General features: G+C 38.6%; 114 protein-coding genes, 4 tRNA genes, 1 other RNA gene and 1 riboswitch (2 of these 120 running past the window's edge). Of the genes, 68 read left to right on the top strand and 51 right to left on the bottom strand.

What is annotated here, in order from left to right; all coding sequences use genetic code 11:
* The 4 genes from speB to P9211_RS08835 form a co-directional block, all read right to left on the bottom strand.
* A protein-coding gene (gene speB, locus P9211_RS08850; protein WP_012196368.1) for an agmatinase crosses the window boundary here: on the bottom strand, positions 1-406 show its 5' portion. The gene continues 485 nt to the left of window position 1, outside the view; only the first 406 of its 891 coding nucleotides appear in the window; it begins with the start codon at positions 404-406; its stop codon lies beyond the left edge, outside the window.
* Complete coding sequence (gene speE / locus P9211_RS08845) at positions 403-1275, bottom strand: polyamine aminopropyltransferase (protein WP_012196367.1); 873 nt, start codon at positions 1273-1275, stop codon at positions 403-405. The genes speB and speE overlap by 4 nt, the downstream gene beginning before the upstream one ends.
* 88 nt (positions 1276-1363) lie before the next feature.
* Positions 1364-2179, bottom strand: coding sequence for a nucleoside triphosphate pyrophosphohydrolase (gene mazG / locus P9211_RS08840; RefSeq protein WP_012196366.1), 816 nt, complete (start codon positions 2177-2179; stop codon positions 1364-1366).
* A 44-nt stretch (positions 2180-2223) separates the two neighbouring features.
* Entirely contained in the window at positions 2224-2703 is a 480-nt protein-coding gene (locus tag P9211_RS08835; RefSeq protein WP_012196365.1) for a metal-binding protein, read from the bottom strand.
* A 56-nt stretch (positions 2704-2759) separates the two neighbouring features.
* On the opposite strand from P9211_RS08835, the gene P9211_RS08830 reads away from it, so the two are divergent.
* Together P9211_RS08830 and P9211_RS08825 are read left to right on the top strand one after the other, a co-directional pair.
* A tRNA-Val gene (locus P9211_RS08830) sits at positions 2760-2831 on the top strand.
* 13 nt (positions 2832-2844) lie between these two features.
* On the top strand, positions 2845-3198 hold the full coding sequence (locus P9211_RS08825; RefSeq protein ID WP_012196364.1) for an AIR synthase: 354 nt from the start codon (positions 2845-2847) through the stop codon (positions 3196-3198).
* Positions 3199-3242: 44 nt separating this feature from the next.
* Here P9211_RS08825 and P9211_RS08820 read toward each other — a convergent pair whose 3' ends face one another.
* Positions 3243-3500 carry a hypothetical protein gene (locus P9211_RS08820; protein WP_041391648.1) on the bottom strand — a complete coding sequence of 86 codons (258 nt, stop codon included), beginning with the start codon at positions 3498-3500 and terminating at the stop codon, positions 3243-3245.
* A gap of 56 nt (positions 3501-3556) precedes the next feature.
* Here P9211_RS08820 and P9211_RS08815 point away from each other — a divergent pair, with 56 nt between their 5' ends.
* From P9211_RS08815 to P9211_RS08805, 3 genes are all read left to right on the top strand, one after another.
* The gene (locus P9211_RS08815; protein WP_012196362.1) at positions 3557-4000 is read left to right on the top strand and encodes a hypothetical protein; all 444 of its coding nucleotides are present in this window, start codon (positions 3557-3559) and stop codon (positions 3998-4000) included.
* 84 nt (positions 4001-4084) lie between these two features.
* On the top strand, positions 4085-6874 hold the full coding sequence (locus P9211_RS08810) for a valine--tRNA ligase (RefSeq protein ID WP_162465554.1): 2790 nt from the start codon (positions 4085-4087) through the stop codon (positions 6872-6874).
* On the top strand, positions 6871-7512 hold the full coding sequence (locus P9211_RS08805; protein ID WP_012196360.1) for a TVP38/TMEM64 family protein: 642 nt from the start codon (positions 6871-6873) through the stop codon (positions 7510-7512). The genes P9211_RS08810 and P9211_RS08805 overlap by 4 nt, the downstream gene beginning before the upstream one ends.
* A 168-nt stretch (positions 7513-7680) precedes the next feature.
* Here the strand turns inward: P9211_RS08805 and ligA are convergent, their stop codons facing one another.
* Entirely contained in the window at positions 7681-9774 is a 2094-nt protein-coding gene (gene ligA / locus P9211_RS08800; protein WP_012196358.1) for an NAD-dependent DNA ligase LigA, read from the bottom strand.
* A 23-nt stretch (positions 9775-9797) separates the two neighbouring features.
* Positions 9798-10220 (bottom strand): hypothetical protein, encoded by a 423-nt coding sequence (locus tag P9211_RS08795; RefSeq protein ID WP_012196357.1) that lies wholly within the window; start codon positions 10218-10220, stop codon positions 9798-9800.
* A gap of 120 nt (positions 10221-10340) precedes the next feature.
* Between P9211_RS08795 and P9211_RS08790 the strand changes: the two genes are divergently transcribed.
* Both P9211_RS08790 and P9211_RS08785 read left to right on the top strand, forming a co-directional pair.
* Entirely contained in the window at positions 10341-10889 is a 549-nt protein-coding gene (locus P9211_RS08790; RefSeq protein WP_012196356.1) for a SprT family zinc-dependent metalloprotease, read from the top strand.
* 103 nt (positions 10890-10992) lie between these two features.
* A complete protein-coding gene (locus tag P9211_RS08785) occupies positions 10993-11514 on the top strand; it encodes a hypothetical protein (RefSeq protein WP_012196355.1) in 522 nt (173 codons plus the stop codon).
* Between the two features lies 1 nt (position 11515).
* Here the strand turns inward: P9211_RS08785 and P9211_RS08780 are convergent, their stop codons facing one another.
* The 5 genes from P9211_RS08780 to P9211_RS08760 are packed head-to-tail and all read right to left on the bottom strand — an operon-like array spanning position 11516 to position 17009.
* On the bottom strand, positions 11516-12064 hold the full coding sequence (locus P9211_RS08780) for a chorismate lyase (RefSeq protein WP_193328940.1): 549 nt from the start codon (positions 12062-12064) through the stop codon (positions 11516-11518).
* A 29-nt stretch (positions 12065-12093) separates the two neighbouring features.
* Positions 12094-14067, bottom strand: coding sequence for a tRNA uridine-5-carboxymethylaminomethyl(34) synthesis enzyme MnmG (gene mnmG / locus P9211_RS08775; protein ID WP_012196353.1), 1974 nt, complete (start codon positions 14065-14067; stop codon positions 12094-12096).
* Positions 14068-14108: 41 nt separating this feature from the next.
* Complete coding sequence (gene dnaB, locus P9211_RS08770; RefSeq protein WP_012196352.1) at positions 14109-15524, bottom strand: replicative DNA helicase; 1416 nt, start codon at positions 15522-15524, stop codon at positions 14109-14111.
* Between the two features lie 40 nt (positions 15525-15564).
* Positions 15565-16023, bottom strand: coding sequence for a 50S ribosomal protein L9 (gene rplI, locus P9211_RS08765; RefSeq protein ID WP_012196351.1), 459 nt, complete (start codon positions 16021-16023; stop codon positions 15565-15567).
* A gap of 41 nt (positions 16024-16064) precedes the next feature.
* Positions 16065-17009: an acyl-CoA desaturase gene (locus P9211_RS08760; RefSeq protein ID WP_012196350.1), complete on the bottom strand. Its 945-nt coding sequence runs from the start codon at positions 17007-17009 to the stop codon at positions 16065-16067.
* 82 nt (positions 17010-17091) lie between these two features.
* On the opposite strand from P9211_RS08760, the gene P9211_RS08755 reads away from it, so the two are divergent.
* The 5 genes from P9211_RS08755 (at position 17092) to P9211_RS08735 (ending at position 22917) form a co-directional block, all read left to right on the top strand.
* Positions 17092-17799 (top strand): hypothetical protein, encoded by a 708-nt coding sequence (locus tag P9211_RS08755; protein ID WP_012196349.1) that lies wholly within the window; start codon positions 17092-17094, stop codon positions 17797-17799.
* A gap of 28 nt (positions 17800-17827) precedes the next feature.
* Positions 17828-19129: an aminotransferase class I/II-fold pyridoxal phosphate-dependent enzyme gene (locus P9211_RS08750; protein ID WP_012196348.1), complete on the top strand. Its 1302-nt coding sequence runs from the start codon at positions 17828-17830 to the stop codon at positions 19127-19129.
* Positions 19130-19149: 20 nt separating this feature from the next.
* A complete protein-coding gene (gene gcvH / locus P9211_RS08745; protein ID WP_041391273.1) occupies positions 19150-19539 on the top strand; it encodes a glycine cleavage system protein GcvH in 390 nt (129 codons plus the stop codon).
* A 75-nt stretch (positions 19540-19614) separates the two neighbouring features.
* On the top strand, positions 19615-22515 hold the full coding sequence (gene gcvP, locus P9211_RS08740; RefSeq protein ID WP_012196346.1) for an aminomethyl-transferring glycine dehydrogenase: 2901 nt from the start codon (positions 19615-19617) through the stop codon (positions 22513-22515).
* A 141-nt stretch (positions 22516-22656) separates the two neighbouring features.
* A complete protein-coding gene (locus P9211_RS08735; protein WP_012196345.1) occupies positions 22657-22917 on the top strand; it encodes a hypothetical protein in 261 nt (86 codons plus the stop codon).
* 4 nt (positions 22918-22921) lie between these two features.
* Here P9211_RS08735 and P9211_RS08730 read toward each other — a convergent pair whose 3' ends face one another.
* The 7 genes from P9211_RS08730 to rpmI all read right to left on the bottom strand — a co-directional run bounded on the left by P9211_RS08730 (position 22922) and on the right by rpmI (position 27716).
* Positions 22922-24070 carry a glycosyltransferase family 4 protein gene (locus tag P9211_RS08730; protein WP_012196344.1) on the bottom strand — a complete coding sequence of 383 codons (1149 nt, stop codon included), beginning with the start codon at positions 24068-24070 and terminating at the stop codon, positions 22922-22924.
* Positions 24071-24108: 38 nt separating this feature from the next.
* Positions 24109-25302: an NAD-dependent epimerase/dehydratase family protein gene (locus P9211_RS08725; RefSeq protein ID WP_012196343.1), complete on the bottom strand. Its 1194-nt coding sequence runs from the start codon at positions 25300-25302 to the stop codon at positions 24109-24111.
* 60 nt (positions 25303-25362) lie between these two features.
* The gene (locus tag P9211_RS08720; protein WP_012196342.1) at positions 25363-25530 is read right to left on the bottom strand and encodes a hypothetical protein; all 168 of its coding nucleotides are present in this window, start codon (positions 25528-25530) and stop codon (positions 25363-25365) included.
* 67 nt (positions 25531-25597) lie between these two features.
* Complete coding sequence (locus P9211_RS08715; protein ID WP_041391644.1) at positions 25598-26419, bottom strand: thiazole synthase; 822 nt, start codon at positions 26417-26419, stop codon at positions 25598-25600.
* A gap of 20 nt (positions 26420-26439) precedes the next feature.
* Positions 26440-26997, bottom strand: a complete 558-nt coding sequence (locus P9211_RS08710) for a tetratricopeptide repeat protein (protein WP_012196340.1) — start codon at positions 26995-26997, stop codon at positions 26440-26442.
* A gap of 118 nt (positions 26998-27115) precedes the next feature.
* Positions 27116-27463: a 50S ribosomal protein L20 gene (gene rplT, locus P9211_RS08705; protein ID WP_012196339.1), complete on the bottom strand. Its 348-nt coding sequence runs from the start codon at positions 27461-27463 to the stop codon at positions 27116-27118.
* A gap of 55 nt (positions 27464-27518) precedes the next feature.
* Positions 27519-27716, bottom strand: a complete 198-nt coding sequence (gene rpmI / locus P9211_RS08700) for a 50S ribosomal protein L35 (protein ID WP_012196338.1) — start codon at positions 27714-27716, stop codon at positions 27519-27521.
* 101 nt (positions 27717-27817) lie between these two features.
* On the opposite strand from rpmI, the gene P9211_RS08695 reads away from it, so the two are divergent.
* Entirely contained in the window at positions 27818-29365 is a 1548-nt protein-coding gene (locus P9211_RS08695; RefSeq protein ID WP_041391271.1) for a SpoIID/LytB domain-containing protein, read from the top strand.
* Between the two features lie 46 nt (positions 29366-29411).
* Positions 29412-30725 carry a glycosyltransferase gene (locus P9211_RS08690; protein ID WP_012196336.1) on the top strand — a complete coding sequence of 438 codons (1314 nt, stop codon included), beginning with the start codon at positions 29412-29414 and terminating at the stop codon, positions 30723-30725.
* A gap of 7 nt (positions 30726-30732) precedes the next feature.
* On the opposite strand, the gene P9211_RS08685 is transcribed toward P9211_RS08690, so the two are convergent.
* From P9211_RS08685 to tig, 4 genes are all read right to left on the bottom strand, one after another.
* A complete protein-coding gene (locus P9211_RS08685) occupies positions 30733-32469 on the bottom strand; it encodes a DNA polymerase III subunit gamma/tau (protein WP_012196335.1) in 1737 nt (578 codons plus the stop codon).
* A 28-nt stretch (positions 32470-32497) separates the two neighbouring features.
* The gene (gene clpX, locus P9211_RS08680; protein WP_012196334.1) at positions 32498-33859 is read right to left on the bottom strand and encodes an ATP-dependent protease ATP-binding subunit ClpX; all 1362 of its coding nucleotides are present in this window, start codon (positions 33857-33859) and stop codon (positions 32498-32500) included.
* A 111-nt stretch (positions 33860-33970) separates the two neighbouring features.
* Positions 33971-34573 carry an ATP-dependent Clp endopeptidase proteolytic subunit ClpP gene (clpP, locus tag P9211_RS08675; RefSeq protein ID WP_012196333.1) on the bottom strand — a complete coding sequence of 201 codons (603 nt, stop codon included), beginning with the start codon at positions 34571-34573 and terminating at the stop codon, positions 33971-33973.
* A gap of 93 nt (positions 34574-34666) precedes the next feature.
* Positions 34667-36082 (bottom strand): trigger factor, encoded by a 1416-nt coding sequence (gene tig / locus P9211_RS08670; protein ID WP_012196332.1) that lies wholly within the window; start codon positions 36080-36082, stop codon positions 34667-34669.
* Between the two features lie 160 nt (positions 36083-36242).
* Here tig and P9211_RS08665 point away from each other — a divergent pair, with 160 nt between their 5' ends.
* The 3 genes from P9211_RS08665 (at position 36243) to P9211_RS08655 (ending at position 40250) form a co-directional block, all read left to right on the top strand.
* The gene (locus tag P9211_RS08665) at positions 36243-37274 is read left to right on the top strand and encodes an aspartate-semialdehyde dehydrogenase (RefSeq protein ID WP_012196331.1); all 1032 of its coding nucleotides are present in this window, start codon (positions 36243-36245) and stop codon (positions 37272-37274) included.
* Positions 37271-38179 carry a 4-hydroxy-tetrahydrodipicolinate synthase gene (gene dapA / locus P9211_RS08660; protein ID WP_012196330.1) on the top strand — a complete coding sequence of 303 codons (909 nt, stop codon included), beginning with the start codon at positions 37271-37273 and terminating at the stop codon, positions 38177-38179. Before P9211_RS08665 ends, dapA begins: the two co-directional genes overlap by 4 nt.
* 82 nt (positions 38180-38261) lie before the next feature.
* Positions 38262-40250, top strand: a complete 1989-nt coding sequence (locus P9211_RS08655; protein ID WP_012196329.1) for a ribonuclease J — start codon at positions 38262-38264, stop codon at positions 40248-40250.
* Here the strand turns inward: P9211_RS08655 and tilS are convergent.
* Positions 40247-41266: a tRNA lysidine(34) synthetase TilS gene (gene tilS, locus P9211_RS08650; RefSeq protein ID WP_012196328.1), complete on the bottom strand. Its 1020-nt coding sequence runs from the start codon at positions 41264-41266 to the stop codon at positions 40247-40249. The two genes, P9211_RS08655 and tilS, sit on opposite strands and share 4 nt — an antisense overlap.
* 84 nt (positions 41267-41350) lie before the next feature.
* Here tilS and P9211_RS08645 point away from each other — a divergent pair, with 84 nt between their 5' ends.
* Positions 41351-42130 carry a DUF561 domain-containing protein gene (locus P9211_RS08645; protein ID WP_012196327.1) on the top strand — a complete coding sequence of 260 codons (780 nt, stop codon included), beginning with the start codon at positions 41351-41353 and terminating at the stop codon, positions 42128-42130.
* A gap of 84 nt (positions 42131-42214) precedes the next feature.
* Complete coding sequence (gene uvrB, locus P9211_RS08640) at positions 42215-44254, top strand: excinuclease ABC subunit UvrB (protein WP_012196326.1); 2040 nt, start codon at positions 42215-42217, stop codon at positions 44252-44254.
* A 2-nt stretch (positions 44255-44256) separates the two neighbouring features.
* Here the strand turns inward: uvrB and P9211_RS08635 are convergent, their stop codons facing one another.
* Both P9211_RS08635 and holA read right to left on the bottom strand, forming a co-directional pair.
* Positions 44257-46023: an aspartate kinase gene (locus tag P9211_RS08635; protein ID WP_012196325.1), complete on the bottom strand. Its 1767-nt coding sequence runs from the start codon at positions 46021-46023 to the stop codon at positions 44257-44259.
* Positions 46024-46071: 48 nt separating this feature from the next.
* Positions 46072-47079, bottom strand: a complete 1008-nt coding sequence (gene holA / locus P9211_RS08630) for a DNA polymerase III subunit delta (protein WP_012196324.1) — start codon at positions 47077-47079, stop codon at positions 46072-46074.
* A 51-nt stretch (positions 47080-47130) separates the two neighbouring features.
* Here holA and P9211_RS08625 point away from each other — a divergent pair, with 51 nt between their 5' ends.
* Positions 47131-47772 (top strand): precorrin-8X methylmutase, encoded by a 642-nt coding sequence (locus P9211_RS08625; RefSeq protein ID WP_041391265.1) that lies wholly within the window; start codon positions 47131-47133, stop codon positions 47770-47772.
* A gap of 40 nt (positions 47773-47812) precedes the next feature.
* On the opposite strand, the gene mutS is transcribed toward P9211_RS08625, so the two are convergent.
* Positions 47813-50539: a DNA mismatch repair protein MutS gene (gene mutS / locus P9211_RS08620; protein WP_012196322.1), complete on the bottom strand. Its 2727-nt coding sequence runs from the start codon at positions 50537-50539 to the stop codon at positions 47813-47815.
* 158 nt (positions 50540-50697) lie between these two features.
* On the opposite strand from mutS, the gene psbZ reads away from it, so the two are divergent.
* The 3 genes from psbZ (at position 50698) to P9211_RS08605 (ending at position 51584) form a co-directional block, all read left to right on the top strand.
* Positions 50698-50895, top strand: a complete 198-nt coding sequence (gene psbZ / locus P9211_RS08615) for a photosystem II reaction center protein PsbZ (protein WP_012196321.1) — start codon at positions 50698-50700, stop codon at positions 50893-50895.
* A 55-nt stretch (positions 50896-50950) separates the two neighbouring features.
* Positions 50951-51427, top strand: coding sequence for a 6,7-dimethyl-8-ribityllumazine synthase (gene ribH / locus P9211_RS08610; protein ID WP_012196320.1), 477 nt, complete (start codon positions 50951-50953; stop codon positions 51425-51427).
* An 85-nt stretch (positions 51428-51512) separates the two neighbouring features.
* Positions 51513-51584: transfer RNA gene (locus tag P9211_RS08605), tRNA-Gly, on the top strand.
* 12 nt (positions 51585-51596) lie between these two features.
* Here P9211_RS08605 and P9211_RS08600 read toward each other — a convergent pair.
* Positions 51597-52052: a GNAT family N-acetyltransferase gene (locus P9211_RS08600; RefSeq protein WP_041391263.1), complete on the bottom strand. Its 456-nt coding sequence runs from the start codon at positions 52050-52052 to the stop codon at positions 51597-51599.
* A gap of 145 nt (positions 52053-52197) precedes the next feature.
* Between P9211_RS08600 and secA the strand changes: the two genes are divergently transcribed.
* Positions 52198-55035, top strand: coding sequence for a preprotein translocase subunit SecA (gene secA, locus P9211_RS08595; RefSeq protein ID WP_012196318.1), 2838 nt, complete (start codon positions 52198-52200; stop codon positions 55033-55035).
* A 7-nt stretch (positions 55036-55042) separates the two neighbouring features.
* On the opposite strand, the gene cysE is transcribed toward secA, so the two are convergent.
* The 4 genes from cysE to miaA all read right to left on the bottom strand — a co-directional run bounded on the left by cysE (position 55043) and on the right by miaA (position 58535).
* Complete coding sequence (gene cysE / locus P9211_RS08590) at positions 55043-55792, bottom strand: serine O-acetyltransferase (RefSeq protein WP_012196317.1); 750 nt, start codon at positions 55790-55792, stop codon at positions 55043-55045.
* Positions 55793-55813: 21 nt separating this feature from the next.
* Entirely contained in the window at positions 55814-56800 is a 987-nt protein-coding gene (locus tag P9211_RS08585) for a GntR family transcriptional regulator (RefSeq protein ID WP_012196316.1), read from the bottom strand.
* A gap of 163 nt (positions 56801-56963) precedes the next feature.
* Positions 56964-57572 (bottom strand): translation initiation factor IF-3, encoded by a 609-nt coding sequence (gene infC, locus P9211_RS08580; protein ID WP_012196314.1) that lies wholly within the window; start codon positions 57570-57572, stop codon positions 56964-56966.
* Positions 57573-57635: 63 nt separating this feature from the next.
* Positions 57636-58535, bottom strand: coding sequence for a tRNA (adenosine(37)-N6)-dimethylallyltransferase MiaA (miaA, locus tag P9211_RS08575; RefSeq protein WP_012196313.1), 900 nt, complete (start codon positions 58533-58535; stop codon positions 57636-57638).
* A 111-nt stretch (positions 58536-58646) separates the two neighbouring features.
* On the opposite strand from miaA, the gene gyrB reads away from it, so the two are divergent.
* The 6 genes from gyrB to P9211_RS08545 all read left to right on the top strand — a co-directional run bounded on the left by gyrB (position 58647) and on the right by P9211_RS08545 (position 64248).
* The gene (gene gyrB, locus P9211_RS08570; protein ID WP_012196312.1) at positions 58647-60623 is read left to right on the top strand and encodes a DNA topoisomerase (ATP-hydrolyzing) subunit B; all 1977 of its coding nucleotides are present in this window, start codon (positions 58647-58649) and stop codon (positions 60621-60623) included.
* Between the two features lie 8 nt (positions 60624-60631).
* Positions 60632-60961: an SH3 domain-containing protein gene (locus P9211_RS08565; RefSeq protein WP_041391261.1), complete on the top strand. Its 330-nt coding sequence runs from the start codon at positions 60632-60634 to the stop codon at positions 60959-60961.
* The gene (locus P9211_RS08560) at positions 60954-61346 is read left to right on the top strand and encodes a fluoride efflux transporter FluC (protein ID WP_012196310.1); all 393 of its coding nucleotides are present in this window, start codon (positions 60954-60956) and stop codon (positions 61344-61346) included. Before P9211_RS08565 ends, P9211_RS08560 begins: the two co-directional genes overlap by 8 nt.
* Positions 61339-61701 carry a fluoride efflux transporter FluC gene (locus P9211_RS08555; RefSeq protein WP_012196309.1) on the top strand — a complete coding sequence of 121 codons (363 nt, stop codon included), beginning with the start codon at positions 61339-61341 and terminating at the stop codon, positions 61699-61701. The genes P9211_RS08560 and P9211_RS08555 overlap by 8 nt, the downstream gene beginning before the upstream one ends.
* 35 nt (positions 61702-61736) lie before the next feature.
* Complete coding sequence (gene mgtE / locus P9211_RS08550) at positions 61737-63152, top strand: magnesium transporter (RefSeq protein WP_012196308.1); 1416 nt, start codon at positions 61737-61739, stop codon at positions 63150-63152.
* Positions 63153-63240: 88 nt separating this feature from the next.
* Positions 63241-64248 (top strand): RpoD/SigA family RNA polymerase sigma factor, encoded by a 1008-nt coding sequence (locus P9211_RS08545; RefSeq protein ID WP_012196307.1) that lies wholly within the window; start codon positions 63241-63243, stop codon positions 64246-64248.
* Here P9211_RS08545 and P9211_RS08540 read toward each other — a convergent pair.
* Positions 64233-65144, bottom strand: coding sequence for an alpha/beta fold hydrolase (locus P9211_RS08540; RefSeq protein WP_012196306.1), 912 nt, complete (start codon positions 65142-65144; stop codon positions 64233-64235). The two genes, P9211_RS08545 and P9211_RS08540, sit on opposite strands and share 16 nt — an antisense overlap.
* Here P9211_RS08540 and mutT point away from each other — a divergent pair.
* The gene (gene mutT, locus P9211_RS08535) at positions 65124-66323 is read left to right on the top strand and encodes an 8-oxo-dGTP diphosphatase MutT (protein WP_012196305.1); all 1200 of its coding nucleotides are present in this window, start codon (positions 65124-65126) and stop codon (positions 66321-66323) included. The two genes, P9211_RS08540 and mutT, sit on opposite strands and share 21 nt — an antisense overlap.
* 49 nt (positions 66324-66372) lie before the next feature.
* Positions 66373-67389, top strand: coding sequence for a carbohydrate kinase family protein (locus P9211_RS08530; protein ID WP_012196304.1), 1017 nt, complete (start codon positions 66373-66375; stop codon positions 67387-67389).
* Here P9211_RS08530 and tsaE read toward each other — a convergent pair.
* The gene (gene tsaE / locus P9211_RS08525) at positions 67344-67856 is read right to left on the bottom strand and encodes a tRNA (adenosine(37)-N6)-threonylcarbamoyltransferase complex ATPase subunit type 1 TsaE (protein ID WP_012196303.1); all 513 of its coding nucleotides are present in this window, start codon (positions 67854-67856) and stop codon (positions 67344-67346) included. The two genes, P9211_RS08530 and tsaE, sit on opposite strands and share 46 nt — an antisense overlap.
* A 21-nt stretch (positions 67857-67877) precedes the next feature.
* Between tsaE and ahcY the strand changes: the two genes are divergently transcribed.
* Together ahcY and P9211_RS08515 are read left to right on the top strand one after the other, a co-directional pair.
* The gene (ahcY, locus tag P9211_RS08520) at positions 67878-69308 is read left to right on the top strand and encodes an adenosylhomocysteinase (protein WP_012196302.1); all 1431 of its coding nucleotides are present in this window, start codon (positions 67878-67880) and stop codon (positions 69306-69308) included.
* Between the two features lie 22 nt (positions 69309-69330).
* Positions 69331-69993, top strand: coding sequence for a DedA family protein (locus P9211_RS08515; protein WP_012196301.1), 663 nt, complete (start codon positions 69331-69333; stop codon positions 69991-69993).
* A 3-nt stretch (positions 69994-69996) separates the two neighbouring features.
* Here P9211_RS08515 and P9211_RS08510 read toward each other — a convergent pair whose 3' ends face one another.
* Positions 69997-70380 carry a single-stranded DNA-binding protein gene (locus P9211_RS08510; protein WP_012196300.1) on the bottom strand — a complete coding sequence of 128 codons (384 nt, stop codon included), beginning with the start codon at positions 70378-70380 and terminating at the stop codon, positions 69997-69999.
* A 126-nt stretch (positions 70381-70506) separates the two neighbouring features.
* On the opposite strand from P9211_RS08510, the gene P9211_RS08505 reads away from it, so the two are divergent.
* The 6 genes from P9211_RS08505 to P9211_RS08480 all read left to right on the top strand — a co-directional run bounded on the left by P9211_RS08505 (position 70507) and on the right by P9211_RS08480 (position 75768).
* Positions 70507-71559, top strand: coding sequence for a rod shape-determining protein (locus tag P9211_RS08505; RefSeq protein ID WP_041391641.1), 1053 nt, complete (start codon positions 70507-70509; stop codon positions 71557-71559).
* Positions 71560-71563: 4 nt separating this feature from the next.
* Positions 71564-72307 (top strand): rod shape-determining protein MreC, encoded by a 744-nt coding sequence (mreC, locus tag P9211_RS08500; protein ID WP_012196298.1) that lies wholly within the window; start codon positions 71564-71566, stop codon positions 72305-72307.
* Positions 72307-72813 (top strand): rod shape-determining protein MreD, encoded by a 507-nt coding sequence (gene mreD / locus P9211_RS08495; RefSeq protein ID WP_012196297.1) that lies wholly within the window; start codon positions 72307-72309, stop codon positions 72811-72813. The genes mreC and mreD overlap by 1 nt, the downstream gene beginning before the upstream one ends.
* 251 nt (positions 72814-73064) lie before the next feature.
* A complete protein-coding gene (gene rpaB / locus P9211_RS08490) occupies positions 73065-73874 on the top strand; it encodes a response regulator transcription factor RpaB (RefSeq protein WP_012196296.1) in 810 nt (269 codons plus the stop codon).
* Positions 73875-73937: 63 nt separating this feature from the next.
* A complete protein-coding gene (gene lysS / locus P9211_RS08485; RefSeq protein WP_012196295.1) occupies positions 73938-75449 on the top strand; it encodes a lysine--tRNA ligase in 1512 nt (503 codons plus the stop codon).
* 55 nt (positions 75450-75504) lie between these two features.
* Positions 75505-75768: a hypothetical protein gene (locus P9211_RS08480; protein ID WP_012196294.1), complete on the top strand. Its 264-nt coding sequence runs from the start codon at positions 75505-75507 to the stop codon at positions 75766-75768.
* A 133-nt stretch (positions 75769-75901) separates the two neighbouring features.
* Here P9211_RS08480 and P9211_RS08475 read toward each other — a convergent pair whose 3' ends face one another.
* Together P9211_RS08475 and smpB are read right to left on the bottom strand one after the other, a co-directional pair.
* Positions 75902-76129 carry a hercynine metabolism small protein gene (locus P9211_RS08475; protein ID WP_012196293.1) on the bottom strand — a complete coding sequence of 76 codons (228 nt, stop codon included), beginning with the start codon at positions 76127-76129 and terminating at the stop codon, positions 75902-75904.
* Positions 76130-76161: 32 nt separating this feature from the next.
* Positions 76162-76662, bottom strand: coding sequence for an SsrA-binding protein SmpB (smpB, locus tag P9211_RS08470; RefSeq protein WP_012196292.1), 501 nt, complete (start codon positions 76660-76662; stop codon positions 76162-76164).
* A 50-nt stretch (positions 76663-76712) separates the two neighbouring features.
* On the opposite strand from smpB, the gene ruvB reads away from it, so the two are divergent.
* From ruvB to thiC, 5 genes are all read left to right on the top strand, one after another.
* A complete protein-coding gene (gene ruvB / locus P9211_RS08465) occupies positions 76713-77759 on the top strand; it encodes a Holliday junction branch migration DNA helicase RuvB (RefSeq protein WP_012196291.1) in 1047 nt (348 codons plus the stop codon).
* Positions 77760-77764: 5 nt separating this feature from the next.
* Positions 77765-78562: a tetratricopeptide repeat protein gene (locus tag P9211_RS08460; RefSeq protein WP_143703395.1), complete on the top strand. Its 798-nt coding sequence runs from the start codon at positions 77765-77767 to the stop codon at positions 78560-78562.
* Positions 78562-79743: an amidohydrolase gene (locus P9211_RS08455; RefSeq protein ID WP_012196289.1), complete on the top strand. Its 1182-nt coding sequence runs from the start codon at positions 78562-78564 to the stop codon at positions 79741-79743. Before P9211_RS08460 ends, P9211_RS08455 begins: the two co-directional genes overlap by 1 nt.
* A gap of 5 nt (positions 79744-79748) precedes the next feature.
* Positions 79749-79955: a DUF3188 domain-containing protein gene (locus P9211_RS08450; RefSeq protein ID WP_159088386.1), complete on the top strand. Its 207-nt coding sequence runs from the start codon at positions 79749-79751 to the stop codon at positions 79953-79955.
* Positions 79956-80014: 59 nt separating this feature from the next.
* A riboswitch (TPP riboswitch) is annotated at positions 80015-80120 on the top strand.
* A 44-nt stretch (positions 80121-80164) separates the two neighbouring features.
* Positions 80165-81544 (top strand): phosphomethylpyrimidine synthase ThiC, encoded by a 1380-nt coding sequence (gene thiC / locus P9211_RS08445; protein ID WP_012196287.1) that lies wholly within the window; start codon positions 80165-80167, stop codon positions 81542-81544.
* A gap of 33 nt (positions 81545-81577) precedes the next feature.
* Here the strand turns inward: thiC and tkt are convergent, their stop codons facing one another.
* The 3 genes from tkt to acpP form a co-directional block, all read right to left on the bottom strand.
* Entirely contained in the window at positions 81578-83587 is a 2010-nt protein-coding gene (tkt, locus tag P9211_RS08440; protein WP_012196286.1) for a transketolase, read from the bottom strand.
* Positions 83588-83648: 61 nt separating this feature from the next.
* Positions 83649-84896, bottom strand: coding sequence for a beta-ketoacyl-ACP synthase II (fabF, locus tag P9211_RS08435; protein WP_012196285.1), 1248 nt, complete (start codon positions 84894-84896; stop codon positions 83649-83651).
* Between the two features lie 7 nt (positions 84897-84903).
* Positions 84904-85146, bottom strand: coding sequence for an acyl carrier protein (gene acpP, locus P9211_RS08430; RefSeq protein WP_012196284.1), 243 nt, complete (start codon positions 85144-85146; stop codon positions 84904-84906).
* A 132-nt stretch (positions 85147-85278) separates the two neighbouring features.
* Here acpP and psaC point away from each other — a divergent pair, with 132 nt between their 5' ends.
* Together psaC and glmS are read left to right on the top strand one after the other, a co-directional pair.
* A complete protein-coding gene (gene psaC / locus P9211_RS08425) occupies positions 85279-85524 on the top strand; it encodes a photosystem I iron-sulfur center protein PsaC (RefSeq protein WP_012196283.1) in 246 nt (81 codons plus the stop codon).
* A gap of 68 nt (positions 85525-85592) precedes the next feature.
* Positions 85593-87497 (top strand): glutamine--fructose-6-phosphate transaminase (isomerizing), encoded by a 1905-nt coding sequence (gene glmS / locus P9211_RS08420; protein ID WP_012196282.1) that lies wholly within the window; start codon positions 85593-85595, stop codon positions 87495-87497.
* A 21-nt stretch (positions 87498-87518) separates the two neighbouring features.
* Here glmS and P9211_RS08415 read toward each other — a convergent pair whose 3' ends face one another.
* Positions 87519-88967, bottom strand: a complete 1449-nt coding sequence (locus P9211_RS08415; protein WP_012196281.1) for a mannose-1-phosphate guanylyltransferase/mannose-6-phosphate isomerase — start codon at positions 88965-88967, stop codon at positions 87519-87521.
* A gap of 56 nt (positions 88968-89023) precedes the next feature.
* Positions 89024-89554, bottom strand: a complete 531-nt coding sequence (gene rimM / locus P9211_RS08410; protein WP_012196280.1) for a ribosome maturation factor RimM — start codon at positions 89552-89554, stop codon at positions 89024-89026.
* Between the two features lie 52 nt (positions 89555-89606).
* On the opposite strand from rimM, the gene P9211_RS08405 reads away from it, so the two are divergent.
* The gene (locus P9211_RS08405) at positions 89607-89792 is read left to right on the top strand and encodes an NAD(P)H dehydrogenase subunit NdhS (RefSeq protein ID WP_012196279.1); all 186 of its coding nucleotides are present in this window, start codon (positions 89607-89609) and stop codon (positions 89790-89792) included.
* Here P9211_RS08405 and rnc read toward each other — a convergent pair.
* Both rnc and rnpB read right to left on the bottom strand, forming a co-directional pair.
* Positions 89789-90538 carry a ribonuclease III gene (gene rnc / locus P9211_RS08400; protein WP_012196278.1) on the bottom strand — a complete coding sequence of 250 codons (750 nt, stop codon included), beginning with the start codon at positions 90536-90538 and terminating at the stop codon, positions 89789-89791. The two genes, P9211_RS08405 and rnc, sit on opposite strands and share 4 nt — an antisense overlap.
* Before the next feature lie 58 nt (positions 90539-90596).
* An RNA gene (gene rnpB, locus P9211_RS09150) (RNase P RNA component class A) lies at positions 90597-90988 on the bottom strand.
* A gap of 39 nt (positions 90989-91027) precedes the next feature.
* Between rnpB and P9211_RS08395 the strand changes: the two genes are divergently transcribed.
* The 3 genes from P9211_RS08395 to P9211_RS08385 all read left to right on the top strand — a co-directional run bounded on the left by P9211_RS08395 (position 91028) and on the right by P9211_RS08385 (position 92020).
* A tRNA-Arg gene (locus P9211_RS08395) sits at positions 91028-91101 on the top strand.
* A gap of 91 nt (positions 91102-91192) precedes the next feature.
* Positions 91193-91489, top strand: a complete 297-nt coding sequence (locus P9211_RS08390; RefSeq protein ID WP_012196277.1) for a hypothetical protein — start codon at positions 91193-91195, stop codon at positions 91487-91489.
* A 72-nt stretch (positions 91490-91561) separates the two neighbouring features.
* A complete protein-coding gene (locus P9211_RS08385; protein ID WP_041391638.1) occupies positions 91562-92020 on the top strand; it encodes a hypothetical protein in 459 nt (152 codons plus the stop codon).
* Positions 92021-92050: 30 nt separating this feature from the next.
* Here P9211_RS08385 and P9211_RS08380 read toward each other — a convergent pair whose 3' ends face one another.
* Positions 92051-94573: a glycogen/starch/alpha-glucan phosphorylase gene (locus tag P9211_RS08380; RefSeq protein ID WP_012196275.1), complete on the bottom strand. Its 2523-nt coding sequence runs from the start codon at positions 94571-94573 to the stop codon at positions 92051-92053.
* Positions 94574-94734: 161 nt separating this feature from the next.
* Between P9211_RS08380 and P9211_RS08375 the strand changes: the two genes are divergently transcribed.
* From P9211_RS08375 to P9211_RS08355, 5 genes are all read left to right on the top strand, one after another.
* On the top strand, positions 94735-96102 hold the full coding sequence (locus P9211_RS08375; RefSeq protein ID WP_041391255.1) for a cation:proton antiporter: 1368 nt from the start codon (positions 94735-94737) through the stop codon (positions 96100-96102).
* 130 nt (positions 96103-96232) lie between these two features.
* The gene (locus P9211_RS08370) at positions 96233-97177 is read left to right on the top strand and encodes an alpha/beta fold hydrolase (RefSeq protein ID WP_012196272.1); all 945 of its coding nucleotides are present in this window, start codon (positions 96233-96235) and stop codon (positions 97175-97177) included.
* Positions 97178-97209: 32 nt separating this feature from the next.
* The gene (locus P9211_RS08365) at positions 97210-98058 is read left to right on the top strand and encodes a galactose mutarotase (protein WP_012196271.1); all 849 of its coding nucleotides are present in this window, start codon (positions 97210-97212) and stop codon (positions 98056-98058) included.
* Between the two features lie 12 nt (positions 98059-98070).
* A complete protein-coding gene (locus P9211_RS08360; RefSeq protein ID WP_012196270.1) occupies positions 98071-99243 on the top strand; it encodes an alpha-hydroxy acid oxidase in 1173 nt (390 codons plus the stop codon).
* A gap of 31 nt (positions 99244-99274) precedes the next feature.
* On the top strand, positions 99275-100648 hold the full coding sequence (locus P9211_RS08355; RefSeq protein WP_012196269.1) for a four-carbon acid sugar kinase family protein: 1374 nt from the start codon (positions 99275-99277) through the stop codon (positions 100646-100648).
* A 16-nt stretch (positions 100649-100664) separates the two neighbouring features.
* On the opposite strand, the gene P9211_RS08350 is transcribed toward P9211_RS08355, so the two are convergent.
* Positions 100665-102089, bottom strand: coding sequence for an NADP-dependent isocitrate dehydrogenase (locus P9211_RS08350; RefSeq protein WP_012196268.1), 1425 nt, complete (start codon positions 102087-102089; stop codon positions 100665-100667).
* A 169-nt stretch (positions 102090-102258) separates the two neighbouring features.
* On the opposite strand from P9211_RS08350, the gene P9211_RS08345 reads away from it, so the two are divergent.
* The 5 genes from P9211_RS08345 to P9211_RS08325 all read left to right on the top strand — a co-directional run bounded on the left by P9211_RS08345 (position 102259) and on the right by P9211_RS08325 (position 105638).
* Positions 102259-102687: a hypothetical protein gene (locus P9211_RS08345; RefSeq protein WP_012196267.1), complete on the top strand. Its 429-nt coding sequence runs from the start codon at positions 102259-102261 to the stop codon at positions 102685-102687.
* Between the two features lie 87 nt (positions 102688-102774).
* Entirely contained in the window at positions 102775-103482 is a 708-nt protein-coding gene (locus P9211_RS08340) for a heme oxygenase (biliverdin-producing) (protein WP_012196266.1), read from the top strand.
* A gap of 68 nt (positions 103483-103550) precedes the next feature.
* On the top strand, positions 103551-104267 hold the full coding sequence (locus tag P9211_RS08335) for a 15,16-dihydrobiliverdin:ferredoxin oxidoreductase (RefSeq protein ID WP_012196265.1): 717 nt from the start codon (positions 103551-103553) through the stop codon (positions 104265-104267).
* Between the two features lie 15 nt (positions 104268-104282).
* Positions 104283-105056, top strand: coding sequence for a phycoerythrobilin:ferredoxin oxidoreductase (locus P9211_RS08330; RefSeq protein ID WP_012196264.1), 774 nt, complete (start codon positions 104283-104285; stop codon positions 105054-105056).
* Positions 105057-105170: 114 nt separating this feature from the next.
* Positions 105171-105638 (top strand): low molecular weight protein-tyrosine-phosphatase, encoded by a 468-nt coding sequence (locus P9211_RS08325; protein WP_012196263.1) that lies wholly within the window; start codon positions 105171-105173, stop codon positions 105636-105638.
* Here P9211_RS08325 and P9211_RS08320 read toward each other — a convergent pair.
* Positions 105628-107181 (bottom strand): bifunctional pantoate--beta-alanine ligase/(d)CMP kinase, encoded by a 1554-nt coding sequence (locus P9211_RS08320; RefSeq protein ID WP_012196262.1) that lies wholly within the window; start codon positions 107179-107181, stop codon positions 105628-105630. The genes P9211_RS08325 and P9211_RS08320 overlap by 11 nt on opposite strands.
* Before the next feature lie 135 nt (positions 107182-107316).
* On the opposite strand from P9211_RS08320, the gene purM reads away from it, so the two are divergent.
* The 3 genes from purM to P9211_RS09915 all read left to right on the top strand — a co-directional run bounded on the left by purM (position 107317) and on the right by P9211_RS09915 (position 109332).
* Positions 107317-108354, top strand: a complete 1038-nt coding sequence (gene purM, locus P9211_RS08315) for a phosphoribosylformylglycinamidine cyclo-ligase (RefSeq protein ID WP_012196261.1) — start codon at positions 107317-107319, stop codon at positions 108352-108354.
* A gap of 151 nt (positions 108355-108505) precedes the next feature.
* Positions 108506-109132, top strand: coding sequence for a hypothetical protein (locus tag P9211_RS08310; RefSeq protein ID WP_012196260.1), 627 nt, complete (start codon positions 108506-108508; stop codon positions 109130-109132).
* A 17-nt stretch (positions 109133-109149) separates the two neighbouring features.
* Positions 109150-109332, top strand: a complete 183-nt coding sequence (locus P9211_RS09915) for a hypothetical protein (RefSeq protein WP_086934896.1) — start codon at positions 109150-109152, stop codon at positions 109330-109332.
* A gap of 157 nt (positions 109333-109489) precedes the next feature.
* Here P9211_RS09915 and P9211_RS09990 read toward each other — a convergent pair whose 3' ends face one another.
* Together P9211_RS09990 and P9211_RS08300 are read right to left on the bottom strand one after the other, a co-directional pair.
* Complete coding sequence (locus tag P9211_RS09990; RefSeq protein WP_012196259.1) at positions 109490-109621, bottom strand: hypothetical protein; 132 nt, start codon at positions 109619-109621, stop codon at positions 109490-109492.
* Between the two features lie 1223 nt (positions 109622-110844).
* A tRNA-Cys gene (locus tag P9211_RS08300) sits at positions 110845-110915 on the bottom strand.
* On the opposite strand from P9211_RS08300, the gene P9211_RS09465 reads away from it, so the two are divergent.
* The gene (locus P9211_RS09465; RefSeq protein ID WP_086934895.1) at positions 110880-112190 is read left to right on the top strand and encodes a lipid-A-disaccharide synthase-related protein; all 1311 of its coding nucleotides are present in this window, start codon (positions 110880-110882) and stop codon (positions 112188-112190) included. The two genes, P9211_RS08300 and P9211_RS09465, sit on opposite strands and share 36 nt — an antisense overlap.
* A gap of 74 nt (positions 112191-112264) precedes the next feature.
* Positions 112265-112477 carry a hypothetical protein gene (locus P9211_RS08290; protein WP_225866207.1) on the top strand — a complete coding sequence of 71 codons (213 nt, stop codon included), beginning with the start codon at positions 112265-112267 and terminating at the stop codon, positions 112475-112477.
* Positions 112478-112481: 4 nt separating this feature from the next.
* Here P9211_RS08290 and P9211_RS08285 read toward each other — a convergent pair whose 3' ends face one another.
* A complete protein-coding gene (locus P9211_RS08285; protein ID WP_012196256.1) occupies positions 112482-113126 on the bottom strand; it encodes a ribonuclease D in 645 nt (214 codons plus the stop codon).
* Positions 113127-113349: 223 nt separating this feature from the next.
* Between P9211_RS08285 and P9211_RS08280 the strand changes: the two genes are divergently transcribed.
* Together P9211_RS08280 and P9211_RS08275 are read left to right on the top strand one after the other, a co-directional pair.
* Complete coding sequence (locus P9211_RS08280; protein WP_012196255.1) at positions 113350-113904, top strand: cofactor assembly of complex C subunit B; 555 nt, start codon at positions 113350-113352, stop codon at positions 113902-113904.
* Between the two features lie 8 nt (positions 113905-113912).
* The gene (locus P9211_RS08275) at positions 113913-114722 is read left to right on the top strand and encodes a hypothetical protein (protein WP_012196254.1); all 810 of its coding nucleotides are present in this window, start codon (positions 113913-113915) and stop codon (positions 114720-114722) included.
* Here P9211_RS08275 and hemF read toward each other — a convergent pair.
* Positions 114670-115343, bottom strand: the 3' portion of a protein-coding gene (hemF, locus tag P9211_RS08270) for an oxygen-dependent coproporphyrinogen oxidase (RefSeq protein WP_041391635.1). It continues 367 nt past the right edge of the window; only the last 674 of its 1041 coding nucleotides appear in the window; its start codon lies off the right edge, out of view — the gene reads right to left on this strand; its stop codon occupies positions 114670-114672. The genes P9211_RS08275 and hemF overlap by 53 nt on opposite strands.

Raw genomic sequence — 115343 nt, 5'->3', positions numbered from 1 at the left:
GAATAATTAGTTCAGGATGAAAATCTACTATTCCTGCTATTGCACCTTCTGTAATGGAATGCTCTCCTCCAAGTAATAAAGGTTTGATCCCTTTTTGCATAAGTAGAATAGTGGCTTGCTTTACTAGATTTATAACTTTTTCTGGTGCTCCAAAAGGAATATCTAAAGAGCCAAGATCAACATATTTTAAGTCTTCAAGATCAAGATTTAATTGTGGGCAGAAAGATTCAATTCCATTGCTAATGTTCCTTATTGCAGATGGACCGAAGCGCGTACCTGGTCTAAATGATGTTGTTCCATCATAAGGAACACCGTAGATGCCAATCTTGCAATCTTTGCAGTTTGTTTGGCTGCCGATAAATATCCCCTCACTATTATTAAATGTTAGGTTTTGATTGATTTTCATTGATTAAGCGCTCGTTCAAGAAATGCTGGGATGGAATTAAAGGCGCCGCTCTGCCAACGAGGACTCCATATTTCGCATGATTGAAGAATTTCATTCACTCTGTTCGGTATAGGTTTGAGATATCTTGGTTTTTTCATAGACGCAAAAGTCCAACTCCACCACCCACTTGGATATATAGGTACGTTGCCATATAAAGGACTTGCGTAATCAAATACTTCGCGAATTATTTTTACCATATCAATATGAATTGCATGAAAAGCTTCTGCTGATTCAGATTGAGTTGAGAAAATACCTCCATCTTTGAGAATGCGACGGCAGTCTTCAAAAAAAGCTTTGTTAAACAAGCCTTCAGATGGTCCTTCTGGATCTGCTCCATCAATGATTACGACGTCATAAGAATTGTCTTGCGACTGAGCGACCCAATTGATGCCATTTGCAATTTGAAGATTTAAACGCTCATCTTTCCAAGCATTTCCACCAATTTCAGGAAGATGCTTTTGACTTAATTCAACAACTCGTCTATCTATTTCTATCAAATCTATTTGCTGAACTTCCCTATATTTCAAACACTCTCGTGCAGTTCCTCCATCTCCACCGCCAATAATCAGTATTTTGTAAATTTTTTCTGCGCTAGATAAGGCTGGGTGAACGAGGCATTCGTGATATTGCTTTTCTTGATGTTCTGCTGTCATCCAGCAATTGTTTAGTAGTAAAGCTTTCCCATATCGCTTGCTCTCGATCAGAGTGATCTTTTGAAATTCGCTTTCTTCATCAATGATTATTTTTCCTTTTAGACCAAAGCGAGCATCTTCTTGATATTCATCAATCCAAGTGGAGAAGATCTTAGATAGCAATCTATGCTTAAGCATATAGAAGCTAATAATTATATTGCATCCAGGTTACCGAAATATTCTTAATTCAACCCAGCATAACTCTTTCTTTAGATATAGCAGTTGATTAATTATTTTTGCTTTTATTTCTTTGATTCATAAATTCTTTTGCTTCCTTCCATAGGAGCTTTAACTTGTTTATAGACTGATTGTGAAAATCTCCTTTTAGTTTTGACTCGATATAAGAAAATCTATCTAAAAATCTTTTGTTAGTCCCTCGTAGACCTTCTTCAGGATTTAACTTATGCCATCTTGCAATATTGATAAGAGTAAACATTACATCGCCTAGTTCTTCTTGTGCGTTGATCATATCTTTCTTGTTCAATGCTTCTTCCAATTCCTTACTTTCTTCGGAAAATTTTTCCCAAAGATAGTGAAATTTTTCCCATTCAAAACCTGCTTTTGCTGCCTTTTGAGATATATACATTGCTCCTGTGATTGCTGGCTGGGGACGAATTTTATATTTCATCTGATCACTAATAGGAGTATTACTAATTGGTAAATTTTTTTCTGTGGTTTTGATTTGTTCCCAGCTAATTTGTCGAGGCTGATTGCTAAAAATATGAGGATGTCGACGAATTAACTTCCTAGTTATTCCCTTGGCTATGTCATTAAAGTCAAATAGTTTTTTTTCACTTGCTATTTGAGCATGAATTATTACTTGTAATAATAAATCCCCTAGTTCTTCGCATAAATTTTCTGTATCATTTTCAAGAATTGCATCTGCTACTTCATAGGCCTCTTCTAATACGTAAGGTATTAAAGACTGGTGTGTTTGTTTAATGTCCCAGGAACATCCCTTAATTGGATCTCTCAGCTTTGATACAACTTCAATTAGCTTAAGGAGTTCTTCATTCTCGTTGTTTGATGAGTTTGTGTGCATGAAATTAATCCTTGTTATTGGGTTTCAATTTTTTCGTTAACCATTTAATTCTTCCATTTAATTGGGAGTGGATCTTTATCTTGAATAAGGTGAAGCCATGCACTTCCTTCAATACCTAAGAAAATTGCTAATGCACTTTTAGGATATTGGTAAATAGACTTTATTAAATTCTCCGTTGAAAGGCTTGTTGGCTCAATCCCAAGATTTTTGAGGATTAATTGCATGAAAGTGAATATTGCCATTAGATATAACACTCTTAGAGTAGTTCCTATAACTGGACCGTGAGAAAAGAATGAACGATGTGGAATTATCTTTCTGTATGGCCACCACATTATTTTCAGGATTCCCCATCTTTTTAGAGGTTTAGAATCAATATCTAAGTCTGGAGACAACCATAATCCGCCTAATGCGAAGGAAATGCCTGCCAAAATCCCATTTTGTAGACCTAATGTTATTCCTATGACTATGCCAAAAGGTAAGCTCCAAAATTTAGTAGATTTGTCATGTTTTGGGCCTAAGGCCATTACTTTATAACTATTTATTATGCTTAGCCTGGCTTAGTAAGGCAGAATTGTCTAACGGGCGATTAGCTCAGCGGTAGAGCGCCTGCCTTACAAGCAGGATGTCCCTGGTTCGAACCCTGGATCGCCCATTCTCTTAGTTGTATGAACAAACTTCTTAGCTTCACTGTTACTCCAACAGCTTCAGCTGAATTAGTCAGACAGTCAGCTTTTGCAGGCACACCAGGTATCATGCATATTGATTTTTTAGAAGATAGTTCCATTAAGGGATGGTTTCATATCAGAGTTCAACCAGGAAAAAATAATGGCGTTCCTGTTGCAAGGGCTGATGGAGTGACTTTGTATGCACCTTCGGATCAATTAGATCTTCTTCAAGGGTTAAATTTGAATTATTACGCAGATTTAAGTGGGGGAGGGTTTTTAATCAGTACGTCAATGGGATATGAAACATGTTCATGTGGAGCTGGCTTTAAAATCAAAAGAGAAATTCGTGAGTAAAGTTCAAGTTCTGCTTAGTGCTAGAAGTGTTTAAATTCAAAACACTATTCTTCTGGAAAAAGTATTGAAGAAAGTTCATCTGGATCAACGTCATATACGCGGGCCAAACTTGTTTCTATAGCAGTAGTGACTTCTCCCGGTAGAAATCTCATTGCATTTAAGGCGTCATCTGATATTTCATTGGTTAATAGCTTGTTTTCACTGTCTAGTTTTTCATCATTAATTACGGCAATTATCCAGCTTTGATAGGCGTAAACCAGATCTGAGAATTCAAGCTCTGCATCATTGAGATCCATCATGATTGTTAATGTCATTTAAAGGCCATTAAATTTGATTTTATAAGGAGAGGTTGTTTTCTATGTCAAAATCGGAAAAAACAATCATTCAATCCAAAGTATTTGAATTTGCATTTAATGAACTGGTCCGGAGCAAAAGACTCACTTTCCAACCTTTGTGGACCGTAGATAGTTGGGCTAAATTTTTAATTTGGGTTGCAATAAATTGTGGTTTATCGGGCGAAAAAGAAAGTCTTGAATTGTTTGCAGAAGCCTTAGGCCCAAATTTAACTACTAGGATGAGGAAAATTTTCTTTGAAAGGATTCTTGAAAGCTTGTGTGTCCATTTGATGGCAGATCCATTAGAGGAACAAGTACTAGCTATCCCAATTACTGGTAGTCAGGAAATTACATTTCATCAAGTGGTAGAAGCCTTGAAAACTGTTGGCTTATGGGACAGGATTCAGGCAGATCAGACTTTTTGGAAGGAATATAATGGAATTATTGCTATACCTTGGAAATCTTGAAAAAGTGTCAGATGGCTTGTGCATAAAGATAGAATTTAATTAGTGTTTGCAAGCATGCTTTAAATATTTTTCGTGGCTGATCATTTGGTAAATCAAGGTTTAAGGCAAGCAGTTGATTCTTTGCCAAAGACGTATGACCCAGGTGGGACAGAAAGTCGCTGGCAGAAGTTGTGGGAATCCTCTGGTGCCTTTCATCCAGACCCTAATGATTCTGGGGAGCCTTTTTCGCTGGTAATTCCTCCTCCAAATGTTACTGGCAGTCTTCACATGGGACATGCTTTTAATACAGCACTGATTGATACGATTGTTCGCTTTCAACGCTTGCAAGGGAAGAATGTACTTTGTTTACCAGGTACAGATCACGCCTCTATTGCAGTGCAGACAATTCTTGAAAAGCAATTTAAAGAAGAAGGAATTAATCGTGATGATTTAGGTAGAGAAGAATTTTTACAAAGGGCTTGGGCTTGGAAATCAGAAAGTGGAGGACGTATTGCGGCTCAACTTCGACGTTTGGGCTATTCCGTTGATTGGCAAAGAGAAAGATTTACGATGGATGAAAGATTGAGCAAAGCCGTTGTTGAGGCTTTTGTTCGTTTACATCAACAGGGTTTGATTTATAGGGGTGAATATCTTGTGAACTGGTGCCCTGCTTCAGGTTCAGCAGTAAGTGATCTAGAAGTTGAAATGAAAGAAGTGGATGGATATCTATGGCATTTTCAATATCCATTAACTAATGGTTCTTCCGATGATGAGACTACGCATCTTGAAGTTGCCACTACTCGTCCTGAAACGATGCTTGGAGATGTAGCTGTTGCAGTTAATCCTTCGGATAATCGATATAGGCACCTTGTTGGTAGAACCCTCACTTTGCCATTTGTAGGTCGAGAAATTCCTGTCATTGCAGATGATCATGTTGATAAGGATTTTGGGACTGGATGCGTCAAAGTCACCCCAGCACATGATCCAAATGATTTTGCAATAGGTCAGAGGCATAATTTGCCCCAGATTACTGTTATGAATAAAGACGGCACTATGAATAGTAGTGCTGGTCAGTTTGAAGGTTTAGATCGCTTTAAAGCTCGTGAAGCTGTTGTAAATGGCCTAAAAGAACTGTCATTGCTAACCAAAATTGAACCATATAGGCATAGCGTGCCTTTTTCAGATCGGGGTAAGGTCCCTGTTGAACCATTATTGTCTACACAGTGGTTTGTTCGTATGGAGCCGATGGCTGATCGATGTCGAGCACATCTCGTCAAGGGTGAGCCTCAGTTTTTCCCTACTCGCTGGGAGAAAGTTTACCGGGATTGGTTAACTGGTATTCGTGATTGGTGTATCAGTCGGCAATTATGGTGGGGTCATAGGATCCCGGCATGGTTTGTTGTTAGTGAAACTGACTCTATAGTGACTGATCATACTCCTTATATAGTGGCACTTTCAGAGGAGGAAGCACTTTTACAAGCCCGCGAAAAATTTGGAGACGATGTTGCTATAGAACAAGATGCAGATGTATTGGATACTTGGTTCTCGAGTGGTTTATGGCCTTTCTCTACTTTAGGATGGCCTGATGAAGATGATTCGGATTTTAACTGTTGGTACCCTACAAATACGTTAGTCACAGGTTTTGATATCATTTTCTTCTGGGTTGCCAGAATGACAATGATGGCTGGTGCTTTTACTGGTCAAATGCCTTTTAAAGATGTTTATATTCATGGGCTAGTAAGGGACGAACAGAATCGTAAAATGAGTAAAAGTCTTGGTAACGGGATTGATCCCCTTGTATTAATTGACCGTTATGGCACTGATGCGTTGCGCTTTGCTTTAGTCAAGGAAGTCGCTGGTGCAGGGCAAGACATCAGACTCGATTACGATAGGAAAACAGATACTTCTGTTACTGTTGAGGCGGCACGTAATTTTGCGAATAAGTTATGGAATGCCACTCGCTTTGCGTTAATTAATCTAGGTACTACTACTTTTGATGAGACATTTGAAGAACTTAATTTCTCTGATTTACAACTTTCTGATAAATGGATTTTGTCGAGGTTGGCAAGAATTAACTCTGAAACTTCTAAGAAATTTACAAGTTATGCTCTTGGAGAGGCAGCAAAAGGACTGTATGAATTTAGTTGGAATGATTTTTGTGATTGGTATTTGGAGTTAATTAAGCGTCGACTTAATCCTGGAGATTCATTGACTCAATCTCAATTGAAAGATAGAAGAATTGCTCAACAAGTAATGTTTAAGGTCCTTAGAGAACTTTTAGTAATGTTGCACCCCTTAATGCCTCATTTAACTGAAGAACTTTGGCATGGCATTACAGGTTTCCCTGACCAAAAGATGCTTGCGTTAAACCTTTGGCCCGCATGTCAAGAAGGCTTTTTAGATGAAGAGTTAGAGAGTTCTTTCTCTGCACTTTTTGCTTCTATTAAATTGGTTCGTAATTTGCGTGCTGAAGCTGGGTTGAAGCCTGGTCAAAATGTACCAGTCCGTTTTGTTACGACTAACAGCAAACTTGCAGATATTCTTCACAAGGCCAAAGCGGATATCCAGTCACTAACACGAGCGAATAAAGTAGAAGTTTTTCATCCGGACGAACTTCTTGGTAAACCTTCTATCAAAGCTTTAGCAGGTGTTTCTGGCGATCTAGAGGTCCTTTTGCCTATTGAGGGCTTAGTTGATTTGGATGGATTGCGGAAACGTTTAGAAAAAGATTTAATCAAAGCACAAAAAGAAATAACTTCTCTGTCTAAAAGATTAGATAATCCAAGCTTTATTAACAAAGCTCCTGAAGCCATTATTTTAGATTGTAAGAGTAAACTAATTGCCGCAAAATCACAAGCTGATTTAGTTATTAAGCGCATTGCAGGTTTGAGTTGAACTTATTATTTTTAGGAAACATTAGCTTAGAGCATTGGTTTAATAACCAGACTGAACTATTCATTAGCCCGTTCGGTATTTTAGTATTTATTACTTTATATGTAATCTGGGTAACACTATTATTGCCAGGATCATGGTTGTCCATGGTAGCTGGTCTAATATATGGTACTTTTCTGGGCAGTATATTTGTTTTTTTAGGAGCATTGTTAGGTGCAATTTTAACTTTCTTTTGTGGAAGAACTTTTTTGAGAAGTTGGGCTCGAAAAAAATTATTGTTATTTCCTAAATTGCAGTCGATTGAAGATTTAGTTTTTCAAGAAGGATTAAAGTTTATTTTTCTCACACGCTTATCTCCATTATTTCCTTTTGGTTTTCTTAACCTCGCGTATGGCCTAAGTAAGATTTCTATAAGAGATTTTATGATAGGCATTCTAGGCATTCTTCCTGGCACGATCTTATATTGCAGCCTTGGTTCATTAGCAGGTGAAATAACAAAGTTTGATTTTACCCTTGCTAATCGTAGTGATTGGATTTCTTTTACTTTTAGCTTAGTAGGAATATTAGCAACTTTGGGGGTTGCTTTCTTTATTCTCCGAGCTACTAAAGATTCATTATCTGAAATTGATAAATCCTTTTAATCAGGATTTTCTAAATTCCAATCTCTTAGAGTTGCGATTACAATAAACCAAGAAAGTCTAATTTTAGATAAAAACCCAGCTCTTGAAGATAACTCAAGAAACTTTGCTCTCCCACAAGGAGATTTGATAAATGAAAAAACTTTGTGTTGACTCATCGTTGATGTAACGTTATTTAGAAAGAAGGTTGAAGAAATCTTCTTCATTAATAATTTTAATTCCTAGTTCCTTTGCTTTACTAAGTTTGCTACCCGGATTGCTCCCAGTTATCAGGTAAGTTGTTTTCGAGCTGATGGAAGAATTTACTTTTCCACCTGCTTTTTCAATCATTTCCTGTGCGACGTCTCTGTTGATAGACTCCATCGTCCCTGTGAGAACAAATCTTTTCCCTAAAACTTCTTTGTTAGAAGAATTGATGACGCTTTTTATAGCACCACTATCATTTGCAGTCGACTTTAATTGTACTCCTAATTCTTTTAGCCTACTGATAATTCTCTGATTAGATTCATCTTCAAACCATTCTTGTAATGATTCCACCATTTCATTGCCAATGCCATGAATTTTTGCGATTCGTTCTGGTGAATTTATGGCTGCATGAGAAAGTTCATCTTCACTAGCAAAAGCATTGGCTAGGAGCTTCGCATTACCTTCACCTATATGTAATATTCCTAGACCATATAATTGTTTATTCCAAGGCTGTGTTTTGGATTTTTCTATAGATTCGATGACCTTATGTGCAGATTTTTCACCCATTCTTTCTAATCCAAAAAGCATTTGATAGTTAAGCTCATAAAGATCAGGAATTGACTTGACTATGCCTTTATTGACCAATTGCTCAATTACCTTTGATCCAACTCCATCAATATTCATCGCTTTCTTACTCACCCAATGACGTAGAGCTCCTTGTATAATTGCTGGACAAAGATTATTTACACACTTCGTTGCTGCTTGGTCAGTTCCTCTCACAAGTTTCTCATCACATTCTGGACAATTGCTAGGTAGATATAAACGAGTTGAATTTTGAGGCCTCAATTCTTTTAAAACACAAACAACTTCTGGAATGATTTCTCCTGCTTTTCTAACAACAATTGTATCTTCGTTATGAAGATCCAGAGATTGCAGACGATCCGCATTATGTAGAGTTGCTTTTCTGACTATTGTTCCTGCTAGTGGAATCGGTTCGAACTCTGCAACTGGCGTTACTGTTCCTGTTCGTCCAACCTGGTATGAGAGATTAATGAGTTTTGTTGGGGCCTCTTCAGCAGGGTACTTAAGTGCAATAGCCCAACGAGGTGACTTTTGTGTGACCCCAAGCATCTCTTGAAGTTTAAAATTGTTGACCTTTACTACTACTCCATCTGTTGTATATGGGAGCTTGTGTCGCTTTTTCTCCCAAATATCAAAGAAGGATTGCACTTCATGCAAACTTTTAAAAATTTTTGTATTTGGATTCACTTTAAAGCCGGCTTTTTTTAACCATTTAAGTGCTGCATCTTGGGCTTCTGGTTGATGTATATTTTCTCCTTGTGGGTCCCAATCTTTTGGAAGATACATTTTGTAGGCAAAGAAATCCAGTTGCCGGGATGCAACTATTTGTGGATCCAATTGCCTAAGTGTTCCAGCACACGCATTTCTGGGATTAGCAAATAAAGCTTCTCTTTGCTGCTTACGAAGCAAATTAATGCCATCAAAAGTTTGTTTGGGAAGAAAAGCTTCTCCTCGAACTTCTAGCCAACTTGGGGGATTTTCTATATCAAGTGATAATGGTATGGAAGTAATTGTTTTCACATTTGCTGTAATTTCTTCTCCTGCTACGCCATCGCCTCGAGTAGCAGCTTGAACCAGTACCCCATTGGCATAACTTAATGCCAATGCACTGCCATCTATTTTGAGTTCGCATGCAAAATCAATAGATGTTTTTAGAATGCCAAAGTTATTTTTTTGATTAAGTAATTTCCTTATTCGCAAGTCCCAGTCCTGCAGTTCTTCAAAATTGAATGCATTGTCTAGACTCATTAAGGGTATTTTGTGCTCAACCTTTACAAATTCTTTTGCTGGCGTACTGCCTAACCGTTGAGACGGACTATCTGCCGTGATTAGTGATGGATGATTTTTTTCTATATTTAATAGTTCTCTGTATAGACGGTCATAAACCGTATCTTCCATTAAAGGAGTATCCAATACGTAATAAGCATGGTTTGCCCTATTGAGCAATTTGCGAAGCTCAAAAGACCGTTTTGAAAGATTGCTTGAGTTTTGCTCCACTAGGCGATGATTAATCTTTTTGTTTAACTAGTGCCTCTTGCGATTCGATTGATTCGCCATACTGAATCAACTTTGATAAAGCTGAAGTCCAGTGGTAATTCTATTTTTTTATCTTCCGATTTTAGTTTTAAGGTAAGAATAATTAGGTTGTCCTCGATTCGAGGCCGGCCTGATTTCAGGTTTTTGTAACGGTTTAATTGAAGACTGCCGAGGAATTTCAAGAAATCTTTACGACTGACATGCTGGCGATACTCTTTTGTGGTCAATCTGTATGCTCCATCAATTTGACCTGAAGCTATCTGGTCAAAGAATTGTTTGACCAGAGGATTAATTCCCCTTGCTCCGATAACAAGCTTTACAGCATTGAAAGTCCAGAACAGGATCAAGGTTCCTCCTCCTATTAAGAGGGCTTTGATTCCAATTTCTCTGACTAGTGCCCCATCCATTGGTGAAATTTCTCTTGAGAGTGTTTTACTTTCTAACTCTAGAAAGAAGAGTGTTCCCTAGTCACTAACTTTTAGACAGAATGTTATTGCTTGAAGAAGGGCATCCCCCTGCATACATTGATGTCATTGATTCCGCTTTTGCCAATTTTTCATCGTTTCAACAGAGAATTTTTTGATGGTGTCCTTACAAAAGGGACAAGTCCAATTGTTTCTGTTCGATGGAGTGATGGCAGGTTACGTAACACTGCTGGCTTATATCGGCGAGGTTATAAAGGGTATCGACAGAAATTTTGTGAAATAGTTTTATCTAGTCCAGTCTTGATAAACCTTCCTCGTAGTGCAGTAGAGAGCACGTTATGTCATGAGATGATTCATGCCTGGATTGATTTGATTTTGGGCATTAGAGAGGGGCATGGACCAAATTTTCACGCCAGAATGGATCAAATTAATTCTTTGCAAAATCAATTTCAAATTAGTGTTCGGCATCAATTTCCAGTACCTGCAAAATTACCAAGGTGGTGGGGGATCTGTCCTTCATGTGGTAAGCGTTTTCCTTATAAAAGACTCGTGCGAGGGGCTGCTTGTAAGCAGTGTTGTGATGTAAATCATGATGGAAAATGGGACCGTAGTTGCGTTTTAGCTTATGAACCTATTCGATCAGACGGTTAATCGCACGTTATTTTCTTGAGTTTCTAGAGGCGTGATTTTTATTCTTTGAATCGATTTATCAAAAGATTCTAATTTCTAACCTAAATATCATTAATTTTATTGCATGGATATTAGTCGTAAATTCAATAACCGGCGCAACCGATCTAATGATCCTTTGGAGCGTCGTATGGATAGGTGGATTGAAACTGGCAGGCAATTTGTTGATGGTGTTACTGGCAATCGACCAGGACTAAGAAGAGAGGTAAATTTAGGAATGAATCGTTCAAGCTTTGATAATGTTGGACGTTGGGTAGGTGACAAATTGGATTGGTTTTTTGAAGAGGAGGATGATTGGATGGAAAGTTCTAAATCAATTAGGAATTTAGAAAATTCTTTGCCTAATCAAAAAAGGCCTTTGCAGGCTGTTTCCTTGCGGGTCCAAAAGGCAATCTCTCCTTCATCGTTGCCTGATCAAGTCTCTGATTCTTCAGAATCTTGGCCTGATGACTCTTCTTTTAAGTTAGATCGGTGGAAACGACCTCAAATTGACGAGCAGATGGATTCGGCAGATAATTTATTGAGGGACCAAAGGTCTCGAGCTTCTTCTAATCGTTCTTTGCCTAAATCTCGCCGTAGAAAAGATTAACTTAAAGTGCATGCCTTGGTGTGGGTCCTAGCCAGGCTTCTAAATCGGGATTAAATACTTCTCGTATCACTGTAAGCTCCTTTTCCTTACGGAAAAATCTATAATGTCTACTCCAAAAGGGACCTTCTTGGTTGAATTTTGTCTCTAGCCAGCTGGCGGTGACTAATGCGAGTCCATCGACTTCACGAAAGAGTTCTGAACGACCTTTTGTGAGGCTATCCCAAATTGGTTGATCCTTATTTTGTAAATGATGTTCAGCTTCTTGTTGATTCCACCAACTCTCTGCCCATGCAAGAGTCTGGGAACCACATTCTAACCATACTTGACGTCTAATAAGCGGAGCCTTTAACTCTTCCACCTCTATAGGTGCTTCTGCATTTTGTGTTTCTTCTGCCTGCATTGCAATTAGATTTACTTTCACCTTATGTCCAGTTAGGAGATTCAGATGCCGTGTTGGACTGCCATCCCCTAACAGCATTAATTGCCATGCTCCAGATAGTGTTTGAGCAGCTTTGCCAGATAAAACTGAATCAGTAGGAGCTTCCCAAATCGCGATCGGCGAATTTAGTAATTTGTTTTTCAGAAGGACCCTCCTGGAGTTGATTGTTTAATGTTTGGTTTGGCTTTCTCTAACTGTTTTCGGTTTTGTATTTTTAGCCAAACTAAAAGTGCTGTAAGGTCAGCTTTGCTGACCCCAGGAATCAGACCTGCTTCACCGAAATTTTTTGGTCTACGAATAGTTAATTTTTCGCGTGCTTCTTTTGAAAGGGTTGTTATTGATTCGTAATTGATTTCTGTAGGTATAGGTTTTTTACTTTGTTTTTGAATTTGATCTACCTGTGCTTTTTGACGTTCTAAATATCCACTATATTTAATATCTATTTCTACCCCTTCTCTAACATCTAATGGAATATCATTATTGATTAATTGATATCTAAGGAGAGTAGACATATGCGTCCCTGGCCTACGCAGTAAATTGGCAAGACTTATTGAACCTTTAATTGCAGCACCAGTTTCTTTCTCCAGCTCCAATGCAATTGAATCACTAGCTTTTACCCGTTGCGTTTCCAATCGGATTTTTTCGTTATTTAGTGCATTATGCTTAGCTTTAAAAATATCCCATCGACGCTGATCAATTAAGCCCAGCTTATGTCCAAGCGGTGTCAATCGACGGTCTGCATTATCACCTCTTAGAAGAAGACGATATTCACTGCGACTAGTTAATACTCTATAAGGTTCACGTAAATCTTTATGGACGAGATCATCAATCATGGTACCGATATAACTTTCTTCTCTTGGGAAATGAAGCGCTTCCTTTTGTTGAATCAACCTTGTTGCATTGATTCCTGCGACTAAACCTTGAGCGGCAGCTTCTTCATATCCCGTTGTTCCATTAAGTTGGCCTGCACTGAAAAGACCTTTGATCTTTTTGGTCTCTAGAGAAGGTAGAAGCTGTGTTGCAGGAATATAGTCATACTCGACCGCATAAGCTGGCCGTAGCATGATGCATTTTTCTAGTCCAGGCAGAGTTTGTAATAATTTAAGTTGGAGTTTTTCAGGCAAACCAGTAGAAAAGCCTTGGACATAGATCTCTGGGGTATCAAGTCCTTCCGGTTCCAGAAAAATTTGATGTGATTCCTTATCACTAAAACGAACAATTTTGTCTTCAATAGATGGGCAATATCGAGGCCCTTTGCTATCAATAAAACCTCCATATATAGGAGTGTGCTGAAGGTTATCTTTGACTAATTGATGAGTTGCCGTTGTTGTGCGAGTTATATGACAACTTATTTGCTTGCCACTTTTCCATGCTGTTGGATCAAAAGAAAAGAAACGATTTGCTGCATCGCTTTTTTGCTCTTCGAGTGCGTGCAGGTTAATGCTTCTCCGGTCAATTCTTGCTGGTGTACCGGTTTTTAATCGATCGGTTTGAAAACCAAGTTCTTGTAATGCTTCTGTTAGACCTTCTGCAGGTTGTTCGCCTGCGCGACCAGCTGCCATGGATTGATTACCGATCCAAATTCTTCCTCTAAGAAATGTTCCAGTTGTTAAAATAACTGCTTTGGCTAAATAGATACTTCCGAAATAAGTTTTGATGCCTTTAATCCAACCGGTGTGATTCTCATTAGACACTTTTGAATTATTTGGATCGACTTCAAGACCGGTCACCATTGCTTCGCGAAGGTGCAGATTTGGTGTGTTTTGGAGTAATTGCAGCATTTGCTTCACATACTGACGTTTGTCGGTTTGTGCGCGTAATGCCCATACTGCAGGCCCTCGACTTGCATTAAGTATTCTTTTTTGTATTGCTGTTGTATCTGCTAATCGACCAATAACACCTCCAAGAGCATCGACTTCATGAACTAACTGACTTTTAGCTGGGCCTCCAACTGCAGGATTGCAGGGTTGCCAAGCAATACGATCAAGATTCAGTGTAAATAATGCAGTTGAAAACCCTAACTTTGCTGTAGTAATTGCTGCTTCGCATCCTGCATGTCCACCTCCTACAACAATCACATCAAAGCTTTCCGTTGCATCTAATAATTTGTTCATATCTACATTATTTAATTCTGATTAGAGAGTGGATGGTTTGCTTAGCTTGCAAGGTTTCGGAATCTTGTGAATTGTGGCTCAAAAAGTAACTTAACTGTTCCAATCGGACCATTTCTATGCTTTGTCACTATGACTTCTGTAACTCCTCTATCGGGTGTCTCTGGATTGTAGTACTCATCGCGGTAGATCATTAGAACTAAATCTGCATCTTGTTCAATAGAGCCAGACTCTCGGAGATCGCTAAGCATTGGTCTTTTATTGGTTCGAGATTCAACACCTCGACTTAGTTGGGAAAGAGCTATGACAGGAACCTTTAGCTCTCTGGCCATAGCTTTTAGACCTCTTGTGATGCGGGACAGTTCTTGAACTCTGTTATCAGGTGTTGATCCCTCCATTAGTTGTAGATAGTCAATAACAATGAGTCCTAGTTCTTTTCCTTGCTCAGCGATTAAGCGACGACTTAATGACCTCATTTCTAAGACACTTAAGTTTGGTTTGTCATCTATGTAAATTGGCAGTTGTCCCAGAGTATTGATTCCTTGGCCTAGTAGCGGCCATTCTTCTTGATTGAGGCGACCTGTTCTCAGCCTTCCACTTTCTATGCCAACCTCCATAGAAAGTAGTCGATATGTTAGTTGTTCTTTACTCATTTCAAGACTGAATACGCAAACAGGAAGTTGATGTAGCTCTGCAACATTTTTTGCGAGATTTAGAACAATAGATGTTTTGCCCATTGCTGGTCTTCCAGCCACAATAATTAGGTCGCTTCGTTGTAGTCCTTGGGTCATTGCGTCAAGGTCATAGAAATTGACTGGTATACCAGCAACTGAAGTCCCTAAAGATCGGCTTTCAATTTCGTTAAATGTTGATGTGAGAATTTCCGAAGTTGGTATAAGTCCTTTGGAAGGTTGGTCTTGACTAATTGCGAAAATCTTTTGCTCAGCTTTATCCAATACCTCATCAGTAGCCATGGTTTGATCAAAACTCAGCTTGATTACTTCATTGCCGGATCTAATGAGTTGACGACGAACAAATTTATCAGTGATTAATTTTGCTACTTGTTCTATTGAGGCTGTGGAAGCAACTCTTTCTACAAGTTCAACTAGTCGATTATTGCCTCCAACTTTTTCCAATGAGCCTGTGTCGGCTAACCAAGCGCTCATTGCAGTTAAATCAGTAGGCTTTCCCTGGCTATGAAGCATTAATGCAGTTCGGAATATTTCTCTATGGGCATTTAGATAAAAAGCTTCAGGTTGCACTAAATCAGCTATTCGACTTATTGCATCAGGATCTAATAAAATACCTCCTAAGACTGCTTCTTCTGCTTCAAGATTTTGAGGTGGGATTAGATCTTGTTGAGCTTCAAAATTAGGCTCTAGCGATTTTTGATATTTTCTAGCAATCTTTCCATCGCCTTTGGATGTATCTCCATTTTTTGGGAAAGGAACACTAACCATTGATTAGGGTATTGGCTGGAGAGGTTGATTTTTGGAGCAATTAATAACTAACTACTTCAAGATTAATTTCAGCAGTGACTTCATGATGAAGTTTGATTTGCACTTTATATTGGCCTATTGCATGGACTTCAGGAACACTGATAGTTCGTCTATCTATTTCTTTTTCAGTAGCTTTTTCAATTGCTTCAGCAATATCTCCATTAGTCACTGTTCCAAATAAAACACCATCATCTCCAACTTGTTTTTTAACTGTGAATCGTCCAATTGTTTTGAGAGCTGTCTCAAATGCCAGGGCTTCATCTTTGAGAGCTGCTTCATGTTCTTTTTGTTTTGCTCTTCGATGCTCTACTTGTTTCATTACTGCAGGTGTTACTGGCAAGGCTTTCCCATGGGGCAGTAGAAAATTTCGAGCATAGCCAGGAGCAACCTCTACAACATCACCATCCTTACCAAGACTAAGAATGTCTTCTTTTAAAACAAGCTGTACTCTTTTGGCCATAATGCATTCAGGAAAAATCTTCCGATCTCTGTTTTATCAGTTTAGAACGTCATAGGCAGCCGAATTTTTCTAGCCAAACCTAATCGCTTGAGAAATCGTATATGTTCCCAAGTTAGATCTATTTGACCTTTTTGAAGTCCCTGCTTAGCAGAACTTGGAAATGCGTGATGATTATTGTGCCAACCTTCACCAAATGTCAGTGCAGCGACCCATCGGTTATTTCTTGATCGATCCCCGCTTTCATAAGCAACACTTCCCCAACAATGTGTGGCTGAATTAACTAACCAAGTGACGTGATAAACAACTACTAAACGTAGCGGGATTCCCCATAGAACCATCGACCATCCACCTACTTCGCTAATAGTCCCTATCCAAAAAAGAAAAGCGCCTAGTGGAATTTGCAAAAGTAAAAAATGTTGATTTAGAAATAGATAATAAGGATCTTTTACTAAATCACCTGTAAACCGAGGCACTGTGCCTAAAGCAGGTACGTCCTCAAACATCCATCCCATATGACTCCACCAGAATCCTTTATTACTATTGTGATGATCTGCGTCGGTATCTGAAAAAGTGTGATGGTGACGATGGAGGCCTACCCAATCAATTGGACCATGTTGGCAACTTAAAGCTCCACAAGTAGCAAAGAATCTTTCAAGCCATCTTGGAACTTGGAAAGAACGATGAGATAGCAATCTGTGATATCCAAGTGTGACTCCAAGACAAGCAGTTACCCAGTACATAACTAACAATGCACTAACAGCTTGCACACTCCAAAATTTTGGTTGTAATGCAAATATTGTTAAAGCATGAATTGCAAACATAAAAATAATTGTTCCCCAGCGCCGTTCAAATTTCCCTAATGGCTTGAGCTTATTCTTATTATTGATAGGTGTTTGAATTTGAAGTTTGGTAGACGCAGCAAGAGCTTTACTTGCAGAAACCGGCCTTCTTAATGGGGCGCTTGGTCCAATAACACTGGAAACCACTATTACGATCCGATTAAAGGTAGCTTATAATAACTGATAAGTATCAATATCACAAATAGAGGTTAATCATTTCAATGATTTCGTGAGTAACGGTTATCGCGATCGATTGGCAAGTGGAAGGAGGGCTATGGCCCACCTTATTCATGTATGGCATGAGCGTAATGGTTGGTCTCATAAGGTTTTGCCTGCACTTGCAGAATCTCTAGATTTGGGACGCATACATAATTCTCAAATTTCTAACCTTCGTAATGGCAAGCTTGTTTCCCCAGGGCCAGAAGTATTTTTAGCTTTTGCCCAAATTAATCATGTTCTGTATCAAGGTATAGGTCATGTAAAAAATCATCTTGAGCAAGATCATCCTGACTTATTAAAAATTCTTCTTGATTCAGCGCTACCTTTGGTTGGTGATGATGAGCAACCACTTTCAGCGGGTGATTTGTTTGAAATTTTTGTTGGCTTGACTCCTTTACCTTCTTCTTTTGATTGGTTTATTGAAGAGGATGAAGCGATCATGCTCAGCGCAGCATTAGCCGATTACTTATGTAATAGCAGACCATGGCGTCAGTGCCGTGAAAAACTGATGGCGGCTTATCCAGTTCAGAAGCCTCATCGAAGAGAGAGGTTTGCAGCTGTAATGGCAGGGTTGAGGGATTACACGGCTGAAGAATTAGATGGGGAATTATTAGACTTGTACGCCACATATCAGACTATTAGTAACTCTGAGTTGCAAGGTGCTGATGCCTTTTTGCAGGATTTACGCTCCCGTGCTGATTGTTTGAGAGACTTATAATAATACTTTTTGTTTTTTAAATAAGATTGTGCAGAGATTAAAAAGTGGTATTTACGATGAAAAATTAGTTCAAGAATGGGCTAATCGATTTGTTTGTTCAATTGAAAATCAGCTATACCCTTTGGCTAAGAAGAGAACTGATGATGTTTCATTACGACTTGAGAAAGTTTTAGATGCTTTTTCAAAAGAAGGCTTGGGAACTCAGCATTTTGCGTCTTCCAATGGTTATGGCCATGGTGATTTAGGAAAAGATTTAATTGATAGAGTATTTGCCAAGATTTTTGGCGCTGAGAAAGCTGCGGTAAGAATACAATTTGTTAGTGGAACCCATGCAATTACGACTGCTTTATTTGGTGTTCTAAGGCCTGGAGATAATTTGTTGTCAATCACTGGTCCTCCCTATGACACCTTAGAGGAAGTTATTGGAATAAAAGGGTCTGGACAGGGATCACTTATTGATTTTGGTATTAATTATGAAGAGATATCTATTTATAAAAATCAGAAATTGACTCTATCTGAATTGGAAAAGGCTTTAAGTATTCCTCGAAAAATGATTTTTATTCAGAGAAGTTGTGGATATTCTTGGAGACCTTCTTTATCTATTAGTCAGATTAAGTCTATATGCAAATTGATTCATAGTCGACAACCTGAATGTACTTGCTTTGTAGATAACTGTTATGGCGAGTTTGTTGAAGAAAGTGAACCCACAGCTGTGGGGGCAGATTTAATTGCAGGTTCACTAATTAAAAACCCTGGCGGCACAATAGTTCCTACAGGAGGTTATCTAGCTGGGCGTTCAGCATTAGTTGAGAAGGCATGTTGCAGATTGACTGCTCCTGGTATAGGAACTCAAGGCGGCTCTGGACTGCACTTAAATCGAATTATTTTGCAAGGTATATTTCTTGCTCCTCAAATGGTTGCAGAAGCTTTAATAGGAGCTGACCTTGTCGCAGGTGTTTTTAATTCTCTAGGATTTGATGTGCAACCATTACCTAGTCAACATCGCAGCGATTTAATCCAAGCGGTTCGCTTAGGTAGACCTGAGATTTTGAAAGAAGTTTGTAGAGCTTTCCAGCGTTCCTCTCCCGTAGGTTCTTATTTAAATCCCCTTCCTTCAGCAATGCCTGGCTATCAAACTGATTTAATTATGGCTGGTGGAACATTCATTGATGGAAGCACAAGTGAATTTTCTGCAGATGCACCATTAAAGTCACCATATAATCTTTTTGTGCAAGGTGGGACGCATCGCTCTCATATCAAAATTGCACTGATTCGTGCACTTGTTGCATTAGTGCGAGCAGGTTTTATAGATTTACCCCAGACTACTTAAATAACGTTTGGCCCATGACCATGGCCTTTGATTTTCCTAACCAATTTCGCTTCGCGGACAGTCACGAATATGCTTTTCCGGAAGGAGATTTAGTCCGAATTGGGATTAGTGCCTTTGCTGTTGATCAGCTGGGAGACATTGTTTTTGTTGACTTACCTGATGTGGGAGCTTTTTTATCTAGGGGTAATAGCTTTGGCTCTGTTGAATCGGTAAAAGCTGTTGAAGATATGTATGCCCCTATAAGTGGAGAGGTCCTACAAATTAATCAGGCTGTCCTTGCTGATCCAGAGCAACTCCAAAATGATCCTCATGGGGCAGGTTGGCTACTGCAAATTCGTATGTCTGACTCTGCTGAATTAACTCAGCTAATGGATGCCGACTCTTATGCAAGTAAGATTGCGGCCAATTAAATAATTGATGTATTTAGAAGATTTTTGAATCTTTATTATTAAACAAATTCTTTGTTGGTTAATGGCCAAAATTACATGATTCGACAGTTCAGTGATTGTGAAGAGTTCTGTGATCGCCACATTGGGATAGATGCTTGCGCCCAAGAGTCAATGCTTGCTGCATTGGGCTTCACTGATCTAGAAGATTTTGTAGCTTCAGTTATTCCTAATCAGATACTCAATCAAAATTCATCAAGCAATTTGTTGTCTAAAGGTTCTAATGAGTTGCAGGCATTAGAGCAATTAAATGAAATTGCCCGCAAAAATATTGTTAATCGCTCTTTGATCGGCCTTGGTTATTTTGGGACATTAATGCCTCCTGCTATTAAGCGTAATATTCTCGAAAACCCAGCATGGTATTCCTCTTATACCCCTTATCAGGCAGAAATTTCACAAGGAAGATTAGAGGCCCTTTTTAATTTTCAAACACTAATTAGTGAACTTACTGGTCTGCCTATTTCTAATGCTTCTTTACTAGATGAGGCAACAGCGGCAGCAGAAGCAATGAGTTTATCTCTGTTAGTTCATAAAGCATCTCATGCAAGAAAATTTTTCGTAGATCAAGCTGTTTTTCCCCAGACTATTGAAGTTTTAAGGACAAGAGCGGAACCCTTGAATATTGTTTTGGAACAAATTGATCCAAGGAATTGTGAGATAGATGAAAAAGTTTTTGGCTTGCTGATTCAATTGCCTGGATCTGATGGCAGATTATGGGATCCGTCTTTAGCTATAGAAAAGGCACATCGAGTTGGAGCATTGGCGACAGTAGCTATTGACCCTTTAGCGCAGGTTCTTTTGAAACCTGTTGGAGAGTTAGGAGCCGATATTGCTATTGGAAGTTCGCAGAGATTTGGAGTTCCTATGGGTTTTGGAGGCCCTCATGCCGCATTTTTTGCAACTAAGGAAACTTTTAAGAGACAAGTCCCTGGTCGCTTAGTAGGTCAGTCTGTAGATCAGGATGGTCAAATTGCATTGCGATTAGCATTGCAAACTAGGGAGCAGCATATTCGACGGGATAAAGCGACTAGCAATATATGTACTGCTCAGGTTTTATTGGCTATCATTGCATCTTTTTATGCAATTTATCATGGTCCAGAAGGTTTAGAAGCAATAGCAAAAAGAATTGCTTGTTTCCGTAAACGACTTGAAGATGTTTTAAGAATACTTGGTTATCCTCTTGAGCCTATAAGTGGCTTTGACACTATTTCAGTGAATTGCGAAGAAGCTACAGAAATTCATAAGCTGGCTGCTTTAAAAGGATTTAATTTCAGGATTTTACCTTTAGGAGCTTCGATTGAGAAAGCAACTGGGTTTGCGATCTCCTTAGATGAATTGAGTAATGAAGAAGAGATTAATTCTCTTTCTGAAATCTTTGCAAAAGTCAAAGGAGAAGTCTATAAAACTCCCTCAACTTGCGATTTAAACATTGAAGATTGTCTTAGTGAACTTCCATTAAGACAAACACCTTGGTTGAACCAAAAAGTCTTTCATTCCTTCAGGTCAGAAACAGAGTTGATTAGATATATCCAGTTACTAGCAAGTAAGGACTTTTCTCTTGTACATGGAATGATTCCTTTGGGAAGTTGCACCATGAAATTAAACGCCACAGCGGAACTGATACCAGTTAGTTGGAAAGAATTTTCTTCAATTCATCCTTTGGCACCTATCGAGCAATCTCAAGGTTATGAGCAATTAATTAAAGAATTGGAGAGTTGGCTTTCTGAGTTAACTGGATTTAATGGTGCTTCTTTGCAGCCAAATGCTGGTTCTCAAGGTGAATATGCAGGGTTATTAGTTATTCGTGAATGGCATAAGTCTAGAGGGCATCAAAATAGAAACGTTTGTTTAATTCCTACTAGTGCGCATGGTACAAATCCAGCTAGTGCAGTCATGTCAGGATTTAGGGTCGTATCAATTATCTGTGATGAACAAGGCAACATAGACCTCAGAGATCTTGTACAAAAAGTTGAAGTTCATTCTTCTGAGTTGGCTGCTTTAATGATTACTTATCCTTCAACGCATGGAGTTTTTGAGCCCAAAATTCGAGAAATTTGTGAGTTGGTTCATGATCATGGTGGGCAGGTTTATTTAGATGGAGCTAATCTCAATGCCCAGGTTGGTCTTTGTAAGCCTGGAGAATATGGTGCAGATGTTTGTCATTTAAATCTTCATAAGACTTTTTGCATTCCCCATGGTGGAGGTGGCCCTGGTGTTGGACCAATAGCTGTCGCTAAACATTTATTACCCTATTTACCAGGACATCCTTTTAGAAAGTGTGGTGGTGTTAATTCCATAGGAGCAGTTTCTGCGGCTCCATTTGGTAGTGCGAGTATTTTGCCAATCAGTTGGATGTATATCAGGATGATGGGCCTAAATGGTTTGAGAAAAGCAAGCTCTGTGGCAATTCTCTCAGCTAATTATTTGGCTAGTCGATTAGACCCATATTATCCAATTTTATTTAGAGGCCCTAATGGAAATGTTGCACATGAATGCATATTGGATTTAAGACCTATTAAAACTAAAACGGGTATTGAAGTAGATGACATTGCAAAAAGATTAATGGACTATGGATTTCATGCCCCAACAGTAAGTTGGCCTGTTGCGGGTACATTAATGGTTGAACCTACTGAGAGTGAGAGCTTGGCAGAATTGGATCGTTTTTGTGATGCGATGATATCTATTCGAAAAGAAATCGAGGCTATTGAATCAGGGGATAGTGATCTAAATAACAATGTTTTACGTCTTTCTCCTCATACTTTGCAGACAGTTACTTCTGAAGATTGGGACAGACCTTACTCTAGACAGCAAGCTGCTTTTCCATTGAAAGGCCAGATCAAAAACAAGTTTTGGCCTGCTGTTTCGAGAATTGATAATGCCTTTGGTGATCGTAATTTGGTATGTTCTTGTCCCTCTATGGAGGACTTTGCTGAAAATTAGTTTGCTTTTACTACTGGTTCAGATCTGATTTAATAGTTAAATTTTCAGCGAAAGCCAATTTTATTGGTTTTAATTTCCTGCATCTATTGAAAAGGTTCCAACTTTTCTTTGATGGATTATTTCACATCGTTGGGGGATGGCATGATGAAACAAATTTCTCGAGATCAATCGGTCAAAGCTCTTAGAGCAGATGACCTTAATTTGCCATTTTCTCCAGGGATTTTGGAAACAACTTTAGGTAAAGGAAAATTGTTGGAGGTTGATGGTACAAATGTAGTTAGAGTTCCTTTTGGAGTTAGAGAGCCTAGAAAAAAAAGGCCCTCAAGGCCCGAACGCCTGGCAACACTTGTTCTCCCTTTCCAGCCTATTGGGTCTCCTACACCACCTCCTCATGCGGCTTAAAGCTTTAAGCGGCTATTTTGTTGGATTGTTTTTCAAGAATTGCTCGATAAAAATCTCTTAGTTGAGTAGTTGCGCTAGACCAACCCCATTTTTCTGCTTCTATTCTCGCTGCATTTCTCATTGATTGTCTTTCAATTTCATTACCTAGTAATTTCTTAGTTGCGTTTATAAGGCTTGTGGCCCCTCCATTCGCCCCATCAGGATCATATAAACAGCCATTTTGACCATCATTAATAATATCTGGAATACCCCCTTTGTTCGCTCCGACTACAGGGCATCCTGCAGCCATTGCTTCAAGGAGTACTAAGCCTAGGGTTTCTGTACTGGAAGGAAATAAAAATGCATCTCCTGATGCATAGGCTCCAGCTAACTCTTTTCCCGAAAGGTAACCAACGAATGTTGTAGCAGTGTTTTCAAATATTTTCTCTAATTGTTGTCTGTAGGGGCCATCTCCAACCAATGCCAAACGGGTATTGGGCAAAGCTTCTAAAACAGGTTTTATGCGTTCGATTTGCTTCTCTGCTGACAATCTTCCGACATAGATTAGTAATTCACCAGTATCACTATGTTTTCCGAGTAATTTTTGGCGCATTTCATCACTTCTTAATTCTGGGTTGAAGGTTTCTGTGTCGACTCCTCTTTGCCATAAGGCTGTATTTTGAATTCCTTTATCACTCAGCTCCTTCACCATTGCTGTTGAGGTACAAAGATTTAAAATTGCCTGATTATGTGCGGCTTTTAGTAATTCCCAAAGAAGTGGCTCAAGCATCCCCATTCCATAGTGTTCAAGGTATTTAGGAAGATGTGTGTGATAACTCGCTACGAGCGGGATGTTATTACTCTTTGCAAGCCAAATACCTCCTAACCCCAGAACGGCTGGATTAACTACATGTATTAAATCAGGCTTTAAGTTTTCAAGAGCTTCAGATACTGCAGGGCCAGGAAGACCAAGTTTTAGTTCTGGGTAAAGAGGTAAGGGCATTGCAGGGACACCAATCATTTTGGCTCCCATGTATTCATCAGGACATCCTTCAGGGCAAAAAACTATTACTTCATCCCCTGCTTTGGAAAGATGTTCAAGTGTTTTCGTTAGCCGAGTCACTATTCCATCAACCTTAGGAAGAAAAGTTTCAGTAAAAAAAGCAATCTTCACTGGAATAAAGAATGAGCAGTTTGTTTAAGCAACTTTAACTAGGTGCTTTTAATTGCTTTGGCCTGAGTTGAGGTCCAAGCTGATATGCAGGGAATACGTTTTTTGTCACATCTATCTGACCAACGCCGAGCAACATCAACAACTTCGGTTAATAATCCATCATCAAGCGTTGTAGGGTTTAGACCTAATTCAATGAAACAACGATTATCGACAATCAGATCATTCTCTACTGCTTCATTGCGAGGGTTTGGTAAGTAATTAATTTCTGCACCAGTCAATGCAGCAACTTTTTTGGCAAGTTCACCAATTTGATGACTTTCTGTCATTTGATTAAAAATTTTCACTCTCTCCCCTTTCTCAGGAGGATTTTCTAAGGCAAGTTGCACACATTTCACAGAATCTTGTATATGAATAAATGCTCGAGTTTGTCCTCCTGTGCCATGAACAGTTAATGGATAATTTATTGCAGCTTGCATAAGAAATCTATTTAAGACGGTTCCATAATCTCCGTCATAGTCAAATCTATTTGTTAAGCGTGGGTCTTTCAAGGTTGATTCTGTATTTGTCCCCCAAACAATTCCCTGGTGCAGGTCTGTGATTCTGATTAGATCGTTTTTGTTGTAATAGAGAAAAAGTAATTGATCAAGCGTTTTAGTCATGTGATAAACGCTTCCAGGACTTGCAGGGTGCAATATCTCTTCTTCAAATCTAGTGCCATCTGGTTGTGGAACTTCAACCTTTAAATACCCTTCTGGAATCGTTGCACCCCGATGTGAACCATATCCATAAACTCCCATAGTCCCCAGATGCACTACATGAGGGTCTAAACCTGATTCAACTATTGCTGCTAAGAGATTATGAGTTCCATTCACATTGTTATCAACGGTATATCTTTTGGTTGAACTGCTTTTCATTGAGTAAGGGGCTGCTCTTTGTTCTGCAAAATGCACAATTGCATCTGGCCTTTCTTCAATTAGCAGATCTAATAATCGTTGATATTCCTTGGATACATCAAGATTAATGAATCTAATTGGTTTGCTACCTAATTCCTCCCAGGCTTTTAGTCGCTCACCAATAGATGCGATAGGCGTTAAAGACTCGACTTCAAGGTCAATATCGATTTTGCGCCGACTGAGATTGTCCATGATGAGAACATCATGTCCATGTTCGGCCAGGTTCACTGAACAAGGCCAACCACAAAAGCCGTCACCGCCGAGAACAAATACTTTCACCCAAAACTCCCGCAGGAAAGATCAAAAAAGAACCCATCATAGAAAGCTACTACAAGGGTTTCATTTAAGGATCCAATAAAATCCAATAATACCAATGAAAAGTATTGCACCAATCAGGATTATTCGCTGAGATTGACTCTGCAGCATGCTGTTTGGTGTAATTACTTCAATTTCGGGTTCTTTAGCAAATGCATTAAGACGCCCTCCACTTTCTTCAGTAACTGTCATTTTCTATATACCTCTCGGCGGACCTTATGGACTTCAGAGGGGCAGTGTCGGATTCTGTTACGTACCTTTACTGAATTGCAATATTTGGTGTCGAAATTAATCCACTGCTTGGTGAACTTGGATTTGCAACCGATCTTTCTTCAAGTTTTCCTGCCATAAAAGCCTCTCTTCCTGCTTGAACTGCTTTGTTCATTGCATTAGCCATCATGGGCGGTTCTTTTGCTAAAGCAATTGCACTATTGATTAGAACTGCATCTGCTCCTATTTCCATAGCTTTTGCTGCGTGACTTGGAACTCCAATACCTGCATCTACTATTACTGGTACGTTGCAATTTTCAATAATTATTTGAATGTTGCTTTGGTTGAGAAGGCCTTGAGCAGATCCAATTGCTGAGCCAAGGGGCATTACTGTTGCACATCCAAGTTCTTCAAGTCTTTTGGCTAAAAGCGGGTCCGCATTGATATAAGGAAGCACTTCAAATTTTTCTTTAATTAGTTGTTCTGCAGCTTCAAGAGTTCCTAAAGGATCTGGTAGAAGATATTTTTTATCAGGGATAACTTCTAATTTGATGAAATTATTCTCTTCTTGACCAGATAGTTTTGCTAACTCGCGCCCTAGCCTTGCAACTCTGATTGCTTCTTCTGCATTTGAGCACCCAGCAGTATTAGGTAACATCCAGAATTTTTTCCAATTAATAGATTGCATTAGACCAATATGGCCAGCTTCTAAACTTTGAACTCTTCTAACAGCTACAGTTACAATCTCGCACTGCGAACTCTTAAGGCTCTCGTTCATCTCTTCGAAATTTTTATATTTTCCTGTTCCTGTAAGTAGTCTACTTTTGAAATTCTTAGTGCCTATTTTTAGCAAATCTTGACCCAGTTTCATTATCATTGAGAGTAAAAAAATTAAAAACCTTTTTTGTAAACTATATTATCTGTAGAAAACTCTTTTCTCTTTTGCATTTTAGAAATTTGTTTTTTTGCAGTTTTGTTCTTTGGATCCATAGTTAAAACTGATTGATATAGTTCAAAAGCTTCATTTTCTTCCAATAACTTTAGCTTTGCAAAAGCCAAATTGTTTATTGCAACAGGATAATCAGGCTTTTCTTTAATTGCTTTTTGATAATGTGTTATGGCTTCTTTAAATTTATCTTGTGCCGCAAGTGCAAACCCTAATGCATTTTCAATAATTGCCTTTGCATCATTTGGTTCGTCCTTTAGTGCTTTAATGGATTTTTTTAGTGTTGCGATTGCTTGAGGATATAATCTCTTTTTTAATTGAACAGAAGCTAACTCATACAACTTTGCTGAATCATTAGATTCACTGTTACCACTTTGCTCTAATTTGATTAACTCTATTTCATCTTTCCTAACTTTTAGAACTTGTCTACCAACTAAAACTGCGATTATTGCTAATAAGACACTTAGACCTATCAGATATGTTTGGGGGAGTGAGAGGTTCATTTCTTAATGAGTTCTTTCATTTTACCAATATATGAAATTACTTTCATAATAATAGGTTTTGAATTAATTCATTATTTTTGCTTATAGTAATAACTTTCTTAAAAAAGTTATCTAAGCATTATTTTTGACTGTGTGTAACAACATTCTTGAAACTTTTTGGGTCTATTACTGCAAGCTGAGCCAACATTTTTCTATTGATTCTCACGTCTGCTTTTTTTAAGTTCCCCATTAACTTGCTATAGCTCATCCCATTAAGTCTTGCCGCTGCATTAATGCGAGCAATCCATAAGCGTCGAAAATCACGTTTTCTACGTTTTCGATCTCTATATGCATTGCAAAGTGCTTTCATGACACGTTGGTTGGCCGTTCTAAACAGTTTTCCATTGCCACCTCGATAGCCTTTGGCTATGCGAAGAATTTTGTTTCTTCTTTTCCTAGCAACATTTCCTCTTTTTACGCGTGACATGAGTGAAAATAATCAGTGATGAGATTGGTTTAGCAAGAATGAATATTTTGCGTTATTAGCTATATGGAAGCATGAGACTTACATTATCCGCATCGCGCTCATCTACGACTGCTTTAGTAGCAAGATGGCGCTTTAACTTGGTGCTCTTATGATCGAGCAGATGATTACGGAAGGCTCTTCGCCGCATAAATTTGCCAGTACCCGTAACTTTGAACCGCTTAGCGGCTGCTTTACGAGTTTTTAGTTTAGGCATGTCTTGCCAATCATACAAATACAATCTAATAGACTACTTCCTTAGACTGCCTAAATGCCAATTAGGTTTTATTTATTTTGGTAATTACTTTTTAGCTACCCTTGATTAGGACATTAATTCCACGAATATCACTGGTATTTGGATGCTTCTTGTTAGCCCAAGGTATTTTTGATCGCTCTAAAGCAAATAACTTGCTGGAACCAAATATTGTCCATTCTACTCACGAACAGATTGAAGCTCCTAGATCAATTATCTCTGCGAACGGTGACCTCTTAGTGGGTTTAGAGCCTTATCTGGGTAGGAGCTTATTGCAAGATATTCCTTCACCTGACTTGAATTTAATAAGTGGTGGAAAGAAGCCATTAATTTTGAAAGATCAATCAGGATTAGTTCATAAATCAGTTGATATAACTATTGGTTGGGAAAAGGTTCCTCTCAAAACTTTAAAAACTTTTTCTCGACAAGTGTTGGGTCCTTTTGCGAGTTTTGAGTCAGCTCAAAGTGTTTCGGCTCTATTAGATGATCAAGGAGTAGAAAATATTATTGCGCACCCTTTGGATTGGGAAATTTGGATAGCAGCAGATATAAACCTTCCTAAGTCTTTTCAAGCAAGGAGTTTTGAGGAAAAGATCTCGCATGAAATTAAACCTTTTTTGAAAGTCAGAAATGCGAAATTCTTTTTAAATGGAAATTCAACTATAGATGCGGCTGAGGGTTTGAGATGGAAGGGTGGTTTATATTCGGGCTCATTTATTTTGCAGAAGGATGCATATCAAAGTTGGACTTTGGTTGAACGTGTTGATCTTGAAAAATATTTACTGGGAGTAGTGCCTCATGAGATTGGTTCTTCTTCTCCCTTATCAGCTTTAAGTGCACAGGCTGTATTGGCTCGAACATGGGCATTAGCCAATTCAAAGCGTTTTGAAATAGATGGATATCATTTGTGCAGTAATACACAGTGTCAAGTTTATAAAGACCCTCAGAAAGCTGAAATAGAAGTTCAAGAGGCAATTAAAAAAACATCCGGCAAAGTTTTAACTTGGGAAGGAACACCAATTAATGCTGTTTATCATGCAACTAATGGTGGTGTAATGGCTTCCGCGAATGAAGCCTGGTCTATAGATTCTGTTCCTTATTTGCAAACACAATTTGATGGTTCTAAGAGATGGTCTAAGCAATTTGCTTTACCACTCAATCAGAAATCTATGATTCAAACTTTGTTGGCTAAAAGAGATGGAGCTTATGGCAACAACCATTATTTATTTAGATGGCGTAGGAAAATTTCAGCTTCAGAGTTGCAAGAAGCGTTACTTCCTTTGAGGAAAAAATTTGGAAGGCCTCAAAAACTACAGATTCTTGAAAGAGGGCCTAGTGGCAGAGTTATTGCCTTGGAAATATCTGGGCGAAGAAATGAATCTCCGATAATTCTTCGCAGAGATGCTATTAGAAGACGGTTGAGAAGTTTACCAAGTACACTTTTTTGGCTTAGAAAACTGAAAGAAGGTGGCTGGGAATTTATTGGTGGAGGCTTTGGCCATGGCGCAGGTTTGTCTCAAGCAGGTGCAACTGATTTGGCCCTTCGAGGATGGTCAACCCAAAATATCCTTAAGCATTATTACCCTGGAACAACATATGAATCTTTACGTTAGTTATGAAAAGACAGCTTAGAGTCAACATTTGAACTGCAGGATTCCAATGGCCTTTGCAGCTACAAATGGCAGAAATCGCCGCGGAAAGGCCAGCTTATTCTTGATTTGCTGCGTTTTATTAGGCTTATGTCCTTATTTAATTCCCGCATCAATAAGCTTATTGCCAGCATTAATATTGGCTGTATTGCTAGGAATTTATGGTTTGTCGATTGTTTTAAGAGAGATAGATAATCGTTTTGATCAATCTAAATTGGTTGCTTTTACTCCAGAGGAATACCAATCTCTCCCAATGGTAGATGTTGTGGTTTCAGCTAGAGATGAAGAGAATGTTGTTGAGAGATTAGTGGAACGTCTAATTTCTATTAGATATCCAAAGGATAAAATAACTAGAATGATTATTGATGATGGAAGTAAAGATAAGACGTCCATTTTATTGAATCAATTAACCCAAACTTTTCAAGAAATTCAAGTCTTAAATCGATCAAGATCTTCCGGAGGAGGCAAGTCTGGCGCACTTAATTATGCGCTATCTAAACTGAATGGTAAATGGATTTTTATTCTTGATGCAGATGCACAGTTTAATGATGATATTTTGTTGAGGATTATTCCTTTTGCGGAGAAATATGGTTTATCTGCCGTTCAATTAAGAAAGGCAGTTATAAACTCAGGAAAGAATTTATTGACTCATTGCCAGTCTATGGAAATGGCAATGGATGCTTTTATCCAGCAAGGAAGAATCTTCGTAGGAGGAGTGGGTGAATTAAGAGGAAATGGTCAGCTTATAGAGAGAAATATATTGAATAAATGTGGAGGCTTTAATGAAGATACTTTGACTGATGATCTTGATTTGAGTTTTAGGCTATTGATTGTTGGCGCTAATGTCGGTTTGCTTTGGAATCCTCCTATTCAGGAAGAAGCAGTTGAATCTTTAGGGTCTTTGTGGCGACAAAGAAATAGATGGGCAGAAGGTGGATTACAACGTTTTTTTGACTATTGGTCTTTTCTCTTTTCCGGAAGGCTCGGCTTTGTCAAAAAACTTGACTTAGGATGTTTCTTCACTCTTCAATATGTATTGCCTGTCGTATCTTCTGTAGACTTGTTAATTGCCACTTGGACTCACTCATTTCCCTTGTACTGGCCTTTATCATGTATTGCTTTGAGTGTATCTGGAGTGGCCTATTTTCGAGGTTGCAGAAGAAAATCTCAAGGCCCAGACTTACCTTCTCCTAAATTACTTAGATTATTAATATCTGTCATTTACCTGATTCACTGGTTTATTGTTATTCCTTGGGTAACAATAAAAATGGCAGTCTTACCTAAGAAATTAGTTTGGAACAAGACTACTCACCAAGGTAATTAATTTAAGCTTAAGTCTTCTTATCGATATTAATAACTTCTCCATTAAAGAATTTAGCGAATTCCTCTGCCTTTCCATTGATAAATTTATTGCTTTCATCTTTCTTTTCTGATTGAAATTTTGAAGAATCTATATTATTAATTGGACTTTCCTTAGGTTTAATATCTTGTGCTGTCTCTGTAGAAGTTTGCTTTAAATGTTTATCACTGACTTTTATCTTCTTCTCTGTATTAACAGATAATCTTGATTGGGAATTTAGAATTAATTTCCTTTCCTGACCTAGTGCTTCATTAATTGCTTTTTCCAGAAGACTTTTTCGACTTTCTATCATTCCTAGCCAATTTTCTGCAACATTAATTTCTGCCTTATTTTCTGACAACCCAACTAGTTGTGCTTGTTGTGATAAAAGCATTCTTGTTGATGGTAAGTCTATACGGGCTAATACTTGTTCCCAAGCTTCTGATAAACCGCTATTTGTTTCCTTCACATTTACATTTTTCTCTAAAGAGGACTGATGCTTATCTGCTACATTCTTATTTTCTAAATTTGGATTATTCTTATTGGGATTTTCAGATGGCTCATGCCTTTCTTGAGATGTGTATGAGATATTTGCTCTTGCTGCATTAACTTGAGTTTCCAGTTTTGTATTGAAAGGTTCATTTAACAGTCCTAATAGTAGAACTTCCAGCCAAAGTCTTGGTTGAGAACTATGTCGAAGATTATTTTCTGAACCTTTGAGGTGCGATTGCCATTGTAATAGTCGTTCTGGTTCAACTAGACTTGCAATTTCCGAAAGTTTCTGATGAGATTCTTGTGAAATACTGCATAGGTCAGGATAATCGGGAGCTGCATTTTTTAGTACTAAATCTCTGAGAATTGATGCTAGTCCTTGAAGAATTCCCATTGGATCCTTGCCATTATTAATAAGCTCTCTACAAATTAGTAGTAAATTAAGAGGGTCTTTCTTTGTTAAAGCCATTGCAAGGTCAAGTAGCTTTTCCTCGGAAACTTCTCCCAATAAATCTAATACGGCATTGACTGTGATTGGTTGCGGGAGAAGGCTTAATTGGTCAAGCATACTTTGTGCATCCCTCAAGCCACCTTGTGAACGTCTAGCGACTAAATTTATTGCTTCTTTTTCAATACCAATTTCTTCTTTATTGGCAATTTCTTGTAAATGATTGATTAAATCATTTAGTTCGATTTGACTAAAATCAAATCTTTGGCATCTACTGATAATTGTTGGTAGAAGACGTTGTGGATCAGTTGTAGCAAGTATAAAAACAACTCTTGATGGAGGCTCTTCTAAAGTCTTTAGAAGAGCATTAAAAGCAGCTGCAGAAAGCATATGACATTCATCAATTACATAAATTTTCCATCGAGCTATTACTGGAGCGAACTTAGACTTTTCTATAAGATCACGGATATTATCTACTCCAGTATTCGAAGCAGCATCTATCTCAATAACGTCTAGGGCATTCCCTGCTGAAATTGTTTGGCAAAGATTGCATTGACAGCAGGGATTGATGGTTGGCTCTTCAACATTCAAACAATTCAGAGATCGAGCTAAAATACGCGCACTAGATGTTTTACCAGTTCCTCGAGGGCCACAAAATAGATAAGCAGGTGCTATGCGATTAGTCAGCAGTGCTTGCTTAAGAGTACTTGCAATTACTTTTTGACCTACTAAGTCGTCAAAACTTTGAGGACGATATTTGTTATGCAGCGGTGCATATGTATTGCTCATAGGCTGCACAATAGATTGTTGGCTTGAATTAGGCAGATTCAGGGTGATCTATTTTTTCGTTAGAGGGCAGTTTTAATACCTTCCCACCGATAATCATTTCATCCACCATTTTTTTAGTCACTGTAAAATCACTGACATTTTTTTCGGAAGGAAGTTTGTACATAAGATCAACCATTAATTCTTCAACTATTCCTCTTAGGGCTCTTGCACCAGTTTTTCTTCTAAATGCTTCTTGAGCAATTGCCGTGACTGCACCTTCGTCAAATTCAAGTTTTACATTATCCATACTCATTAGGGTTCTAAATTGTTTAATTACGGCATCCCTAGGTTCTTTTAGAATTGCCTCTAAAGCTTCTGAATTCAATGGTTCTAGGACTGCTGTTACTGGCATTCTTCCAATAAATTCAGGAATTAGACCATAACGTATTAAATCATCTGGCTCGAGATTGTTAATCATTTGATTATTGTCTAAGTCCCTATTGAGATGATTTTGCCCTCGGCTATCTGTAGGCATGAAGCCAATAGAGTTTTTGCCTAATCTTTTTTGAACAATATCTTCTAGACCAACAAAAGCACCTCCACAAATAAAGAGTATTTGGCTGGTATCTATTTGAATACAATCATGATATGGATGTTTCCTGCCTCCCTGAGGCGGTACGTTGGCAACAGTGCCTTCTAGCATCTTTAACAAAGCTTGTTGCACTCCTTCTCCAGATACATCTCTTGTTATAGAAGGGTTTTCACTTTTTCTAGCGATTTTATCTATTTCATCGATATAAATAATTCCTCTTTGCGCAAGTTCAATATCCATATCGGCTTTCTGCAAGAGTCTAAGCAAAATATTTTCAACATCTTCTCCTACATATCCTGCTTCGGTTAATGTCGTTGCATCTGCTACTGCAAATGGTACATCTAGCAGCTCTGCCAAAGTTTGCGCGAGAAGAGTTTTCCCACTACCAGTAGGCCCAATAAGGAGAATGTTTGACTTATGTAATCTTGTTGCTGTTAGGTCCGTTTCCTGATTACCATCGCCTTGCCAAGCAAGTCGTTTGTAATGGTTATAGACAGCCACAGAAAGGATTTTTTTTGCAACCTCTTGTCCAACTACTTGTTTATCTAAGAAGTCTTTAATATCAATTGGTTTGGGGATGGTCGCTAGGGTAGGAGCAGGCTTGCTAGTACTTGTAATGGCGGTGTGATTTTTATTTGATGGATTGTTTGCTTCTCTTGTTTTTGTTTGATTATCTATCAGTTCTTCATCCAAGATCTCATTACAGAGATCTATACATTCATCACAGATATAGACTCCTGGACCTGCAATGAGTTTCCTAACTTGCTCTTGGGATTTGCCACAAAAAGAGCATTTGAGATGGGCTTCAAACTTTGCCATCGAGTTTAGAAGAATTCCAAAAGGGTTAAAGGATCTGACAAAGGATGTTCAGCCTTACTAATAGGATCGTTAGTAATTGCTGCTTCGTCAGCTTTCCTTAACGATTCCTCTTTAGTTCGTGCTGTTTATGACTTTGTCTATCAGGCCGTATTCAACCGCTTCTTGCGGGGAAAGGAAGTGGTCTCTGTCTGTGTCTTCAGCAATTTTGTCGATTGGCTGACCTGTATGCTCTGAGAGAAGACCATTTAAGGTTTCTTTTAGAAAAAGAATTTCTTTGGCTTGAATTTCGATTTCAACAGCTTGGCCTTGAGCTCCACCTAGAGGTTGGTGAATCATTATTCTTGAATTTGGTAGGGAGACTCTTTTACCTTTAGTACCACCAGATAATAAAAATGCCCCCATGCTTGCTGCTAATCCATAGCAGATAGTGACTACGTCAGGAGTTACTTGCTGCATTGTGTCGTAAATAGCTAAACCTGCAGTTACTGATCCGCCAGGAGAGTTTATATAAAGCTGTATATCTTTCTCGGGATCCTCAGCTTCGAGAAAAAGCATTTGGGCAACTAATGCATCAGCTACTTGGTCATTAACGTCTGTACCAAGAAAAATTATTCTTTCTCGTAGCAGTCTGGAGTAAATATCAAATGCTCTATCACCTCTTCCTGATTGCTCAACAACTGTAGGAAGCACACCAGGCCCAGAAATGGGATACATCCCTTCCCATATATTTTTGATTGGGTGGCTGAAGGCAGAGGGGGTCACGCTAATACAATGTCTCTTTATTTGGATAATCTAAAAGCTCAATTATCACTTGGTTGTTTTTTCTACCTTTGTTTTTGTTTTTTTGCTTTTTGATTGGCTAGTTTTCCCTTGGGTAGAGGGTTTTCCATTTAAGGATTTTGTCTTGGGCAATGTTTCAATTACGGTATTGTTTTCTTCTAGCCATGTAAAGACTTTGTCTTGGAGTAGATCTTCTAATACAGCTTCTTTTAATTTTTCGAAATCGATATTTTTTTCTTTGCTCAATTCTTTTTTGACTTCTTCGAATTTTTTATCAACTTCTTTATTAGGGACTTCAATACCTTCTTCTTTTCTAAGAGCTTGCATGGCGAATTGACGACGAAGGTTCTCAATTGCTTCTGGCCTAGAAGAATCCATCAATTTATTGATTAGTTCAGGAGTAAAAGTTGATTTAACATCGATTCCTTGTTGAGCAAAGTTTCTAGCGGTCTGTTCAATAAGATTGCGAGTTTCTATCTCGATTAGAGTTTTTGGTAGATCAATTTCTAATTGTTCAACAAGAGCTTTTAACAATGCTTCTTGACGGTTTTTGATACTTCGTTGATGTGCATCCTCTTTTAATTTTGCTTCTAGTTCTTTTCGAAGCTCTTCCAGACTATCTTTATCGCTAGCTTGTTTAGCAAAATCATCATCTAGCTTAGGCAACTCCCTTGTTTTTAGATCCTTGACTTTAATATCAAACTTGGCTTTTCTATTTCGGGCATCTTCTTGCGGATAATCTTTTGGGAAAGTGCATTCAACTGTTTTTTCGTCATTTATGTTCATTCCTATGATTCCTTCTACAAATCCAGGAATCATTTGACCTTTCTCTAGCTCGATGTCCATTGAGTCACTGTTGCCGCCTTCAATTGGACTATTGTTATCAGTAAACTTTCCTTCAAAGCTAACGACAGCAACATCACCTTTTTTTGCCGGTCTATTTTCAACTGGTATTAAAGTTGAAAGTTGTTTTCGAGATTGCTCTATCAGTTCATCAATTTTCTTAGGATCAAAAACAACTTTTTCAGCTTCTACTGTTAGTCCTTTAGAGCTTTTTAATTGAGGTATTGGTGAGATATCTGTTTCTAATGTAAGTGTCAGTTTTGAATCAGGGTTGAAATTTTCTAATAAAGCTTCAAAGCCACCAATTAATTCTGGCTCACAAAGTGGTTCGATTGATTCTTGTTGTAGCGCTTGAGGCCATACAACTTCTAAAAGCTTTTCTATGGCTGAAGCTTGAATCCTTTTAGCCCCTACTTGCTGTAACAGCACCGCTTGAGGAACTTTTCCCTTCCGAAATCCAGGCAGATTGGCAGTTTTGCTTAATTTAGACAATGCTTGTTGATAACTTTCTTTGCATTGCTTTGCAGAAATTTCTAATTCAACTGCCAAACGGCTGTCAGGCATTGATTTTGTTTTTACCTTTAATGTGGAATTGCTCATTGGGCAGCTACTAAACGAAAGCTCATTAGCTCATTACATTAAGAAAGAGTCTGGCAAACTTTCAAAAGCTATAGTTCCTTTATAGATTTCTTGAAGATTCTTGAGTAGATTTTCCAAGATTTGATCTTTTTGTTCTTCGGGAAATCACTCTCTGCAAAAGTTGTCTTTTAAAAATTTTTTACCCAATCGACCCCTGACTGTTGCTGTTTTAGGAGCAACAGGAGCAGTAGGTAATGAGCTTTTGCAATTATTGGAGGAACGTTCCTTTCCTATTGATCAATTAAAATTGTTGGCTTCAGAGCGGTCTGCAGGCAAAATCAAACTTTGGAATGGTAGAAATATAACAATTCATCCCGCTTCTCCTGAACAATTTCAAGGAGTGGATTTAGTTTTTGCTTCTGCTGGCGGCTCTATATCAAAGAAATGGAGAAATTCTATTAATGCTGCTGGAGCTGTGCTAATTGATAATTCCAGTGCTTTTAGGATGGACCCTGAAGTCCCTTTAGTTGTTCCTGAAGTTAATCCCGAAAAAGCTTTGACTCATCAAGGCGTAATTGCAAATCCCAATTGCACCACAATTTTACTCACTGTAGTTTTAAGACCTTTGTCTTTATTAGCGCCAATAAAACGAGTTGTAGTTTCTACTTATCAATCTGCTAGTGGTGCAGGCGCTGAAGCTATGAAAGAGCTTAAAAATCTCACTCAAGATGTTTTGGATGGCAAAACAAGCAAAAGTAAGGTTTTGCCCTATTCGCTTGCATTTAACCTTTTCTTACACAATTCGCCGTTAGCAGAGAATGATTACTGTGAAGAGGAAATGAAAATGATTAATGAAACAAGAAAAATTATGGAATCACCTGAGCTTTCGTTGACGGCAACTTGCGTACGAGTTCCAGTTTTAAGGGCACATTCTGAAGCTGTGAATATTGAATTTGTTGAGCCAATTGAGGTAAGACTTGCTAGAAAAGCTTTAAATGATGCACCAGGCATAAAAATTATCGAAGATTTTCATGCAAATAGGTTTCCAATGCCAGTAGATGTTGCTGGTCAAGATTCAGTTGCTGTAGGCAGAATTCGTCAAGATGTAAGCCATGCTAATTGTTTGGAGCTATGGCTTTGTGGTGATCAAATTCGTAAAGGTGCTGCATTGAATGCCATTCAAATTGCTGAATTGTTGCTACCTAATTCATGAGCTCTGCTGCCCATTTATCACCAAAACCTTTTGGACGCTTATTAACCGCAATGGTTACTCCATTTGATAGTGATGGAAAGGTAGATTATGCAATTGCTGGTCGATTGGCGCGATATTTAGTGGATGAAGGCTCGGACGGAATTGTTGTTTGTGGAACCACTGGAGAGTCTCCAACTTTGAGTTGGAGTGAGCAACATCAATTACTTGAAACTGTAAAAAGCTCTGTTGGCAAAGCTGTCAAAGTTCTCGCAGGTACTGGTAGCAATAGTACTGCTGAAGCGATAGAAGCAACTGTAAAAGCAGCAGAACTTGGAGCTGATGGGGCTTTGGTTGTTGTTCCTTACTACAACAAACCACCTCAAGAAGGTTTGGAAATCCATTTTCGCTCGATTGCAAATGCTGCCCCAGATTTACCCTTAATGCTTTACAACATACCTGGCAGAACAGGTTCTTCAATTCATCCCGCCACAGTAAAAAGGCTGATGAATTGTCCAAATATAATTAGTTATAAGGCTGCTAGCGGGACAACGAGTGAAGTCACCGATTTAAGAATGCAATGTGGGTCTCAGTTGGCTGTTTATAGTGGTGATGATGGATTACTTTTGCCGATGATGTCAGTGGGGGCAGTTGGTGTTGTGAGTGTTGCTAGTCATATTGTGGGTAGCAGGATTAAAGCCATGATTGATGCATATTCCACTGGACAAGTGAATATTGCACTTGCTTATCATGAACAGTTGCAACCTCTTTTCAGAGCTCTTTTTGCAACTACTAACCCTATTCCCGTGAAAGCTGCCCTTGAAGCGATTGGCTGGCAAGTCGGTTCCCCTCGACGCCCTTTGTCTCCATTAAAAAAACAAATGAAAGAAGACCTAATAGATATAATTAAATCCTTGCGACAAATTTAATAAAAAGCTCTCTATTGCATTTGGCTTTATCAAGTGATTTGTCACACCGCAAAACGAGTTTGTTCTTCACATACTTTTTCTTATGGCTACTAGCTTTTCGAGGTCTTCAAATTCCATTAATAATGTTTCCAGGGATTCCAAGACTAAACAACCATCTTTAAAAGTTATCCCTCTTGGAGGACTGCATGAGATAGGAAAAAACACTTGTGTTTTTGAATATGGAGATGACTTGATGCTTGTTGATGCTGGCCTTGCATTCCCTAGTGATGGAATGCATGGGGTCAATGTGGTGATGCCAGATACTAGTTATTTGAGAGAAAATCAGCATCGTATGCGAGGCATGATTGTTACTCATGGTCATGAAGACCATATTGGTGGAATTTCGCATCATTTGAAGCATTTCAATATTCCTGTGATTTATGGTCCTCGATTAGCGATGTCCATGCTTCAAGGAAAAATGGAAGAAGCTGGTGTTACTGATAGAACCACTATTCACACTGTTGGCCCTAGAGATGTTGTGAAAGTAGGTCAGTATTTTTCTGTTGAGTTTATTCGTAATACTCATTCGATGGCAGATAGTTTCTCTTTAGCCATCAAAACACCAGTTGGAACAATAATTTTTACAGGTGATTTTAAGTTTGACCACACACCTGTAGATGGAGAGCATTTTGACCTCGCTCGTCTTGCGCATCATGGAGATGAAGGAGTTTTATGTCTATTTAGTGATTCTACAAATGCTGAAGTTCCTGGTTGGTGTCCCTCAGAGCGAACAGTTTTTCCTGCACTTGAGCGTCACCTTGCTGAGGCTCAAGGTCGAGTAATTATTACAACTTTTGCAAGTTCCATTCATCGTGTTGCGATGATTTTGGAACTCGCTTTAAAGCATGGTCGCAAAGTTGGTTTGCTTGGTCGATCGATGTTGAATGTTATAGCAAAAGCAAGGGAAATTGGATATATGAAGGCACCAGATGATCTATTTGTTCCAATAAAACAAATTCGAGATATGCCTGATAGGGAAACCCTTCTCTTAATGACGGGAAGTCAAGGGGAACCATTAGCCGCCTTAAGCCGTATTTCTCGGGGAGATCACCAGCATGTGCAGGTAAAAACAACCGATACAATCATTTTTTCAGCTAGTCCAATCCCTGGGAACACAATTTCGGTAGTAAATACTATTGATCGTTTAATGAAGCTTGGTGCAAAGGTTATTTATGGGAAAGGTGAAGGAATTCATGTTTCAGGACATGGTTTTCAAGAAGATCAGAAATTGATGCTTGCTTTAACAAAACCAAAATATTTTGTTCCAGTTCATGGTGAGCACCGAATGCTCGTGTGTCACAGCAAGAGTGCTCAGACTATGGGTGTTCCAGAGAATAATATTTTGATTCTTGAAAATGGAGATGTTGTTGAATTAACTCCTAACTCCATCAATAGAGGACAACCTGTAAAAGCTGGGATTGAGCTTTTAGATGCATCTAGGAACGGTATTGTTGATGCTCGCGTTTTAAAAGAAAGACAGCAATTAGCTGAAGATGGAGTAATTACTTTGCTCGTTGCTGTAAGTACTGATGGTGCAATGGTTGCTCCTCCAAGAGTTAATTTGCGTGGAGTAATTACTAGTGCAGAACCTAAGAAAATGTCTTTCTGGACTGAGAAAGAGATTACTTGGGTTTTAGATAATCGTTGGAAACAGCTCTCTAGGCAAGTTAGCGCCAATTCTGTCGAAGTAGATTGGATTGGTTTTCAAAGAGAGGTTGAGGCTGGTTTGGCTAGAAGAATGCGAAGAGAATTACAAGTAGAACCTTTGATCCTTTGTTTAGTTCAACCTGCTCCCTCAGGAACTCCAGTTTATAAAGGTAGAATTGATGATGAAGTTGCACCAAAAGGCAATATAAAAAATAGGGAGTTATCTTCAGGTGCGAATGATAAAAACGTGTATAAATCTATGCCACGTTCAGTAGAATCTACAAAAACTCCATCACCTTCTACTTCATTGGAGAATGCTGAAAAAGAACTTATCGAAGATGCCCCTTCAGGAAGGACAAGAAGACGCCGGTCAGCTGTAAGTTAATTGTGACGATTAAAGAGTTGTATTGACTCTCTATTCCATGTGATTATCCACCCATTTGCAAGTTGTCTATTACCTGGGGCCATTCTTGCTGAAGTGCTGTGGCTGATATCTTCAAGCTGAGAGGCTTTTAACGCAGGCACCCCAGATTGCTTTAGCCATTTAGCAAAAACTGTTCTTCTTGTATTCCTTGGAAGGCTAATGACTTTTTGTCGAGATAAACCTTCAGAATCTTTTATTGCTTCTATGGCCAGTATGGTCAATGCTTCCTGATCATCTTTTAAAGAGCCTAATCTTTCAGCAAGAGATGCAATCCTACGAGTACTTCCAGGATGAAGCGTTTCTAGCACTGGGATAACTTCTTCCCTAATACGATTACGACTAATTCTCATATTTGAGTTAGAAGGGTCAAGCCAGACAGGTAAATCCATCTCTTTACATATTTGAGCAGTATCTTCTCTGCTGAAGATTAATAATGGCCTGACTAATTTTATTTGACCTGATAGGGTTCTTGAGCTTTTAAGACTACCTAGACCGCTTAAATGAGTGCCTCTTGACAGATTAAGGAGGAGAGTTTCAGCTCTATCAGTACTTGTATGGCCAGTTAAGACATAATGGCATGGTGATGATTGGTTTTGTTGAGACAATAATTGCGCATGAGCAGTTAGACATTCGTAACGCCAATTTCTAGCTGCTTGTTCACTATGTATTTTTTCTTTTGTTGCTCGTTCGCTAACAAAGCGGAGTTCTTGGTTATTACACCATTCTTTTAAGCCTGTTGCAATTTGAGTTGATTGTTTATGCCAGCCATGATCACCATGCCAAATGAATATTTTCCATTCATAAAGTCGTCGAAGATCAACAATGAGTTTGAGTAGAGCCATTGAATCTTGTCCACCAGAAATTGATAGAAGCAGAGAAGACCCTTTAGGCAATAAATCGTGGTTGCGTATTAGCCCTTTGTGAAGTCGAGCATGCCATCGACTCCATGGAACTTCAGGTTTAGTTGGTCGAGACATATCGTTTGTGTAAATCAATAGATTTAATTTTGATAGTTCTTTATCACGAAGAATGTCACAATCAGATTATCTGGTATTTATTTGATGTCGCGCTTTCTCAATTTGCCTCTTGCTCTTCAAAGAAGTTTCGAGCAGCACTCAGTACTCAAGATCATTAGTGGTTTAGCAAACTTCGATCAGAGTTCTATAGAAAGTATTGCTCGGTCTGCATTTATAGGTGGGGCGGATCTGATTGATATAGCTTGTGACTCACATTTAGTGGGGGCTGCTATTAAAGCGTCCTCAATTCCTGTTTGCGTAAGCGCAGTAGATCCTGAGCTTTTCCCATCAGCAGTAGAAGCAGGTGCCGTCATGGTTGAGATAGGTAATTTTGACTCTTTTTATGCAAAAGGTCGTTGTTTTGCTGCTAAAGAGGTTCTTTCTATAACCATTAAGACTAGAAAGTTGTTGCCAAATATCTTTCTTTCAGCAACTGTCCCACATCATTTACCTTTAGACCAACAAACTCAATTGGCAATGCAGTTAGTTGATGCAGGAGCTGATTTAATTCAGACAGAGGGTGGAACGAGTGCTATACCTCAAAGCCCAGGGATCACTGGTTTAATTGAGAAAGCTACTCCTACTTTGGCATCAGTGCATAGCATTTCTAAAGGTTTTTCTATGGCTGGATGTCAAAGCCACATTTTGTGTGCGTCTGGATTGACTCCTGTTACCGTTCCTATGGCTATATCCATAGGTGCATCAGGCGTAGGGGTTGGATCTGCAGTGAATGGACTAGCGAGTGATTTAGAAAGGATTGCAATGATCAGAAGTTTAAGAGAAGGGATTGATTCATCGCTGAAAGTTAATTCATGTAATTTTTAATTGATATCTTCCTAGAGAATGAATTGAAAAGAGCACGTAATTTATACCAGGCTTTTTTATTAGCTCGCATTGTCTTCTTATCTGATGCACAAATATCATCTTAATTCTCCATATTTACCTAAGGGAGATCAGCCAAAAGCAATATCTGAATTGGTGTATGGTGTCAATCAAGGTAAGCAATATCAGACACTTTTAGGAGCTACAGGCACAGGGAAAACATTTACTATTGCCAATGTAATTGAACAAACTGGTCGCCCTACACTTGTATTAGCTCATAATAAAACATTGGCAGCACAATTATGTAATGAACTCAGGGAATTTTTTCCTAAAAATGCTGTTGAGTACTTTATTTCTTACTATGATTACTATCAACCTGAAGCATATGTTCCTGTAAGTGATACTTATATAGCTAAAACATCTTCAGTTAATGAAGAGATCGATATGTTGCGCCATTCAGCAACTAGGTCATTATTTGAACGCAGAGATGTAATTGTTGTGGCTTCTATTAGCTGTATTTATGGCTTAGGAATACCAAGTGAATATTTGAAGGCTTCTGTTAAATTTCAATTAGGTAATGATATAAATGTAAGAGAATCGTTGAGAGAGTTAGTGAGCAATCAATATGTTCGTAATGATGTAGATATTTCTAGAGGTAACTTTCGAATAAAAGGTGACGTCCTTGAAATAGGGCCAGCGTATGAAGACAGACTGGTTAGAATTGAACTTTTTGGAGATGAGGTAGAAGCAATTAGGTATGTTGATCCTATTACAGGTGAAATATTGGAGAACCTTAATTCAATAAATATATATCCTGCCAAGCATTTTGTTACTCCTAAGGATAGACTTCTAATAGCAATACAATCTATACAAAAAGAATTAAAAGACCAATTAGATTTTTTTAATCAAGAAGGAAAACTATTAGAGGCTCAACGTTTAGAACAGAGGACAAAATATGATATTGAAATGTTGAAAGAAGTTGGATATTGTAATGGAGTTGAAAATTATGCACGACATTTATCAGGAAGAGATCAAGGGACACCTCCTGAATGTTTAATTGATTATTTTCCAGAAGATTGGCTATTAGTAGTTGATGAAAGTCATGTAACTTGTTCGCAATTGCAAGCTATGTATAACGGCGATCAATCTCGAAAGAAGGTTTTAATAGATCATGGGTTCAGATTACCCAGTGCTGCGGATAATAGACCTTTGAAATCTGATGAGTTTTGGAGTAAGGCAAAACAAACGGTCTTTATAAGTGCGACACCTGGGGACTGGGAGTGTGAGGTAAGTACTGATGGAATTGTTGAACAGGTAATTAGGCCAACGGGGGTTTTAGACCCCGTGGTTGAGGTTCGTCCAACGGCAGGGCAGATTGATGACTTATTAGATGAGATAAGAAAAAGAGTTATCAAAAAAGAAAGAGTATTGATTACTACTTTGACTAAGCGTATGGCAGAAGATTTAAGTGATTATCTCTCTGAGAATAGGGTCAAAGTTCGATACCTTCACTCTGAAATTCATTCTATAGAGAGGATTGAAATTATTCAGGACCTTAGAGTGGGAGAATATGATGTTTTGGTTGGTGTGAATTTGTTAAGGGAAGGCTTAGATTTACCAGAAGTTTCCCTTGTAGTGATTCTTGATGCAGATAAAGAAGGTTTCCTTAGAGCAAAAAGATCCTTAATACAGACCATCGGAAGAGCGGCAAGGCATGTTGATGGCTTTGCTTTGCTTTATGCAGATAACTTGACAGAGTCTATGTCCACAGCAATTCAAGAAACTGAGAGACGTCGGGCAATTCAACAGGCGTATAATCAAAAGCATGGAATTATTCCTAAACCAGCAGGTAAAAAGCCTTCTAATTCAATTCTTTCGTTTTTAGAATTGTCGAGAAAATTACAAAATGAGGGTGATAATGCTGACTTGGTTAGTATTACTAGTAAAGCTGTAGATAGTTTAAATCAAAGTGAAGATTTAGGAATTGCTTTTGTCGAATTACCTGAAATTATTGATAAATTAGAAGGTAAAATGAATCTAGCAGCTGAAGAGCTTGATTTTGAACAGGCGGCCAAATTAAGGGATAGGATCAGACAATTAAGGAAAAAATTATCTAAACCAGAGTAAGATTATTTATCGCTTTCATTTAATTGAAAGAATTCATGTACTGCTTGGAGAGCTTTGGTTCCATAGCTCTCAGAAACTATACAAGTAGTTCGAATTTCACTAGTTGCGATCATTTCTATATTAATTTCTGCATTGGCTAGGGCCCTAAACATTCGAGCTGCAGTTCCAATAGTTGCTGGCATCCCTGCACCAACTGAACTGATACGAGCAATTGCTTTTCCATCTTGTAAATACGCCTCATGCCAAGTTTTCAATAGTGGCAAAAGAACTTTATTGAGCTTCTCACGATCTTCTTTGTGAAGGGTGAAACTAATATTGCGACCACCTTTTTTATGTTTTCTTTCTGATTGCACAATTGTATCTAAGCTAATACCAGACTCTGTTAACGCTCTACAAAGAGTTGCAGCAGTTCCAGGAATATCAGGAACATTTATTACACTCATTTGAGCTTGATTTGTATCTAAAGCAACTCCTCTCACTTCTGGCTCTTCTAAATTACAAATTTCGGGATTAATGTGAATGTGATCTTTTTTAATTTCAAATGCTTCGCTAACAGCTCTAAGTGCTTTGCATCCCATTCCAGAATCAATAACACAGCTTAACTTCACTTCGCTAGTAGCAATAAGCCTTAAATTAATTCCCGCTTTGGAGATTGTCTCGAATAACTTTGCTGCTATGCCTGGCCTTCCCATAATTCCGGCACCTCGAATACTTAATTTGCTCATTTCACTTTGAGTAGATAGTTCACCTCCAAACTTATTAATGAATTGCTTGCATAGGGCTTTTGCTAGAGATAATTCTTCTTCAGCGACAGTAAAGGTGATGTCATTACTATTGCCTTCATGAGTTGATTGGATTATCAGATCTACATTTACCCCCCCCTTGGAAAGAGTTTCAAATAAATCTGCCGCAATTCCAGGTTTATCAGGAATGTGAGCAAGCCCTAGAACAGCTTGGTTCTCAACTAATTCAACCCCTGTCACAGGACGACCTAGCTCTAACCCTTCTTTGCCTATTTCTCTATTCCCTTGACTTGTTATGGTTGTTCCTGGTGTTTCATCCCAGCTTGAACGTACAACAAGTTTGATGCCATAGTTTCGCGCTATTTCTACTGCTCTTGGGTGCAAGACAGCTGCTCCAAGACTTGCTAACTCAAGCATTTCATCACAACTGATGCTATTCATTAATTGCGCATTTGGAACTTTGCGAGGATCAGTAGTTAGAACTCCTGGAACATCTGTATAGATTTCGCATGCATCTGCATGCAGTGCTGCTGCCAGTGCCACGGCAGAGGTGTCTGATCCTCCTCTCCCTAAAGTGGTTATTTCTGCTGTTCCTCCGCTACCTAAGCTTGTACCTTGAAACCCTGCTACAACTACGACTTGCCCCTGGCTTAGTAGATTTTCAATTCGTGCAGTTTTGATCTCAAGAATTCTTGCTCGACCATGGGATGATTCAGTCACAATGCCAACTTGTGCTCCTGTCATTGATGTTGCTGGGATGCCTATTTCATTGAGGGCTATTGATAGTAGAGCAATAGATACTTGTTCTCCTGTGGCAAGAAGCATATCCATTTCTCTTTTGGGAGCCTTGTGACTAATTTCTTGTGCGAGTTGGGTTAGCTCATCGGTGGCTTTGCCCATTGCAGAGACAACTATTACAAGTTCAAAACCTTGGTCTTTGCAAAGTGCAATTCTTTGAGCGACTGATTGAATTCGCTCCACACTTCCTACAGAGGTGCCCCCAAATTTTTGCACCAGAAGAACCATTTACTTATTTCGCATAATTTTGATTATTTCAGTGATTAGGTAGCTAAATCAGCCTTTTGTTAGCAGACCGTCTCGAAATGCATTTTTTGGGAAACTTCCTTTTTTCAATAATACTTCTACTCCTAATATTTTTCTTAGTAGATCAATGAAAAAAATAGTTGACTTGCCTTGGATTTGTTTTCTAATCACATAGATTCTTTTTGGATTCGAAATCCCTGCTTGCTTTGCTATAAATCCAACATCTTTTTGGCCATGTTGTTCTAGCAAGCTAACCCATAGCCAACCGCGTATTTGCCCTGTCAATGTGGCAATAATTCTTAGCGCTGGCTCGCCATTATCTATAAGGGCATCTAATTTTGCTATTGCTTCTCCCCATTGACTTTTCAATAGACAATTTCCAATTTCGAGAGAGTTTGTAGATATTCCCTGAATTAAGTCATGGACTGTTTCTCTACTAATTTGAAGGATGTCATGTGCATGAGCATTTTTATTTTTTGTGCTTTCTAAGAGAGTTAGTTTCTTTAGTTCTGAAATCAGTCTTGTACTGTCATTTCCGATTGATTCAATAAGAAGAAGAATAGCTTCTTCTTCCAGTTCTAAATTGAGCTCTTTAGCTGTTTTCTGAACTAGCGCCTTTAAACCTGCTCCATCCCATACAGCAGGCAATAAGAATTTTTTCTCACTGGCTTGGTTAGATTTGATTAATTCTTGAAGTAGCTTTGTAGTTTTTAATCTTTTATCTGGCTTGTTTGTATTATTTAAAATGAGATGGGTTGTCAGAGGAATTTGCTTGAGGCTTATTTCAAGCTTAGAAGCTAACTCGGCTGAACATCCGTTGCAAAATGGGCTGCGTTTGACCAATATTACTCGCCCACCACTTCCAAAAGGAGGAGTCTGAATTTCTTCTAATGCTTGATTTGCTTGTGAAAGATCTTTTCCATCAAGTCGACTTAGGTTGACGCTTATCCAAGCAGGATCAATGATTTCTTTAATTAGATTTTCAATTACACGTTCACTAGAACCATAATCATCACCCCAGATCAAATGTATTGGCATTTAAAGCTGAGCAATTTTTCTAAATAGATGATGCCTTAAATGATCCATTGTATGAGTAAAAAATTGACAACCATTGATCATCCAATTTTTGTGGAAAGTATTCGTTACGTTAAAGCTCAGCTTGGTGATACAGGATTAGAGAATTTAGAACAAGAAGTTCTTGCAAGATTAATTCATACTAGTGGAGATTTTGGAATTCAACCTTTATTGAGGTTTTCACCTAATGCTTGCAAAGAAGGTCTTGCAGCTTTGAAAGATGGTGCTCCAATTCTTACTGACACTGCTATGGCAGCTGCAGCCATTGCGCCAATGGCATCGAAAACAATACAGCCATCAATACATTGTCTTTTGGATTGGGCCCCGTCTATTGATGGATACGGCTTGACAAGGTCAGCTTTTGGGATTGAGGCGGCATGGCAGCAATTTTCCCAACAATCATTGACTAGTAGTCGGCCGCCTATTGTTGTTATTGGTAGTGCCCCTACTGCTTTAACATCTCTTTTAAAAGTAATTGTTAAGACAGGATTTTTACCTAGTTTGATTGTTGGTATGCCAGTTGGATTTATAAGTGTCATTGAGAGTAAATTGCTTTTATCTAAAAGTCAGATCCCTCAAATTAGACTTGAAGGTAATAGGGGAGGAGCTGCTCTTGCATCCGCAGCAGTAAATGCTCTTTTAAGAGCTTCTATATAATAAGTATCTTATAGTAATCATATTTCTTCACAATAATCTATTAATTATTATTTTCCAATCTTTCCAGAACTTTATTTGCAGTGTCAATTACTTTCTTTGGAACTCCTGCTAACCTTGCTGCTTCTATCCCATAGCTTCTATTTGCACCTCCATCTACAACTTTATGAAGAAAGTGAAGATCATTGCCATTTTGCTTTACAAGAACTTGAGAGTTTGAAATATTTGTGAAAGTTTTTGCAAGAGAATTTAACTCATGATAATGCGTTGCAAAGATGGTTCTACTTTTAATTTCTTTAGCAAGAAATTCACTTACAGACCATGCAATAGATAAACCGTCAAAAGTTGCAGTACCTCTACCAATCTCGTCTAGTAAGACTAAAGAATTGTTTGTGGCTTGATTAAGTATATAAGCTGTTTCTGCCATTTCTACCATGAAGGTAGATTGACCTGCAGCAAGATCATCAACAGCTCCTACTCGTGTAAATATTCTATCTGAAATACTTATTAAACCTTTAGTAGCAGGAATCCAACTCCCAACTTGTGAGAGTAATTGTATTAATCCAATTTGCCGAAGATAACAACTTTTACCACTAGCATTTGGTCCAGTCAAAATAATTAAATCTGTCTTATCACCAATTTCAATATTGTTAGGTTGAAATTCTCTTTCTACCAACATCTGTTCAACTACTGGATGTCTACAAGCCTCAATACAAATTTTGTTTGCACCACTTTTTGAATCTAGTATTTTAGGAGCACAATAATTATTGGATGCGGCTAATTCTGCTAGTCCAGCAAGTGCATCTAGACCTGCTATTGATTTGGCTGCTTTACGTATAGCGTGGGCATGATCTCCTACTATTTGCCTCAGGTCTGAGAATAATTCATACTCTCTTTGACCTGACCTCGCTTTTAATTGAAAGATTTTTCCTTCTCTTGTTTTTAAATCTGGAGTTATAAATCTTTCTTCATTAGCTAATGTTTGTCTTCGTATCCAATGGGATGGAACATCATTAGCCTTTGATTTGCTAACTGCAAGAAAATAACCAAATGTTCGATGATATTGAAGCCGAAGATTGTTATTCCCACTAGCTTTTCTCTCTTGTTCTTCTTGGCTATTTAGCCATTCATTTTGATCATCGAGCATATTTCTGAGGCCATCTAATATAGGATCTATTCCGTCATGAATTAGACCGCCTTCACTAAGATTTAAAGGTGGATTATTAATTAGAGTATTTCTAATAGTATTGGCTAGTTTTAGTAGATCTTTGTCTACATTCTGGAGCGGGATTAGCCAAGAAGGCGATTTTTTAGGAAGACTTTGTAAATTTGCTGCTAAAAGAGGCAGTCTTTCCAGACCATCTGCTATAGCTACTAAGTCTCTAGCTCCTGCATGGCCCGCGCCAGCTCTTCCAGACAATCTTTCCAGGTCTGCCATCGATCTAAGCAATTTTCTTAAAACTTGCCTAAGCGAACTTTCTTTAACTAAAAAACTTACAATTTCTTGCCTAGCATTAATTCTTTTCAGGTCTATTAGAGGGCTTTCCAGCCAACGGCGAAGGCATCTACCTCCCATAGCTGTAAGAGTTCTGTCAATTGCCCAAAGGAGTGAACCTTGAAATCGCCCATCTTTTTGAGTACTAAGTATTTCTAGATTACGTCTGGTTTGAGCATCAACGATTAACGCCTCATTTGAAACACTTAGTTGAGGTACTTCAAGAGGAATATCAGATCTGGTTCTTTCTACTGAATTGATAGGGTTGGTTTCATGTAAATAGGCTAATAAACCTCCTGCTGCTCTAATTGCTAATTCCCATTCATGGAATCCAAGTCCATTTATAGTGTTTAATTTGTAATGGTTCTTTAGGGAAGATTTAGCTTCATGAAGTGTAAAAGGAGTCTTTGCAGTTTGAGTGAGTTCTATATTCTTTGGACACCATTTTTTTACTAGAGATCTATCATCTATTTGTTGGCAAATAACTTCGGAAGCCTCTATCTTTGCAATTTCCTGTTCTAAAGCATCTAGGTCAATTCCTTCTTTGACAAAGAATTCTCCAGTACTGATATCAGCATAAGCTAAGCCCCATTGGTATGAATTTTTATCAGGTTTAGCTTCTATTAGAACAGCAGCCAACCAATTATTTTTTTTAGCCTGCAGCATTCCTTCTTCGATAACGGTTCCAGGAGTAAGTACCCTTGTCACCCCTCTTTTGAGCAGTTTCCCTTCTTTGTTTTGAGTGCTTTCTAATTGGTCACACAAAGCTACAGAGAGACCTTTTTGGATAAGCATTGAGCAATATCTCTCTGCAGAATGATGAGGTATGCCTGCCATCGGTATTCTTCCAATTTCTTTTCCAGCTGCTTTTCCAGTGAGAGTGAGTTCTAAAAGTTGTGATAAAAGAATTGCATCTTCAAAAAAACATTCAAAAAAATCACCAAGTCTATATAGCAATATTCTTTCTGGATTTTCTTTTTTAAGCTCTACATAATGACGAAGAACTGGAGTGAGTTGCGTAATTTCTACGTCACTGTGATGGGAAACATTTGTCAGATCACTCCCTTGAGGATTTTCATCGCCAATTGGATGATCTAAAGGTTCTATGTCTGTTGAACTTTTTGAAGGCCTGGGCCTTGCTTGAGCGTTTTTTATTAATTCTGCATCTGAAAAATCATCGTCTTTAGTTGAGTCAGGTGAGATTTTTCTGTTAGTCGGGCTTTCTGCTAGGTCACCAAACAGGCTGCCTTGTAGTGAAATGCTCTCGGCAGTCATACCAGTTTTCTGCCAATGAATTGTTGGCATAGTAAAGGCGATTTTTCATTTTGGATGTGAAGCCTCGCGACAACCTTGTAATCTTTGTCTGAAACTAGCTTGTCTCATGTGACAATTAGTGGATGAAGTGAGCATTTGCTCCATACGCTCAATTCCCTATGCAGATCATTAGTTCAGTTGCTATTAACGCACTTCTCTTTGCTTCTTTAATGTTGGTTGTTGGTGTGCCGGTTCTCTATATGACCCAATCTGACCCAGCAGATCGTCGTAACGGAGAAATTAAAAAAATAGAGATTATTGCGGGAGTATGGTTTCACCTCGTTCTCGTAAATGGTTTGCTTTCTGCCTTTGTTTGAATCTGACCCCCCTTGCGTGCGAAGGTAGGAGTTATTGGCATTTTGCAGATAAGCAATGGTTTCAATTGAAGGGCGCTTTAATGATGCGTCTAATTTCCGCATAGCAATCGTCGTCGCACGATTCAACGATCTAATTACTAATAAGCTTTTAAGTGGATGCATTGATTGCCTTCAAAGGCATGGTGTAGATACTTCTGAATCAAGTCCTCAATTAGATATTATTTGGGTGCCTGGTTCAATGGAACTTCCACTAATTTGCCAGTCTTTGGCCTCTAAAGGCAAATACCAAGTATTAATTACTCTTGGAGCAGTTATTCGTGGGGATACTCCACATTTTGAAGTTGTTATAAACGAATCAAGCAAGGGAATTGCTTCAGTTGCTCGAGAAAATGGAATTCCAATTATTTATGGTGTTTTGACCACTGATACGATGCAACAAGCTTTAGAAAGAGCTGGCATCAAAAGCAATCTTGGCTGGAACTATGCATTGCAAGCCCTTGAGATGGCTTCATTAATGAAAGCATTGCGTTGATAAACCGTTATTAATTGGAGTATTAAATTGACCATTCACCCTTTTTTAAGGCATGCTGCTTTGATTAAGGTAGAAAAACTTTAATGCGGATGTAGCTCAGTGGTAGAGCATCTCCTTGCCAAGGAGAGGGTCGAGAGTTCGAATCTCTTCATCCGCTTTTATAAATTTTTTAAGGGTTTTTGATCAATAAACTTTGCATTGAAGATTCATGGAAACCAACCTGTTCATAGAACTCTTTGCTATTGGTTGTCATTAAATAAACTCGTTCTGCTTTCTTGATTGAAGGGCTAGATAGCAGAGCTTCTACAACTTTTCTACCTAGTCCTTGCCCTTGTAGATCTCCAGCTACCACAATGTCCCAAAGGACAGCTCTATATATGCCATCACTTGTCGCTCTACCAAAACCAACGATTCTTTTATCTCGCCAGATTGTAATTACAACACTACTTTTTCTCAATAATTTACGGAGACTTTTATATGATCTATTCCTTGCCCAGAAAGCATGTTTGTCTAGCAGCCTTTGGAGTTTAAGAAGCCCTCTGCTGGGTAAAAGGTTGGGCCCTAAACCAAGTAATCGCAGCCCAGGGGCTCCAGGAGCATGTCTGATCAGCTTTAAGCTTGTCATGCACATAAAGTATAGGATTGCCTTGCAAAAGGGCTGGTAAAGCAAAGCTAATTGAAGAGAAGTTTTATAGCGCTTAATATTTTTTTGACTAAGTTTTAGTCTGGGTAGTTAGGCTGAATGAGTATTTATTCGACCTGCTGAAACCATGCTCAAGCTTTTGCTGGGTGACCCCAATGCTCGAAAGCTGAAGCGCTATCTACCTATTGTAAGCGATATCAATCTTTTAGAAGAGGAGATTTCTCCTTTAACAGATGATGAGCTTCGTGCTAAAACTGCTGATTTTAGAGAGCGATTAGCAAAAGTTTCTGGATTGGAAAAACAACGGGAGCTGTTGGATGAGATTCTTCCAGAAGTTTTTTCTGTAGTAAGAGAAGCGAGCAAGAGAGTCTTAGGGATGCGGCATTTTGATGTCCAATTGATTGGAGGGATGGTTTTGCATGAGGGACAAATTGCTGAGATGAAAACAGGAGAGGGAAAAACTTTGGTAGCAACTTTGCCTAGTTTTTTAAATGCTCTTACTGGAAGAGGAGTACACGTTGTTACTGTTAATGACTACTTGGCTCGTCGAGATGCAGAGTGGATGGGACAAGTTCATAGATTCCTTGGCTTATCTGTAGGTTTAATTCAACAGGATATGACTCCTCTAGAAAGGCGCAAAAATTATGAATGTGATATTACATATGCAACTAATTCTGAGCTTGGTTTTGATTACTTAAGAGATAACATGGCTAGTGATATGAGTGAAATTGTTCAAAGAAAATTTCAATTTTGTATCATTGACGAGGTGGATTCTATATTGATTGATGAGGCAAGAACACCTTTAATTATTTCTGGCCAAATTGAGCGTCCACAAGAAAAATATCAAAAAGCTGCAGAAGTAGTCGCTTCTCTTATTAGAGCTGCAGAGATGGGTAAAGATGGAATCGATCCAGAAGGTGATTATGAGGTTGATGAGAAGCAAAGGACTTGCACTTTGACAGATGAAGGGTTTGCTAGATCTGAAGAATTGTTGAAAGTTAATGATTTATATGACCCTAAAGATCCATGGGCTCATTACATCACCAATGCTTTAAAAGCTAAAGAGTTATTTGTTAAAGATGTTAATTATATTGTTAGAAATGGTGAAGCAGTCATTGTTGATGAGTTTACTGGTAGAGTTATGCCTGGTCGAAGATGGAGTGATGGACAACATCAAGCAATAGAGGCTAAAGAGAAATTAAATATTCAGTCTGAGACACAAACTCTTGCTTCAATTACTTATCAAAACTTTTTCTTATTATATCCGCGTTTAGCGGGAATGACAGGTACTGCTAAGACTGAAGAAGTTGAATTTGAAAAAACATATCAACTTGAGACAACTGTAATACCAACAAATCGACCTCGGTCTAGAAACGATTGGGTTGATCAAGTATATAAAACCGAAGCAGGTAAATGGAGAGCTGTTGCTAATGAAACAGCGGAGGTTCATAAGAAAGGTCGACCTGTATTAGTAGGTACTACCAGTGTTGAGAAAAGTGAGCTACTTAGTTCTTTGTTGGCAGAAGAGCAGATACCACATAATTTATTAAATGCGAAGCCTGAAAATGTAGAACGTGAGGCAGAAATTGTTGCTCAGGCAGGAAGAGCAGGCGCAGTAACTATTGCAACCAATATGGCAGGGAGAGGGACAGACATAATTCTTGGTGGTAATAGTGATTACATGGCAAGACTTAAATTAAGAGAAGTTCTTTTGCCTAAGCTTGTTAAACCTGAAGATGGACATAAGCCACCTGTTCCTTTACAACGACGCAGCGAATCATCTGGCTTTGGGGAAGACAAAGATGTTACTACTGATAACAGTAAGCCTCTTAGTGCCTCTAGTGCACTTGGCACATTATATCCATGTGTTCTTACTGAAGATACGGAAAAAGTCCTTATAGATTTGGAGCGTAAATTAGTTGCTGATTGGGGAGATAGAGCATTAACTGCAATTGAGCTAGAGGATCGAATTTCTACCGCTGCAGAAAAAGCTCCGACTAATGATGCATCAATTCAATTAATGAGAGATGCAATTTCATTAGTGAAGTCTGAGTATGATGTTGTTGTTCAGAAAGAAGAAGTGCAAGTTCGTGAAGCTGGAGGACTTCATGTTATTGGTACTGAGCGTCATGAATCGCGCCGAGTAGATAATCAATTGCGAGGCAGAGCTGGCAGGCAAGGTGATCTTGGAAGTACAAGGTTCTTTTTGTCTTTAGGTGATAATTTGCTGCGTATTTTTGGTGGAGATAGAGTTGCTTCTTTGATGAATGCTTTTAAAGTTGATGAAGATATGCCTATTGAATCTGGCATGCTTACTAGGTCTTTAGAAAGTGCTCAAAAGAAGGTTGAGACTTATTATTATGATATAAGGAAACAAGTTTTTGAGTATGATGAAGTAATGAATAATCAACGTCGAGCTGTTTATTCAGAGCGTAGACGAGTTTTAGATGGGTTTGGGCTAAAGAAACAAGTGATTGGTTATGGTGAAAAGACTATGGAAGAAATTGTATATGCTTATGTCAATCCAGATTTGCCTTCTGAAGAATGGGATCTAGCTCAGTTAGTTAGTAAAGTAAAAGAGTTCGTTTATTTATTAAATGATTTAAAACCTGATCAGCTAGAAGGTTTAGATATTGATGAGTTGAAAGCATTTTTACAAGAACAATTACGTAATGCTTATGATCTTAAAGAAGCTCAGATTGAAGAACAAAAACCTGGCTTAATGAAAGAGGCTGAAAGATTCTTCATTCTTCAGCAAATAGATACTTTATGGCGTGAACATTTGCAGGCGATGGATGCTTTGAGGGAATCAGTAGGTCTTAGAGGATATGGTCAAAAAGATCCTTTAATAGAATATAAGAATGAGGGGTATGACATGTTCCTAGAAATGATGACAAATATGCGTAGGAATGTTATTTACTCTATGTTTATGTTTCAACCTGCACCTGAATCCGATAAGGAATAAAACAGTATTATTGATCATCGTTAACTTCATCTCCTAGGAATTCAATAATTTCTCGGTCTTTTAGATTTTGGGCTTCTCCAGGTAAAACTGCATTAGGTGAACTCCCTTGATTGAAATCTTTCAAAGAATTACTCATGCTACTTACTTGACCTTCCAGGTAATCAATACGTTCCATAAGATTTCTAATTACTGTTGCTTCAGTATCTGGTAGCGCTGAGTGAGCCAGAGGATTAATTCGTACACCACTTTGATGCACAACCCTTCCAGGGATTCCCACAACTGTGCTATTAGCTTCAACATCTCTTACTACAACTGATCCTGCCCCAATCCTTGTGTTTGTACCAACTGTTATAGCCCCTAGTACTTTCGCTCCAGCTCCAATTACTACATTTTCTGCCAAGGTTGGATGTCTCTTGCCTTCATCTTTGCCAGTGCCTCCAAGTGTCACACCTTGGTAGAGAAGACATCTATTTCCTATTTCTGTGGTTTCACCAATAACTACTCCCATTCCATGGTCAATAAAAACGCCTTTCCCTATTTTTGCTCCTGGATGAATTTCAATTCCAGTTAAGGACCTAGTAATTTGGCTAAGTAGGCGAGGGAATAATGGCATGCCAAACTTCCAAAGCCTATGACTGATTCTGTGCAATACGAGAGCTTGGAAACCCGGATAACAGAGAATGATTTCAAGCAATCCTCTTGCTGCAGGATCTCTCTCTTTTATAATGGCTATGTCTGATTGAATGGCTTTAAGCATTTGCTCAAAGAATAAGGGGGGTTATTTAATAAGGCCTATCTCTTTGCGAAGTTGCTCTATCGTTGATTCACTTAAATAGTTTTTTGCGCAGTGAACTTGAGGCATTCTCATTAACTGTGATCTATTTTGTCTTAGTGTATGTTCTATTAGAGGGAGGCTAGGGCTATCACATAAGACGTAATTAGCAGCTCTCAGCAAGGCAAGTAATCGGCTACCTACATCAGGATTTGCAGTCATTAGTAATAATTCATTTCCTCTCATGCTGTGCAAAATTACCTCTGCTGCTCGGAGGATTCCAGGGCTAATACTTACAATTCCAACACAGCTGCCAGATCGCAATTCTTTAAGCATTGATAGTTCATTGCGGAAGTCACTTAGGTCTACTGCTATTGCTCGTACTCCATGCTGTTTGGCTAATTCTTCTAGAGGTTGGATAAAATAGCGACTTGTCACAACTGTTCCATTATTGGAGCTTTCTAAAACATCTTCTAATTCCTCCATAGGCACTACTTCAATAGGAACATTTAAATTTGGCTCTAATTCCTCAGCTATTAACATTGAAGCACCTATATCTTCTCTGGGAGTACTGACTAAAACCCTTGCTCCACACCTTAATCTCCAATCTATTTCCTGAACAAATAGTTCTCTTGTTTGTTGTAAGGTGCATCCAGCATTAAGCAGTCCATCTACAGATTTTCTTACTTCTTGATCAATGTCAGTAACCCCTTTGTTTCTGTAACTTGAGGCACTTTTAACTTCACGTTGTTTTTGCTGATCACGAACATAGATCCCAGAACCTGCAATCGCTTCTACAACACCATCAGTTTCTAATTGCCTATATACCTTGCTAATTGTGTTTCTATGCAATCCGGTTTGCATTGCCAGCTGACGTGTGCTTGGCAACCTATGCCCAGGCGGGTAGTGCCGAGCTGCTATTGCAAAGCAAATCTGATTATAAAGTTGGCTTGATGCAGGGATATCACTCTCCTGCTGGATATGGAATCTCACGCCTTTATGCAAGGGCTGAATGTGACCACAATAATTAATTAAGGCACAAGTGACAATTATTTCTTTGTCCTAAGCTCGTGTGACGGTGAAAACTTAATCAATCTGTAATCAGATTGATTAAATCATTCATGTCATAAAGCATTGTTATCAGGCAGATATTTGGTTATGAAATTGTTCGTTCAGCTTTTGCAGAAGTTGTTACTTCTTTTTCATTTTTTATTAAAGGTGTCTTTCGTGGAGTTAAGAACATGATCATATTTCTCCCTTCTCGTTTAGGTGTTTGTTGAACTTCTGCTTGTTCTTCAAGGTCTTTTGCCATTCTTGCAAGGAGTGACTCCGCAAGATTCGTATGCTGAATTTCTCTCCCTCTAAAAATCACGGTGCATTTAACTTTATCGCCTGCTTTAAGGAATCGAGTGGCTTGATTTATGCGCACCTCATAGTCATGCTGGTCAATTTTGTAGCGCATTTTTACTTCTTTTACTTCGGTTTGATGAGATTTTTTCTTTGCTTCCTTAGCTTTTTTTTCTTGTTCAAATTTAAATTTGCCGTAGTTCATAATTCGGCAAACAGGGGGATTGGCTTTTTCGCTAACCAGAACTAGATCAAGCTCTCTTTCTTGGGCGACTTCTAAGGCTGCCTCTCGATTTATAACTCCTAGCTGGGTCCCATCTGCATCAACTACCCTTAGCTGGGGATATTTGATACGGTCATTTATGTTGGGAAGCTCGCGGACGGGAGCACGACGGTCAAAACGGGGACGAGGAGGCATTCAGTGTGATGAAGGATTAGAGCAGAGTAAAAATAAGGAAGCCCAAATTTATATCTACTTAGTTCACCTTATAACGTTATGGATCAAAGAGAGAGCTTCACTAAGTGGGTTTTTCTCATTTAACCATTTTGGATTGTGTTGACCCCTAAACCAAGTTTTTTGTCTTTTTGCAAATTGCTTAGTTCTTTTATTTGTTTGAAATATGGCGTCATTTAAGGGAAGCTTGCCATCAATCATTTGAGATGCCTCTGCATATCCAATAGTGTTTAGCAAGGGCAATTCCTTTCCAAATTTTCCAATGAGGTGTTCAGTTTCTTCAATAAGACCGTTTTGAAAAATGTTTTCTGTTCTTTGTGCAATGCGATCATTGAGATTACTTGGATTAAGTCCTAGCTCTAATAACCTCCAGGGAGGTGGTTTGGAAGATTGAAGGGAAGTTTTAGATTGACCAGTTGCATAAAAAACTTCTAGTGCTCTTGTTGTTCTGACTGAGTCTGATGGAGCAATGGTTTTCGCGCTCAGTGGGTCGCAGCTTTGGAGAAGTTGATAACACTGCTCTTGACCAATGTCATGTAATTGTTTCCTAAAACTTGATTCGGGAGGAATGGATGGAGGGCATAGACCGCTAGTTAAGGCTTTGAGATACAGACCACTTCCACCAACAAGTAATCCAACGTTTGTTTTATTTAATGCATTATCCAAGCTGACTCTTGCTGTTTTATGGAAATCATGCATTGTCATTTTTTCATTAGGCGGCTTTAAATCAATCAAGAAATGTCTTATACGTTTTTGCTGTTCTTGGGATGGTTTTGCGGTCCCGATGTCCATATCCATATAAACCTGACGAGAATCAACATTATGTATCTCGAGTCCCAGATGCTCAGCTATTTCTATCCCTAGTGCAGTTTTCCCGCTAGCAGTAGGTCCAAGGAGAACAATTATGAGTGGTTTTGATGACGACATAAATTGTTTAGAGCCTTTTGCCTTCGCCAGTGGTAAATTTAGTTTGCCAGGTATAGGTTTCTGGTAGATGCGGTTTTTAAGAACAACCTTCCCTGGGAATTGTGTATTCGAATGAGTGAAGATTCCAAGGTTAATAAAGTCCAGGCCGACTATGGGGCTGAACAGATTCAAGTTCTGGAGGGATTGGAACCTGTTCGTAAAAGACCAGGCATGTATATCGGCTCAACAGGGCCTAGAGGGTTACATCATCTTGTATATGAAGTAGTAGATAACTCTGTCGATGAAGCATTGGCAGGGCATTGTGATGAGATAGTGGTTGTTCTTTGTAATGATGGCTCAGCTTCTATTACGGATAATGGACGAGGTATTCCTACTGATATTCACCCAAGAACAGGTAAAAGTGCTTTAGAGACTGTCCTTACTGTTCTCCACGCAGGAGGCAAATTTGGCAGTGGAGGCTACAAAGTCTCTGGTGGATTGCACGGAGTTGGTGTTTCCGTTGTTAATGCTCTTAGTGAATGGGTGGAAGTTACTGTTAGAAGACAAAATCAGACTCATGTTCAACGTTTTGAAAGAGGAGTTCCGGTAGGCGGTTTAACTTCAAAAGACCAGCCCTCATCTCAGAAAGGAGTTACTGGCACAACAGTTTGTTTTAAGCCCGATAATCAAATCTTTACAAGTGGTATTGAATTTGAGTATGCAACACTCTCTTCAAGACTTAGGGAACTTGCGTATCTCAATGGAGGAGTGCGTATTGTATTTCGTGATGAACGAAAAACTTCTTTAACTACTGAAGGAGATCCATATGAAGAGATTTACTTTTACCAAGGTGGCATTAAAGAATATGTTTCATATATAAATTCAGAAAAAGATGCTTTGCATCCTGAGATAATTTATGTCAATTCAGAAAAAGATGGAGTTCAAGTTGAGGCTGCTTTGCAATGGTGTGTAGATGCTTATTCAGATAGTATTCTTGGATTTGCTAATAATATCCGGACTGTAGATGGTGGAACTCATATAGAGGGTTTAAAGACTGTATTAACTAGAACTCTCAATTCCTTTGCCCGTAAGCGAGGGAAACGTAAAGATGGAGATAACAATCTGGCTGGAGAAAATATCCGAGAAGGGTTAACCGTTGTTTTATCTGTGAAAGTGCCAGAGCCCGAATTTGAAGGACAAACTAAAACGAAATTAGGCAATACAGAAGTACGTGGAATTGTCGATAGCCTGGTAGGTGAATCATTAAGCCAATATCTAGAATTTAATCCTTCTGTAATTGATTTGATTTTAGAGAAAGCAATACAGGCTTTTAATGCTGCTGAAGCTGCTAGACGTGCAAGAGAACTGGTAAGGCGTAAGAGTGTTTTAGAGAGTTCTACTCTTCCTGGGAAGCTTGCAGATTGCAGCTCTAGAGATCCATCAGAATCAGAGATTTATATTGTTGAGGGTGATTCAGCGGGAGGTTCTGCCAAGCAAGGCAGAGATAGGAAATTCCAGGCAATTCTTCCTTTAAGAGGGAAGATTTTAAATATAGAAAAAACAGATGATTCCAAGATTTATAAAAATACTGAAATTCAATCATTAATTACAGCATTAGGTCTTGGAATAAAAGGTGAAGAATTTTCATCCAAGAATCTTAGATATCACCGTGTTGTAATTATGACTGATGCTGATGTAGATGGTGCTCATATTCGTACACTTTTATTGACATTCTTCTATCGCTATCAAAAAGAATTAGTTGAAGGTGGATATATTTACATTGCCTGTCCACCTTTATACAAAGTGGAAAGAGGTAAGAAACACAAGTATTGCTATAACGAATCTGATTTAAAGAAAACTATTGATGGATTTGGAGAAAAGGCTAATTACACAATACAAAGATTTAAGGGTCTAGGTGAAATGATGCCAAAGCAGTTGTGGGAAACAACAATGGATCCATCTACAAGAATGATGAAAAAAGTAGAGATTGAAGATGCCCTAGAGGCGGATAGGATTTTTACTATTCTCATGGGCGATAAGGTTGCTCCAAGACGACAATTTATAGAGACTCATAGTGTTGAACTTGATTTGGCATCCTTAGACATTTGATTTTGAATATGAAGTTTATTCTTAAATGTTATTGGCTGTTATTAATTCTTGGAATCTTTGCTCCCATTGATTTGCCTGTAGGCGGAACAGTAAGAAATAATTCTGACTTATTTCAATTCGAATCATCCGACAGATATTTTGCTGGTGATAATTGTTATTTGAGGGCTTCACCTTCTTTAGATTCACCTGAAATAAGATCTATTGCATTAGGAACTCCCTTAAGAATTTTAAGAAGTTGGCAAAGTGAGGATAAGAAAAATTGGATCCAGGTTGAAATATCTTCTTTTAAACTTCTTAGCTCATCTTCGCAATTAAATCGTGGATGGCTGAATGTTTGATTTATCAACTATAGCTATTGATCTTTTTTTAGTTGCTTTAGGCTCTATATTAGGGGCATTCCTTAGATTCGAAATTCTTAATACATTCAATTACAAGAAAATTTCTAAACATTGGTTAATATTTACAATTAATATTATATCTTGTTTTTTATTGGGATTGCTCGTTGCATTAGATAAAAGATTGACAACTTTAGTTTATTCTCAATTATTGTTATTCATTGGGGTAGGATTTTTAGGAAGTTTTAGCACATTTTCATCATTTATTTGGGAAGTATTTGATCATTGGAAAAACGATGATAAGAGCCAGAGCTTATTAATTATAGCTAGTTCAATTTTAGGTGGTTTTGTATTTTTATTGTTTGGTTACCATTTAGGGAATGGTTGAAAATAAGTTAGTCGCTTTTGAGCGTTTCTTTTTTGTGGGATCGGGAGCAGTGCCAGGTGCCTTAATAAGATGGCTACTTAACAACGATCTGGCTGTAAATCTTTTAGGAACTCTTGTGTTTGGAATAGTTATGGGATTAAGAGTTAGGTTTCGCTTTCAATTAATTTTTTGTATTGGATTCTGTGGAGCGTGTACTACTTTTAGTGGCTGGGTGATGGAAACTGTGGAATTAGTTAATGATGGTATGTGGTTGCAGGGAATTTCTTTAATAATGATCACAATCATTTTTGGGATAATAGCTTTATTTGCTGGTTTTTTCATTGGAAGAAGAATTAAAGAATCAATCTCCCCCTAATAGACATAAAATGTTTTTGCCCTGTTTGTGCGCCGATGAATGAGGCAACTGGGGCACCTTTTGAAGCTCCTGCTCTTTTGAAAGGACAGCATCTCGCTGATGAGGTGGCTGATCAGCTTGAGTCAATGTTGTCCGCTGGCAATTATGACGGTGTTAAGTCTTTGCTTGAACCCGTTCAGCCAGTAGATATTGCTGAGGCGATTGGTCGCTTGCCATTAATCTTGCAGGCACTTGCTTTTAGATTATTAGCCAAAAATGAAGCTATAGAGGTTTATGAGTATTTAGATCCAGGTGTTCAACAAAGCCTTCTGGATCGATTGCGATCTGGCGAAGTTCTTGAAATAGTTGAGCAAATGTCGCCAGATGACAGGGTTCGCCTTTTTGACGAGTTGCCTGCCAAGGTTGTGAGAAGGTTATTGGCTGAATTAAGCCCAGAAGAGAGGCGGGTAACGGCTCAAATGCTTGGTTATCAGGCAGAAACCGCTGGCAGGTTAATGACCAATGAATGCATAGATCTTAAGGAATTTCATAGTGCTGCACAGGCGCTAACAATTGTTAGACGCCAGGCTCCTTTTACTGAAACCATTTATAGCCTCTATGTCACAGATAGAGAGAGACATTTGACTGGGATACTTTCTTTACGAGATTTAGTGACTGCAGATCCAGAAGCTTTGATCGGCGATGTCATGACTAAAGATGTAGTGAATGTCCGAACTGATACTGATCAGGAAGAAGTTGCAAGAGCAATTCAGAGATATGACTTTTTGGCTTTACCAGTTGTAGATAGTGAGAAGCGTTTGGTTGGAATCGTTACTGTTGATGATGTCATTGACGTTATTGAGCAGGAAGCTACTAGAGATCTATATGCAGCAGGTGCTGTTCAAGCTGGTGATGAGGATGATTATTTTCAAAGTAATTTGTTTGTTGTTGCAAGGCGGCGAGTTGTTTGGCTTTTTGTTTTAGTGCTTGCAAACGGTTTGACTACAAAAGTGATTGCAATGAATGATGAGGTTTTGAAGCAAGTTGTTTTGCTGGCTGCCTTCATCCCTTTGTTAATAGGGACTGGTGGCAATGTTGGTGCTCAGAGCTCTACAGTTGTGATTAGAGGATTAAGTACCCAACGAATTCAGAATTTGGGTCTGTTGAGAGCAGTCATTAGAGAGGCTATAGCCGGGGCTTTGTTAGGCCTATTGATGCTTTGTTTTGTTGTTCCTTTTGCTTGGTGGCAGGGTCAAGGTCCTTTGGTTGGGGCTGCAGTAGGAATTAGTCTTCTTGCAATAACTACATTAGCTGCCACTGCAGGTGCAGCATTGCCTTTGCTTTTTGATCGCATGGGACTAGACCCTGCTTTAATGTCGGCACCTTTTATTACGACCGCAACTGATGTAGCAGGAGTCTTCATTTATTTGCGAACAGCTTCATGGCTTCTGCATCATATAAACACCCTTTAACTTGGATAGGTATTTTTACTTAATATCTGATCAATATTAGGGACTTTACAGTTCTTAATGTTAAGCTTCACAAAACTCAACAGTTAACATGGCTGTTCAAGCGGAAATTACTTCATCAAGAAAAATCATCCCAGTAACACTGGAAAAATCTACATCTGATAATGATCTAATTCGTTCCTATTTAAGGGATATAGGACGTGTTCCGCTCTTGTCCAATGATCAGGAAATCACTCTTGGCCGTCATGTTCAAGAGCTCATGGCTTTAGAGAATCTTGAGAAGGACTGGCAAAGTACTCATGGTCAGAAGCCCAATCTTGACGAGTTGGCAAGTGCTGCAGGATTGACAGTTGGAGCTTTGAAAAAAAAGTTTCGCTTAGGTGAGCGGGCGAAAGAAAGAATGGTTGCAGCTAATTTGCGTTTGGTAGTTAGTATTGCCAAGAAATATACAAAAAGGAATATGGAACTCTTGGATTTAATCCAAGAAGGGACAATTGGTTTGGTGAGAGGAGTAGAGAAGTTTGATCCTGCCCGTGGCTATAAATTTTCAACTTATGCTTATTGGTGGATTAGACAAGGAATTACAAGAGCTATAGCTGAAAAAAGTAGGGCTATTCGTTTGCCTATTCATATTACTGAGATGCTTAATAAGTTGAAGAAAGGACAGAGAGACTTAAGTCAACAATTATCAAGGACACCTTCTGTTGCAGAACTTGCAGAATATATAGATGTATCTGAGGAAGAAGTCAAAGATTTGATGCTTAAGGCCAGTCAGCCAGTCAGTTTAGAGATGAAAGTAGGTGATAAAGATGACACTGTTTTATTAGATTTGTTATCTACTGATAATGATTCGCCACAACAGCAGATTGAGTTGGATTGCATGAAAGGTGATTTGGAAATCCTCTTGGAAAAATTGCCTGAGTTGCAATACAGGGTGTTAAGGATGAGATATGGCATAGATGGTGAGGAACCGATGAGCCTTACAGGTATTGGTAGGGTTCTTGGTATAAGTAGAGATCGAGTAAGAAACCTTGAGCGTTCTGGGTTAAGAGGTTTAAGAAGCAAAGGAGAGGCCGTTGAAGCTTATGTCGCATCTTGAATAATCTTTAACAAACGATTGTTTACTTTTTCAGGACATTCGTCATGAGGACAATGTCCAGCTCCATTAATAACTTCTAAAGATCGCACACAATTTATGGATGAAGCCCAGTATCTTGCTTCGTCTATTGCTTCCCATGGATCACTTTCTCCCCAAATTAAATCAACAGGTAAATCAAGATTTTCCATTAGCTCTGTAGCAAGATAATCATTGAAGATATTTACAAAACCATGGAAAGCTTCTGAAGCCCCTTCTCTTTGAGTTGGCGAATGAATCATGTTTATTAGCTCTGTATCTATATTTGCCCCACTTGGATAAGCTTTTTCGAGAACCTTTCTAATAAATTTTGGATTTGCAGCATTTTTAAAGAGATTTTTGCTTAGCCATCGCTTTCTAATGAGTGCTTTTAATAATGGTCGGATATGTCGCATAAATTTCGGTTGTTCATATAGCCTTTTATCGTCCATTGTTCTTTGGGCACAATTAATTAATATCACCCCTTTACAAGAAGATTTCATAATTTGAGCTGCTCGAAGTGCGATAACGCCTCCAATAGAATTACCAATTAAAATTACTGGTTTTTTAATAACAGATTGCGAAAATTCTGCTATTTGATGACTCCAATTATCAAAGTTATAAGAAAAATCGTTTTGCGAACTTAAGTCACCGTCTAGTTTTGCACGAGGTTGACTACTGGAACCAAAACCAATTAAATCAATTGAATAGCAAGGAGATTGTTCTCCAAGGATTTTTTGGTTTTGTCGCCAATGCTCTTTAGAAGCACCAAAACCATGAACTAATAATGTTGCAAAGTTTTTTTCAATTTTAGATCCTTCTACTTTCCACGAGACATTTAAGTCATTCCACTCCCAAATATGGCTGTTGGCTTTAGTCAAAATGATTTAGCAAATGGGGTTTTGGAAAATCCTCAGAAGATAGACGCTCTTAGGTCAACTCTTCTTCAATGGTTTAAATCAAATGGACGTCATTATATCCCTTGGAAATTAACTAAGGATGGAACTTTACCAAACGAGAATCAATATCTTGCTGTATATCCAATTTTGGTTGCTGAAGTAATGCTGCAACAGACTCAGTTGAAAGTTGTTTTACCATATTGGGAAAAGTGGATGTTAGCTCTGCCAACTCTTGTTGATTTGGCAAAGGCTGAAGAGGATAAAGTCCTTTTACTTTGGCAAGGACTTGGTTATTACTCCAGAGCAAGAAGATTACATGTTACTTCTAGGATTCTTTTGAATTTAATTGGCATACCTAACTCTTTAAATCCAGCTAATTGGCCTAAGGATTTAGAAAGCTGGATGAATTTACCTGGCATAGGGCGTAATACGGCTGGCAGTATCATTTCTTCAGCATTTAACCTCCCTAGCCCTTTACTAGATGGGAATGTTAAACGGGTTTTAACTAGATTAATTGGTAGTACTAAAACTCCAAACAAAGATTTGGCAAGGCTTTGGAAATTGAGTGATTTGTTACTAGATAAAAATCTTCCTAGAACATTTAATCAAGCTTTAATGGATCTAGGTGCGACAATTTGTACCAAGTACAATCCTATTTGTACCAATTGCCCATGGCAAAATTATTGTTCTGCTTATAATTCAGGAAATCCTGAAAATCTACCAGTAAAAGGTCAAAAATTGATTCTTTCAAAAGCTGTTATAGGCGTTGGCTTGATTCTTAATAAAAATCAGGATGTTTTGATTGATCAGAGACTTGATGAAGGAAGTATGGGAGGAATGTGGGAATTTCCCGGAGGTAAAAAGGAAAAAGATGAATCAATAGAAATGACTATTGCAAGAGAACTACGCGAAGAATTAGGCGTTGAGGTAAAGGTAGGGAAAAAGCTTATTGAATTTGATCATTCCTATACCCATAAGAAATTACATTTTATAGTTCATTTGTGTGAATTAATTTCTGGGAAACCAAAACCTTTATCAAGCCAGGAAGTCCGATGGGTAAAATTAAGTGATCTTCAAAATTATCCGTTTCCTAAAGCTAACTCATATATGATTTCTGCTCTTAAAGAATATTTTCTTATATCCAAGACAAAGATGAAGTAATCGCTTTTAATGATTTAAATAGAGCAGAACTTAAAAGTTATCTTTTTCGATGAACTCACCAAAAGTTATTTGTGTAGGAGAGGCATTAGTAGATCGGTTAGGGCCTTGCGGTGGCGATCCTGCGGTAGATAAACCAGTTCAAGATTGTTTAGGTGGTGCCCCAGCAAATGTTGCATGCGGCTTGGCAAGATTAGGAATAGATGCGGCGTTCATTGGTTGTTTAGGTGATGATTCGATTGGCGCTGAATTTCGCCGCTTATTCATGTCTAGGGACGTCAATATTGCTGGTTTACAGATTCACCCTGAGCTTCCAAGTCGCGTAGTACTGGTTCGAAGAGATTTATCTGGTGAAAGAACTTTTGAAGGTTTCGAGGGTGATCATCGTAAGGGTTATGCAGACCAGCATTTGGGATTAACTCAGTTGAAAGAAACCTTGCCTGCGCTTTTTCAGGAGGCAAGTTGGTTGCTTCTTGGAACAATCTTATTGGCTTCGAAGAGTTCTAAAGAAGCAGTTCTATGGATGGTCGATCAAGCTAAAAAATATTCATTATCTATTGCCATTGATATTAATTGGAGGCCAACTTTTTGGGATCCCAATTCATCGCCGGATAGTCCACCAAGTAGAGAAATCAAGTTGGCCATTCATGATCTTTTAAAACATGCGGATTTACTAAAGCTTGCCAAAGAAGAAGCAGTTTGGTTTTTCAACAGCCATACTCCGACAGAAATTTCCAATTCCTTACCAAAAAAGCCCAGTGTAATTATTACCGATGGATCTAGACCAATTAATTGGGTGTTAGGAGAATCTGTTGGCCATATGAAAACGAGTGTTCCGAGAAAGGTTGTTGATACAACTGGGGCAGGCGACTCCTTTACCGCTGGAATTATTTCTCAATTATTGCAAACTCCATTGTCTCAGGGTGACTTGCTAAATCCTAAAGAGATTGTCAGGTTCGCTGCTGCATGCGGAGCATTGGTATGTGAAGGAGCAGGTGCTATTGAACCACAACCTATTTATGGTCAGGTTAAAGAGTTTTTGTCTTTGGATGTAGGAGAAAAAAGTTGAATTAATCTTCTCTCGTTAGATGAATATTTTAAATTTGCGCACCAAGCATCATTGAAAGTTCTACCTAACCGACATGGCCATTCAATAACCATAAGTGCTTTAAGCGATTTTGCTTCTTCTTCTTCTTGAATAAATAACTCATAAGCAGCATTTATATCTTCTAGTCTATAGAGATCTAAATGTACAAGTGCTCTTTTACCTGTGAGATAGTGCTGAGATAGAGCAAATGTTGGACTTGTAATAGGTTCAATAATTCCAAGATCTTTTGCGATTCCTTTAACCAAAGATGTTTTGCCAGACCCCAAAGTGCCCTTAAGCAAAAGTAAATTCGAATCTTCTAGCACCTGATTTAACCTTTTGCCAAATTCAATAGTTGCTGCAAGGTCAGTAAGAACCCACCCTGATTGGGTAGATTGCCAGAATATTGATTCAGGAACTTCGATTTTTTTGAAGATGTTCCTTTCCAAGTTTTTATTTAATTCCTAACCATGCTTGCAGCATCTGCTTCAACTCAACAATTACACAATCACATTGAATATGAAATTGCTGATATTGAGCTTGCTGAGTTTGGACGAAAAGAGCTTGCCATAGCTGAGAAGGAAATGCCTGGATTAATGGCCCTTCGCGAGAAATATCACAAAGAAAAACCTCTAAAAGGCGCTCGCATAGCTGGAAGTTTGCATATGACCATTCAAACTGCAGTATTGATTGAGACTTTGGTTGCTTTGGGTGCTCAAGTTCGCTGGGCCTCCTGCAATATTTTTTCTACTCAAGATCATGCAGCAGCGGCGATAGCAAGTTCTGGTATTCCTGTATTTGCAAAGAAAGGGGAAACTCTAGATGAATATTGGGCCTATACACATCGCATACTTGAATGGGGGGATCAGGAAACTCCAAATATGATTTTGGATGATGGAGGAGATGCAACAGGCTTGGTCATTCTTGGCAGTAAAGCCGAACAAGACTTGTCTGTTCTTGAAAGGCCTAATAATGAAGAAGAAATCGCTTTATATAGTTCTATTCGTAACAAATTATCTGATGACCCCTCCTTTTATTCTCGAATTAAGTCATCTATTCAAGGAGTAACCGAAGAAACAACTACAGGTGTAGCGCGTTTATATCAAATGCAAGCCAATGGATCTTTGCCTTTCCCAGCTATTAATGTCAACGACTCTGTTACCAAGAGCAAATTCGATAATCTTTATGGATGTAGAGAATCTTTGGTTGATGGAATCAAAAGAGCCACTGATGTAATGGTCGCGGGAAAAATTGCACTCGTGATTGGTTATGGGGATGTTGGTAAAGGATCTGCTCAATCTTTGCGAGGTTTGGGTGCAACAGTAATGATTGCGGAAATAGATCCTATTTGCGCATTACAAGCTTCAATGGAAGGATATCGAGTGGTTAGATTGAATGATGTTGTTCAAAATGTAGATATTTTTGTTACAGCAACGGGTAACTTTAATGTAATTACTCATGACCATCTTATTCGAATGAAAGATGAAGCTATTGTTTGCAATATTGGTCATTTTGATAATGAAATTGACGTTGCTTCGTTGAAACCTTATCAATGGGAAAATATCAAACCCCAAGTTGACCACATAACTCTTCCCAGCGGCAATAAGATTATTCTTTTAGCCGAAGGCAGGTTAGTAAATTTGGGATGTGCTACTGGCCACCCTAGTTTTGTAATGAGTAACTCTTTTACAAACCAAGTTTTAGCACAGATTGAATTATTTACTCAAGGAAGTAATTACGATAATCAAGTTTATATTTTACCTAAGCATCTTGATGAATTAGTAGCTCGCCTCCACTTAGATAAGATAGGAGCAAATTTAACTGAGCTTACTGAAGAACAAGCAGCATATATTAATGTTCCTATAAAAGGTCCATATAAATCTGAACAATATCGTTATTAGCTATTCTTACTTCTTCAGATAAATGGACTTTGCAGATCTTGCTTCCTCACTAATTAATATTATTGGAAATGCAGTAGAGGCAAATCAGTGGGTTGGGTACATTGCAATTTTATTGGCAATGTTTCTAGAAAATTTATTTCCTCCTATTCCTTCTGAATTAATTATGCCTCTGGGGGGATTTTATGTTTATCAAGGTCAATTAAACTTTATACCTGTTGTACTTGCAGGCCTTATCGGAACTGTTTTAGGAGCTTTCCCTTGGTATGGGATTGGGCGCTTAATAAATGAAGAAAGATTGGAGGTTTGGTTAGAAAAATATGGCAAATGGATAGGTATTAGCCCTCAAGAACTCTCTAGAAGCCGAGTTTGGTTCGCAAGGTATGGAACATCATTAGTATTTTGGGGGAGATTAGTGCCTGGGATAAGAACTTTAATTTCTGTTCCTGCAGGGGTTGAGTTAATGCCTATTGCTCCTTTTATTCTTTGGACATCTGCAGGAAGTCTTATTTGGACTATCTTCTTAACAGTTGCAGGAATATTGTTAGGAGAAAGCTATAGCAGGGTAGAAGTTTGGTTAGAACCTTTTTCTAAAATAATAAAGATATTAATTATTTTTGCTTTATCAACAGGATTTTTATGGCTCATTATTCGTACTTTTTCGAAGCGAAATCAAAAAGTTGATTAATACTTAGAAAGGAATATCTTCTTCTGTGGATCTTGCCATCGGAGGCTCATTATTCGAAAATCCACCTTCCTCTTTCCTGCCACCTAAGAGCTCTAATCTATCTACTCTGACAACAGGTTTAAATCTATCCTCACCTGTATTCTTGTCTTTCCATTGATCAAGTTTGAAACTGCCAGTAATTCCTATTAAAGATCCTTTCTTAACATAGTCAGCTGCAACTTGAGCTTGCTTCCCCCATATTTCAAGATTGAACCAATCCGGCTCATCCTGCTTGCTACGTCGATTTACAGCAATAGTCAGGTTCGCCACAATTGAACCGGATTCGAAATAACGAACTTCAGGGTCTCTGCCAGCTCTTCCAACTAGGCTTATTGAGTTGACACTCATTGTTTTAGGTTTTTCAATGCAGCAATTGTAATGGGCCTCTATTAAATGTGGTCCAGCGTCTGTATCGAGAACGTTGTATATCGGTGCCAAGCCCTTATGATTCGAATTCTTATTGAATTTAAATCAGTGTTTTTTAGACGTTTGAGGCTTTCTAGGGATATTGGTATTGATTTGGGTACCGCAAATACCTTGATCTATGTTCAAGGGAAAGGAATAGTTCTTGAAGAACCTTCTGTTGTGGCTATGGATTTAGAAGAAGGCGAGCCTTTAGCTGTTGGAGATGATGCGAAATTGATGCTTGGTCGAACTCCAGGAAATATTCGAGCAGTGAGACCTTTAAGAGATGGGGTCATTGCGGACTTTGATGCAGCTGAGCAAATGCTCAAAACTTTTATACAAAAGTGCAATGAAGGAAGAGGAATTATTGCCCCACGTTTAGTTGTTGGGATACCTAGTGGAGTTACTAGCGTCGAGAGGCGAGCAGTTCGCGAGGCAGGTTTAGCAGGAGCTAGAGAAGTACATTTAATTGATGAACCAGTTGCTGCTGCTATAGGTGCTGATTTGCCAGTGACAGAGCCCATTGGAACAATGATTGTTGATATTGGCGGTGGCACTACAGAAGTTGCTGTTTTGAGTCTTGGCGGAACAGTATTAAGTGAGTCTGTTCGCGTGGCTGGAGATGAGATTAATGAATCGATAGCAACTTATCTAAAGAAAGTTCATAACTTAGTCGTTGGTGAGAGGACCTCCGAAGAAATTAAAATTCGCATTGGTTCAGCTTTCCCTAATAATGAATTTGATTTTCAATCGATGGATGTAAGGGGCTTACATCTACTTTCAGGATTACCAAGATCTATTAATTTGAATGCGGGTGATCTCCGTGAAGCGATGTCAGAACCTCTGAATAAAATTGTTGATGCTGTTAAACGTGTTTTAGAGAGAACTCCACCAGAGCTAGCTGCAGATATTGTGGATCGAGGCATTATGCTCGCTGGAGGTGGGGCATTGGTAAGAGGAATTAGTGACTTGGTAAGTCATGAAACAGGCATTTTTACTCATGTTGCAGAAGAGCCTTTACTCTGTGTAGTTAATGGTTGTGGAAAAGTTTTAGATAACTTCAAGAGATTAAAGCGCGTAGTCGATACTCCAGAATTCGCTAGAAATGCTGTGAGGGACTAACTATATGGGTCTTTCCCGACGAACTGGTGCTTTTCGTTGGTGGAACACAAAGGGACCTTGGTTATGGTGTTCTATTGCAATTGTTTTTTTTATTATTCGTTTATCGAAAGGCTTCTTTCTAATAGATTTTTATGCTTTTTTGACTAGGCCTTTTTGGCCAGGCATGGCCCAAAAAGAATGGATTACAAATAGTGTGAAGTTAGATAATCAAATTCGATTGCATTTGCTTGAACAAGATAATCAGCGACTTCGTAATTTACTGGATTTAAAAAATTCATCTAATAAAAATCATATTTCGGCTGCAGTTATCTCTAGAAAACCTAGCGGTTTTTGGCAGCAGTTGGATTTAAATAAAGGGCAAAATGATCAAGTTAAGACTGGAGATGCAGTTATTGGCCCTGGAGGCCTTCTGGGCATAATTGAGACGACCACACCAATGACTTCTAGAGTCCGGTTGTTAACAGCTCCTGGCAGTCAAATTGGTGTTTGGATTGAGAGAACTAAGGTTCATGGGGTGTTGGTAGGAAATGGTAATAATCGCCCTCAATTGAATTTTCTTGATAGACGAACTGAATCAAAAATTGGAGATGTAGTAACTACTTCACCTGCAAGTACTTTGCTGCCTCCAAATCTGCCTATAGGAGTTATTCAGTTTAAAAATGATGAGAATTTACCTGCACCTTTTGCATTTGTTCAACTATTAGCTGTCCCAGAAGCAATTGATTGGGTGCAGGTTATTCGTAACTAATGAAAAAGCTGTCCAAAAGATCTCTTTATTTGCTAATTGGTTTCGCAGTCCCTTTCTTAAACCTTTTAAATCCTGCATGGATCTCCATCAAAGGGGTGGGACCTAGTTGGGCAGTCTTATGGCTACTACCTTGGGCACTTGAGGAAGGATCCTGGCATGGAATGTTCGCTGGATTTTGTATAGGTATGCTCGTTGATGCCACTCATTTGGAAGGAGCTTCACAAATACCTGCTTTAATTATTTTGGGTTTCTGGTGGGGACGTTTAGGTAGGCAAAGTCAACTTATAGAATCTAGTTTCAACTTAGGCTTGCTTGCTTGGATTGGAGCTTTCTTGATTGGATTGACGATATGGGTTCAGAAAATTTATTTGCTTGAAAATAAGACCATTTCATTTTTTCATGCATTTTCTCTTCATTCTTTGCTTGCTGAAACCATTATCACTGCTTTACTCGCACCAATAATTTGCTCATTATTACTTTTGTATTTCTTTAGATACAAAACATAGAAACCTCTTTATTAGCAGGCTAATTATTCATATTAACTATATTAAAAATATAGTGATTGATATATAGACTTCAGGAAAAAAGGTTAGCTATCGACAAGGAAGCGAGAAGAAAAAATAAGTATAATTACCTGAGTATAAATGCCCTGAAAACCTCTATAAATCGGCTAAAAATCACCTTTTTTGGCTCCGAAAAAATTGTCTTGGATTGGGTTGGAAGGTTATGGTTGCATTTGTTTATACATAATTTGTCCATGATTGACGGGGGTTCATCCAAGCTCGAAAGCACTGGTGGGCCTGGCTTAAAGGCCTCCTATGGTCCCAAGGCGACAATTCTTGTTGTGGATGATGAGCCTGCTGTTTTGAAAGTTTTGGTTACTCGCCTTGAGCTTGCTGGTTATCACGTGATCTCTGCCAAAGATGGGGAAGAAGCTCTTGAGCTTTTTCACAGAGAGTCTCCAGATTTAGTAGTACTTGATGTAATGCTCCCTAAATTGGATGGATTTGCCGTTTGCAGGAGAATTCGAGGAGAATCTATCGTTCCAATTATTTTCCTCAGCGCTCTGGAAGCCATCTCTGAGCGTGTAGCAGGCCTTGACTTGGGTGCAGATGATTACTTATCCAAGCCTTTCAGTCCAAAGGAGCTAGAGGCGCGTATAGCGACTATTTTGAGGAGGATGGGGCCAGGGGCATCTTCTGTAGCTGAGCCTAGAGAAATACCTGTAGGCCAAGGGGTGATGAAATTAGGGGATTTAGTTGTTGATACAAATAGGCGCCAAGTTAGTCGTGCAGGCGAAAGGATTGGATTAACTTATACAGAATTTAGTTTGCTTGAATTATTGTTTAGAGATCCAGGCAAAGTCGTACCTAGGGCGGAGATACTTGAGCAATTATGGGGTTACCCTCCAAGAAGAGCTGCTGATTTAAGAGTAGTTGATGTATATGTTGCTCGATTAAGAGGAAAGCTTGAACCTGATCCTCGAAACCCAGAATTAATTCTTACTGTTAGAGGAATAGGGTATTCCTCTCAAAGAGTTGGAGAGTTCCCTACTGTTGTTGCTTGAGTATGGATGGTGTTATTTAGGGACATCTATACCTAATCTCAATGTGTTTGAGAGTTAGGTTCATTGTCTGATTTAAAAGAAACTCGTTTAGAAAAGGCTCAAGTTTTAAAAAAGCTTGGCAATGGTCCTTATGGGATTCGCTTTGAGGTAACTCATAAAGCAGCCGTTTTGCAAGTTGAGCATCAAGACTTAGCTAATGGTCAGGAAAGACAGCTTGAGGTTTGCGTGGCTGGGAGAGTCATTTCCCGAAGAGTTATGGGGAAACTTGCTTTTTTTACGTTGTCTGACGAGAGCGGATCGATACAGCTTTTTTTAGAAAAAGCTACTCTCGAAGAACATTCTGATCTAGATCAGGAGTCTCCTGGCTCCTTTTCTCAATTGACCGATTTGGTTGACTCTGGCGATTGGATAGGAGTAAATGGGATTCTCAGAAGAACTGATCGAGGAGAGCTTTCGATCAAAGTTTTTTCATGGACCATGTTATGCAAATCGTTGCAACCATTGCCTGATAAGTGGCATGGTCTTTCAGATGTAGAGAAGAGATATAGGCAGCGTTACGTCGATTTAATTGTTAACCCGCAATCACGTAAAACTTTTAGGAGTAGGGCTCTTATGGTTAGCGCCATTCGTAGATGGCTAGATGAACGTGATTTTCTCGAAATAGAGACACCCGTGCTTCAATCCGAGGCGGGAGGAGCTGAGGCAAGGCCTTTTATTACTCATCACAACACACTTGACCTTTCGCTTTATCTACGTATTGCTACAGAACTTCACCTAAAGAGACTTGTTGTAGGAGGTTTCGAGAGAGTGTATGAATTGGGACGAATTTTTAGGAATGAAGGAATAAGTACAAGACATAATCCTGAATTTACAACTGTAGAGATTTATCAAGCTTTTGCTGATTACACCGACATGATGGATCTGACGGAAGAAATGATTTCTTTTGTTTGTTCTCAAATATGTGGATCCACAACAATTCAATATCAAGGTAAAGAAGTTGATTTAACTCCTCCTTGGAGAAGAATCACCATGCATGAGCTAGTTCTGGAATCTACTGGGCTTGATTTTTATGAGTTTGGACAAGATATATCTAAGGCTTCAACTGCAATGCAAAGTGTTGGTTTAAATGTTCCTGATCATGCTGACAGTGTTGGGAGATTGATGAACGAAGCTTTTGAGCAGGCAGTTGAAGGGGATCTATTTCAACCTACTTTTGTGATGGATTATCCAATTGAGATTTCTCCGCTCGCTAGAAAGCATCGCAGTAAGCCAGGCATTGTGGAGAGATTTGAATTATTCATAGCTGGTCGTGAAACAGCAAATGCTTTTAGTGAACTTATAGATCCAGTAGATCAAAAAGAACGTCTTCTTTTGCAACAATCTCGCAGACAAGCTGGTGATCTGGAGGCTCATGTCATAGATGAAGATTTTGTTAATGCTCTTGAGGTGGGAATGCCTCCAACTGGAGGCCTGGGCATTGGAATTGACAGGTTGGTAATGCTTCTTACAGATAGTCCTTCTATCCGTGATGTGATTGCATTTCCATTACTTAAGCCAGAGTCCGGTTCTCAGTAATCGGAAAATGGACCATGAAAGTGGATAATTGAGCGAGTATGAATGTGATCTTCAGATGAGTGGAGAGCGAGTAGGTTTCCGTTTTAAGCATGCTGACCCTGTGGTCAAGCGCAATCCTCAGGGGCGTTCAAGGCGTGGCTGGGTAATGGAGCCCGTTGAACAGACCACTAGTCGTGGTACAAAGATGCCTGCATATCGAATTAGATGGCGGGATAGCGAACGTCCTGAGATTGTTTTGCAGCATATGCTAATTGCAGACCCTGACCCCACTCCACCGCCAGAAAATGTCAGTCTTGAACCTCCATCATCAAAAACTTAAGCTTTCTGAAATAGGAAGTATAAAAACTTCTAGATTTTGTGAAATTTGATTTGAATATTTAAAAGGTCTATTTAAAGGCTTTTTAAATAATATTTGGAGTAAATTTATATCATTTTTATAGCTTGTAAAGCAACTATTTTAAAGGTGCTTTTGTTATTAATGGTTTTTCAATTTCATTTTTCAGAGGTGTAAGAGCACCATCTTTAGATTGAAGTAGGATTTGAGCAAGTTTTGCTATATCACCTTCCCCAAGCTCAAGATCTGAAATATTTTCAAAAGCATGTTTATAGAAATCTTCTAGTTCTAGAAGTATTTTTTCTCTTAGAAACTTCAATTTGGCTTGTTGTTGTTTCCTACTCATAGAATTCTTGAATTTATTTTTATTCTGCCAGTTCAGCGATAACGAGCTAGAGCTGACTTCATATCTCGATTTGCTTGCTTTCTTTTATCATCCTCTCTTTTGTCATGGAGCTTACGACCCTTGCCAACTCCAATAATAATCTTGATCCATGAGCCCTTTAGATGAATACTTAAAGGAATCAAAGTGAGACCTTTTCTAGCTACCTGGATTTCAAGTTTATTAATCTCTTTTCGATGTGCTAGGAGCTTTCTGGTTCTTAATGGATCGTGGTTGAAGAAGTTTCCAGCATTATTTAGAGGAGAAATGTGAACATTATGTAGCTGAAGCTCTCCTTCGCGAATAAGACAAAATCCATCTCTTAGATTTGTATTACCAGCACGGATCGATTTGACTTCTGTTCCAACTAGCTCGATACCTGTTTCAAGTGTTTCTAAAATTTCATATTGATGTCTTGCAAGTCGATTCTCAGCTAATCGGCGGTTTGCCTCCCCTCGTTCTGATTTGGTCACTTTTTTATTCTTTTTCTTAGTCATCTCCTCAAATTAATAATTTCAGAGTACATAACGGTCGTTATTCTTCAAGCATGGCTATTGTTTCTTCTAGTATCAATCAATCTGACTCCTTAGATTCTAGGGGCAAATCAAGGTTGGTCGATCCAAAATTTCTCAAGGAAGATTGTAAACCAATTAAAGAAGATTCTTTAAGGCCTAAAACTTTAAATGAATTCGTCGGTCAATCAGAGCTGAAGGAAGTCTTAGCTATCTCAGTCAAGGCAGCTTTGTATAGAAAAGAGGCTTTAGACCATGTTTTGCTCTACGGCCCACCGGGCTTAGGTAAAACCACAATGGCCTTAGTTTTAGCCCAAGAGCTTGGTGTGAAATGCAGAATTACTAGTGCACCTGCACTTGAAAGGCCTAGAGATATCGTTGGTTTGCTAATGGATTTGCGCTCAAAAGAATTGTTGTTTGTGGATGAAATCCATCGACTAACAAATTCTGCAGAAGAGCTTTTATATCCAGCATTAGAAGATTTTAGACTTGACTTAACAATAGGCAAAGGAACAACTTCTAAAACCAGAGCAATAGAGCTACCAAGGTTTACTTTGGTTGGTGCTACAACTAGGCCTGCTGCAATTAGTTCACCTTTAAGGGATCGCTTTGGAATTACTCAAAGATTTGGCTTTTATAATTTGAAAGATTTGCAGGAGATAGTAAAGAGATCTGCTCGCTTTCTTGAACTATCTATGATTGATGATGCAAGTTTAGAAATCGCACGACGTTGTAGAGGTACACCAAGAATTGCCAATCGGTTACTTCGTAGAGTTAGAGATTTTGCAACTGTTAAGTGTAATAAGAAATTGATTGATATTGATTTGGTAGATGAATCATTAAAATTACATTGTGTAGATGAGCGTGGTTTAGATCAATTTGATAGAAGACTTTTATCGTTATTAGCATCACATGGAGGAGGACCTGTAGGCTTAGATACTCTTGCTGCTGCATTAGGCGAAGAGCCTGCGACACTCGAATCAGTTGTAGAACCTTTTCTTCTTCAAATAGGTTTTTTACAAAGAACACCAAGAGGCAGGATTCTTACACTTCAAGGACAAGAACATATTGAATGTCATTAGTCATTATGAATACTCACTTCATTAAAAAACTAATTCTTTTGATAGCGACTCTTTGTTACTTGTTATTTTTTGCGAGTTCTTTAGAAGTTAGAGCTACTGAGTCTTTAAAGATGCTTTTCGATAGAGGCTTGCAAGAGAGTAGAGATGGAGATTTTTTGAAAGCATTGGATACCTGGGAGCAATTCCTTAAACTATCTCCAGAAGATGCAGCTGCATTAAGTAATCGAGGGAATGTGCGCTTGCTTTTAGGGGATCCTGAAGGGGCAATTGTTGATCAGAAAAGAGCAATTAATCTTTTACCTGAAGAGATTGACCCATATATGAATAAAGGGATTGCAGAAGAAGTCTTAGGAAAATGGGATGAGGCCGTAAAAGACTATGAATTGATATTGGCGCGAGAGCCTAATAATTCATTGGCTTTATTTAATCTCGCTTCTGCCAAAGGTTCACAGGGTGATTGGTTGCAAGCAGAAGAGTTTTTTGATAAAGCTGCAAATGTTCAGCCTGGTTTTGTTTTGGCTCGTATATCCAAAGCATTGGCCAATTATCAATTGAAAAACTTTGATCAGGCTGAATCAGATCTTCGCGCAATTATTCGCAAATACCCTATGTTTCCAGATTCAAGAGCTGCTTTGACTGCCCTTTTATGGAAGAGAGGATTGGTTGGTGAGGCTGAAAGCAATTGGATTGCAGTAGCGGGTTTAGATAATAGATTTTTAGATAGAAATTGGCTTGAGGATTCATTGCGCTGGCCCCCAGACCCTCTTAAGGATCTTTTGGCTTTTATAGACTTGGAGAGATAATGCCTTTTTCAGATTGTCACAAGGAATCTTTGAGGCTGTTTTTGCCTGAATTGATAACTATCAGAAGGCATTTACATGCTCATCCAGAATTAAGTGGTCAAGAGCATCAGACTGCAGCAACTGTTGCGGGGGAATTAAAGAAATATGGTTGGGATGTCACAGAAGGAGTTGGTCGAACAGGTGTTATTGCAGAGTTAGGAGATAAATCTGCTCCTTGTGTTGGATTAAGAGTGGATATGGATGCACTCCCCGTAGAAGAGAAAACTGGGTTGCCTTTTTCTTCTTTCAATCAAGGAGTTATGCATGCCTGTGGGCATGATCTACATACTTGTATAGGGCTAGGTGTCGCAAAACTTTTGGCAGAAGATAAGAGTAAATTGTCAGGTGTAAGACTTTTATTCCAACCTGCTGAAGAAATTGCCTCTGGAGCAAAATGGATGAAGGAGGATGGTGCCTTAACTGGCTTAGATGCTCTTTTTGGTGTTCACGTATTTCCTGAAATACCTGTTGGCCAAATAGGTGTTCGCAGAGGTGTTTTGACCGCAGCCGCAGGTGAGTTACAAGTTGAGATCTTGGGGAATGGAGGACATGGTGCCAGACCTCATCAAGCAGTTGATGCAATTTGGATAGCAGCAAGAGTGATTAGTGGCATACAAGAAGCCATAAGTAGATGCTTGGATCCTCTCTCACCAGTTGTGATTAGTTTTGGCAAAATACAAGGTGGACAAGCTTTTAATGTCATTGCAGATAAAGTTAGGCTTTTGGGAACAGTTCGCTGTTTAGACCTTCAATTAAATGAAACGTTACCCAATTGGATTGAAGAGACAGTAAAAAAAATTGCTTCTAATTTTGGAGCTGAGGCAAAAGTGCAATATCGCTCAATAGCACCACCTGTTTATAACGATCCTAAGTTGACTCAATTACTAGAAAATTCTGCAATTGCATTACTTGGCGATGCAAATGTTCTCCGCTTAGAACAGCCTTCTTTAGGAGCAGAAGATTTTGCTGAGCTTTTGCAAGATATTCCTGGGACTATGTTTCGTCTGGGTGTAAGTGGTTTGAATGGATGCGCTCCTCTCCATAATGGGTACTTTGCTCCTGATGAAAGATGTTTAGAAATAGGGATTAGTGTATTGACAAGTACGCTTTTGGATTGGATGCAAAAAAGGGGACATCATTGATGAAAGTGTCTCGGAATTTTTGGCCAACTTTTGCTGCGCCTTTTTTAATCTTGATAGCCATCCTTGGACTTTTTCAGCGTAGTGGTAATGATCGGGTTCAATCTTTACCATCTTTAGTTCTTGGGATTGGATTGATTTGTAACGGAGTCTTAGAACGACAGCATCACAGAAAAACAATTTTGCGTGAGCTAAGAAAAAACAGTTCAAAGTAATTCCTAGTAATTATTTATTCTTCAGTTAAGGGCTTTTCTAAGAAATCTAGCTATTTTACAAATAGCACTAGGGGTGCCACGGAAAGTTTTGTTTCCTTGGCTGAGATCACACCCTCTGAACCTGATTCGGGTTATGCCGACGAAGGAAAGTGAAAGAGCGTGATCAAAGTTTTTTGCACCCCCCTTATCAATCTTCAGACTTCGGGGTTATGAGAGCTTCATGGGTTGCTAACAGGCAAGGCAAAAGCAATGTTTCTCAATTGCATTTTGCCCGACAAGGCATGATTACTGAAGAGATGGCGTATGTAGCCAATAGAGAAAATCTTCCTGAGTCTTTAGTCATGGAAGAAGTTGCTCGAGGCCGCATGATAATTCCAGCGAATATTAATCATCTAAATTTGGAACCTATGGCTATTGGTATTGCTTCCAAATGCAAAGTTAATGCCAATATTGGGGCCTCTCCTAATGCAAGTGATGTAGGTGAAGAGCTGAAAAAGCTTGAATTAGCTGTTAAGTATGGAGCTGATACCGTGATGGACCTTTCTACTGGAGGGGTCAATCTAGATGAAGTGCGAACTGCAATTATCAATGCATCTCCAGTACCTATTGGAACTGTTCCTGTTTATCAAGCTTTAGAAAGTGTTCATGGATCTATTGAAAAATTATCAGAGGAAGATTTCCTTCACATAATTGAGAAGCATTGCCAGCAAGGCGTTGATTATCAAACTATTCATGCTGGTTTACTTATAGAGCATCTACCCAAGGTTAAAGGAAGATTAACTGGGATAGTTAGTCGCGGTGGCGGCATCCTGGCTCAATGGATGCTCTATCACCACAAACAAAATCCTTTATTCTCTAGATTTGATGATATTTGTGAGATTTTCAAGCGATATGATTGCAGTTTTTCACTAGGAGACTCTCTTCGCCCAGGGTGTTTGCATGATGCTTCTGATGAGGCTCAATTGGCTGAATTGAAAACTTTGGGCCAGTTAACTAAACGTGCCTGGGCTCATGATATTCAAGTAATGGTTGAAGGACCGGGCCATGTGCCGATGGATCAGATTGAATTTAATGTTCGGAAACAGATGGAGGATTGTTCGGAAGCACCATTTTATGTTTTAGGCCCTTTGGTTACCGATATAGCACCTGGTTATGACCACATCACAAGCGCTATTGGAGCTGCAATGGCTGGTTGGTATGGCACCGCAATGCTTTGTTATGTGACACCTAAAGAACATCTCGGACTACCAAACCCTGAGGATGTTCGAGAAGGATTAATCGCCTATAAAATTGCTGCTCATGCTGCAGATATAGCTAGACATCGTTCTGGTGCAAGAGATAGAGATGATGAACTTAGTAAAGCTAGATATGCTTTTGATTGGAACAAGCAATTTGAATTATCCCTTGATCCAGAGAGGGCTCGTCAATATCATGATGAAACTCTTCCTGCAGATATATATAAACAAGCAGAGTTTTGTTCAATGTGTGGTCCCAAGCATTGCCCTATGCAAACTAAGATTACGGATAAAGATTTAGATGATCTCGAGGATGTAATTAAATCAAAAGATGCCTCTAAAATAAATCTATAAAATTTCAGTATAAGTTTTGCTTGATTCGGCTAATTAAGTTAATAAATTATTTGCAGTATTTAATACATTCTCGAGCGTAAATCCAAATTTCTCCATACAAGTTCCACCTGGTGCAGAAGCACCAAATCCACTCATTGTAATGCTATCTCCATCAAGACCAATATATTTATGCCATCCAAATGTTTCCGCTGCTTCAACGACAATTCGCTTCCTTACATCTGATGGTAAAACCTCTTCTTTATATGAAGAGCTTTGTTCCTCAAATAGTTCAACACATGGCATTGAAACAACTCTCACTTTTCGCCCTTGTTTTGTTAACTCTTTAGCTGCATCAACACAAAGATACAATTCACTTCCTGTTCCTATAAGTATTAACTCAGGAGTACCTTCGCAATCTTCAAGAACATATCCTCCAAAGGATACTTTTTCAATAGAAGAATTTTCTTGATTTGGCATGCCTTGTCTGCTGAGACATAGAGCACTAGGTCTAGTGCGGTTTTGGATCGCTAATTTGTATGCACCACTAGTTTCATTACCATCCCCTGGGCGGAAGACAAGCATATTTGGCATTGCGCGCAAAGAGGGAATTGTTTCTATTGGTTGGTGTGTTGGGCCGTCTTCACCTACGCCAATTGAATCATGGGTGAGGACGTAGATCACTCCAAGTTCACTGAGTGCAGACAGTCTCATTGACCCTCTCATGTAGTCAGCAAACACTAAAAATGTTCCTCCATAAGGGATTAAACCACTGCCGTGATAAGCAATTCCATTCAGGATGGCTGCCATTGCATGTTCTCTGACTCCAAAATGTAAATAGCGTTTCTCAGGACTCTCAGCTTGAAACGAACCAGTTTCCCCTTGGATATCTGTGTAATTTGAATGGGTTAAGTCTGCTGATCCTCCAATTAACTCAGGCAGATTGGGGCCTAATGCTCCTAAACAAATCTGAGAGTGTTTTCTCGTAGCCAAACCTTTATCTTCAGGGGTGTAACTAGGAAGACTTTGGTCCCAATTGCTTGGGAGTTCGCCCCTCAACATTCTTTCAAATTCAATTGATTCATCAGGATATTTAGAGCGATAACTTTCTAATAATTCATTCCATACAGCTTCGGACTTTGCTCCTTTATCAATTGCTTGACGCAATTGGTCATATGCCTCTTGAGGTACTTCAAAAGGGCCATAAGACCATCCCAATGCTTGTCGTGTAAGCTCAGCCTCTTCCTCGCCTAGGGGTGCCCCATGAACTCCAGCAGTATCACTTTTATTAGGTGAACCATATCCAATGGTTGTTGTGATTTTAATGATGGATGGTTTGTCAGTTACTTCTTTAGCCTGTTGGATTGCTTTAGCAATGGCATCTACATCTGTATTGCCATCTGAAACATGTTGAACATGCCATCCATAAGACTCATATCGCTTTAGTACATCTTCTGTGAATGAAACATCAGTTTTTCCATCAATTGTGATGTGATTATCGTCATAAAGAGCAATTAATTTTCCTAATTTCAAGTGCCCTGCAAGAGAGCATGCTTCTGATGCAACTCCTTCTTGATTACAACCGTCTCCCATGATCACATAGGTGAAATGATCAACTAAAGAAAAATCTGGCTTATTGAATTTTGCAGCCAGATGAGATTCGGCAATGGCAAGTCCTACAGCATTGGAAATTCCTGCTCCTAATGGGCCTGCTGTAACCTCTACACCAGGCGTTTCGAAAGTTTCTGGATGACCGGGTGTTCTGGCCCCCCACTGACGAAATTGTTTAATATCTTCAATCGTTACTGATTCATAACCCGTGAGATGCAAAAGGGCATATAGCAACATGCAACCATGACCGGCTGAAAGAACAAACCTGTCTCGGTTAAACCATTTGGGGTTTTTGGGGTTGTGATTTAAGAACTTATCCCAAAGCGTATATCCCATTGGTGCACATCCCATTGGAAGACCGGGATGTCCGCTTTTGGATTTATTAACAGCATCAACTGCAAGCATTCTTATGCTGTTGATGCAAAGCTTATCGAGTGAAGCGGGCGCAGCGACCATTGTATTTGGGGTTGAGGTGGTAGTGGTTAAAATTTCTGACGATGGTGTCGTTGGAGTGCGTTTAGAAGAATTTTCTAAAGGCCAGACAAACGTTGTGGCCTCCGAAACCAAACGAATTCGAAAGTACAACACCTAATTTTTGTTCTCTAGCAGTGTTGGGCACATAATCCAAATCACATGCAGGATCTGGAGTGGAATAATTGATTGTTGGTGGAATGACCTCATTCTGAATAGAGAGGACACATGCTACTGCCTCAATGCCTCCAGACCCACCTAGTAGGTGGCCAGTCATTGATTTTGTTGAACTAATAGGGATTTGTTTGGCCCTTGTACCCAATGCAGTTTTGATAGCTGCCGTTTCATTGCTGTCATTTGCTGGTGTGCTTGTTCCATGAGCATTGATGTAATCGACATCATCTGGATTGATATGTCCATCTAAAAGAGCTTCTTGCATTGCCTTGGCTCCTCCTACTCCACCAGGAGAAGGAGAGGTAATGTGATGAGCATCGCATGTAGTGCCATAGCCAATTACTTCTGCATAGATAGTCGCATCGCGTTTTTTCGCATGTTCTAGTGACTCAAGAACAATTACTCCAGAGCCTTCACCAATGACAAACCCATCACGTTCTGCATCAAATGGTCTGCTCGCGCTTTGGGGGTCATCATTCCGGAATGAAAGAGCTTTTGCGCTAGCAAAACCAGCTACTCCTAGTGGAGTAATACTTGCTTCTGCTCCGCCACAAATCATTGCATCTGCTTTGCCAAGTTGAATTAACCGAAAAGAATCACCAATTGCATTGGAACCAGCTGCGCATGCTGTCGCCACTGCTGAGCTAGGCCCTTTAGCTCCTAGCGCAATAGCTGCAAGACCCGTAGCCATATTGGGAATCATCATTGGAACAGTAAAAGGGCTTACTCTTCCAGGGCCTTTGTTGTTAAGAACTTGCGCTTGGGTTTCCATAGTGAGCAACCCTCCTACTCCAGAGCCAATAATGACCCCAATTCGCGATGAATTGTGTTCATTTATAACTAGCTCGGAATTCCTTAAGGCTTCTTTAGCGGCAATTACTCCGAACTTAGAGAATCGATCCCATCTTTTTGATTCTTTTGGTTCTAGTAAACCAGTTGGGTCAAAATTTTTGACCTCTGCAGAAAAACGGCATGCGTGATTGGAAGCGTCAAAAAGCCTGATGGGCCCTACGCCATTCCTCCCTGCTTTTAAGCCATCAAGGTATTGCTCGACGGTATTGCCAATTGGCGTAATAGCGCCGAGACCGGTTACAACAACTCGATGGAGATTCTCCACCATTAGTTCCTCAACCTTGCTTGTCTTCTATGTACTTGACAGCATCTCCAACTGTGGCGATGCCTTCAGCAGCTTCATCTGGAATTTCAATGTCAAAAGCTTCTTCCAGAGCCATTACTAACTCAACAGTGTCGAGAGAGTCTGCGCCAAGGTCATTTTGGAAATTTGATTCAAGCTTTACTTCGCCTGCATCAACACTTAGTTGTTCTGAAACAATAGAACGAACTTTTTCGAGGGTTGCGTCCTGAGACATACGTTATTTAGATCCGAAATGCATCTTACGGGCTAATGGCGTCTAGTTAACAAGAGTGAAGCGACTTGCATGAATCTTTTTATCTTGAACCAAATTGAGTAAAGTTTTTTACATACAGCTTTTTAGGGTGTTATGTCCCACGCAGTAAAGATCTACGACACATGCATTGGATGCACTCAGTGTGTCAGGGCTTGCCCTCTAGACGTTCTTGAAATGGTTCCCTGGGATGGATGTAAGGCAGCACAAATTGCTTCCTCTCCTCGTACAGAAGACTGTGTAGGTTGTAAACGTTGTGAAACCGCTTGCCCTACAGATTTCTTAAGTATCCGTGTATATCTTGGGGATGAAACAACCCGCAGCATGGGCTTAGCTTATTAATTTGTTTTAATTGGGTTAAGGTTTTAGATAAAATAACCAGCTGTGTTCCATAGCTATAACTTAAAGATATGTGTGGGATAGTTGCTTTTATTGGTTCTAGAGAAGCTTCGCCACTTCTATTAGACGGTTTAAGAAAACTCGAATATAGAGGTTACGATTCGGCAGGATTAGCAACAGTAACTATTGGGGAAAAGGATCAAGATGATTTTGTTACTTGTAAAAGAGCAAAGGGTAAATTAGTTAATCTTTCTGAATTAATTGAAAAGGAGGGTGCACCTGGTCATTTAGGTATTGGTCATACTAGATGGGCGACTCATGGAAAACCTGAAGAACATAATGCCCATCCTCATAGAGATAATTCTGGTGAGGTTGCAGTAGTCCAAAACGGAATAATTGAGAATCACACTTCTTTACGGAAGAAGCTTGAGGGAAAAGGAGTTCAATTTCTTTCACAAACTGATACTGAGGTAATACCTCATTTAATTTCTCATGAGCTTGATCATTTTTTAGCCAATGGCTCTTCTCCAAGTAGATCTCTCTTGCTGCAAGCTGTTCAGAAGGTTTTAGGACTTTTAGAAGGAGCATATGCAATTGCAGTTATTTGGTCGAAAACCCCTGATGCACTAGTAGTTGCCAAGAGGCAAGCATCTTTAGTGATTGGACTTGGTGAGGGTGAATTTCTTTGTGCTAGTGATAAGCCAGCTTTAACTGGTTTTACTAGAACAATTTTGCCTATGGAAGATGATGAAATTGCGTTATTAACACCTTTAGGTATTGAGCTATATGACATTCAAGGCAAACGAAAGGACAGGAGTCCAGTAGTCCTAAGTGGTTTAGATCAGGAGATTGATAAGCAACATTTCCGTCATTTTATGCTTAAAGAAATTCATGAGCAGCCTGAAACTGTTGAGCTATGGCTTTCTAAGCATTTACCCATTCATGCCCCAATTGATAGTCCAATAGTTTTGCCATATGACGCATCTTTTTATGAATCTATCGAACAAATACAGATTCTCGCTTGTGGAACTAGCAGGCATGCGGGCATGGTTGGAGCTTACCTTTTAGAGCAGTTTGCTGGGATTAGGACTTCTGTTTTTTTTGCGAGTGAATTTCGCTATGCTCCTCCGCCATTGTCGCCGCATACTCTAACCATTGGAGTAACTCAATCAGGAGAAACGGCTGATACGCTTGCAGCCTTATCCATGGAGCACCAAAGGCGATCAGTTCTGGATAACAATGATTTTGCTTCTTTCCAGTTGGGAATAACTAATAGTTCTGAAAGTTCATTAGCACTGCAAGTTCCCAATATTCTTGATATAGGAGCAGGTATAGAAGTTGGTGTAGCAGCAACTAAAACTTTCTTAGGTCAATTATTAGCTTTTTATGGATTAGCTATTAGTTTTGCAGCACGACGAAAAAGTAGATCACAGGAAGAAATCAATGCTCTTTGTGAGGAATTAAGGTCTATTCCTAAGCAATTAAAAGATCTGGTAAAGGAACACAATCAATTGGCCGAGTCCTTAGCTCATCGTTTCGCCGATACAGAAGATGTCATTTTCTTAGGACGCGGCATTAATTACCCAATTGCTCTAGAAGGCGCACTCAAATTAAAAGAGATCAGTTATATACATGCAGAGGGGTATCCGGCTGGCGAAATGAAGCATGGACCTATTGCTTTATTGGATCAAAGAGTACCTGTAATTTCAATAGCCACTGAGGGTATCGTATTTGAGAAGGTTTTGAGTAATGCTCAAGAAGCTAAGGCAAGAGATGCAAGTTTGATAGGGATTTGCCCACAAACTGTTGAAACACAAATTTTTGATTCTTTATTACCTATACCTAAAGTAAGCGAATGGATTAGCCCTTTGCTGACAGTAATACCGATGCAATTGTTAAGTTATTATATAGCTGCTCAAAGAGGCTTAGATGTTGATCAGCCAAGAAACTTGGCAAAGAGTGTAACTGTGGAGTGATTGATAGGTTTATACCAGGTTTTATTTATTTTTATTGACTCTTCCATATCTATCTTCTAGACGCAAAATATCATCTTCACCTATATAAGCACCGCTTTGAATTTCTATTAACTCTAGAGGCATTTTACCTGGATTACCTAATCTATGTTTGCAACCTAAAGGTATATATGTGCTTTGATTTTCTCCTAATAGCTCTTCTTTACCGTCGCGTTCAATTAAAGCTGTTCCTTTAACAATTACCCAATGTTCTGCCCTGTGATGATGCATTTGAAGCGATAAAAACTCTCCAGGCTTTACTTCAATTCTTTTAACTTGCCATCTCTTCCCCTCAACTATTGATGTGTAATGTCCCCATGGCCTATATATTTTTCGATGGGCTTTACTTTCGGAAAGCTTTTTATGCTCTAGTTCATTAACAATATCTTTTACACTTTGAGCATCTTTTTGGTTAGTTACAAGTACAGCATCGTCAGTTTCTATTAATATCAAATCTTCAACTCCAAGACCAACAATTAAGCGATGCTCGCTTCGGAAATAACAATTTTTACTTCGCTTGATAATTACTTTTCCTTTGGAGAAGTTTCCATTGGAATCTTTTGAAGCTGTTTCCCATAATGAGTGCCAATTACCAACATCATTCCAACCTGCATTAAGTGGTAAGACTGTTCCTAGATTGGTTTTTTCCATTACAGCAATATCGATTGATAGATTTGGGCATTCACTAAATGCTTTTTTTTCTAGTCTTAGGAAATCTAAATCTGATAATTCACCTTGTAATGCTGACTTACAGGACTTAAGTATTTTCGGCGCAAGCTTTTCAAGTTCTTTGAGAATAGTACTTGCTTGAAATAAAAACATTCCACTATTCCAACTAAAGCAAGGGTTAGCTATAAATTCTTCTGCTTTTTCTTGAGTAGGCTTTTCAAAGAATTTGTTTATTTTTACAGCTTTTGGATTACTGTGATCAATCGGTTCCTTTGCTTGAATATATCCATACCCAGTCTCTGCACAAGTAGGAATAATTCCAAAAGTTATAAGCTTGCCTTTTTGTGCTTCTATACGGCCAGCAGCAATTGATTTTTGGAATTCTTCAACATTACGAATTTCATGATCTGCCGATAAGACTAGAAGCTGTGGATCTTCTCCTGACTCTGTAGCTTTTATTGCTGCTACTGCTATAGCTGCGGCAGTATTACGTCCTACTGGTTCTAAAATAATTTCTTTAGGTTCAATATTAATTTCCCTCATTTGTTCTGCCACGATAAAACGATGCTCTTCATGGCAGATTAATAAGGGTTGCTCTAACTCTGGTAATCCTTCTAGTCTTTTATGAGTTTGTTGGAGCAAACTTTCATTTTCATTGCCACAAAGGGACCAATATTGTTTTGGATAGCTTGCTCTGGATAATGGCCAAAGTCTTGTACCAGATCCACCGCATAGGATTACAGGAATTAGGGGTCTATCTGTCATTCAACTATTTTCATGCTTGAAAGACATAAAAGATAGCAATATTGCTTTTTCATTATTCAAAGCTCTAGTAATCCTGGTGGAGGCTTAATAAGTAACCAACCTTGCTTAAGATTGATCACAGGCACAATTTCTTTGACAAAGGGTATCAGTACTGTCTTCCCTTCAACGAGTTTGATTACTAGAAGATCATTGCCAGCACTTGTTAAATCAATCACTTCTCCTACATCAGAACCATCTTGAGTGAATTTTGCTTTTAACCCTAAAAGGTCAACGAGATGGAATTCACCTTCTTTTAGCTTGGGCTTTTGATCAGATGGGACTAATAATTTATTACCAACAATAGACTCGGCCTTATTACGGTCAGTGATTCCTATGAATGAAACAATATAAATAGATTTTCCTGGTAGTTGCCTGCCAGACTTTAATTCAATTCTAGAAGGCTCTTCAGTGTTTTTTTGAAGCCATCGCTCCCCTGGGTTGATGAATCTTTCTGGGAAATCACTACTTGGATTAACTTTTACCTCGCCACGCAAACCTTGAGCTCCCACAAGCTTCCCAATTGTTAGCCAAGAATCTTTTCTAGACATTCGTGGAAAACAGGCAATTAATAATTAACCTGTCTATAGTTGATATTTTCCTATGCATAATTCTGAAAGGGTAATTTTACCTGGTTCATCTGTAGTTGTTAATGATTGTCAGTCTATTTATAATGGCTATAAAGGTTTTGTTCAAAGAATAACGGAAGATAGAGCCGCAGTCCTCTTCGAAGGTGGTAATTGGGATAAGTTGTTAACTATTCCAATTAAAAATCTTGAACTTGGTTAAGGATTTTCCAGCTTATTCAATGCTTTTAGAGCAGCTTCTTTCTCGGCTTGCTTCCGTGAGCTGCCCCACCCTTCTCCTAGAATTTTCTTATTAATAAGCACTTTACAAAAGAATCTTCTCGGATCCCCATGTTTTTGTGAAAGTTCTTCATTTTTATAGATTGGAATGTCTAGTCCATTGCCTTGACTCCACTCTTGAAGGGCAGATTTGGAATTTAATCTATGGGGATCCTCTAGAACACTTTTACTGGTTTTATCCCAATAAGGCTTAAGCCAGACCTTTATAGATTTTATATCTTTTAAGCATTCATATAAAGCGCCTATCATTGCTTCCGTAGCTTCTGCTTGAAGAGTTGCAGAAGCAGCCTTATCTTTATGAGCCTTAGGTCCAATCAACATGAATTGTTTAATATTTATTTCTTGACCTACTTTTGTTAACCACTCATCACTAACAAGCTGGGCTCGTAAAGCTGATCTATCGCCAACTTTTAAATTAGGGAAATTTTCTTCTATATATTCTGATGCTGCCAATCGAAGCACGGCATCTCCTAGGAACTCAAGTCTTTCATGATTAGTTTTTGAATTTGTTGATGTATGTGTTAATGCCTCATTGAAGATATTTAAGCAATAAGATTTGCTTTTTTTAATAAATTCTAGGTTTGATTTATTCACAACAATTTTGTCTAATAGGTTATAAATTTGCTGAATTCTCTCTTTTGAAATTATTGTTTTTTTGCTATGAGTCATAGAAGCTTGCTCAGTTTGCTTTCAAGAGCTAAATGATGAGAAATCTATTAATTAATAGGGTGAAAGCAGGTCATAAGCCGGGTTCTGTTCACTACCTAAAAAGGTTAGTGGGTAATCATCTATCTGGGACTGCCGTTACCGACAACCTCAAGCGGCTTTTTTCAGGAGCATCATAGATGGCCATTAATGCTCCTTTGCCTTGCTCCTAGCCGGGGTTTACCAAGCCAGCACCTCTCGATGCTGCTGGTGCGCTCTTACCGCACCTTTGCACCCTTGCCTGTGCTGAGTGGGACTAAGCCATCGGCGGTGTGTTTCTGTGGCACTATCCTCACGGTCACCCGCACTGGGAGTTACCCAGCAAGCTTGACCATCAGGGAGCCCGGACTTTCCTCAATCAAGCATTTATTGCGAAACGCGATAAATCTTGATTGTGATCACCTCTCCTGCTTTCACATTCCATAATGCCTTGTAGGAATACTTCATTCCAGTGGGGCTGTAGCTCAGTTGGATAGAGCGACGGTTTCCTAAACCGTAGGTCGTGGGTTCAAGTCCCGCCAGCCCCGTAAGGTAATTATCACAATCTTCAGCCCTATATATAGTGGATGGGCAATAACTTGACTCTCTCGCTAGTGTAGGTTTGCTGAAAGAGTCTTAATGACACAGCTTCACGATTTACGATTACGTCTCTTGGTACAACAAGAGAGCGAGCAAATTGCCAAATCTCAGAAATCAGATTTGGATCTATCAATTGTTCAAGCTCGATGTTTATGTTGGTTGGCTTTATTAGCTGAAGCGCATGAAGATCAAGCTTGTGAAGCTGAAGGTAAAGGTGATACAGAGCAAGCGATGGGATGGTTTGCTGATTCAATGAGACTGAGAGATGTAATTCAGGTTGTTACAAGTATTGAGATTCCCATTCCTGAAAGTACTGAGGATTCAGAGGAGCTTTAAAGATATTCATTGGTTGATGAATATCTAGGCAGTCAAGATGTAATGATGGAAGTTGAGCTATTAGGACTTGTGGTGCCCGAACAGCCCTGTCAATGCCCTGACTGCCAAAGGTTCTATAAAGAACATGATCGATTAGTTCGAGAGTTCCCTACGCTGCGTCAACAGCAGGAGATTAATTGGGCAGCTCTGCAATCTTTTAGAACTCTTGCCAGTAGAGCATTGGAGGATTTGCAGAAACAATATGGATCAAAAATTAATGATGAGTCTTTTAATAATTCTTCAAACATTATTGATGGTCAAAATCGAAGCGATGAAATAAACCAAGCTATTGCAGATCTTGAAAATGTTAATGCACACCTTTATTCAATGGAAGTGTTAATGGAAAGAATTTTTGATGTAAAAGTTCCTGAACATATAGAAAACAAGTTTAGAGAATTGGCAGGTGAATTAGCTCCTGATCCTTTAAATGCTGATCGACTTAGATTAAATCGACTTCTACATCAGACACCAGACCTGCCTGACAAAAATTAATTAGTCAAGAAAAGTTGGTTTTTTTCTTGGTTAATTAATATTGCATGTGATTTCTACTTCTAAAGGGTTTACCTTCCATATTGATGAACAGTACTCTCTTATTGATCTATCTGATGAAAAGAATCCAGACCTTGCAGTATTAAGAAGTGCCATACGGTTCCATTCTTTATGATTTTGCCAAGCTTTGCTTACTCTATCTTGGGCAAGAAGGTAGTCGTCAAAATCAGCCATAACGAAAAATGGATCATATCCTGTAAGACTATTTAAGAGAGGCCTAAATAATTCATTATCCCCATTACTAAAATGACCCAGTTCTATTAATCGTATTGCTTCAGATAACTCAGGTGATTTTTCTATGTATTGCTTAGGATCATAACCATTTTTTCGAAGCTTCATTATTTCAGATTCTGTTTTTCCAAAAAGGAAGAAGTTTTCTTTACCGACTCGGTCTCGAATTTCTACATTTGCCCCATCCAATGTCCCAATTGTTAGGGCTCCATTCATTGCGAATTTCATATTTCCAGTTCCTGATGCCTCTTTACCTGCAGTAGATATTTGTTCTGATAAATCTGTAGCTGAATAAACTTGTTCACCAAGCTTGACATTGTAATCAGGTAGGAAAACCACTCTTAACTTTCCATCCATATCTGGATCTGCATTGACAACCTCGGCAATACCATTAATGAAACGAATCATTAGCTTTGCCATTAAATATCCAGGTGCTGCTTTCCCACCAAAAATTACTGTTCTTGGAGCAATTGAATGGGCAGTGCCATTTTTTATTCTTAAATATTGGGCAATAATTTGAAGAGCATTTAAATGTTGACGCTTGTATTGATGGATTCTTTTCACCTGGACATCAAATAAAGTTGAAGGATCAACCAGAATGCCTGTCTGGCGGTGAATATAACCTGCTAATTTTCTTTTTCCTAATAATTTTGTGGCACCAAATACATCGAGAAAGTTTGAATCATTTTCTTTCTCTTCTAATTGAGTAAGTAAGTCCATATTGGTGATCCAATTTGAACCAATTTCTTGATCTAAAAGAGATGCAAGTTCAGGATTGGAAAGTGCAACCCATCGTCTAGGAGTGACACCATTAGTGACATTAGTGAATTTTTCTGGCCATAAATCAGCAAATTCAGGCATTAATTGACGCTTTATTAAATCAGAGTGAAGGGCAGCCACTCCATTAACATTGTGAGCACCTATAGTTGCAAGATGAGCCATTCGTACGGCTTTAGAACCTTCCTCATCAATAATTGATAGTTTTCTAAGAATTAGGTCATTCCCTGGATAACGAAGGCGCACTTGCTGTAAAAACCTTTTGTTGATTTCATAAATTAGCTCTAAGTGTCTTGGCAATAAACTTTTAAATAGATTTAAATCCCATTTTTCAAGAGCTTCAGGTAACAATGTGTGATTGGTATATGCAACTGATCTATTAGTGATATCCCATGCTTGGTCCCATTCAAAATGATGATTGTCAATTAGTAGACGCATTAATTCTGCAACAGCAATAGCTGGATGGGTGTCATTTAATTGAACTGTCCAGTTTTCAGAAAATTGTTCAACAGGTATATTTCTTGTTTCAAGACTGCGAATCATATCTTGGAGGGAGCAACTGACAAAGAAGTGTTGTTGTTTAAGTCTTAAACGTCTTCCTTCATCAGTACCGTCATTTGGGTAAAGCACTTTAGATATAGTTTCAGAAGCAACCTTTTCTTCAACTGCTCCGTAATAGTCACCAATATTGAAAGCATAAAAATCAAAACTTTCTGTTGCATCAGCCCTCCATAATCGCAGTCGGTCACAATTGTTTACTCTATAACCAAGGATTGGAATGTCATGGGGGACCCCAATTGCATGTTCTGAAGGAATCCATCTTGACCGATAGTTGCCTTGATCATCTATATAGTTTTCAGTCCTACCTCCGAAGCCGACAAAGCATGATTCATCAGGTTGGGGTAATTCCCATGGCCAGCCACCTTTCAGCCATTTATCTGTTACTTCAATTTGCCATCCATCTCGAATGATTTGATTGAATATTCCGAATTCATATCTAATTCCATAACCGATTGCTGGAACTTGGAGACTTGCAAGAGATTCCATATAGCAAGCTGCCAAACGACCTAAGCCACCATTACCTAGACCTGGCTCTTCTTCTACTTCAAGAATGTCATTGAGTGATTCAATCCCAAATCTCTTAACAGCTTCTTCAGCCTCTTCTTGAATACCTAGGTTCAATAAATTGTTATTTAATTGTGGACCGATTAAGAATTCTGCGGAGAAATATGCAACGGTTTTATGCGGTTTTGCTCTAATTGCTTCTTGCGAAGCTAAATATCTTGTCATTAATCTATCTCTTACTGCATAACTCAAGGCCATATATAGATCTCTAAGACTTGCTGATGTGGCAAGTTTGCCAAGGGTAAAAAATAGGTGCTCTGTCATCCCGTCAAAGACAGCATCAGCATCGATGCCAGCTTTTATTGGATCTGCATAACAGCCTGGGGTTGGCAGCCGCAGGTCTATAGGCTGGGAACTGCTCATAGTGCCTTTTTATATGGACAGACGCTAGCGGAGCTTTTTCAATCTCATCTTGTAGTAACTTCAGATCAACACCAGAAGCGCAAAGTCTCAAAATTTATAGAGATAGTTTTTTGGTAATTTATCTTGAATAAAGGAAATTAAAGAACAACTTTCTCATGATGATGTCATCTCTGCTTTCTGTATTAAGTACCCATGATATTGAAGTTGCAGAGACTTTAATAGGTGTCATCCGATTTCTATTGATCTTTGTTGCCGCAAGGACTTTGGCCGAGATCTTAGTCAGACTAAGCTTGCCAACAATTGTTGGCGAATTACTAGCAGGAGTTTTGATAGGAGCATCAGGATTGCATTTGCTGCTTCCTCCGAGTGCTCATGCTTCTTTAAATGAAGGTTTTATTAATGTAATTAGCTCTTTGGCTTCGATTCCAGCTGAGGCAGTACCAGACTTATATTTTGAGACATTCCCTTCTTTGCAAGCAGTTGCAACACTTGGTTTATATGCCCTACTTTTCTTAACAGGTTTAGAAAGCGAGTTGGAAGAATTGGTTGCTGTTGGAGCGCAAGCCTTCACTGTTGCCATGGCTGGAGTCATTTTACCTTTTGCATTTGGAACATTTGGATTGATGTTTCTTTTTCAAGTGGATCTAATTCCTGCAATTTTTGCTGGGGCTTCAATGACAGCAACTAGTATTGGTATAACAGCTAGTGTTTTTGGAGAATTAGGTTATTTAAAAACTCGAGAAGGTCAAATAGTTATTGGTGCGGCTGTTCTTGATGACATTCTAGGGATAGTAATTCTTGCAGTTGTAGTTGCTTTGGCAACAGGGGGGGCATTAGAAATTGCTCCGATCGTCAAACTTGTTTTAGCTGCAACTGTATTTGTTATAGCTGCTATCGCTTTAAGTAGAACAGCTGCTCCAGGTTTTGATTGGTTGCTTGATCGCTTAAAAGCACCAGGGGCAGTTGTTGTTGCTTCTTTCGTAATACTTGTTTTGAGTTGTTTTGTTGCTACAGCAATTGGCTTGGAGGCTGCCTTAGGTGCTTTCGCAGCTGGGTTGATTCTTAGCAGTTCAAAAAATAATCATGCAATTCAACAATCGGTGCTACCTCTTGTGTCCCTCTTCGCGACGATTTTCTTTGTTTTAGTTGGAGCAGGCATGGATCTTTCTGTAATTAATCCTTTAGATCCATCTAGTAGGTCAGCTCTAATAGTTGCAGGATTCTTATTGGTAGTTGCAATCTTGGGCAAAATTGCTTCAGGTTGGTCTTTTGTGATTGATAAGCCTACAAATAGACTTGTTGTTGGCTTGGGGATGATGCCCAGAGGGGAAGTTGGTTTAATTTTCTTAGGTCTTGGAACTAGTGCTGGTTTATTAACCCCATCTTTAGAAGCAGCAATTTTGTTGATGGTTATAGGCACTACTTTCCTCGCACCAGTTTTATTGCGATTAGTCTTGAAAGATAAAAAGCCAGGAGGGGGTAATTCAATTCCGGATGAAGTTGCTGCTGATCCTGTAGGACTTATATAGTCTTTGGAATGATATTCCTGATAGCTTTTTCATAAGTTTACTAAGAAGGACAATCCCATCAAAATTATCTTTCATTTTTCACTAGAGGTTCCTAGTATCTCAACTATTATTCAGTGGTTTTATTTTTTATATGACTGATTTAGCTGCCAAACCAAATGAACCATGGAGCTATTTAGGCCATAAAGTTTTTTCGGTTAGCAGTAGTCCTTCGGGGCAGGTTTCGGATGTAAATCAAAATAATCCTGTTGTATTGCTAGTGCATGGTTTCGGTGCTTCGACAGAACATTGGAGACACAATATTCCTGTACTTTCTAGGTCACATGAGGTTCATGCAATTGATTTGCTTGGTTTTGGTAGAAGCGCTAAGCCTTCTGAATTGGAATATGGAGGAGAGCTATGGAAGGAACAGGTGGTTGCTTATGTAAAAGAGCGTATAGGTAAACCAACAGTAATTGTCGGGAATTCATTGGGAGGTTATGCGGCTCTTGCTGCAGGTGCTGCGTTGGAATCTAAATCTGCTGGAGTGGTTTTACTTAATGCTGCTGGTTATTTCAGTGATGAAACCCTTGTTAAACAACCGACTGATTTCTTTTCTAGGCTCAGACAATTCATCGGATTAGGACTTTCTAGAGATCTTTTAATCAAGTGGTTTCTTTACCCTTTAATGCAGCGATTGATATTTGAGAATTTACGACGCCCTAATGTTATTAGAAATACTTTGAAGCAAGTTTATATTGATCCTACAAATGTTGATGATTATTTGATTGAGTCTATTAGGAGACCTTCATTAGATCCAGGTGCATTCCAAGTTTTTCGTAAAGTCTTTCAAGCAAGAGGATTGAAGGGAAAGCCTATAGATGAATTGTTTAATGAATTAGAAGCCCCTTTGCTTTTACTTTGGGGTGATAGTGACCCCTGGCTAAGGAACGCTAAAGCAAAGCAAGAAAAGTTTCTTCTTTTTGCTAGAGAAGCTTCGTTAGAAGTTAAAGAAGTTTTGCTTAGGGCAGGTCATTGCCCACATGATGAGATTCCTGATCGTGTTAATGAAGAGATGCTTGCTTGGTTGAAAGGTTAGTAAAAAAAACTTTTAAAGATTTAATTTGCCCAATGCCTCTAATTCAAAAAAATCTCCCTTATCCTCACTGGCAATATGTATTTGAAGAAACAGGCGATTTTCTGAAAATAGTTCCTGATCGTGGAGGATTAATAACAGGTTGGAATCATCAAGGACGAGAAATTCTTTATTTTGATTTAGATCGTTTCCAGCAAGGAGCTAAAAGCATTAGAGGTGGGATCCCAGTTTTATTTCCAATTTGTGGTGATTTACCTCAAGGGCATTTACGCCTAGCTCAGGGTGAGTTTAGTCTGCGCCAACATGGCTTTGCTAGAGATATGCCATGGCTAATTAAACCTCTTGAAGATCAAGAGGGCTTTGTACTAACCCTTACTGAGACAGCTGAATCTTTATCAGTTTATCCGTTTATGTTTTTAATAGAAATGGAGGTAAGACTAACTAAGACATCATTAAATATAAAAACCATAATTCATAATCTAGGCGATCAATCGATGCCTTTTAGCTTTGGATTACATCCATATTTTAATGTGAAAAGTTTGGAAAATTGTTTAATTAAAGGATTGCCTGATAAATGTATAAATCATATGAATTTGTCTGAAGCTTCTACAGAAGAGCAATTGCAGAAGCTTTCAAAAGGTGTCGATTTTATTGCAGAAGTACAAGGACCCATTTCTTTAGAGGATTGCATAGAAGGTACAAGAATAGAATTACATCATGAAAGTCCTATGGATTTAGCAGTGATATGGACTGACCCTCCAAGGCATATGATTTGCTTGGAACCTTGGACTAGCCCAAGGCAGTCTTTAATAACTGGTAATCGTATGCTTTTACTTGAGCCTCAATCTTCACAAGAACTTCTTTGTAGGTTCGTATCCAATTAATTTCTTAAAACTATGGGAGCCAATGTTTCTTCAACCAACGTTGTGAACATTAGTGATCTTCGCTTATTAGCAAAGAAGCGTTTGCCTCAGATGGTTTTTGATTATATAGATAGTGGTGCAGACAGGGAACAAACTTTATCTCAAAATTGTACTGCCTTTAAAGAAATATATTTTCGGCCAAGATGCGCTGTTGCTACTCCATCTTGTGATTTAAATATATCGGTATTGGACCAAGAATTTAAACTTCCTTTCATTCTTGCCCCAGTTGGTAGTAGCAGAATGTTTTATCCCAAAGGAGAAGTTGTTGCTGCTCGCGAGGCAGGCATAGCTGGGACAGGGTATACCCTTTCAACATTATCTGGCTGCAGATTAGAGGAAGTAAAGCAAGCAACTAACTGTCCTGCTTGGTATCAGTTGTATTTGCTAGGCGGAAGAGATGTTGCGATGCAAACAATTGAAAGGGCAAAATCTGCTGGATTTTCAGCAATAGTTGTCACTATTGATACTCCAATATCTGGCTTGCGAGAACGTGATGTTCGCAATGGAACTAAGCAGCTCTTATCAAGGAATCCTATTCAAATGCTTCCTTATATTCCCCAGATGTTAATAAAGCCTTGTTGGTTAACTCAATGGTTAGGGGATGGAGGTTTAATGAGTTTCCCTAATGTTGAGTTGGAAAGTGGTCCTATGGGTTATACAGAAATTGGACCAGCCTTGGAGGAATCAGTAGTCACTTGGGAAGATTTGAATTGGATCAGAGAAGCATGGGGAGGGAAAATAATTGTTAAGGGAATTCATATTGGTGAGGATGCGAGAAAGGCTATTGATTTAGGGGTAGATGCAGTAGTTGTGTCTAACCATGGAGCACGTCAATTAGATAGTGTTGCGCCTACAATTCAAGTCCTTCCAGAAGTAGTGAAAGCTGTAAATGGAGAAATAGATGTATTAATTGACGGGGGAATTCGTAGGGGAGGCGATGTGGTAAAAGCATTGTGCTTAGGTGCTAAAGGGGTCTTAATTAGCAGAGCATATGCATATGGCTTGGCAGCTGGTGGTGGCCCTGGTGTGGCTAAGGCAATAGAGATTATTAAAACTGATATTTTGCGTACAATGAAATTATTAGGATGTGATTCTGTTAAAAAGCTAGATAGGTCGTTTGTAACTATTCCACCAAGCTGGGCTTAGGCATATACTTTTCAGGTGAGTTTTAAAAGGATTGATTAACAATAACTTTAAAAAAATCATTGTATTTGATGATGATCCAACTGGATCACAAACTGTATTTGATTGCCCTTTACTTTTAACTTTAGATGAAGAAACAATTCTTAGATCACTGAAACTATCCTCACCATTACTTTTTTTATTAGCCAATACACGTTCACTATCTCCCTATATTGTAGAAGCACGCACTAAAGAAATTTGCCAATCACTTTTACGCGCGTTAAAAAAGACATCTATTAAGACTGAAGATGTTTTATTTATTAGTCGTGGTGATTCAACCCTTAGAGGTCATGGCATATTAGAACCGTATATTTTAAACGAAGAATTAGGACCTTTCGATGCAACTTTTCATGTACCTGCTTTTTTTGAAGGAGGTAGAACTACTGTTGATGATGTACATCTTTTAGATGGTATTCCTGTACATAAAAGTATTTTTGCCAGGGATAAGGTCTTTGGATACTCAACAAGTTATTTGCCTAAATGGCTTCAGGAGAAAAGCAAAGGAAGCATTGTTCAAAATAATGTATCTTCTATTTCAATTTCAGATCTTGAACAAGCAATAAGCTCCGAAAGTGGGATGAAAAATCTTCTTACTTTTTTAAGTAAATTATCTTGTAATGAAATGGTTGTTGTTAATGCTAACTTGCCTAAGCATCTTGATGTATTTGCTTTTGCAATCAAAACTTTAAAGGGTAAAAAGAGGTTCCTTTTTCGATCTGCTGCAAGTTTACTAAATGCGATATCAAAGATTGATTCCAGCTCTAATTCGATTAAGAATTTTTCAGATCTAAGAGTCAAAAATAGGTTTAATAAGCCTAGACCTGGACTAGTTTTAGTAGGTTCACATGTTCAACTTGCAGATGATCAGCTAGAACGACTACTTACAGAAAATGCATGCATTGGAGTTGAATTACCCTTAGATAAGATTAGGAGAATCTTAGAAGAAGAATGCTCTGAAACTTTAATATCAGAATTGAAGAAATCCTATGCGATAAAAATCAAGGATATTTTATATCAAGGGAAGACACCGGTTCTATATACAACTAGGAGAGAGTTGAAGTTTGACTCTAGTGCTAAAAGATTAACTTTTGGGTTAGTCATAGCCCAAGTGATGGCAGCTTTATCATCTGAAGTAATTGATGATATAGGTTATATTATTAGTAAAGGTGGTATTACTACTCATATATTACTTTCTGAAGGTTTAAAGTTAGATTTAGTTCATCTAAAAGGTCAGATAATTCCTGGAATATCAGTTGTATCTTCTTATAATAAGAATCAATTAAATCTACCAATTATTACATTTCCAGGAAATTTAGGAAATCAAAATACACTTTTAGATTCATGGAAAATAATGGAGTCTAAAAATTAACTATAATCATCAAAGTTTAAAATCTTTCAATTACAGCATTAGCGAATCCGCTACAGCTTAAAGGATCTATTGATGGTTGCATCAGGCGTGCAAGATCGTATGTCACTTTCTTATCGGAAATAGCTTGACTTAATCCGTTAGTAATTAGATCTCCAGCTTCTTGCCAGCCTAAGAATTCCAACATCATGACCCCACTAAGGATTACTGAGCCTGGATTAATACGATCTAACCCTGCATGTTTAGGTGCCGTACCATGAGTCGCTTCGAAGATGGCAGCTTTATCTCCAATATTTGCTCCAGGTGCCATCCCAAGACCTCCCACAATCGCAGCAGCAGCATCAGATATATAATCGCCATTTAGATTAAGGGTTGCGAGTATTGAATATTCCTCGGGACGAGTTTGTATTTGTTGAAAAATACTATCTGCAATTCTGTCATCCACCATCACCAATTTACGCCATTTATCGTTTCCATGGCTACCTTCAATTGATTGAATCACTTCTTTAACTTCTTGGCAGATTAGCTCTTTTTTCTCTGCAGTAAGTGATTCAAATCCAGGCTCAATCTTCCTGGCATTCTCTTCAATACTTATTTTGGGACTTTTTTTAATATTATCAAGAATCCAACTCTCTCTTTCTGTAATGCAATCATTCCTAAACTCGCTAGTTGCTAATTCATAACCCCAGTCACGAAAAGATCCTTCTGTAAATTTCATGATATTTCCTTTATGAACTAAAGTCACGTGCCTCTTATTACCATTTAGTTTAAGTGCATGTTGTATTGCTTTTCGAATATGCCTTTGACTACCATGTTTGCTAACAGGCTTAATTCCTATTCCCGCATTAACAGGTATTTTTCTATTTTTTATTGTTTTACTAGAGGGAATAATTTCATCGTTTAAATATGTAATAAGGTTTTTACAAAGAGGGTCTGAAGCTTCCCATTCAATGCCTACATATATATCTTCTGTATTCTCTCTATATACAATTACATCTAAATTCTCAGGGTTTTTATGAGGACTAGGTGTGCCAGGGTAGTAACGACACGGTCTTACACAACTGTAAAGATCAAAGATTTGTCTAAGAGCAACATTTAATGATCTAATTCCTCCTCCCACTGGAGTTGTTAGAGGTCCTTTTATTGCGACTCCATATTGGCGTATTGCCTCGATTGTGTCATTTGGTAGATATTGATAGGTGCCATATAGATCACATGCTTCATCACCTGCATAAATTTTGAACCACTCAATATGACGATCATCTCCATATGCTTTCAATATTGCTCTATCTATTACTTTCTGAGTCGCTGGCCATATATCAATCCCTGTCCCATCTCCTCGAATAAAGGGAATAATAGGGTTGTCAGGCACTTGCGGGGACCCATTTGCGAAATTGATTTTTGACCCTTTCGTTGGTGCTTCGATCTTTTCAAATTCAGCCATAAAGATTAATTTACCTACAGCAACGTATTGCTTGAGGTTATGTCTTTTTGGTCAAAGTTTTTATAAATTGGCATTTCAAAACTGATCCTTCGCTTTAAAGGTGAGTTATAAATGTGCCTGTAGGTTAGTTGCATGGCATCTGCAGCTTTAACCCTAGAGGTTGATCTAAGTGAATGCTGTCGAACAAGGAAAAACAGTTGCCTTTGCGCAGGCTCTTGCTTCTATAGGAACCCTTGTAAGGAATTACTTCCCATCTGCATCATTAAACTTAAGCCCTTGGAGAGATGATCCTGAAACCAGAGAATGGTTTGAAGAGGATAGTCTTGACTTAGCAGTGCATTTCCCTGGTTGGAGTCCAAAACTCCAATGTAGAAGTCTGTTAATTCAGTTAAGTATTTCTAACGAAGAGAATGGTGCATTACCGAAACTTCTTGGGATCCTTATAAGAGGAATGACTTTTGATGGTGAAAGATGGCGTCTTGTAACAGCAGGGGATTGGCAGCCTACAGGTTCACATTTGCCACACCCTGACCAAATGAATCAATTACAGGCAATTTGCAGAGATTTGTTTGATTTGTTTCCTTCCAACTCTTTTTAGTTCTTTTGTCCTGGCATTTTTAGCCCAAGGGTTATTAGAGTGTAAATATTATATTGAGGTCTCTTTCCTCTTCTTGCAATCTTTCACATGTCCATAGCTCTAGCTACACAACTTAGAGAAGGAACGAAAAAGTCTCACACAATGGCTGAAAATACTGGCTTTGTCACTTGCTTCTTAAAAGGCGTTGTAGATAAATCAACTTATAAAAATTTGCTGGCAGATTTATATCTTGTTTATTCAGTAATGGAGGATGAAGTTGGACGACTATGTAAAGAAGGTCACCCTGTAATAGCTCCTATTGGATTTAATGAACTTAATCGGAGAGAATCACTCGAAAAAGATTTGAAATTTTATTGCGGAAATAATTGGTTAGATGTTATTAAAGCCACACCCTCAGCTAATGCTTATGCGGACCGAATTCAGAATATTGCTCGAGAATCCCCTGAGCTATTAATTGGACATCATTATACAAGATATATAGGAGATCTTTCGGGAGGACAAATTTTAAAAAAAATTGCTCAGAAGGCAATGAATCTTAGTGATAATAATGGTTTGAACTTTTATAATTTCGATGATATTGAGAATGAAATGACTTTTAAGAAAAAATATAGTCAAACCCTTAATTCTCTACCAATTACCCAAAAAATGGCAGACTCAATTGTCGATGAAGCTAATTTTGCTTTTAAATGTAATATGGATATGTTTCAGGAACTTGAAGGTAACCTTATAGCATCAATTGGTAAAGTTCTCTTTGGATTCCTAACCAGGAAGAATCGTCCAGGTAGTACAGAGTAAGCATTAGTTTTTTATCAAATGAATCAAATGAAACTCCTTTCATCTATAGATTAGATAAGAAACTATTAATGTTTGATCCTTACCTTGATGAATTAAATAAACTCCTTATAGTTAATCATGGTGAGATTTTATTAGTCCCAGATGGCTTGCAAGAATGTTATTCAAAGAAGCAAGATGCAGTGATTAGAAGTTGGCTATGGAGTGTACCAGGTTTTAGGCGATGGCGAGTAACAAGAATGGATGTAGGAGATAAACTTCAGGTTTTTAATTCAGTCGCTTATCCCGATTATTTGAACGAACAACCAATAATGGGTATAGATCTTTTGTGGTTTGGCATTAAAAATAAATTAGTAGCAGTATTGGACTTTCAACCTTTGGTACAAGAGAAGTCGTATTTTGATAGATATTACCAAGGACTAAAATCTCTAAAAGCCCGTTACTCAGATTTTAATAGCAAAGATAATGTTCGTGCATATGATTTGTCTAATTACTTTTCACCATGGGTTTTATTATGTAAGGGAGATCTTTTTCAAGCTAGTTCTTCTTTGCCATTTGTATTCTCAGAATTCCTTAATGCTTATTTTGATATTTCTAATAATTTTAAAAAATATAATTCAAGAATTGAACCTAATAGAGTAAAAGAATTGCAAATTTCCTATGATATATATAGTTCAGCACATGATCCAGCTCATGGATTGTTTAAGAGTTATTTTGGTAAACAATGGTCAGAACGATTTCTAAAAGAATTCCTGTTTCCTCATAGTATTGCTAAGGACAAAACTTGATATCAAAAACCATTTATGAAAAGAGAGAGAAATAACAGTCTGGATCCTTTAGAAATTTCTGAATGGAGATGGTCTGAATTTCTAGATGATGCCATCAAGGCTTTGGAGTTATTTGATATTGAGCCATACCCTATTCCTGAAGAATTCCTTACTAAAGAGGAAACGATTAAATTTAAGAATAATCAAATTAAAGTTAAAGCCCTTACTTGGGCTTGCAGAACTACAAAAATTAGGCAAGCTCGTGCTGCGTGTATAGAAGCTGGTCCAGCTGCATCTGTATTAAACTTAGTTATTAATCCATTTCATAATTTTGAACTTCCCTTTTTTGGAGCAGACTTTGTCACACTCCCTTCAGGACATCTTTTGGCATTAGATTTGCAGCCTGTATTAAAGAAAGATGAGATTCATAATCAGAAAGTTTGGTCTAAGTTGATTCCAATTCATGATCATTGGCAATCTCTATTACCTTCTGGTGGTCCAATACCTCAAGAAGCAGAAACTTTTTTTTCTCCAGGTTTTTTATGGACTCGCCTGCCTTTAGATGATCAAGGCTCTAAATTGATTTCTAAAGTAATTAGGCCAGCATTTCAGGAGTATCTTACTCTTTATATTGATTTAATTTCAGATGCTCAAGAAGTTTCTAAGGAAAGATCATTAGAAATTCTTTCTGGTCAAAAAGCTTATATTAATTACAGAGCGGAAAAAGATCCTGCTAGAGGAATGCTCGCTCGTTTTTTTGGCAAAGATTGGACAGAACAATACATACATAAGGTTCTTTTTGATTTATAGCAATACTCTCTGTTCTTCCCAAGTATGCATTTTTTATCTTTCTTTATCACTCAACTCTATTTAATAGTAAATTAGTTCATTATAAATACTTGGCTTAGAACGATTAATTTTGCTATGGCTAAAAAACTGTTATTTGTGTGTCTTGGTAATATATGTCGTTCCCCAGCAGCAGAAGCTGTTTTTTTGTATCAAACAAAGGATACTTCGGAACACTATCTGGTTGACTCAGCAGGGACTGGTGGATGGCATGTTGGACGCTTAGCAGACGCAAGAATGAGGGATGCAGCTTTACGAAGAGGAATCACTATAAACAGCAGGGCGAGGCAAATATCATTGAAAGATTTTGAAGAATTTGATTTAATTCTCACAATGGATAATGCAAATCTAGCCGATGTTAAGTCTTTGGCGAAAGAAATTAATTGTCCAGATAAAGCAAAAATAATTCCTTTACTTAGTTATGCAAAAAATACCGAACTAATTGAAGTTCCAGATCCTTATTATGGAGGAGAAAAAGGTTTTGAAGAAGTATTAGATCTTTTAGAGGATGCTATAAGTGGTCTATTATATGAACTTAGAGAATAGGGGTAGGCCACACCTCTTCAGGAATTTCCAAACGAAACATCTTTACTAAAGAATCAATTACTTCTTCTATACTCATTCCATCAGTAACCAACTCTATCGCTTCTTCTGATTTTAAAAGAGGTGCAATTTTTCTACTACTATCTATTTGATCACGCTCTTTAATTTGCTTCTCTAAGTCTAATAAATTAGGGACAGTAAATCCTTTATTCTTAAGGTCTATTGATCGCCTTTTTGCTCTTTCTTTTGGACTTGCTGTAAGAAAAACTTTTAACTCAGCATCAGGGAAAACAGTAGTACCAATGTCTCTCCCTTCGGCAACAAGTCCTCCGTCTTTACCTAATGCCTTTTGTTGGATTGTTAGTATTTTCCTTACAATACTTTTAGATGCAACTAAAGGCACTTTTTCTGTAATCTCTGGGGAACGAATTTCTTTAGTGATATTTTTTCCATTAAGAAAAACATTTTGCTCTTCTAATTGAGAGACCTTGAATTCTAGGTTTAATTCTTTTAATGATTGTGAGAGGCCTTCATCATCTTTAAGATCTATTCCTTTTTTGATGATCAGCCAGGTAACAGCTCTATACATTGCACCTGTGTCTAAATAAAGAAGGCCAAGCTTCTTTGCAAATGCTCGAGTAACTGTGCTTTTGCCAGCCCCTGCAGGTCCATCTATGGCAACAATTGGATTGCGTGACATTAAAAAAACGTGATCTATTAAACGTGTCTCTCCACAACGGACGGCTGCAGCAAGTAAGGATAAATTTTTAGCATGATTAATAGAAGTTAGGAACTTTGGGTCGACAGTTTCTACATATTCAACTTCTAAACCATTTTTTTCTAAAGAAGATTCTATATTTCTTACATTAATAGATTTTTGCCTTTTAAAGTCTTTTGCTGCCTGCATCAGGGTCTTGGGCAAGCTAATAGCTTTGCAAACATCATTTTGCTTTAAGTAACTATTCCTTGAACTGAACGCAAGTCCATTCTGATCCCTGGCAGTAGGCACCCCTTGAACTTTGGTTGTGATCCCGAGATCATTGATTAGTTGACGAATAATGACTAATTGCTGCCAATCTTTTTCACCAAGAAAAATAATTTTAGGCCTTGTAAATTGTAAAAGTCTTATTATTACAGTGGCTACACCATCAAAATGGCCTTTTCTGGATGCTCCACATAACTGAGATTGAAGTGTTTCAGGGACCTTTATTTGGAAGTGTGACTTAGCACCTCCAGGGAACACGTCTTCATAATCAGGTGCCCAGATAGCATTGGCACCAGCTGCATAAGCCAGGCTGGCATCTTGATCTAATGCACGTGGATATTTTTCAAAATCTTCATTTAGTCCAAATTGTAGGGGATTGATAAAAATGCTGACCAGAATCACGCCAGGCCTATCTTTTTTGATGGCATTTGCAGACTGGATGAGTTTGCTATGACCTTCATGCAGGGCTCCCATTGTTGGAACAAAATAAATTTCTGCTTTTTGTTCCTGATGCCAAAGCTCAAGTTCTTTTGTTGTTTTAAGGATGGGGATGTTTACCATGGGTGAATACCAATCATTTGGGATTTCCCGAAAGAATCTTTGTTTTAAATGCTAAATAGTATTTATTACATACTGGCTTAAAAAGCATCTTTTAAGGAATACCAGGAGATGACTAAAGAGTGATTTAAGGAAATTATGGATTACAAGACAGCTGGAGTTGATGTGAAAGCGGGTAGAGCCTTTGTTGATTTGATTAAAACAAGTGTCAATGAAACCTCTCGCCCAGAAGTGATTGGTGGAATCGGAGGATTTGGTGGCTTTATGCGTTTACCGCATGGTTTGGAGAATCCTGTCTTGGTTGCTGGAACAGATGGTGTTGGTACCAAACTCGAGTTAGCACAGGATTATCACGCTCATTTTGGAGTGGGTATCGACTTAGTTGCTATGTGTGTAAATGATGTGATTACTAGTGGTGCTGAACCATTACTTTTTCTTGACTATATAGCTACTGGAAAGCTTGCCCCAAAAGACTTGTCTGAAGTTGTAAAAGGTATTGCAGAAGGCTGTAAAAAGTCTAACTGTGTTCTCTTAGGTGGAGAAACCGCAGAGATGCCTGGGTTTTATTCAAAAGGTCGTTATGACTTGGCTGGCTTCTGTTTGGCTGTGGTGGAAGAAAAAAAGATTATTGATGGGAGCACAATTAAAGCTGGTGATCAGATTATTGGTGTTCAAAGCAATGGACTACATAGCAATGGATTCAGCCTTGTACGAAAAGTTCTTGGAATGTCTGGTGCAAATAAGTCAATTTTGGTTGACACAAAGAAAACCCCTTTAATTGACTCCTTATTACAGCCGACCGCTTTATATGTTGAATTAGTTCAGAGCCTTCTTAAACACACTATTCCTATTAAGGGAATGGCCCATATTACAGGAGGTGGTTTGCCAGAAAATTTGCCTAGGTGCTTACCTAATGGGTTAAATGCTTTTATTGAACCTGGTAGTTGGGATATTCCAGAAATTTTCTTCTGGTTAAAAAAAGCAGGACATATTCCAGAAGATGATTGGTGGAATACTTTTAACTTAGGTATTGGTTTTTGTTTAGTGGTTTCAACTGATCAAGTTGAAGCAGCATTGGAAATATGCACAGAAATTGGCTGGGATGCATGGACCATTGGTCGAGTTCAAGAACCCACTGTTCCAGGGCAGCAACGATTGATAGGTCTTCCTGAGTAGTGATACAGGTCCAATCCTTTTGATTAATATTGCATCGGAGTGAAAAGACAATAACTTTTGCCTCAAACTTGTTGTTTGGATACTAGTATTTGGCTAATGCAAACCGAATATTCTTTTCGGAAGCTGCGTAGTTAGATCTTGAATTAGCTCAATGCCTTTTGAAAATCAGCAGAGGTTAACCCGTAGACGTAGTTCAGCTGGACCTGTTCCTCCAAGGCGTCCATTGGCAAATTTTGCCAATATTGATAATCGGCAAGGCCCCCGACCAACTTTTTTAACATTAAGAGATCACGGCAAGGTTTATGTGGCTGACTTGCCTAATTTGTCTGATGGTCAGTTAGCTCATATATCTAAGGAGGCTGAGGAGGTCCTTTCGAGCCTTGAAAGACGAATTAATGATTTAGAAGCTGACCCTGATAATCAATCTAAAGATAATGACACTTTGATCAAGGCGTCTACCAAACATGAAGTAACACTGAGATTTCTTCGAGCTATTGAAGATGAGCAGGATCATCGGAGTAATAACCCTGCGCTTAAAGATGCTGCAACCGAATCTTTACCCAGAACATTTTTAGAGATTGCTCGTCATAGATTGCCTGGTGCAACTTTTGATTCCCTGCTTCGGGAGGCTTTGGAAGCTTGCTCAAAAGAAGATGCATTGGTTAATGAAGAACAAGAATCTCCAAAAAGATCGGAAAAGGATTCAACACATGTCCAGATAGTTGACTTGCCCTCCCAAAGTGTTGTTCCAATAGTGAGTAATTCGGATGATAGATAAACTTATTTAGTTTTCTAATGAGATATACAAGAGAGGAATTGACCAATCATTTGCATAGTTCAGATTCCTCAGAGGTGATATCCCCTTCCAACTTTCGCGTACATTCTGATGATCAAAAAATACTTTGTAAGCATTGCAAGAGAACTAGCTCTAACAGTATTCGCTGTCTAGGAATTTGTGTTGCAGATAACGATTACTAGTTCTACTTTCTAATTGAAAAATGAACCAATCAATCAGTATTCTAAATAGATAGGAAGACTTACAATCTCTTAAAAATTATTCAGCAATTTATGTATTGCATTCAAGTACCTTGCTTATTAGTAGAGATTTCTTCAATCAAAGTTGAGCCATGATAATTCAGCTAAATGGAAAGAATACTTTCTCATATCCGAGCAGAGCGCCTAGTGAAGCAATGATGCAAGCAGAGATAACAACTACAGCAAAAAGACCATAGAGATTGTCTTGAGGCTGAAATTTAATTTTCGACATAATTTATAAGGAGGTGCCTAACTGTATAAGATGATTTCATGCAGGCGCAGACTTCTTAATAATTTTCAAGCTATCTAGTTTTGACAGTCCATCTTAGCTAGACCAATGATCTATGAAAATGATTTCTAAGAATGCCACCCAATAGGGAAATTTTTCTTTCGTTATGTAGACAGGCTAAGCATAAGAATTCAACTCAGTGGAGATCTCTTCTTGCTTTATTGGGGGAGATTGATCTAGGATTTTCCTATTTTTCAACTAATTTCGGCTATTGAATTCGTATACTGAATTCCTAAAAAACAGATGATTTTTTGTCAAAAAAGAAAAAATTGGGAGAAATCTCTTTGTGATTGGTATAGTGATAAAGGACACTCCTCACACAATTGTCCATAAGGGCGCTGCTCGTTGAGGGCGCCCATTTTTTATTGGCAATTTTTTAAAAGCTATTTCAACTGCAAGAAAAATATTAGGAACAATTTTTCGCAAATGGCTTATGAAATAGGCAATTTAAACTCATTAAATCCTTTACATGTAGATTTTTCAGAAAATAGCAGGATTATTCACTTGAAAATCAGGAGTTTTTACTCACTGACGATCATTTCTATTGTTCCTAGAAAAGAAGTATGAGTCAGGATGCACCCCAACAATTACCCTGACTCAAGGGCATCTGCTAGAAATTGAGATGCCCTTTAAAAACTCGTTAAACATAATCCTGTAAGGATAAGACTGAATACTTTTGATCGGGATATTTTCGTAGATGATTACTTATTCAAATTTTTAAGATTGGCTAATTTATAAGTATTCAAGTTACTAGTTTTACTAGGCTAAGAACATCTACACAGTCAGTTTATTTGCTATAGATTGACTTTGGATAATGAAAACCATTTAAAGCATATTCCATTATTTTAGAAGGAATAAAGACTTGTACAAAATTAATGGGCAACAACCCCTACGACATCCTCCGAGTACTGACTGGTCAGAGAAGAACGAGACCAAATGCAATATCGAAACAAGCCAGAGTGCAGATAATTACCGAGGTAATTCTCTTCAGGTGGCTAGTTGTTTTGTAAATGGCACACTAAAGGAAGGTAAGTCTGCTGATGGTCGATAGCAAGGTACTTACCGACCAGTTCTTAGGGCTGAAAAGATCCGTTTTATGAGAAAAAGAGATCTAATAATTGAGTTCTTGCAACTGATTACAGGAATCGGTCTCAAGAAAGGTAAGAAGGCGGCACCCAGATTCGAACTGGGGATAAAGGATTTGCAATCCTCTGCCTTACCACTTGGCCATGCCGCCGAAGGAAATAAAGATTTTACCTCTGGGGATCGTATCAGTCAGACGACCAAAGATCTTTTAGTTCTTTCTAATGGACACGGTGAAGATCTTATAGCCCTTAGGATTTTAGAGGCTCTACATCTCTTGGAACCAAGCTTAACCTTTGAGGTACTCCCTTTGGTTGGAGAAGGTAAGGCTTTTGAAAAGGCAGTTTATGAAAAGTGGTTAATCAAAATAGGACCTTCTTTTCGCTTGCCTAGTGGAGGATTTAGTAATCAAAGCTTTTCAGGATTGATTCGAGATATTTCTGCAGGTGTCTTTTGTTTTGCTTATAAGCATTGGCGGTATGTCAGACGATCTGCATTACATGGGAAAGTGATTCTTGCAGTTGGGGATTTGTTGCCTTTGTTTTTTGCCTGGAGTGGTGGCGGTATGTATGGGTTTATTGGGACTCCCAAAAGCGATTACACATGGACATCATCTTCAGGGGCTTTGTTGAGTGATTATTATCATCGCTGCAAAGGCTCAGAATGGGACCCTTGGGAATGGGTTTTGATGAGATCTTTAAGATGTAAATTTGTAGGAGTTAGAGATAAGTTGACTGCTAGAGGTTTACAGCGGAAGTCAATTAGGGCTTTTGCTCCAGGCAATCCAATGATGGATGGTTTTCATAAAGCTGAATGTCCACAAGACTTATTAATGTTTAGAAGATTGTTATTGCTTTGTGGAAGTAGAATGCCAGAGGCATTGATGAATTTTCGAAGATTAATATCTGCAGCTTTGCAAATTAAAAGTCCAACACCATTAGCAATTTTGGTTACTACTGGGGCAGACCCATCTCTACATGAGCTTGAGCTATGTTTAGAGAAATTAGGCTTTTCGAAATTTTGTTTGCAAAACAATTCATTAGGTGTAGATACCTTTTGGCAGAAGGATCGATTTAGGGTTTTTATTGGTATTGGAAAATTTCATGAGTGGGCCACTTATGCTGAGATTGGCCTTGCAAATGCAGGCACTGCTACTGAGCAATTAGTAGGACTTGGTACTCCTTGTGTTTCATTGCCAGGTAAAGGTCCACAATTTAAAAAATCATTTGCAATGCGTCAGGCTCGCCTGCTAGGTGGAGCTGTCTTTCCTTGTAGAAATTCCAAACATTTAGCCGAATCAGTTGAGGTGCTGCTTCGCAATGACTCATTTCGCGAACAGTTATCTTTGCAAGGAGTAAAGAGAATGGGCGCGCATGGTGGAAGTGCAGCTTTAGCACAATTTGCTTTAGAATTATTAGTAAGGAGTTAACAATTCATTCAAACTATATGCCAGGTATCAAGGGACACGATTATCTTAAACTCTGTGCTGAACTTGCTTCTTGTATGAGCATCAGTATTGCTGCAGCCAGTAAAAAAATTGAGATAGTTGCTGCTCGCAAAGGTGCTAAAGACTCGGATTCTATGAAACAGGTGGCAGAGGAAATGCTTAAAGAAGCAAAAGATTTATCTGACAATGAAGAATCTTCTATAGTTTCTCAACTTGATAATTTGTTGGAAGCGCTTGCCGAAGAAGAAAATTTCTTAGTAGAAGATTAATTGTCTAATGTTCAAAGATATTCCCAAAACGGTAAATATCTAGTTCCGACATTACAGGGATGCATTGGAAGCATTTTGTAGTTAATTCCCATCGCCCTTCTCTCTTCAGCATATGCTCCAACTTCTCTTTGGCTTTGATTAGGTATCTCACATCATTTGCAGCATAGGCTAGTTGCTTGGCACTAAGATCTTCAACTGCTCCCCAATCACTACTTTGAGCTTGTTTGTCTAGTTCTACATTTACTAGCTCCATCACTACTTCCTTGAGTCCATGGCGAGGACTATATGTCCGACCAATTTTGCTAGCAACTTTTGTACAAAAAATAGGAGTAACTTTAATATCAAGATTCACTTCAAGGGCGGCAACATCAAAGCGAGCAAAATGAAAAATCTTTTGAATTGACGGGTTCTCTAAAAGGTTTTTTAAAAGAGGTGCTGATTTTTGATTGCGTTCAATTCTTATGCATATAACGTTGTCAGATTCATCACAAATTTGGACAAGGCATAACCGGTCTCGACCATGCATCAATCCCATTGCTTCAGTGTCTATAGCTAAAGAAGCCTTAGTGCTGAATTCTTTGAAGCTTTTTTCATCAAGATCTCTATCAAGAATATGAAAAGTTTTGGGTGAACTAGGTGGTAGAGGCATAAGAATGATTAAAAGTCTTGAGATTAGATGTAAGAAAAATTCTTCCTAATAAATACTCCATAAATCAAATTTACAATTAAATTATATACATGCTTCCTTTTGATTTTTACTGTAAGCACTATCTGTATGAACAATAGATTCCAAAATCATTCTATGTATTAGACAGATTGCTTTTTGAATCGTAAGTCTTTTCAAATTCATTTTGCCTTTTAATCTAATTTAAATGTCAGCTTCGTACATCTCAACTTTTGTGCTAACTCTTTTACTAGCAATTGGATTGGCTTTTTTCCTTCGAGCTGCCAGTAAAGATAGAACAACTGTTGTAGATGTTTCCTCTAAATTGCCTCCTCTGGAAGTGCTTAGTGGAATTAGTAATTGGTTGGAATCAAGGGGGTGGAAACGAGAAGGAGGAGATATTGAAAGAAAAGTTCTTCGTTTTCAGGGGAATGTGTTATTTAGCCCTTTATTAGCTGTGTTTTTATCGATTTTGTGTGCTTTAGGAGGAGGCTGTTTGGGCTTAGTGATTTGTCAACTCTTCCCAGTGATTGCCTGGTGGCCATTGGTCCTTGTTGGTTTAGGACCTCTTGCCGGTTTATTTTATCGTCAACGTGCTTTTAGAATAGAGTCTGTTGAGCTGCAGTTGATTAGCTCTACAGAAGATTCAAGTAGTGTTTTGCGTTTAAGAGCCCATAGAGATGAGTTGATAGCGATGGAGTCAGAACTTGGCAAGAATCTTGCCTTGGAAAGTGATGGTTCTTTAGTTTCATCTCCAATTTGATTTTGTAAATGAACCTGAAGAATTCATTTTGGTTAGTATTTTTTGCCGTTTTGCTATTAACAGGGCCTAGATTTGGTGGAGTTTCGACTTTTTTAGCTTCTCAGACGAGTAATCTAAATCTTGGTCAGAAGTTTCCTAAAAAGAGTCGCTGGTTTGGCAATCAAGTTGTACCTTCATCTGTCCCAATTCTGATATTGGCTGGTCATGCTGATTCTCAGGGTATTGATGGTTCAGGCACTGCTGGTGAAGCAGTAGCTTTAAAAGGCTTTTCACCTATGGAGGTAGGTATTAGTGATGAGCTTTTTTGGAATTTAAAGTTATCTCATGCGATTGTCAAAATCGGTAAAAAGAAAGGATTAAATATTAGCTTTTATCAACCAAAAAGAAGAACCATTCTTGATGGGAATAATGCCACTACTAATTGGTCGGTAGGAGCTAGGCATGCTCAAAACGGAGGATATTCACTTGAAATTCATTTTGATTCTTATGGTGAGTATGGATTTGGTTCAGGATTAATTCCACCGCTTACGACAAACATCAATAATATTGATGAATCTCTCGCAAGAACTTTTGGTCGCTATCCTTTGTTTTTTAGAGGAGGTCTTGGAGGGCCAAGAAGGCAAATACGGCTCCTTGAGATAGGTAAGTTAGAAGGTGGCTTGGAAAATAGCCTTAGAAATATAGATACAAGAGAAAAAACCATTCGAGCAATTGCTATTCGAATTGTGAACGCACTTATCGTCGGGATTAATCAGAAAGACTCTTTTAATCCACAGCTTCTAACGGATGACATTTTTCTTCCAAAGTCTTATCGTTAAACCATTCTTGAGGCTTAGTAAACACATTAGTGAGTAGTTCTTCTCTTGATCCCTTCTCTGCCTTGTAGCCATATTCCCATCTTGCTAAAGGAGGGAGAGACATTAGTATTGACTCCGTTCTACCGTTTGTCTGAAGACCGAAAATTGTTCCTCTATCCCATACCAAATTAAATTCAACATATCTTCCTCGTCTATACAGCTGAAATTGTCTTTCTCGCTCCGTAAATGATTGATTCTGTCGCTTTTCGATGATTGGGATATAAGAAGGTAGAAAAGCATTCCCGCATGCTTTTGCCAATGCAAAGAGTTCCTCCCAATTCATAGGATGCTTGCCTAGTTCATTTGCAATTTTTGCAGCGGGCCCTTTAGGGTCTTGACCCTTATATAAATTTCCTGATCCATCTTGGTAGTCAAAGAAAATACCACCTACGCCTCTTGTTTCATTCCTGTGCTTTAGAAAGAAATATTCATCACACCATGGCTTGAAAACCTTATGCAGTAAGGGATTTATGGAATCACAAGCTTGCTGGAGAGTTTTGTGGAAATGCTTGGTATCGCTTAAGTATGGATAGTAAGGTGTTAGATCTGCACCACCGCCAAACCACCAAACTGGACCAGCTT

Origin of the sequence: Prochlorococcus marinus str. MIT 9211 (assembly GCF_000018585.1) — a bacterium.
GTDB classification, from domain to species: Bacteria; Cyanobacteriota; Cyanobacteriia; order PCC-6307; family Cyanobiaceae; genus Prochlorococcus_D; species Prochlorococcus_D marinus_B.
This window is presented reverse-complemented; position numbering and strand designations above follow the sequence as displayed.

Bases quoted from the DNA above. Each gene is read 5' to 3' on its own strand.
- speE (WP_012196367.1), bottom strand. From the start codon at position 1,275: ATGCTTAAGCATAGATTGCTATCTAAGATCTTCTCCACTTGGATTGAT.
- mazG (WP_012196366.1), bottom strand. From the start codon at position 2,179: ATGCACACAAACTCATCAAACAACGAGAATGAAGAACTCCTTAAGCTA.
- P9211_RS08835 (WP_012196365.1), bottom strand. From the start codon at position 2,703: ATGGCCTTAGGCCCAAAACATGACAAATCTACTAAATTTTGGAGCTTA.
- P9211_RS08825 (WP_012196364.1), top strand. From the start codon at position 2,845: ATGAACAAACTTCTTAGCTTCACTGTTACTCCAACAGCTTCAGCTGAA.
- P9211_RS08815 (WP_012196362.1), top strand. From the start codon at position 3,557: ATGTCAAAATCGGAAAAAACAATCATTCAATCCAAAGTATTTGAATTT.
- P9211_RS08795 (WP_012196357.1), bottom strand. From the start codon at position 10,220: ATGGATGGGGCACTAGTCAGAGAAATTGGAATCAAAGCCCTCTTAATA.
- P9211_RS08790 (WP_012196356.1), top strand. From the start codon at position 10,341: ATGTCATTGATTCCGCTTTTGCCAATTTTTCATCGTTTCAACAGAGAA.
- P9211_RS08785 (WP_012196355.1), top strand. From the start codon at position 10,993: ATGGATATTAGTCGTAAATTCAATAACCGGCGCAACCGATCTAATGAT.
- mnmG (WP_012196353.1), bottom strand. From the start codon at position 14,067: ATGAACAAATTATTAGATGCAACGGAAAGCTTTGATGTGATTGTTGTA.
- dnaB (WP_012196352.1), bottom strand. From the start codon at position 15,524: ATGGTTAGTGTTCCTTTCCCAAAAAATGGAGATACATCCAAAGGCGAT.
- rplI (WP_012196351.1), bottom strand. From the start codon at position 16,023: ATGGCCAAAAGAGTACAGCTTGTTTTAAAAGAAGACATTCTTAGTCTT.
- gcvH (WP_041391273.1), top strand. From the start codon at position 19,150: ATGGCCTTTGATTTTCCTAACCAATTTCGCTTCGCGGACAGTCACGAA.
- gcvP (WP_012196346.1), top strand. From the start codon at position 19,615: ATGATTCGACAGTTCAGTGATTGTGAAGAGTTCTGTGATCGCCACATT.
- P9211_RS08735 (WP_012196345.1), top strand. From the start codon at position 22,657: ATGATGAAACAAATTTCTCGAGATCAATCGGTCAAAGCTCTTAGAGCA.
- P9211_RS08720 (WP_012196342.1), bottom strand. From the start codon at position 25,530: ATGACAGTTACTGAAGAAAGTGGAGGGCGTCTTAATGCATTTGCTAAA.
- P9211_RS08715 (WP_041391644.1), bottom strand. From the start codon at position 26,419: ATGAAACTGGGTCAAGATTTGCTAAAAATAGGCACTAAGAATTTCAAA.
- P9211_RS08710 (WP_012196340.1), bottom strand. From the start codon at position 26,997: ATGAACCTCTCACTCCCCCAAACATATCTGATAGGTCTAAGTGTCTTA.
- rplT (WP_012196339.1), bottom strand. From the start codon at position 27,463: ATGTCACGCGTAAAAAGAGGAAATGTTGCTAGGAAAAGAAGAAACAAA.
- rpmI (WP_012196338.1), bottom strand. From the start codon at position 27,716: ATGCCTAAACTAAAAACTCGTAAAGCAGCCGCTAAGCGGTTCAAAGTT.
- P9211_RS08690 (WP_012196336.1), top strand. From the start codon at position 29,412: ATGGCCTTTGCAGCTACAAATGGCAGAAATCGCCGCGGAAAGGCCAGC.
- P9211_RS08685 (WP_012196335.1), bottom strand. From the start codon at position 32,469: ATGAGCAATACATATGCACCGCTGCATAACAAATATCGTCCTCAAAGT.
- clpX (WP_012196334.1), bottom strand. From the start codon at position 33,859: ATGGCAAAGTTTGAAGCCCATCTCAAATGCTCTTTTTGTGGCAAATCC.
- clpP (WP_012196333.1), bottom strand. From the start codon at position 34,573: ATGTATCCCATTTCTGGGCCTGGTGTGCTTCCTACAGTTGTTGAGCAA.
- tig (WP_012196332.1), bottom strand. From the start codon at position 36,082: ATGAGCAATTCCACATTAAAGGTAAAAACAAAATCAATGCCTGACAGC.
- dapA (WP_012196330.1), top strand. From the start codon at position 37,271: ATGAGCTCTGCTGCCCATTTATCACCAAAACCTTTTGGACGCTTATTA.
- P9211_RS08655 (WP_012196329.1), top strand. From the start codon at position 38,262: ATGGCTACTAGCTTTTCGAGGTCTTCAAATTCCATTAATAATGTTTCC.
- tilS (WP_012196328.1), bottom strand. From the start codon at position 41,266: ATGTCTCGACCAACTAAACCTGAAGTTCCATGGAGTCGATGGCATGCT.
- P9211_RS08645 (WP_012196327.1), top strand. From the start codon at position 41,351: ATGTCGCGCTTTCTCAATTTGCCTCTTGCTCTTCAAAGAAGTTTCGAG.
- uvrB (WP_012196326.1), top strand. From the start codon at position 42,215: ATGCACAAATATCATCTTAATTCTCCATATTTACCTAAGGGAGATCAG.
- P9211_RS08635 (WP_012196325.1), bottom strand. From the start codon at position 46,023: ATGGTTCTTCTGGTGCAAAAATTTGGGGGCACCTCTGTAGGAAGTGTG.
- holA (WP_012196324.1), bottom strand. From the start codon at position 47,079: ATGCCAATACATTTGATCTGGGGTGATGATTATGGTTCTAGTGAACGT.
- P9211_RS08625 (WP_041391265.1), top strand. From the start codon at position 47,131: ATGAGTAAAAAATTGACAACCATTGATCATCCAATTTTTGTGGAAAGT.
- mutS (WP_012196322.1), bottom strand. From the start codon at position 50,539: ATGACTGCCGAGAGCATTTCACTACAAGGCAGCCTGTTTGGTGACCTA.
- psbZ (WP_012196321.1), top strand. From the start codon at position 50,698: ATGCAGATCATTAGTTCAGTTGCTATTAACGCACTTCTCTTTGCTTCT.
- ribH (WP_012196320.1), top strand. From the start codon at position 50,951: ATGGTTTCAATTGAAGGGCGCTTTAATGATGCGTCTAATTTCCGCATA.
- P9211_RS08600 (WP_041391263.1), bottom strand. From the start codon at position 52,052: ATGACAAGCTTAAAGCTGATCAGACATGCTCCTGGAGCCCCTGGGCTG.
- secA (WP_012196318.1), top strand. From the start codon at position 52,198: ATGCTCAAGCTTTTGCTGGGTGACCCCAATGCTCGAAAGCTGAAGCGC.
- cysE (WP_012196317.1), bottom strand. From the start codon at position 55,792: ATGCTTAAAGCCATTCAATCAGACATAGCCATTATAAAAGAGAGAGAT.
- infC (WP_012196314.1), bottom strand. From the start codon at position 57,572: ATGCCTCCTCGTCCCCGTTTTGACCGTCGTGCTCCCGTCCGCGAGCTT.
- miaA (WP_012196313.1), bottom strand. From the start codon at position 58,535: ATGTCGTCATCAAAACCACTCATAATTGTTCTCCTTGGACCTACTGCT.
- gyrB (WP_012196312.1), top strand. From the start codon at position 58,647: ATGAGTGAAGATTCCAAGGTTAATAAAGTCCAGGCCGACTATGGGGCT.
- P9211_RS08565 (WP_041391261.1), top strand. From the start codon at position 60,632: ATGAAGTTTATTCTTAAATGTTATTGGCTGTTATTAATTCTTGGAATC.
- P9211_RS08560 (WP_012196310.1), top strand. From the start codon at position 60,954: ATGTTTGATTTATCAACTATAGCTATTGATCTTTTTTTAGTTGCTTTA.
- P9211_RS08555 (WP_012196309.1), top strand. From the start codon at position 61,339: ATGGTTGAAAATAAGTTAGTCGCTTTTGAGCGTTTCTTTTTTGTGGGA.
- mgtE (WP_012196308.1), top strand. From the start codon at position 61,737: ATGAATGAGGCAACTGGGGCACCTTTTGAAGCTCCTGCTCTTTTGAAA.
- P9211_RS08545 (WP_012196307.1), top strand. From the start codon at position 63,241: ATGGCTGTTCAAGCGGAAATTACTTCATCAAGAAAAATCATCCCAGTA.
- mutT (WP_012196305.1), top strand. From the start codon at position 65,124: ATGGCTGTTGGCTTTAGTCAAAATGATTTAGCAAATGGGGTTTTGGAA.
- P9211_RS08530 (WP_012196304.1), top strand. From the start codon at position 66,373: ATGAACTCACCAAAAGTTATTTGTGTAGGAGAGGCATTAGTAGATCGG.
- ahcY (WP_012196302.1), top strand. From the start codon at position 67,878: ATGCTTGCAGCATCTGCTTCAACTCAACAATTACACAATCACATTGAA.
- P9211_RS08515 (WP_012196301.1), top strand. From the start codon at position 69,331: ATGGACTTTGCAGATCTTGCTTCCTCACTAATTAATATTATTGGAAAT.
- P9211_RS08510 (WP_012196300.1), bottom strand. From the start codon at position 70,380: ATGAGTGTCAACTCAATAAGCCTAGTTGGAAGAGCTGGCAGAGACCCT.
- mreC (WP_012196298.1), top strand. From the start codon at position 71,564: ATGGGTCTTTCCCGACGAACTGGTGCTTTTCGTTGGTGGAACACAAAG.
- mreD (WP_012196297.1), top strand. From the start codon at position 72,307: ATGAAAAAGCTGTCCAAAAGATCTCTTTATTTGCTAATTGGTTTCGCA.
- rpaB (WP_012196296.1), top strand. From the start codon at position 73,065: ATGATTGACGGGGGTTCATCCAAGCTCGAAAGCACTGGTGGGCCTGGC.
- P9211_RS08480 (WP_012196294.1), top strand. From the start codon at position 75,505: ATGAGTGGAGAGCGAGTAGGTTTCCGTTTTAAGCATGCTGACCCTGTG.
- P9211_RS08475 (WP_012196293.1), bottom strand. From the start codon at position 76,129: ATGAGTAGGAAACAACAACAAGCCAAATTGAAGTTTCTAAGAGAAAAA.
- smpB (WP_012196292.1), bottom strand. From the start codon at position 76,662: ATGACTAAGAAAAAGAATAAAAAAGTGACCAAATCAGAACGAGGGGAG.
- ruvB (WP_012196291.1), top strand. From the start codon at position 76,713: ATGGCTATTGTTTCTTCTAGTATCAATCAATCTGACTCCTTAGATTCT.
- P9211_RS08460 (WP_143703395.1), top strand. From the start codon at position 77,765: ATGAATACTCACTTCATTAAAAAACTAATTCTTTTGATAGCGACTCTT.
- P9211_RS08455 (WP_012196289.1), top strand. From the start codon at position 78,562: ATGCCTTTTTCAGATTGTCACAAGGAATCTTTGAGGCTGTTTTTGCCT.
- thiC (WP_012196287.1), top strand. From the start codon at position 80,165: ATGAGAGCTTCATGGGTTGCTAACAGGCAAGGCAAAAGCAATGTTTCT.
- tkt (WP_012196286.1), bottom strand. From the start codon at position 83,587: ATGGTCGCTGCGCCCGCTTCACTCGATAAGCTTTGCATCAACAGCATA.
- fabF (WP_012196285.1), bottom strand. From the start codon at position 84,896: ATGGTGGAGAATCTCCATCGAGTTGTTGTAACCGGTCTCGGCGCTATT.
- acpP (WP_012196284.1), bottom strand. From the start codon at position 85,146: ATGTCTCAGGACGCAACCCTCGAAAAAGTTCGTTCTATTGTTTCAGAA.
- psaC (WP_012196283.1), top strand. From the start codon at position 85,279: ATGTCCCACGCAGTAAAGATCTACGACACATGCATTGGATGCACTCAG.
- glmS (WP_012196282.1), top strand. From the start codon at position 85,593: ATGTGTGGGATAGTTGCTTTTATTGGTTCTAGAGAAGCTTCGCCACTT.
- P9211_RS08415 (WP_012196281.1), bottom strand. From the start codon at position 88,967: ATGACAGATAGACCCCTAATTCCTGTAATCCTATGCGGTGGATCTGGT.
- rimM (WP_012196280.1), bottom strand. From the start codon at position 89,554: ATGTCTAGAAAAGATTCTTGGCTAACAATTGGGAAGCTTGTGGGAGCT.
- P9211_RS08405 (WP_012196279.1), top strand. From the start codon at position 89,607: ATGCATAATTCTGAAAGGGTAATTTTACCTGGTTCATCTGTAGTTGTT.
- rnc (WP_012196278.1), bottom strand. From the start codon at position 90,538: ATGACTCATAGCAAAAAAACAATAATTTCAAAAGAGAGAATTCAGCAA.
- P9211_RS08390 (WP_012196277.1), top strand. From the start codon at position 91,193: ATGACACAGCTTCACGATTTACGATTACGTCTCTTGGTACAACAAGAG.
- P9211_RS08380 (WP_012196275.1), bottom strand. From the start codon at position 94,573: ATGAGCAGTTCCCAGCCTATAGACCTGCGGCTGCCAACCCCAGGCTGT.
- P9211_RS08375 (WP_041391255.1), top strand. From the start codon at position 94,735: ATGTCATCTCTGCTTTCTGTATTAAGTACCCATGATATTGAAGTTGCA.
- P9211_RS08370 (WP_012196272.1), top strand. From the start codon at position 96,233: ATGACTGATTTAGCTGCCAAACCAAATGAACCATGGAGCTATTTAGGC.
- P9211_RS08365 (WP_012196271.1), top strand. From the start codon at position 97,210: ATGCCTCTAATTCAAAAAAATCTCCCTTATCCTCACTGGCAATATGTA.
- P9211_RS08360 (WP_012196270.1), top strand. From the start codon at position 98,071: ATGGGAGCCAATGTTTCTTCAACCAACGTTGTGAACATTAGTGATCTT.
- P9211_RS08350 (WP_012196268.1), bottom strand. From the start codon at position 102,089: ATGGCTGAATTTGAAAAGATCGAAGCACCAACGAAAGGGTCAAAAATC.
- P9211_RS08340 (WP_012196266.1), top strand. From the start codon at position 102,775: ATGTCCATAGCTCTAGCTACACAACTTAGAGAAGGAACGAAAAAGTCT.
- P9211_RS08335 (WP_012196265.1), top strand. From the start codon at position 103,551: ATGTTTGATCCTTACCTTGATGAATTAAATAAACTCCTTATAGTTAAT.
- P9211_RS08330 (WP_012196264.1), top strand. From the start codon at position 104,283: ATGAAAAGAGAGAGAAATAACAGTCTGGATCCTTTAGAAATTTCTGAA.
- P9211_RS08325 (WP_012196263.1), top strand. From the start codon at position 105,171: ATGGCTAAAAAACTGTTATTTGTGTGTCTTGGTAATATATGTCGTTCC.
- P9211_RS08320 (WP_012196262.1), bottom strand. From the start codon at position 107,181: ATGGTAAACATCCCCATCCTTAAAACAACAAAAGAACTTGAGCTTTGG.
- purM (WP_012196261.1), top strand. From the start codon at position 107,317: ATGGATTACAAGACAGCTGGAGTTGATGTGAAAGCGGGTAGAGCCTTT.
- P9211_RS08310 (WP_012196260.1), top strand. From the start codon at position 108,506: ATGCCTTTTGAAAATCAGCAGAGGTTAACCCGTAGACGTAGTTCAGCT.
- P9211_RS09915 (WP_086934896.1), top strand. From the start codon at position 109,150: ATGAGATATACAAGAGAGGAATTGACCAATCATTTGCATAGTTCAGAT.
- P9211_RS09990 (WP_012196259.1), bottom strand. From the start codon at position 109,621: ATGTCGAAAATTAAATTTCAGCCTCAAGACAATCTCTATGGTCTTTTT.
- P9211_RS08290 (WP_225866207.1), top strand. From the start codon at position 112,265: ATGAGCATCAGTATTGCTGCAGCCAGTAAAAAAATTGAGATAGTTGCT.
- P9211_RS08285 (WP_012196256.1), bottom strand. From the start codon at position 113,126: ATGCCTCTACCACCTAGTTCACCCAAAACTTTTCATATTCTTGATAGA.
- P9211_RS08280 (WP_012196255.1), top strand. From the start codon at position 113,350: ATGTCAGCTTCGTACATCTCAACTTTTGTGCTAACTCTTTTACTAGCA.
- P9211_RS08275 (WP_012196254.1), top strand. From the start codon at position 113,913: ATGAACCTGAAGAATTCATTTTGGTTAGTATTTTTTGCCGTTTTGCTA.